Source organism: Cohnella sp. LGH, from assembly GCF_017671885.1.
In the GTDB taxonomy this organism is placed as follows: domain Bacteria; phylum Bacillota; class Bacilli; order Paenibacillales; family Paenibacillaceae; genus Cohnella; species Cohnella phaseoli.
In genome coordinates, this window is the sequence record NZ_CP072117.1 from 2,306,862 (window position 1) to 2,422,204 (window position 115,343).

The window sequence follows — 115,343 nt, forward strand, 5'->3', positions numbered from 1 at the left end:
TGCGTCGCCCATGCTCCTTCGCTCGACGAATAGAAAACTTGCAGAGCTCTCCTTCGATACGAACTCCTCCAGCATTCCCTCCCTGAGCTGATCCGATATACATTCCTTGAAGCATCTTTATAATTAATGGATGTATACGGGTGGCCACGGTATATGGAAAATTTAGGGAATTATGTTGGGGGAGGAAATCGATGAATACGGAACGTTTCGGCGGGAAGGGATCGCCGAAGAGGGGACCGATGCTTGCCGCGTTATTGGTCGGCGCATTCGTCTCTATCTTGAATGAAACTCTATTGAATATCGCTTATCCGCAATTGATGGGAGAGTTCGGCGTCTCGTCCTCGACGGTCCAATGGCTGTCCACCGGATATTTGCTTGTCATCGGCATCCTGGTTCCCGTCACAGCGTTGCTGCAGCAGTGGTTTACGACGAGGCAGCTGTTTTTGTCGGCCATGGCTCTCTTTTTATCGGGAACGATCGTCTGCGCCGTTGCTCCCTGGTTCGGAATGCTGTTGGCCGGCCGGATTGTCCAGGCCTTGGGAACGGGTCTTATGCTGCCGGTATTGATGACGACGATCCTGTACCTTTTTCCTCCGGAAAAAAGGGGCGGGGCGATGGGCCTGATCGGGCTCGTCATCATGTTCGCCCCGGCGATCGGGCCGACCTTGTCAGGACTGATCGTGGATTCGCTGTCTTGGCGCTGGTTGTTTTATATGGTCGTTCCGTTGGCCGGTCTTTCTATTCTCACTGCGGGGATTTACTTGAAAAACGTGTCCGAGCGCACGAAGCCGAGGGTGGACGTTGTGTCCATCCTGCTTTCCTCGGCCGGGTTCGGAGGTATCGTATACGGGTTCAATCGGGCGGGAGGAGGCTCGTGGTCGGATCCGGGGACGATCTGTACCCTCGTCGTCGGAGGCGCAGCGATAATCCTGTTTGCCAGGCGCCAACTTATCGTAAGGGCTCCTTTGCTTGAATTGAAGGTGTTTAAGTACTCCCGGTTTTCTATCGCCATGCTGCTCATCTTTCTGATGATGATGTTGATGTTCGCTTATATGATCCTGCTTCCGATTTATCTTCAAACCGTGCTGTCGATGACCGCGTTCCATTCGGGATTGGCTTTGCTGCCGGGCGGCATTCTGAACGGCGTCATGGCGCCCATATCGGGCAAGCTGTTCGACAAGTTCGGGCCGAGGGTTTTGGCGCTGCCGGGTCTTGCGTTGATGACGCTGGCCGCCTGGTTGTTCGCTGGAATCGAAAGCTCGACGGAAGTAGGAATGGTCGTTCTCTTCCATACGATGCTGCTTACGGGGTTCTCAATGGCCCTGATGCCGGTACAGACGACGGGGTTGAATGAACTCCCCCGACATCTGTATTCTCACGGAACATCGATCCTTAACACGTTTCAGCAAGTGGCCGGAGCTGTTGGCACCGCTCTGTTCATCGGAGTGATGTCTTCCGGGACGAATGCGTACCTGAAAGCCTTCGGCGCTCCCGATTCTCCGGCCGAAGCCTCGGCAGGAATCGTCGCGGGCCTCCAGGATGCTTTCGCGGTCAGTGCGATCCTCTCGTTGGCCACGTTGATTCTAGGCTTGTTCATTGGAAGAAGTCGGACGCAATAAAGAAGCCTTCAATGCCAGGTCATCTTAAGACAACGAAAATACTCGAGTAAAGCAAAACGAAAGGAATCGAAATCTAGGCCGAGAGAGCGAATGAGGGACTCGACTTTTACGTTTGTGTGGATGGTGTGAGGCGCTCGCCAGCGTGCCGTATTTTGATTCCAGAACAATCGCGCCATAGAGGACTGCATGATTTTTTCCATTTCGTTGTTGTTGCTTAATCGGAGGGAGCTCAACAATAGCTCGTACTCAAAAGCGATAAGCGCATGCGGTTCAGTTGGGTCGGCGCTTCTTAGCGATTGATAGGCTTCCTCCTTCTCCCGAGCTAGTCGACGCAATTCCGTTTCCCGGGATATAAACGCATCGCTGACGCAAAATAGCGCCAGAGAAGCGATAAGATCGAGCAAATCCCCGACTCTCTGGGACGAAGAATCCAGAATGATAACGCCGTGCTTGGAGGCGATTCGGACGAATCCTTCCAGTTCCAGCTGCTGAAGCGCCGCCCTGATCGGCGTTCGGCTCATGTCGAGCTTCTGGCTGAGCTGGATTTCGGAGGTGACTGCGCCTTTCGGGATTTCTCCGTTCACGATCATAGCGAGAATTTGCGTATATGCCTGCTCGCGCAAGGATGGACCGGCCATTATTCGTACCTTCCTTCTCGATTAATTCGAAATATCGAGTATGATAATCATAGAACAAGAATCGGCGGAAAGGAAGTTGCCAAACATGTCTATGAGCGGAATAACGCTAAGAGACTCGGCTTTTCAACGGATTAAGAGCCGGATCGTTCAGGGAGAATGGGGCGGAGGGACGTTCCTGTCGGAGAAGCGCCTCAGCGAACAGCTGCAGATGAGCAAAACCCCGATTCGCTCGGCGTTGGACCGGCTTGAGATGATGGGGCTGGTCAAGTTGATCCCCAATCAGGGCTTTGTCGTTCAGGAGATTTCCCTAAAGCATATTTTGGATATTTACGAGCTGAGATTGGCGCTTGAGACGTTTGCGGCCGGCCGCCTTACCGGCAAGATGGACAAGCTGTTTTTCGAGATTCTCGACGAGAACCTGCATAAGCAGACCGAAGCGATTAATCGCGAGGATATTATCGGTTATGTGGAGTTGGATCGGCAGTTTCACGAAGCGATTGTTGCCGGAATGGCGAATGAAGAATATTCGGACGCCGTTTCGCGGATGCAGGATAAGTTTTTGATCGCCGTAAGGACGACATTTTACAAGAACAAGGATCGGCTGTGGAGCAGCTTGGATGAGCACAAACAGATCAGGGATGCGCTCGCGGGCGGCGATCCGGCGTTAAGCGAACAATTAGTGCGCAATCACATCGAGTTCGTTAAACAGGTCATGCTTTGATGTATACAAGTGAGACATCTTGAGCATCTCATTTGCTCGTGCTAACTTTAACTCATCTTGGTGAGGAGGTTAGTCTGCATGAAAATTACGGATGTGCGCACCTATATTGTCGGAAACCCGTGGAAAAACTGGCTGTTCGTTCAGGTGGATACGGACGAAGGGATCAGCGGCTTGGGAGAAGGAACGTTAAACGGACTCGCGAAAACGGTCGAGACGGCTATTCACGAGCTGAAGCATCTCGTAATTGGGATGGACCCTTTCGACGTGGAGACGATTTCGCTTAGAATGATTCGCGACGTTTATTCCGACGGAGGCCAAGTACAGGGCTCGGCGCTTGCTGCAGTTGAGACGGCCTGTTGGGATATTATGGGCAAGGCCACGGGGCAGCCGATCTATAAGCTGCTTGGCGGCAGATGTCACGATAAGCTGCGCTGCTATGCCAACGGCTGGTACAGAGGCGGCTCGGATGAAGAAAGCTTCTATACGCAGGCGAAGGAAGTCGTGGATAAGGGATATACGGCATTGAAGTTCGACCCGTTCGGCGCGGCTTGGCGAACGATGGAGAGGGCCGACTTTGCAAGCGCGATCCGCAATATTGCCGCCGTTCGGGAAGCGGTAGGGCCGGACGTGGATATTCTGATCGAAGGGCATAATCGTTTCAGCGTTCATACGGCTTTGCAGTTCGCCGAATCGATGGCTCCCTATCAGCCGACCTGCTTCGAAGCGCCGGTTCCGCCTTATCGGGTCTCCTCGGTCGTCGAAGTGGCGAAGCGCAGTGCGGTGCCGATCGCGTGCGGAGAGGATTATTACAATCGCGAGCAATTCGCCGAACTGCTGAAGCACGATGCGGTGCATATCATTCAGTTGGAACCTCAGTTCCTGGGGCTCACCGCCTCCAAGCAAATTTGCGGAATGGTTCATGCGCATAACGGGGTAACGGCGCCGCACAGCGCGCAAGGCCCGATCTGCTCCATCGTCTGCTCTCATTTGAATATGGCGACGCCTAATTTCTTCATTCATGAGATTTTCGACGACTTTAATCATTCTTGGGCTCAGGATATCTTCACGCCGCCGTTCAAAGTCGAGAACGGATACTTGCAGCCTCCGGAGCGTCCAGGCCTTGGTGTCGAGATCAACCTGGAGGAAGCGGCCAAATATCCGTATCATCCGGGTCATTGGCTGTCGCTCTTTAAGCAAGGATGGGAGAAACGGGAGCCGGTGCAGTGAGAGGAGCGCTTGAGATGAGTATGAAGGCACTGGTCTATGAAGGACCTAGAGAGATGAACGTACGAGAGGTTCCCGTTCCGGAGCTGAAGCCGGACGAGGTTCTGATCCGGGTGAAGCGGGCGGGAATTTGCGGCTCCGAGCTTGGCGGCTATCTTGGTCATAACTCCCTCCGCAAGCCTCCGTTGATTATGGGCCATGAGTTTTCCGGAGTGATCGAACAAGTCGGCGAGCAGGTCAGCGGCTTCAAGACGGGGGATCGGGTAACGGCCAACCCGCTCGTTACCTGCGGGACTTGCCGGTATTGCCGGAACGGCGCATCCCAGCTATGCGGCAGCCGCCAATTGCTGGGCGCCCACCGTCCGGGAGCGTTCGCGCAATTCGTCGCCGTCCCGGCTCGCAACGTCTATCGCCTTAAGGAAAATAATTCGTTCGAAGAAGGCGCGCTTGCCGAGCCGTTCGCATGCGCGATCCACGTCTGTCGTCTGCTGCAGCTGGTGCCGACGGATCGCCTTCTGATCTACGGCGCGGGGCCGATCGGCTTGTTTGCGCTTCAGGCGGCGAAAGTGTACGGCGTACAGGATGCCGTTATCGTAGATTTGAATGAAGCAAGGCTTGAAATCGCCAAGGAGCTGGGCGGAATAACGGCTGCGAGCTTGAACGAGCTTCCGGAAGAGAGCCGAAGCGGTTTCGATGCAGCGATCGATGCCGTCGGGGCGCAGGCGACGAGACAGCTTAGTCTTGCGGCCGTTCGGGCCGGCGGCAAGGTTGTTTTTACGGGCTTGCATGAGGCGGACAGCACGCTGCCAATTAATGATATGATTCGAAGTGAAACGACGGTGAAGGGGGCATTCGCCTATTCTCAGGAGGACTTCGAAACGGCGCTGCTCTGGATCGGACAAGGCCGAACGAATCTGCTGCCATGGGCGGAGACGACGCCGCTAGGCGACGGCGCATCCGCGTTCGAGAAGCTGATCGGCGGTCCCGGCAAAATTGCCAAAATCTTTTTAACTCTGAAAGGAGAGGCCTTGTAAATATGAAGCTTGTGCAATTTTATCAACGAGAGGATCAGGAAAGGAAGCTTCAAGTCGGCGTCGTAAAAGGAGATAAGGAAGTCGTTGCCTTAAACGTTGCAGGAACGATGCGGGACGTCATTCAAACGGCTAATATTCGCTCGCTAGAAGAGGGAGCCGCTTATCGTCTGGATGAAGTGAAGCTGCTGTCTCCCTTGACCGATCCGGAGAAAATCATTTGTATCGGGCTTAACTATCACGATCATGTCATCGAGTCCAATATGCAGGTTCCGAAGGTTCCGGTGCTGTTTCCTAAGTACAACAATTGTTTGATCGGGCAAGACGATGAAGTGGTGATTCCAAGCGAAGTTACCCAATGCGATTATGAAGTGGAGCTGGCGGTCGTGATCGGCAAAACGGCCAAGAAGGTACCGCTTGAAAACGCGATGGATTATGTGTTCGGCTACACCGTTCTGAACGACATAAGCGCGCGGGACATCCAACTGATTGAACCGCAGTGGACTCGGGGCAAAGCGATTGACGGCTTCGCACCGACGGGGCCTTGGATTGTTACTGCCGACGAGATCGATAATCCGGGCAATCTCGGCATCTCGCTTACGCTGAACGGGGAGACGATGCAGAATTCCAATACGAAGGAACTGATCTTCGATATTCCGTATCTGGTTTCTTTTCTGTCCAACACGATTACGCTACGTCCAGGCGATATTATTAGCACAGGCACGCCACCGGGAGTCGGAATGGGCAAAAAACCGCAGGTGTGGCTAAAGCATGGAGATGTTGTGGAAGCGACGGTAGAAGGCATCGGAACTCTTCGCAATACGTTTGCGGCGGAATGAGACTAACAATCGATGAGGTGCTGCGATGACCTGGGAAAATAAAGTTGTGATCGTGACGGGAGCCGGAGGCGGGATCGGACGCTCCGTCGCGCAGCGATTTGCAAGCGCAGGCGCCGCCGTTGTCGCGGTTGGGCGTACGCATAGCAAAGTACAAGACGTCGCCGACGAGATTGCGAATGCCGGCGGGCGCGCTGTCGCTATGGCGGCGGATGTGTCCTCCGAAGAAGACGTTACAAGGGTCATTGGGGATACGTATCGCGCTTTCGGGCGAATCGATGTGATGGTGAACAACGCGGCGGTCTGTCCGCAGGTGAGGCTTACGGATATGAGTCTGACCGAATGGAACCGCGTGATTACGAATAATCTGACGTCCGTGTTCCTGTTTTGCCGCGGGGTCATTCCTTATATGCTGGAGCAGGGCGGCGGCGCAATCGTGAACGTCAGCTCCGTTCATGCGTTGGCAACGCTGGACGGCTATTCCGCTTACTCCGCTTCGAAAGCGGGGATCGTCGGGCTGACTCGGGCCATCGCGCTCGATTACGCGAAGAATAATATTCGCGTGAACGCGGTGCTGCCGGGAGCCGTCCGAACGCCGATGCTGGAGAGCAGCGTGAAGAACCTGGATACGCCCCGGGACGAAATTATGAAGCAGTGGGATCAGTCGCAGCCGATCGGCCGCGTCGGCCAGCCGGAAGAGATTGCCTCCGTCGTCCTGTTCGCCGCAAGCCCGGAAAACTCTTTTATGACAGGAACAACCTTGGTTGCCGACGGAGGAATGACGGCGGAGCTGTAGGGTACGCAACATCACACGATACGGACTTGTAAAGCAAACCGCCGAGAAGGCGGTTTGTTCGGCGTTTATGGAGTTTTATCGCTATGTTCCGGACAAGGTACTCGTTAGGAGAAAAAACGCTTGCGTTGACGGCGGAGGAAGCGCAAAATAGGGGCGAGTTCGATCAGCTACCTCAGGGCGCGGCACCTGGCTGAAGGCCAAGGCTGCGACGCGGACCAAGTTGCTACCAAAAGGAGAATCTCCGAGCTATGACGAATAATTCCAAAAGAATCGATGTCATCCGTCTGGATGAGAACATGACTATCAAACCAACCGTTCATGATTCGTTGCAGTGGCTATCGCCGCTTGAGAAGCCGTTTCACATTGCAGGGTTTGCGTGGCTTGGTCAAGACAAAAGATATCGGCGATTGCCAACGTCCCCAACGCTGTCGCTGCCTCATGCCGTTGACGAACTGGCGAACTGCACGGCAGGCGGGCAAATCCGGTTCCGCACGAATTCTTCCAGATTGTCGCTTAGAGCGAAGCTGAGAGGGCCTAGCGATATGTATCATATGCCGGCGACAGGGCAGAGCGGATTCGATTGCTACTTGGGCGAGCCGGGAGATCAGCATTATCTCAGCACGGCGCGCTTTGACCCGGCCAGCACCGAATATGAAGCGGAGCTATACAATTGGGGCGAAAAAAGAGAGTTTTGCGTGACTTTGAATTTTCCTCTGTACCAGGGCGTGGAGGAAGTGTGGATCGGCGTGGAGCCCGATGCGGCAATCGGTTCCGCTCCAAGCTATGCCGACGACAAGCCCATCGTTATCTACGGCACGTCAATTACACAAGGCGGCTGTGCGACCCGCCCTGGAATGGCGTATTCGAATATTCTGAGCCGCTCAATTCCGTTGGAGTTTATGAACCTCGGTTTTTCCGGGAACGGCAAGGGCGAGCCGGAGGTTGCCCGGACGATTGCCGAGATTCCAAATCCGGCCATGCTTATTCTCGATTATGAAGCAAATTCGGGAACGATCGAAGATATTTCCACGACTTTGCCGCAATTTATACCTATTTATCGCGAACGCCATCCCGACGTGCCGATTGTGGTCGTATCCAAAATCCGGTTTGCGGGGGATCGCTATTACGAAGAGATGCGGATACTGCACGAGGGGAGAAAAAAAGTCCAGGAAGAGACGGTCATGCGGCTGCGCCAGCGGGGGGACGTTAATGTCCACTTTGTGGACGGGTCGAATCTGCTCGGCGAGGGGGCGGAAGAATGCACGGTAGACGGCGTGCACCCGACAGATCTAGGATTTCTGCGAATGGCGACGTCGTTAGAGCCTGTTATTAGGGAGCTTCTAGCTCAAACGAAGAACTGAGTTGACCAGGCTGCGCTCGGAGTGAAAAGGCGGTGAAAGATAAAGATACCCCTGAGCGGGTTTTCATACACGCCCTAGCGATCGGCGCAAAAAAAAGCGGCACACGTTCCGAATACATTCGGACGGTGTCGCTTTTTTTGCATAGCATTTCGACTACGCAGCAGATCACTCCACATATCGCTTGCGCCCGGATGCCATGCCGAATATCGTCATGGCGCAGCCTATCGTTACCATAACGGCGATCGGCCACTTCCAAGATCCCGTTGCGTCATGCAGCAGGCCAAGCCCGATCGGGCCGAGGGCGGCTAGTACATAGCCCATCGATTGAGCCATACCGGACAAGGCGGCGGCGTCCGCCGCATGTTTCGTTCGCAATGCAAACAGCATAAACAACAGACTGATCGAAGCGCCTTGTCCGAGGCCCATGAGGACAACGGCTGCTGTGAGCGATGCCGCTTCATTGGAGAACAGCCCGATATAGCCGGTAATCGAGACCAGTCCCGCCGCAACGATCGCTAGCCGCTGATCCTTCATTCTCTCGGCGATAATCGGAATCAACAGGTTAACCGGGATTCCCATAATTTGCATCAGCGACAGCATGTAGCCGGCATGCTCGGAAGTAAATCCTTTGCTGATGAGCATATCGGGAAGCCAAGCGACGGCAATGTAGAAGTTGAACGATTGCAGGCCCATAAACAACGTAATTTGCCAAGCGAAGCCGGAGGTCCATACGTTCGTGCGGCGATGGCCGGATTCGGCTGTGCCGACGTTGGCGCGAGTTCTGGCGGCTCGCGCTTGAATCAGCCATGCGCAGAAGCCGAGCATGGACACAGAGCCCCACACAAGCAATGTGTTGCTCCAGCCGAGACCTGCTCTCTGAGCGAGCGGAACGCTTGTGGCGGCGGAAATTGCACCCACAAGCCCCATTGTCATACTGTATAAGCCCGTCATCAGCCCGATGGAATTGGTGAAATTTATCTTCACGATACTGGGCAGCAGGACGTTGCATACGGCGATGGCAATGCCGATGCCGATCGTTCCGACGAACAGCATCGGGACTGAAGCGGCGCCGCGAATCGCGATTCCGACTGTCATGATCAGTAAGCTGGCGGCAAGCGTGCGCTCAATGCCGAATTTACGAGCAAAGGCAGGGGCGAGCGGAGAGAAGATTGCGAACCCGATGAGCGGGATCGTCGTCAGCCAGCCCATCGCGCTCGTAGACAATCCTGTACTTTCGCGAATCATTGTCGCTAAAGGGGGCACAGAAGTAATAGCCGCCCTCATGTTGGCGGCGGCTAGAAGAATTGTTGAAATTAGTAGAATAAATGTTGAGCGGGACGGCGTCGCAGCGGCGCGGCTCCTCAAATCGGTCGTATGCATGTTCAAAGTAGAGTTCTCCATTTGTTAGGCAAGATAAGACGGTTCTTGCTTATTAGTCATGTGAAGAATCATACCCCTGTGCGCAAAAGGTTGTCAAATACAGCAGAAACGACCTGCTCGGATACTTGCTCGGAAGAAAGCAAGGGGCTCGGAGGGCCGCAGCCCGCTTATCCCTTCCCTCAGTCTGATCATCGTCGCGCTCACCGAACAAGCTCCTTCTTGCGAAACCGGGAAGGAGCTATCCCTTTGTACTGTTTAAAAAGCTTGGTGAAATAGTTCGGGTTGTCGCAGCCGATCCGACCGGCAATCTCTGTAACGGACAGCTCCGTCCTCAGAAGCAGCCGCTCGGCTTCGTTGACTCGGCAGAGATTGACATACTCGATGAATGTGCGTCCAGTCAGCCTTTTGAACAGCTTGCAGAAATGATAAGGATTCAAGTTCAACTGTTTGGCGGCTTTGTCGACCGTGTGCCTCTCCGATAATTGGTTTTCGATTGATTGGATAAGAGTCTTGAAGCTTTCGCTATTATGAACGGGCCTGCGGCCCAATCGATCCAGCTGCTGCTGCGGGAAAAAGATTCTAGCAAGATAGGTCAGCAGCATATGAAGCTGAGAGACGATGATCGTCTGATAACCGGATTGCTTGGCGACGAACTCTGCAGCGGCTTGATCCAGCAGAGAATAGTATTTCGCGCACGAAGCTTCGATTGCCGCGGGCTTAACCGGCAAGGAGGCGCGGCCCTCCAAATAAGGAAGGACATAACGAGCGTGAATTGTATCCTGAACCCAATGGTGAAAAAGCGAGGCGTTGAACACGATCGAGATATAGGCGATATGTCCCTCGCAAGTACTGAAGCCGGTATGCAGACCTCCGGCAGGCACGAACAACACGTCGCCGGGTCCAGCCTCGTAAGGTTGACTGTTAATATGGAAAATGCCGGAGCCTTGCTGCATGACAATGATTTCAAAGTGCTCGTGCCAGTGTAGAAAGAGGATGCAATCGTCTGTTTTCGCATGGCCGCAGTCGTTGAAAAAGAAATGAATCGGATAATCCTTGTCGGCGATATGGGTCATTTCCCGTAATTCCTGCGGGTAGGCCATTGTAAGCTCAACTCCCCAAAATACTGCGATTATTGCACAAGATAAGAAAGGTTGTAACCTAAAACAAACGGTATAATGAGCCTATGCTCTATCCATTATAGCAATATAAGAGTGATCTACAAACAGGAGCTGCATCAGATTTTCAGACGTAAATCCTCAAAATAAGGAGGCATTTGTTCATGGCTTCAAAATATAAAGTTGTTGTCGCAGGGTGCGGGGGAATGTCCAACGTATGGATCGATTATGCGATGAAGAGACCGGATACGGAGATCGTGGCCTTGATCGATATTCAGCTTGAGTTTGCGGAGAAAATGAGGGAGAGGAAAGGGCTGAAGTGCGGCGTCTTCTCCGATCTGCAGAGCGCTATCGAGCATACGGGAGCTAATCTGGTTTTTGATGTCACGATCCCTTCCAGTCATTTTCACATAAGCAAATCCGCTATGAGCTTAGGCTGCAACGTCTTTAGCGAGAAGCCGCTGGCCGAAACGATGGAGCACTGCAACGAGATTGTCCGGATCGCCGAGGAAACGGGACGCATGCATGCGGTGATGCAAAATCGCAGATACGATCCTCGTATTCGCACGCTGAGACAGATGGTCGCTTCCGGGCAGATCGGCAACGTGGGGTTCATAGGCGCGGATTTCTTTATCGGCGCGCATTTCGGCGGATTCAGAGACGCAATGGCAAGCCCTCTGCTGCTCGATATGGCGATTCATACATTTGACCAAGCAAGATTGATTACGGGGACCGTTCCGGTTTCCGTGTACTGTCACGAGTTTAACCCTAAAGGCTCATGGTACGCGGGGAACGCGGCGGCGATCTGCATTTTCGAAATGTCGGACGGCTCGGTGTTTAACTATCGAGGCTCGTGGTGCGCCGAAGGAGCGCCGACGTCATGGGAGGCGGAGTGGCGAATTGTTGGGGACCGGGGCACGGCAATCTGGGACGGCCATAACCCGCCTTATGCGGAAGTCGTAGCGCCGGGACAGGAAGAAGGCCAATTCATCAAGGACTGTATTCGGATCGATCCGGAAATGAGCGCGTTCGAGAGGCGGACGACCGGGCATGATGGCTGTCTCGACGAGATGTTCCTTGCGCTGGAAGAGAGCCGGCCGGCGGAAACGGATTGCCGGGATAATCGGTATAGTATGGCGATGGTGCTGGCAGCTTTGGAGAGCGCAAGCAGCGGCCGAAAGGTGATGCTGGATACGATGCTGAGGCTGTAGCCGCTTCAATTCCGCTGAGAATTCAGAGGAGAATTTTGGTATATTAGTTGAGAGAGTCGAATGCATATCATGCGGAAAGAGGTCAAGCAATGAGGAAGCTTTTACAGATTTTGCTCGCAATAGCGCTCGTATCGGGAGCTAGCGCAGCTTTAGAGCCTAACGCCCGCTATGCGGACGCGGCTGGCGCAACTCCGAAAATTGTGGAGATTATCGGCAAAGATACGATGCTAATGGACGATGGAACATTATGGACAACTCTTTACGGTTTTAAGAAATTCCGTTTTTCCTCGGATCTTGCGACGATTTCGGAACGCGGCCTGGGAATTTCAAAAGCCGGGAGATTAATGGAGTATTACGATGACTCCGAACCGCTGCTCGCGCCGGATCCATCCGCCATCAAAGAGATAGCCGGCGGCTACTGGCTAAGGAGCGACGGAACGGTATGGGGGAACTATGAGCAGCTAAAAGGAATCGAGCGGGTACTGCATATTGCTTATGGAAACGACGATTCCGAAGGCTTAACGCGTGCCAGTTTCGCCATGCTGCAGCAAAACGGGGACTTGCTGCTTAAAGATCACTATGCCCAAGGCAAGAACCTTAAGCTTGGAACGATCGCCAATCCGACAGCCGTTGCCTCTATGGTCGCGATGGCTGGCAAGGTGGCTCTGCTCTTCGATTCGGGAGAAGTCGTCGTTTACGAGTCGACGAATTTCGACGACAACGGCACAATCCTTCCGATTACGGTGGCGCAAGGCGTCAAACATATTGCATACACGCCCGGCACACCGACGCAAGTACTGCTCGTTACCCTCAAGGACGGAACCGTATGGCAAACGGGCGACTATCAGGGACGTTGGAAGCTGGATCATCAAGTTTCCGGCCTGACAGCCATCGCGAGAACGGTGCATTACGCGGATTCGAAACAGTTTTACGCGCAACGTGAAGACGGAAGCTGGGTCCTGTTCAACAACGGAGATATCGTTCCGTTTGAAGGGCCGGAGGTCGAAGCGGTGGATGTCTCCCTATCCGAGCTTAAGCCTCTCGTCGGAGATACGCTGAAGCTAGGCATTCAGGAGACGTATTCCAACGGCGCCAAGATCAAGGTGGAGCCGAACAAAACGAACGTTAAGGTGGACAAGCCGCACTTACTGCGTTTGAGTTCAGACGGAAAGCTGCAGGTGCTTGGGGTAGGCGAGGCTCAAGTTACTGTGACGACCGGCGGCATGGAAAAAACGATGAAGGTTTCCGCCAGCCTGCCGAACAATCTCACGTATGCCAAGCTCGTTGCCGGCAACGTATTCGTTCCGGTGAAGGCCGTCGTGAAAGCGCTGGGAGGAACGGTGTCCTCCGCAAGCGGAGCGATGGAAGCGAAAATCGGCGATACCGCCTTTTCCTTCAAGCCGGGGGACAAGAACGCCAAGCTGAACGGCGAAACGATTGCGCTTCCTGCAGCGCCGTTCTCGGAAAAAGGGGAGACGTATATTCCCGACTCCTTGCTGAAAGCGGCTGTTGGCGCAAAGGTTAAATGGGATAACAAATGGAAGTCGGCTGAAATCTCCTTCGGCGCCGATGCCAGGATGACGGTCGTATCCATCGAGACGGCAGGTCTCGTCAAGAAAGCGATGCAAGGCAGCTTGGCCGGTTTTATCGGCAAAAGCTACTGGGTTAATTATTTTGAAGGCTGGGATCGCTTCTCCAAAGTAACGGTCGTCGATGTCGTTCCGCAATCGTCGGGAGATTTCGTCGTCCAGTTCAAGAATGCGGCGGGCAAAACGCTGAAAGGTTATCCGATGTCTTCCGTATTCGTCAAGGAATTGTTTACAAACGAGGATTATCTCTTCAATTATGATCCGAAGAAGAAATACAAGTGGTCTACGGCGACATGGAATCAGATTAAAGCGGGTAAAGTGACGCTCGGGATGAACAAGGATCAGGTGAAAATGGCATGGGGCCGCCCGGCGGGAACCAGCATTACGACCGCGTCCGGGAAGAAAGTTGAAACGTGGGTCTACTATAATTTCGATACGGTAGGCTTCGTGAACGGAAAAGTCATCTTGATTATCAATTAAAGTTGGAATACGCTCCTGAAATCTTAATGGTAAACCCGTGACAAGGTGATTTCAGGGGCGTATGAGGCAGTCTCCGGACTAATCACATGACCCATGGAGCTTCTAGATAATTACCACTCCCCTCGACTAACTTCCATTCAATTGGAAACGAAGCGGGTCATGTCTCCGATGTAGACGAATTAGCCCCTCTACCGTACTCTTTCATAAACATGAAAATAGTAAACGTACGGATTTCGCTCGTCTTGAATGCCTCTTTCAACCGATATTTCCTTCCATTCGTTGCGATCCAGTTCAGGGAAGAAGGTGTCTCCTTCAAACTCATGATGGATTTTTGTTATGTACATCTTGCTGACGTAAGGCATGAACATCTTGTAAATCTGCTCGCCGCCAAAAATGAAAATCTCGGCTTCGTTTGCGCATAGATCGAATACATCTTGAATCGAATGCGCGATTTCACAACCTTCAATGGTCAGCCCGGTATCTCTTGACAAAATAATATTGCGACGCCCAGGCAAGATTCTGCCTATGGATTCGAAGTTTTTTCGTCCTAAAATGATAGGACGCCCCTCAGTCGTCTTCCTTACAAACTTCCAATCGTTAGGAATTCTCCACGGAATATCGTTCTCTTTTCCAATGACCCTGTTTCTGTCCATAGCGGCAATTAATGAAATTTGCAACTTAAAGCCCCCACTCTATCCAATCTCAGCTTAGTTGATATGAATTCGACATGCAGCGCGATAATCTTGCCGGCGGTTGCAAGATCTCGGAAAAAAGGTTGCGATTTTAGCAATCCGCTTTTATTATGGAAATATGATTAATGTAATTATGATTTGATTAATTAAAATATTAATTCTAAGGGAGGATTTAAGATGGCCAACCGAATTGTCATTCACGCAGACCGAGCGAAGGGCACGATCAACCGCAACATTTACGGACATTTCTCCGAGCATCTCGGACGATGTATTTACGAGGGGCTCTGGGTTGGGGAGGATTCTCCGATTCCGAATACCGACGGTATTCGCAATGACGTACTGCAGGCATTGAAGCAGCTCCAAATCCCGGTTCTAAGATGGCCGGGAGGCTGCTTTGCGGACGAATATCATTGGAAGGACGGAGTCGGTCCGAGAGAAAGCCGCAAGCGCATGCTTAACACACACTGGGGCGGCGTCGTGGAAAACAACCATTTCGGCACGCATGAGTTCATGAGGCTTTGCGAGCTGCTCGAATGCGAGCCTTACATTAACGGCAACGTAGGCAGCGGCACCGTTCAGGAAATGTCCGAATGGGTCGAGTATTTGACGTTCGACGGCGTATCGCCGATGGCTGAGTGGCGCAAGGGCAACGGACGGGAGCAGCCGTGGCAGGTGAAATATTTCGGCGTCGGCAACGAGAACTGGGGCTGCGGCGGCAACATGCGCCCGGAATATTATGCTGATCTCTATCGTCGCTTCCAAACCTATGTCCGCAGCTACGGGGACAATCGGATTCATAAAATCGCTTGTGGACCGAGCGATGCCGACTATCCGTGGATGGAAACGCTGATGAAGCAAGCCCATCGTTTTATGGATGCCATCACCCTGCATTATTATACGATTCCGGGCTCCTGGTCGGAGAAAGGCTCCGCCACCGGTTTTCCCGAATCCGAATGGACGATCACGTTGCGTAAGGCTCTGCATATGGAAGAACTGATCACCAGGCACTCCGCGATTATGGATCAGTATGATCCGGACAAGCGCATCGGTCTGATCGTGGACGAGTGGGGGACGTGGTACGATGTCGAGCCGGGCACGAATCCGGGCTTCCTGTATCAACAGAATACGATACGAGACGCGCTTGTCGCCGGAATCACGCTGCACGTCTTTCATCGTCACAGCGACCGCGTACGCATGGCGAATATCGCGCAGCTCGTCAACGTACTGCAGTCCGTCGTGCTCACGGAAGGAGAGCGCATGCTTCTGACGCCGACCTATCATGTTTTCGACTTGTTTAAGGTTCACCAGGATGCGGAATTGCTGGACCTGCACGAGGCTGTTGATCAGATCGGAAGCGGCCGCGAAGCTTTGCCGCAAATTTCCGCATCCGCTTCGCGAGACGCCGAGGGCCGTATCCACTTGAGTCTGTGCAACTTGGATCATCAATCGAGCGCAACCGTTGCAATTGAGCTGAGAGGCTGGGCAGAAGAGGTTATTCTGGTGAATGGCTCGATTCTCGCCTCGGAGCAGACGGACAGTCACAATACGTTCGACAGCCCCGATCGGGTTGCGCCGGCTACATTTACCGACTTCACCGTTGCAGCTAATCGACTGGCGGCTAATCTGCCACCGATGTCTGTCGCTGTTCTGGAACTGACTTCGCGTCAATGAGGACGGCGATGGTCGGCGATCCGCTGTGCAAGGGCTGCCGGGACGACTACCGGGTATCCGAGGAACGAATAGACAAGATGTTGGCCACGCCGCTGTTCCGTTCCGATAGCGGTGTCTGCGTTCCGGACGATGTCTATCAAGAGCGGTTAAGCCTGTGCCGCGATTGCTCGAAGCTGGTTGGAGGGCATACGTGCGCGTTGTGCGGATGCTTCGTCAGAATCGCCGCCAAGCTCAAAGACAAAAGCTGTCCCGCGCCTGGAGGAACCGGCTGGCGGCGATACTCGGACGGATCATAGATTGCGGTATTCCTGCGGCGTCATGTTCATCTGCTTTTTGAAAAAACGAATGAACGACAAAGCCGAGTCGTAACCTACCATTCCGGCGATTTCGTATATTTTGTGGTGACTGCTTTTGAGCAGCTCTTTCGACTTGTTTAGGCGGCACATATTCACAAAGTCGGAAATTCCAACTCCTGTCGCCTGAACGTACAGGCGGGACAAATATACCGGGTTCAAATGGACGACTTCGGCCAGCCGAGTCAGCGACAAATCCTCGGAAATATGCTGCTCGATATAATCGTTAAGCCAGTGGATTAGATTTTCTTTGCCCTCGTCCTTGGCCTCGGCCGCTTTGGACTCAAAGATACGTTCAGACATAGACGCGAAGATAAGCTTCATTTCCTCCCAGGATAGATCGGGATTCGCCTTCGTCAGCTTGTCCACGTTCACCTGGGCCAACAAAGAAGGCGTCGGAGGATGAAGGCGAAGATAGGACAGAAATACGGAAGCCAAGTTGTGATGGACCTCCAGCTTCAGAAAGCCGGAGTCGGAGTGTCTGATCATGTCGGTCATAATCTCTGCAAATAACTGATCGAATTCCGTTTTTGCTCCGCTCTTCAGATAGCGGCCAAGCAGCTCGATTTTTTTAATGACAAAGCCTTGCAGTTTATACTGCGCCGCCGCTGCGGCTGACGGATTGTCCAAATCGGCAAGCATACGATCCGTCAGCCGCAGCTCATTGCCCGCGCCAAGCCGGCTTAGGAACAGGGAGAGCAGCCGGTCGAACAGCTCCGTCAGCCGGCCGGCCGGCACCGGCTTCTCGCCCAGCGCGAAGGAGAACGATAGCTTAAACAGATCGCGGCAAGTGGCTTGGATGGTCATTACGGTTTCGAACACGAAGATGAACGTTCGGGCCCATATCTCCTGGTCCGGCTGCTGCTCGCGTTCCGCGGTCAGGATTTCTTTGGGCTGAAGCAGGCAGACCAGCTTGGATTGTTCGACTGTCGCGGATACTAGAATGACGGAGACATTCAGCAGCTCTTCAATCACGTTCCGTGCGGCATAGAGCAGCAGCTTGCGTTCGGACGTATCCGTAATTGACGCCCAGTCGTCGACTTTGCCGACAAGCACATACATGGGCAGCTCGCTCCGCAATGGAATGCCAAGCTCACGGAACTGCTCGTTGGTGTTGCGAACATCCGCTTTGCCGTACAGCATATTGTGCAAATATTGCTCCTGAAGCAACGGGATCAACTGCCGTTTCTGCATCTGCGCTTCGTGAAGCTGCTTCATTGCGGCATATTCGTCGTTAAGCGCGGCGACCGCCCTATGAATGGCATTAATAATCGCCTCATCCTGCTCGAATTTCAGGATGAAGTCGAAGCCGCCGCCGGAAATCGCGCTCTTGGCATAATGGAACTCATCGTAGCTGGTGAGGAAGATTACCTTGCAGCGCGGCCAGTATTTGCGGATTTCGTGAAGCAGCTCGATTCCTTCCATTCCGGGCATCTTAATATCGGTCAGCACGATGTCGATTTTGATCCGCTTGAGCGTGTCCAACGCCTCGAAGGCCGAATACGCTTTGTACATCTCCAGCTTCAACTGCTCCTGCTCGCCGATCAACCGCTCCATTCGATCGACAATATAGGGCAGATCATCCACCACCATCATTCGGTACATGCGCATCCTCCGTCTCATCACGTTGTTTAATTGAAATCATCACGCATAACCCGCCAAGCTGCGATCGGCACAGTGTCAGACCGCTGTCCGAGCCGTACATCAGCCGCAAACGGCGATGAACGTTAATCAGGCCTGTAGGTTCCTCCCCCTTGATCTCTGTCGTGTCAAGCTGCTCAGACAAAGCGGCGATTGCGGCATCGTCCAGGCTTTGTCCGTTGTCCTCGACTAGAATGGTTAGACAGCCGTTTTCAACCTTGTGGTGAAGCCATAGTTCTCCGCGCTCGCTATGGCGGACAAGTGCATATTTATAGGCGTTCTCGATAATTGGCTGTACGATTAGGCGGGGGACGGGGATAGCGTTGAGAAATTCAGGAAGCGGTTCCATCTCGACGTCGATGCGATCCCCGTAACAGACCGTTTGAATATCTACATAGGTTCGCGCATGACGCATTTCTTCTTGAAGGGGAATGAGATCCTCGGCATTTTTGGTGATGAAGCGATAGTAGTCGCGCAAATAATTAACGAAGCCGAACGCTTTGCCATACTCCTTGTCTGTTATCAAGCCGCCCATGATAAAAAAGCAATTATACAGAAAGTGCGGGTTGATCTGTGCCTGAAGCCGCTTAAGCTCCGACCTCTGCGTGCTAATCTCCTTCTCGTACACCTCATGAATCAAAACGTTCAGTTGAGAGACCATACGGTTAAAGCCCTCGAACAAATAGCGAAATTCGTCCTTGGCCTCCGTCTCCGCAATCGGCACGAACCGGCCTTGCTGCACGATGCGAAAAGCGGAAACGAGCCGTCGCATCGGGTTATGAATAAGGCGATACAGCGCCAGAGCAAGCAGCAGAATGACGGCGATCGAGACGGCCAGAATGACCCATACCCATTTTTCGTAGCTTTTTAATTCCCCCAGCACTTTCTCGTCCGGTATAAAAACAAACAGGGAGAGCTGCAGAGTATCGGAGGCGACATAGGATTCCCAATAGGTTGTGTTGCCCAGCTTGACCGACCCGGCGCCGGATCGGTTCGTTTTGCCGGCGGCGAGCGACTTGAGACTTTGCACCGTTTGCTCGTCTCGGGAGCTGGAGAGCGCCCAGTGCTCCTCTGTATGGATAAGCAGAAAATCTCCCTGCTGCGGGTTCACGATATTTTGCAGGCTGTTTTTCAACTGGGCGGCGGACAGCTCGAACATCACGACAAACAGAGGCGGCCGATCCAAAGAAGTGGACATCGGATAGCGCAAGCTCAGATAGAAGCGGCCGTCCTGTAATTGCACGATCCGGTTGGGGTCTACGCTTCTGGATAATTTGTCGATTTCGTCCGGATTTTGCAGCTTGTCCTCGTCGGTCAAGCCGTTTGGCGTAATGACTCTGTCCATTGAAGGGAAATAGATCATCGGTTTTTCCACGAACAGACTGGACGCTTTGACCATTTGCAACCTTTTCTGTAAAACCTTCACCTTATCGAGAAGGTCCGGATCGCTAAAATCATGGGAAACCCCTATGAGCATCGGGTCGTTATCGACCAATAGTTCATAAAAAATTTGCGAAAGGCGCTTAATTTCCTGCTCGAGATTTTGCATATAAAACTGATCGCGACTGCTCACGGAACGAGTAATTTCGCTGCGAATGCTGTCCGAGCCCTGCTTATTCAGCAGCATTGTCAGCCCGTAGAACGGCAGCAATACGCTCAAAAACGTCAACGACAGCCTCGTAAAAATCGACATTTTCACGAACACAGCCTCCCGCCAGCTTAAGTAGAACCTATCATATAGAGTTCCCAAGCGAATCGTCAAGTCAAACGGCGGCCGCTACCGATGCAGAAGTTTACAAATGCATATAAAAGTTGAGGAATGCCTGTGGTTGCCCGTTTGCCTGGACGGTATAGTGAATTCAGGCAAACCAATTCAACATAATGAGGGGGCAGACAAATGAGCTTCACGATGAAAAAAGGGTTAGCGCTTTCTTGCGCGGCAGCTTTGCTGCTTGCGTCTGCGGCGTGCAGCAGTGCCAAGAATAATGCGCAGACAGAGGGCTCCGCATCACCTCAGGCAACGGCGACGACATCGTCACAGCCATCGGATAGCGCGGCTGCGACCGGCAAATACGATCCGCCGATCAAGCTTACGACGGTTAGAGCAAACGATACGGCCTTGTTCACCGAAGGACAGACGATGGACAAGAACGCGATCTACGACGCTTACGAACAAGACTTGGGCATTACGCTCAAGAACAATTGGGTTGTCGACACCAAGGAGTATGATTCCAAGCTGAAAATCAGTATTGCCGCCAACGATCTGCCGGATTTCTTCAAGGTGTCGGCTGAGGATTTGCCGCGTCTGGTCGAATCCGATATGGTGATGGATCTGACGGAAGTATTCGAGCAATATGCCAGCGAAGAGACGAAAAAGCTGGTCGTGTCCGACGGCGGCAAGCAGATGCAATCCGCTACGTTCGACGGCAAGCTGATGGCGATCCCCCAGACGAACAGTCCATTTAACGCTGCGTCATTCGTCTGGGTGCGTCAGGACTGGCTGCAGGAAATGAATCTGCCGGAGCCTAAGACGATGCAGGACTTGCTGCAAATTTCCGAGGCGTTCGCATCGAGAAATACGGGCGGCAAAGGCAAAGCGTTCGGACTGGGATTGGACAAGGATCAGATCGGTTCGCCGATCGGCTTCCTTAACGGCTACCATGCCTATCCGGGGCAATGGGTGAAGGACAGCTCGGGCAAGCTTGTCTATGGCAGTACCCAGCCTGAGGTGAAGACGGCGCTTAAGCAGCTCCAGGATATGTACAAAGCCGGGCAGATCGATCCGGAGGTTGCGGTCAATGACAATGCGAAAATGCTGGAGCAGGTCTCCAACGACCGCGTAGGTATGCTGTTCGGCGCGTTCTGGTACAGCGCGGCGATGCAGGATGCGGTGGTCAAGGACGGCAAGGTAACCCAGGAGTGGGGCGTATATACGATTCCGTCCATTGATGGCGATCCCGCAATGTCGCAGGTGTCGGCTTCAGTCGCTTCGTACTATGTCGTCAACAAAAATGCGGAGCATCCGGAAGCCGTAATCAAGGTGCTGAACCAATGGGTAGATGCGCTGCTGGGAGGGAAGCCGGCGGATGGAGATCCGCGCGCTGTCTACAGCTTCGGCAAAGAGCTGAAGGACATGGGCAACGAAGCGTGGGCGATCAATCCGTTCACGATCTTTATCCAGGATCTATACGTCCAAGGCGGTCAGCATTTAGGCAAAGCGCTGGACACGGGAGACACCTCGGCGATCGAATGGAGCGGCGACCTGAAAAACCGCTACGACCAGGTCAAGAAATTCGAAGCCGGAGATACGACGTTCTGGTACCAGGTCGATATTGCGGGCAAAGGCGGGGCCTTCGAGAAAATGTACGAGTATTCCCAGCAGAACAGATATCATTTCGATGAGTTTTACGGAGTTGCAACACCGACGATGGCCGAGCGGGGCGATTTGTTGAAGACGAAGGAGCAAGAGGTTTTCACTAAGATTATTATCGGTGCTGCATCGATCGACGAGTTCGACAAGTTTGTTGCCGATTGGACCAAGCTGGGCGGCGACAAGATTACGGAAGAAGTGAACGAGTGGCACGCATCAAGACAATAGATAAGAACTGAGAATGGGGCTGTCCCATAAGCATAGTTGCTTGAGATGATCGATGACGCTTTAATGACATACAACTCTTGATTTTGGTCGCTTTGTGGGGAATCTCGCATCGGGGGGTACAGACCGTACGCCTATTACTCTTACCATCGATTATCTTGTAGAGCAACTTGAATGGTTTATGGAACAGCCCTTATAAATTCAGCAGTTAGAAAGGAGGGGAAGGGAATGGTCGCCGCACTGCGGAAATATTGGCCGCTGCACCTGATGATTCTCCCCGGGTTTCTGTTGGTGCTCGTTTACAGCTACGGTCCGATGGCCGGACTGGCCATTGCATTTAAGAAGTTTATGCCGTCCAAAGGCATCTTCGGATCGCCCTGGATCGGAATGGATAACTTTCAATTCGTCTGGTCGCTTCCGGATACCCCTCAGATTATTCGCAATACGATTATTATTGCCCTGCTGAAAATGATCGCCGGGCTGGTCGCGCCGATTATCGCGGCTCTCCTGCTTAACGAGGTTCGGAAGGCGGTGTTTAAGCGCACCGTTCAGACGCTGATTTATTTGCCGCATTTCCTGTCGTGGATTATTCTGGGCGGCATTCTAATCGATCTTTTGTCTCCTTCACAGGGGCTGGTAAATAGAGCGTTGGGTCTACTCGGCATTGAGCCGATTTTTTTTCTGGGCGACAATCGCTGGTTCCGTTTTACTTTGGTTTTCTCTGATGTGTGGAAGGAATTCGGCTTCGGTACAATCGTCTATTTGGCGGCGCTGACAAGCATTAATCCGACGCTGTACGAGGCTGCGGAGATTGATGGAGCCAACCGCTGGCGTCAGACATGGCATGTGACCTTGCCGGGCATGCTGCCGATCATCGTACTGCTCGCCACGCTCAGTCTCGGTAGCGTGCTTAATGCCGGCTTCGATCAAGTATTCAATTTGTACAGCACGCCTGTGTACGAGACCGGCGACATCATCGATACCTATGTGTACCGGATCGGTATCCAGAAAGCGCAGTACGGCATCGCCACGGCGATTGGTTTGTTTAAGTCCGTCGTTTCGCTCATTTTTATTTCTATTTCTTACTTTCTGGCCTATCGATTAGCCAACTATCGCATTTTTTAATATAGAAATGGTATTAAGGAGGGGGTACAGTGGGCGTTAGGATGTCACGCGGTTATCGCCTGTTCTCCGTTATGAATCATTGCTTTCTGTTGCTTCTGGCTATTGCTTGCGTTCTTCCGCTCCTTCATATTCTGGCTCTGTCTTTCAGTTCGGCTTCCGCCGTTACCGCGGGCGAGGTGACGTTCTGGCCTGTCGACTGGACGTTGGCCTCTTATGAGAATGTGTTTGGTAAAAAAGAATATTTGGTCGCCTTCTGGGTATCGATTAAGCGTGTATCCATCGGCGTGTTCCTGAATATGCTGCTGACGATTCTGATCGCTTACCCGCTGTCGAAGGAAAATAGTCAATTTCCGGGAAGAACGATGTACGCCTGGTACTTTGTATTTACGATGCTGTTCAGCGGCGGTTTGATTCCGTGGTACATGGTCATTAAGGATACTGGATTAATCGGCTCGATCTGGGCGCTGGTTATCCCGTCTGCCGTACCTATCTTTAATGTGATCATCCTGCTCAATTTCTTCCGCGGCCTACCTAAGGAACTGGAGGAGTCGGCCAAGCTGGATGGGGCCGGATATTTCCGCGTGCTCTGGCGGATTTTCGTGCCGCTGTCGATGCCTGCGCTGGCTACGCTGCTGCTCTTTGCCGTTGTCGGCCACTGGAACAGCTGGTTTGACGGTCTCATTCTCTCTACCCGCACGGAGCAATATCCGCTGCAAAGCTTCTTGCAGACGATTATTATCAAGCTCGATCCGGCCTATCTGAGCTCGCGCGATGCGGAATTGTTCGCGCTGATGAACGATCGAACGAGCCGCGCCGCGCAGATTTTTGTCGCCGCGTTTCCGATTCTGATCGTCTATCCGTTCCTGCAGCGTTTCTTTATCAAGGGGATTGTGCTGGGCAGCGTTAAAGAATAACACCGGATGCGCGATGCGTGCATCTGCGAAGAAGGGGAAATCGGCTTTGATGAATAAAACGAGTTTACAACCCGAGAAGGTCCAATATATGCTGCGCCCTTTGCTGCCGGTTTTGCAGGACGATGCGCTCTGGGCTTCGTTTATGGCGTATGCCCGGAGCATTCGCGCCGATGCGGTCATGGCGTTCAGCACGCATCTGGAAGCGAATCATCCCGATCTGGACACGCTTCGCGAGCGGATGCCTTTGTTCGCCAAGCGGTTCGCCGAAGTTCGAGCGGCGGGAATGAGTCCGATGGTCAACTACTACGTGACGATGGGGCATGCCCATATGCTGCCTGCCGAGCATGCCCAAGCGTTTACGGATATGGTCGACGGACAGGGAAGGAAGGAAACCGGCTGCCCTTGCCCGCTTTGTCCGGAGTTTCGCCGTTACATCGTGGAGGCATATAAGCTGTTCGCTTCGCTCGATGTCGACGCGATCTGGATCGATGACGATTACCGACTGTTTGGTCGAGAGGATACGAATGCGTTTTTATGCTTCTGCGATCGCCATCTGGAAGAGTTCGGCGAGAGAACGGGCGTATTGTACAGTCGTGAGGAGATCCAGGCTGCGCTGCTGAAAGATCCGCAGAGCTGCACGGCCGAGGAGCTGCAGCTTCGCCAGGATTGGCGGCTGTTGCAGGAAGACGTCCTTGTTGAGCTTGGCGCGCTGCTGCGCGATGCCTCCGAATCGGTCAACCCGAACATCCGCATGGGGCTGATGACCAATACGCTGGAGATGATGCTGCGCAACGGCCGGCATCTCGACGCCGAGATCCGAGCGCTGCGAACGGAGCGGCAGCCGGAGCCTTACGTCAGGATTGGCGGCGCGAGCTACACCGACGAGCACCTGCCCGGCATTCTCGATCGCTGCGTGACCTTCGACGCCATGGCTGCCATGATTACGGAGCCGAGCCGAATCGGTTCGGAAATCGAGCAATTTCCTTGGACGATTGGAGGCAAGTCTGCACGTGGTCTTGCTTTGGAGTTGTATTTGCTTACGGTGAGCTTCAGTCCCCTTCTGACGCTAAGCATCAATGACGGATTTCTCGGTTTTGACGACGTTTCGGGCAATTACCGGAAGGAGCTGGGGCCGCTCAAAGATTATTTGCAGGCGGTCACGGATGCTCTGACGGGCAAGACCCGCAAAGGTGCGTCGCTGCCGTTCCCCAATGATCCGGCAGTCACGGCCGGTATGAATCTGAACGGAGCTCCGCTGCCGCGGTTCCAGCATGCGCTGACCCGCATCGGAATCCCTGTTGCGCCTGACGACCGTACGCCGACGCTGCTCACTATAAATGAAGCGACGGCTTACGCGGAGGAGACGATAACGGCTTGGCTGAAGCAAGGCGCGATCGTGACCTCCGAGGCGTTCTACCATCTGTGCGCACGGGGAATCGTGCACGACTGTCCGATTCGCGCGGAGAAAGGCGATATGTCGCAGCGAACAACCTTGGAACGGATCACGGCTCCTCATGCCCCGGATTGGCTGCGCAACAAGGATGTCGTTTCCTGGCTTTATATCCCGCTGCACACGAATTATATCCTTTCGGCCGGAGAAGGAGCCGAGGTATGGTCCGAGCTTTACGATAATTTGGGCGGGCTGCAGTCTCCCGGTGTGATTGTGACGAAGCAGCCGTATCCGATGGCGGTTGTCGCTCATACGGGGGATCTGCTTAAGGAGACGGGACGGCAGTGGCTATACCAACACCTCATGTCCTATTTGACCGATGGAGAGTATCCCGCCATGGTGGAGCAGGGAGTCAACTTGTATCCCGTCTGGTGGGAGGGCGGTACGGAGGCGCTGCTGGGCTTGACGAATTTCAGTCTGGAGACGTATCCTTCACTCCAGCTATGGATTCCTACGCGTCGAGAGCTGGCGCGCGTCGAGCGGCTGACGCGGGACGGCTCTTGGATTGAGGCCGATGCGAGCGCGGCTGCGCATCCGGACGGCGGCATTCGGCTTACGCTGCACGGAGAAAGCGTGCCGGCTCCGGTTTCTTTTGCAACGTTTCGCTTAACCTTTGCGGAATGAATCGGGTTGTTTGAGGAGAGGGATGCGATGAAGATCGGCTGGGGTAGAAAAGAGATCACTCCGCCGGAGCCTGCGGCGTTGGCCGGCCAATTTTACGAGAGAATTGCCCGCGAAACGCGCGATCCGCTGATGGCGACCGCGCTTGCTTTGGAAGGTGCGGACGGAGAGCAGGCGGTTCTCGTTAGCTGCGATCTTATCGCGATAGAGAAGCATGTGCAGATCGGCGTGCGCGAGCGGGTGCGGCAGATCGTCCCGGAGCTTGATCCGAGCGCGATCCTATTGAACGCCACCCATACACACACGGCGCCGTACACCTATAGCGAATCGCTATGGATTCCGCTGTTCTGGACGCGCCAGCCGCCGGAAGCGATGACGCCTGAGACATACGCAAGCTTTGCGATTGGGCGGATCGCCGAGGCGGTTGCAGAGGCGTGGACGAGCCGAAGCGCCGGCGCGATCAGCCGCGGAGAAGGTCATGCCGCGCTCGGGTATAACCGCAGAGTCCTGTACGACGACGGTACGGCCAGCATGTACGGCAAGCTGGATGCGACGCATTTTTACGGCTTCGAAGGGCCGGAGGATCATCGGGTGGACATGCTGTTCACCTGGGATCGCAGCGGCGAGCTGACCGGCGTCGTTGTGAACGCTGCCTGCCCGGCGCAGATTAACGAGGGCGATCGGCGCGTGTCCGCCGATTATTTCGGCGAAGTACGTCATCTGATCCGAGACAGATGGCAGCGGGACGTGCATGTGCTGGGTATAATCGGCGCAGCTGGGGATCAAGCGCCGTTTGACCTGATCCGTCGCCGATATTCACAGCTTAGCGTCGACGACGAGTTGAGGTCGGCGGCCCGCAAGCTGGTCGGCACGATGGAAGATGCGTTTGAGCAGGCGCGGCTAGGGCGGGAGGATACGCCCGTGTTTCGACACAAGATCCAAGAGGTGGAGCTTCCGCTGCGGATGGTTCCCAAGGTGGAAGCTGAATACGCGCTTGAGGAATGGGAGAAGTTCTGCAAGCGCTGCGAGTCGGAGGAGGAACCATCGGCGTACTTCCAATCTCTTGGCTTCGAGCGACAGAACGAACTGCTTCAAGCCTGGAGCGTGCAAAACCGGTACAAGCAGCTGCAGCGGATGAAATTTTTCCGCTTTGAAATGCACACGCTGCGAATCGGGGAGGCGACGCTGGTCACCAATCCGTTCGAGCTGTTTACGGCCTACGGCCTGCAGCTCAGGGCTCGCAGTGCGGCTAAGATGACGCTTGTGTCGCAGCTGACTTGCGACTCCGGCGGCTATTTGCCAACGGCTGAGGCAGTGGTCAGCGGAGGATACAGCACACAATTGTTTAACGGGTTGGTTGGACCCGAGGGAGGTCGGCTGCTGGTGGAATATACGCTCCAGTCCATTCAGGAGCTGTGGGACCGGCCTGAAGGGGATGGACAGTGAACGCGTTAACAATCAAGAGCATTGGCGATTGCACACTGGCGGAAATTACGGAGCTGTGGAACGTCGGCTTCCAGCAGTATTTGAACGAGAAATACGATCGCGCGGGAGAGGTTGTCGGATACGCGCTCTTCTCCCGGAGCGTCAATGACGAAGGGCTGCTGTGCGGCGTGGCGATGACGCACTGCGAGGCGAATCCAGCGCGCGAAGATGGCCGGGACGTTGTCCGTTTTATGCTCGGGGAAGTGTATGGACCCTATGATGCGCCGATTGAGCGCATGGCGCATTATTTGCGTTCGACGAACGAGGCGGCGATGGAGGCTTTGGCGGAGGCGGGCTTCGAGAAGGTGTTCGAAGAATACCTGATGGTGTTCGGTTTTGGTGCGCAGTCCGGCCGAACGCCGCAATGACGGAGAAGGGGGCGCAAGCCCCTCATTTTCCAGCAGGCTGCAATGCGGTCAAAGTCTTTCATTCGATAGAGGGAGGTTATTGGGTGACAAGTATAGTCAATAGACGTGTACTGCCGATTGTAATTGCGATGAGCATAATGGTTTCTTTCTGGGGAGGAGGGGGAGCGGTTCGCGCGGAAACAGGCAAGAGCATTGCTGAAAAAGTAAGCGCTTTATCTGACTTGTCGGGACATTGGGCGGAGGATACGATGCTGCGTTGGGCAAGTAACGGACTGCTGACCGGAGACGGAGCGGGACGATACCGTCCGAACGATGAGATATCGAGAGCGGAGTTTGCAGCGCTGATCGATCGTGTGCTGAACTTGCCGCAGCAGGGTGCGGACGCTTATGCATTCTCAGATGTAGAGAGCGGCGCATGGTATGCCAGCGCGGTTGCCAGCGGCTATGCAGCCGGTATCGTTCAAGGTACGGACAAGGGCAAGTTCAATCCGACAACTGCGATAACGAGGCAGGATGCGGCAGTCATCGTTGCCCGCGCTTTCGGGCTGGAGGATGAACTGGCGGCGGATGCAGGGTTTAGCGACAACATGCAGATTTCCCCTTATGCGTCCGCGTCCGTTGCCGCGCTGCAAAGCCGCAAGTACATCAGCGGTAGAAGCGGCAATCGCTTCGCTGCTCAAGAACATATCACCAGAGCGGAAGTTGTGCGTATGATCGACAATGTGATGGGAGCGCTCGTTCAGGAGCAAGGAACCTACGAACGGGATTTTACCGGTAATGTGGTTGTAAATACTGCAGGCATAGAGCTGAAAAATCTCGTGATTGCCGGAGACCTTTACATTGCACAAGGCGTCGGTGAAGGCGATGTCCTGCTGAACAACGTGACGGTCAAAGGGAAGACGTATGTATTCGGCGGCGGGATTGACAGCGTGAAGCTTAAGGATTCCCGTTTGCTGGGTACGCTTATTGTGAATAAACGGAGCGGTCCGGTTCGTATCCTCGTCTCCGGCGCGACTGCTATTACTCGCGTCGTGATGCAAAGCGGGGGGATTCTGGAGGAAGGGGAATTGACCGGCGAGCAGATCGGCTTCCGCAATGTGGAAATCAATATAAGAGAATCGGCCAAATCGCGAGTAGTGACACTGAGCGGTCAATTCGAGCAAGTGCGCCAGATTGGCGTTACCGTCAAGGTAGAGCTGAAGCAGGGGACGGTCGTTGAAACGTTCGCCTTCGACGCGATTGCAGCCGTTACGGGAGCCGGAACGATTAGACTTGCAAACATTCGTGTTAGCGGTTCCAAACTGAGCAAATGGCCGGACAAAGTGAATTTCGGCATTCAGGTTACTGCGACGATCGAAGCGAAGTTGGTAGACAGGGAGCAGACGGGAGGCAATGCGTCCGGTTCGGGCACAACTTCTCCAACAAAACCGAATCCGAACTCTAGTCCAAGTCCAAGCCCGGGCCCTAGTCCAAGTCCAAGTCCGCAACCAAGCCCTGAGCCGGACACCGAGCTGACAATTGTGCATGAAGGAAGCGCCGAGGCCGCGGTGGTCGTCAGCGGCACGGCCGACGATCAGACGCTGGCCGCTGCCAGCAAGCTGATCGGCTATATTAGAAAATCGACGGGAGTCGAGCTGCCCCTCCTAGCCGATCGTCTGAACTCGGATAGAGTGACGGCGGAGAACGGGACGATTCGGATTGAATTTGCCGAAACGCCTCTAGTTCAGCCTGCTTCGACGGATTTCAAGGTGCAGACGATCATTGACGGCATTGCGTCTATTAACGAGCAGCCAGCCGATGTAAGCTGGGACGAAAATACGAAGACGGCGACACTGACCGTTACGCGCGTCGAGAAATCGACGGTGCAGCAATCCTTGAAATATCAAATCAGATATAAAGGCGGGGAACCTTTTTCCGGACGGACGATTCTCCTTCCTGCCAATCCGCGGGGTTCCTTGCTTAAGAACGGCACCTTCGAGGCGGGGTATACCGGATACGCCAACGCCAAGCCATGGGAATATTGGAACGGAGGCTTCGAAGCGCCGTCCAGTCTGGTGGCAAGAAGTGCCGAACAAGCCAGAACCGGAGCATACAGCTTGAAATTGTCCGGAACGAGTCTGGTATGGCCGAATCAAAGCGCCGCGTTGACCGGTTATGGACAGTATGAATACACCGCTTATTTGTATAAGCCGCAGGGCATGACGACAAACGGGACGGTTCAGATGTTCGTCAACTTCTTTGCGAACGACGGAACGGAATTGCAAAAGAATACAGGGCCGATCACGCCTGCGACCGTCAGCAACGGCGACTGGGTGCAGATGACATGGACGTTGAACGTTCCTGGGCAGGTTAACGGGAAGCAGGTAACCAAAGTGCTGGCCGGGTTCGAGGGCGCGAATTTCGCTGCGGGTGAAACGGTCTATATCGACGATGCGGCGTTGATCAATACCGATGCCGTCGACCAGGACGCGCCAGTGACCGGAAGTGAGGACGAGACGCTGCAAGACTTGCCCGAAACGTACGAAGGCGTTCAAATTTATCTCGGGAAAAAAGGGCTGACCGAGCAGGAGCAAGCACAATTGCTGGATGGGACGGTCGAGGATGGCTTTGTCATTCATCAGAATGGCCGCAGAATTACGATTGCCGGTCCGACGGCTTGGGGAACGGAGTTTGGCGTCGACGAATTTCTGGAGCGTTACGTCGGCGTGCGGTGGCTTATGCCCGGAGAGGATTGGGAGGATGTTCCGCAGGCGGCAAGTCTAGTCGTCCCGGTCGGCGATGAGGTGCGGCAAGAACCGGCCTTCTTCTCTCGCGCATTTGAAGAGCAGCTTGTGGAACTGCCCGTTCGCGCCGAGTGGGCGCAAAATCTGCGCATGCACGATACGATCAAGTTCACGCACAACCTGTTTCAAATGTTCCCGGTAGCGCAATACCCGCAATTTTACAGGCCGGGAACGATAGACAAAAGATGGGAGACGGAGCATCCCTGCTTGCAGGCGAACGGCATTGTCGATGAGGCCGTTCGCATCATCAACGACTATTTCGCTGCGAATCCGGATGCCACCTCTTATTCGCTAGGAATGAACGACACAACGGAGTGGTGCGAGGCGGACTCTTCCGATCCTGCGGCAAAGCTGAATTCCATCGGCATGGTGGATATGTCCGATATTTATTTCGATTGGGTGGACAAAGTGTCGGAGGGCGTCTTCGCCGTGCATCCGGACAAATATCTTGGCGCCTATGCCTATTTTAACGTGTACGATCCGCCGGTTCATGTGCAGCTCGATCCGAGGGTGGTCGTCTATATTACCGATGAGCGCGTATCATGGGGAGACCCGGACATGAAGTCGCAGGCGCAGGCTCTGTCGGAAGCATGGGCGCAAGTGGGCGCGACGGTAGCCTTCTACGATTATGTGTACGGTTCTCCTTACGTATTGCCAAGAACGCCGTTCCAACTGCTCGCGGACGAATACCGCTATGCGGCCTCTATTGGAGTCGGGGCTTATTACAGCGAGCTTTATGCGAATTTCGGGGAGGGGCCGAAGCCTTATTTGTCGGCCAAGCTGCAATGGGATCCGCAGCAGGATGCGGTAGCGCTGCTGGACGACTGGTACGAGCGGGCGGTCGGGCCTGAGGCGGCGCCCGATCTTAAAGCCTACTATGCCAATTGGCAGCGTTTTTGGGAGCAGGACATCTACGACACCGAATGGTACAGCTCGTGGAAAAACCTGCCTGTCAGAACGAACTTTATGCCCTTGAATTCACCGGATTACTTAAGGGACGTATCACTGGCGGAAATTGCCGTAAGCCGACAGCTTCTCGAATCCGTCGTCGCCAAGGCGCAGACGCAGCGGCAGAAGAAGCGGGCGAACGACTTGCTGCGTATGTTCGGATATTATGAATTGTCAAAGATGAGCTATACGGACATGATTGCCGAGGTCGCCGTGCCGACAAACGATGCCGAAGCGGCGGACATACTGGACAACATTCTGGACAGAAACGCCAAGATGGATCAGAGAAAGGCGCTTTTTGCGGACCTCCAAACGCACGAGCTGTATTTCCAATATCGGGGGGCGCTTAATTGGGGAGGCGTTTCGAGCAAAGAAATCAAGGCACTGTCAAGCTGGATAGCGGATCACCCGAATAGCGAGATCGTGGAACGCATGGAACAATTGTCCGTAACCTCGCCTTTTTCGGCCGTGCGGAACGCAGTGAAGCTGATTTTGCTGTCACGGGACGGAACTACGGTCAAGAACCCCGGCTTTGAGAGTGGAATGGCGGAATGGTTCAGCTTCTCCGACACCATTGCCGAGCTGACGAATGAGGCTAACTCCGGCAATCAGGCGGTAAGGGTGCAAGCGAGCAGCGTTGAGCAAGACGTATTCGTGGAGAGCGGCAAAACCTATAAGCTGGTCTTTTATGGAAAAGCTTCGGGAGGGGCAAATGCGAATCTGGTCGGCATGAACTTCTGGGACGTTCCGGGAGTTGGCCTGACAGGGGCGCACGTGACGGTGAATTCGGATCAGTATCGGAATTATTCGGTTACGTTTACGCCGCCTGAAGGATTCTCGCATGTGACGATCGTCATTTACAAGCCGGCAGGCGCAGGCTGGGTTTATGTGGACGATTTCGTTTTGACGGAATTGTCGGCTGACGATCCGCCGCTAATCGCAGTAACCGGGGAGAACGGAACGGTGCAAGCTGTCTTCGACGACTCTCCGGATGCAGTGCCTGCCGCTGTGGACTTCACGATACAGGCGATTGTGGATGGGGAGGAGGCGACGGTCGAGCAACCAATCGCAATTAGCTGGAATGACGCCGCGCATACGGCAACGTTAACTGTACAGAGTGTCACCCCGGCTCATATGGCCCAAACGGTCCAGTACCGGGTGACGTATAAAGGCGAGAATACATTACTGAGCCCGGAAATCCCCATTGCGGCCGATGCGCAAGCCTCCGCGCTGAGGAATTCTTCTTTCGAATTCGGATACGGCTCAGAAGTCCATGCCCGGCCTTGGGAATACGGCTGCGGGGGCAACCAGGCCTGCGTCACGGCAAGAAGCAGCGAACAAACCAGATCCGGGCAGATCAGCCTTAAGCTGTCGGGAGCAACCTGGGCGATCTGGCCGAGCCAGTCCGTCTCGCTAACCGGTTACGGAGATTATGAATTTACCGCCTATCTGTATAAGCCGCAAGGCTTGACGACAAACGGGACGATTCAGATGTTCGTCATCCCTCAGTCGGCGGACGGTGCGAATTTACAGAGTGCGTATGCGGGGCCAATTTTATCCGCTACCGTCAGCAATGGGGATTGGCATGAGATGAAATGGACCGTTCCTATTCCGGAGCAGATCAACGGGACGCCGGTCGCCAAAGCGATGGTCGGGTTTGAAGTAATGAACTTCGGGACCGGCGAGACGATTTATTTGGACGATGTCACATGGGTTCGTAAGTAAGCGGGAGACTAACATCCAAGCGCAGTCTGCATCAAGAGAAGAGCCCATGCCGTTGCGCATGGGCTCATTATTGTTCGAGCAGCGATTGACATTTCGCTGAATAGATAATATCTTTTAAACGAAAAGATATTATCTTAATAAAAGTGGCGAGATGAAGATGAAAAAGCTGGCTCACGAAGAAGTTTTGCGGTTGATGGAAGAGAGAATACGCTCCGGTGCGTGGAAGGCTGGCGAGCGACTGCCGACGATGCGCCAACTTGGCGAGGACTTCGGCTACAGTGTGACTGCGGTGCGGGAGGCGCTTCGCGTGCTGGAGAGCCGTCGGGTCGTCAGCATCGAGCATGGTCGAGGCCTATTCGTTAGCACCGATCCGGAATTGCTGAGCGATCCCGGCGACAGGCTGCGGGGGATGGAGACCCATTCGCTGCAGCGGCTGCTGGAGGCGCGGCTGGCGATCGAGCCGGAGCTGGCGGCTTATTGCGCCGTGCGGGGTACCGTTCCGCAAACCCGGCTGATCCGTGAGTTAGCCGATCGGATGGAGGCGCAGCTTGCTGCCGGAGAGGATCATTTTACGACCGATATGCAGTTCCATCAGGAGATTGCGCAAGGGGCGGACAATCCGCTGCTGGCGCAGATGCTGGGCGTTGTGGCCGAGCTGTCCGCGCAGGGACGAAGGGAAACGGACAAGCTGCCCCATATGCGGGAGAAGGCGGCGGGTTATCATCGGCTGATCGCCATCGCCATCCAGGAAAGGCAATCGGAGCAGGCGCGCGCATTAATGAAAGCCCACATTCAAGACATGCTTAACGCGATTCAGGAGAGAGGAAGCGGACAATGAAAATCACGAAAATGGAAACGTTTGTCGTACCGCCAAGATGGTTGTTTCTCAAAATCGAGACGGACGAAGGCATCTCAGGCTGGGGAGAGCCGATCATCGAGGGCAAGGCGCGAACCGTGCAAGCGGCGGTCGAGGAACTAAGCGGCTATCTCATCGGGAGAAATCCGCTCGACATCGAGGACCACTGGCAGACGATGTACAGAGGCGGCTTCTATCGCGGCGGTCCGATTCTGATGAGCGCGATCGCCGGGATCGATCAGGCGCTGTGGGACATCAAAGGCAAGTTCCATCAAGCTCCGATCTATCAACTGATGGGTGGAGCCTGCCGCAATCGAATGAAGGTATACTCCTGGATCGGCGGAGACCGTCCGTCCGATGTCGGCGAGGCGGCTTTGCTCGCACAGGCGGCGGGCTTTAAGGCGGTTAAGATGAACGCGACGGAGGAACTCCAATACGTCGATACGCACGAGAAGATCGACGAAGTGTTGGCTCGAGTCGCAGCGGTTCGAGAAGCCGTCGGTCCTCATTTTGGCATCGGCATCGATTTTCATGGCAGAGTTCACAAGCCGATGGCGAAAATATTAGCGAAGGAACTGGAGTCGTACCGCCCTCTGTTCATCGAGGAGCCCGTGCTGCCGGAAAACAACGAAGCGCTTCGGGAGATCGCCCGCGCCTCGCAAATTCCAATCGCTACCGGGGAACGGATGTTTTCGCGTTGGGATTTCAAGCATCTGCTCTCGGACGGTTATGTCGACATCATTCAGCCGGACGTCTCCCATGCCGGCGGCATTACCGAATGCAAGAAAATCGCGAGCATGGCGGAAGCCTATGACGTGGCGCTGGCTCCGCATTGCCCGCTCGGACCGATCGCGCTAGCCGCTTGTCTTCAGGTGGACGCAACGTGCCATAACGCCTTTATTCAAGAGCAAAGCTTGGGCATTCATTACAATCAAGGCAACGATCTGCTCGATTACGTGACCGATTCCTCTGTTTTCGCCTATACCGACGGCTATGTCGCGATTCCGAATGGGCCGGGGCTTGGCATCGAAATCGACGAGGCGCATGTTCGGAAAATGGCGGAGGTCGGACACGACTGGAAAAATCCGCTTTGGCGCCATGCGGACGGCAGCGTCGCGGAGTGGTGACGAAGAACCGGGCGCGTCGATTTCTGTTGTTGCGGAAGGCGAGCATTTAGCCGCTGTGGAAATAAGGGCTGTCTCCTAAGCCAAGCAAGCTGCCGTGAAAATAATCGACAACAAAGTCGATTATCTCTCGCAGCGCTGCTTAGGGCGTGTATGCAAACCCGCTCGGGGGCAGCTTTCACCGCCTTTTCGCCCCCTGCTGCGTCACTTTTGCTTGACGTACCCCCGGTACGCCTTCACAAAAGTTCCTTGCATGGAACGAAAATTCGGCATAATCTGCTGTCCTCGGAGTATGCAAACACGCCCTAGGGGACAACTCTTTTTTTGTTTTTCATAAGGGGAATAGGCTTTCTTCGTTACCGCAAAGTAGTGTTATTTTTGTACAAAGTAGTATCACTTGCTGCCGATTATCCTTGATATGCTTGACGAGATGATACGATACGCAAGGAGGCTAACTGAGTTGCTGAAGGTAGCTGTCATTGGAGCGGGAGCGATTTCGGGAGCGCACATAGAAGGCTATTTGCGTTTTCCCGAGCGCTGCCGCATTGTGGCGATCTGCGATATTTATCCAAACAAGGCGCAGCAGCGGATCGAGCAGTACAGTCTAAATGCGAGGGCGATCGGTGATTATAAGGAGCTGCTTCAGGAAGACGTCGATTTGGTGTCGATCTGTACGCCGCCTTACACGCATGAGACGCTTGCAACGGAATTGTTGGAAGCGGGTACACACGTAATTGTAGAGAAGCCGATGGCCTCCTCTCTGGAGGAGTGCGACCGGATGATCGAGGCTCAACGAAGGACGGGAAAACGGTTGTCTGTGGTTGCCCAGAATCGGTTCAAAACGCCGATGATGAAATTGAAGGCGGTACTGGACAGCGGCTTGATGGGCAAAATCGGCCATGTTCAGGTCGACTCATTCTGGTGGCGGGGCCACTGCTATTACGATCTCTGGTGGCGCGGCACATGGGAGAAGGAGGGCGGCGGCCCGACGCTGAACCATGCCGTACACCACATCGACGCCCTGCTGTGGATGATGGGCAGTCCGACGGAGGTTCAGGCGTTCATGAGCAACGTGGCGCACGATAACGCCGAGGTAGAGGACATTTCCATCGGTATGCTGCGATTCGCCAACGGATCTCTTGGTCAAGTGACCAGCTCCGTCGTTCATCATGGAGAGGAACAGCAGCTCATTTTTCAGGGAGAAAAGGCAAGAGTGTCGGTTCCATGGAAGGTGAAGGCGTCGAACTCGACTTCTAACGGCTTTTCCGAACCGAACGAGGAGCTTGAAAATCGACTGCAGGCGCTATATGACGGATTGCCGGACGTGGAGCACGAAGGGCATGCCGGGCAGATCGACAATATGCTGACGGCAATCGAGACGGGTGCGCCCCTGCTAATCGACGGCGCCAACGGCCGGCAAACGCTGGAGCTGATTACGGCGATCTATAAATCTGCCAGCACAGGCGAGCTTGTCAAGCTGCCGCTGGGGAACGAGGATGAGTTCTATACGAGAAGCGGCGTTCAGGCGAAGGCGACGCACTTCTATGAGAAGAAAACATCGCTCGATAATTTTACGACGCAGACGATTACGATCGGGAGCAGCTATACCGATCGTTCGTGACAGGAAAAGCGATCAATTGTCGGAACGACGGTTACGGAGGACACCTTCAGGTCAGCTTCCGATATTGGTGCGGCGTGTAGCCGTAATGGGATTTGAACAGTCGGCAGAAGTAAGAGCAGTTTGCGATGCCGACGGATTCGCCGATCAGAGCGACGGACAGATCCGTCGAGTTCAGCAGCATAACCGCCTGCTGCATGCGTCTGGCCGTCACATAGTCGGAGATGCTGGAGCCGGTGCATTCCTTGAACAGATGCGATAGATGGTAAGGCGACAGGTGCAGATCTCCGGCCAGCTGCTTCAGACGAAGCGGCTCCGTGTAATGATTCTCCAGCCATACGAGGATGCGCTCGGCCTGATGAACCGTGCGCGTAAGACTCGTTTCGGTTTTTCCGGACCGCTGCTCCCAGATCGGCTTGAAGGCATGGAAAAACGCGACGAGAAATAGGGAGAACTCCTCCAGCTCGTTGTTTTTGCCGAGAGCGTGGCGCTTCTTCTCCAAGCGCTCAATCAACAGGTGAAACGGCTCGTCCCCACTCAAGCCATAGACGCATGGGGAAGGCAGCTTGCTCGTATGGATCTGCTTGAAGAAGGCTAACAGACTCGGCCACTTCTCGAAATAATTTTCATAGAGGGAGGGCTCGAACTGGATCACCGATCGTACGAAGGGCTTGCCCGGTTGAATGTTCATCTGGATATGATGGAGCTGATACTGTTGGAAGACGCACAGCGTTCCGGGAGCCACTTCATAGCTTTTCTGGTCGACGACAAGCGTGCCGCTTCCTTCGTGTACGATCAGAATTTCAATGCCCTGATGCGCATGGAAGGTGCCCTGGTATTGAACGGAATCTAGACTTGTATGGCGGTAAGTCAAGTAGAGCTTCAGTTCATTCAATTTGAAGGCTTGAACATGAGACATACGAGCTTGCTCCTTCCTGTCCGAAGCTTACGCGGGGCGTTATGCCCGATGGAGATTAAGATACCATAAGAAGCCCGCGAATAGGAGGGAGAATCATCCTATTCGCAACGTGAGGATGCACGAAAACGGCGATTTTGTGGGACTCTGAGGAGAGGACGAAGCGCAATAACGAATGGGGGATCTGAAAATATGGCGGACAAAGAGCATCTGAAAGGCCGCGTCGCCGTCATTACCGGGGGCAGCGGCGTTCTATGTTCGGCGATGGCGGTCGAGCTGGGCAGCTGGGGCGTAAAGGTTGCGGTTCTGAATCGCACTGCCGACAAAGGAGAGGCGGTTGCCGAACGAATCCGCCAAAATGGCGGAGAAGCGATCGCCGTCGCCTGCGACGTACTGAATTCGGACAGCGTTCGGGCGGCGGAGGAGCAGGTGGCGAAGGCGCTGGGGGCGTGCGATATTTTGATTAACGGGGCAGGGGGCAATCACCCCGACGGTATTACGACGAAGGAAACCTTTGAAGCTGCGGACTTGCTGCAGCCGGACGTTAAGACGTTTTTCGATCTGACTGTGGACGGTTTTTCCTCTGTCCTCAACCTGAACTTCCTGGGCACTCTGATCCCGACGCAGGTATTCGCGAAGCGGATGGCCGGTAAGCCGGGCGCGACGATCGTCAATCTCTCGTCCATGAGCGCGCCGAGCCCGATGACGAAGGTGCCCGCGTACAGCGCGGCCAAGGCGGCTGTCGATAACTTTACGCAGTGGCTGGCGGTGCATATGGCGGAAGCGGGTATACGGGTGAATGCGATCGCTCCGGGCTTTTTCCTGACCGAACAGAATCGCAGGCTGCTGACGAACGAAGACGGTTCGCTGACGGAGCGTTCTCACAAAATAATCTCCCATACGCCGATGAGGAGATTCGGCAAGCCGGAGGACCTGCTAGGCGCGCTGATGTGGCTCGTGGACGACTCCGCGTCGGGCTTTGTCACGGGCGTTACGATACCGGTAGACGGCGGGTTTATGGCGTACTCCGGAGTCTAACTTAAAGAAGAAGAGCAAGGAGCGTCCCCAATGCGCTCCCTGCTCTTCTTCTTTTTTTGTATAATATAATGAAAGAAACAATCAGCGGTTTGATTCAAGCGGAAGGAGTTGCGGCGATGGGACAATTCAAAATCAAGCGGGTCTATGAACAGACGGAAACCGGCGACGGATTTCGAGTGCTGGTGGACAGGCTGTGGCCGCGGGGAATGACGAAGGAGCGGGTTGGTGCGGAAGTGTGGCTGAAGGAGGTTGCGCCCAGCCCGGAGCTGTGCCGCTGGTTTGGCCATGTGCCTGAGCGATTCGAACAATTTCAGGCGAGCTATGCAGCCGAGCTGCGAGACGAAGCTGCCCGGCCTCATGTCGATCAGCTGCGGTCATGGGTCAAGGAGCAGGACGTTACGCTGCTATACGCGGCGAAGGACGAACGGCACAATCAGGCGATCGTGCTGAAGCGGTATTTGGACGGGGAGTTGCCACGCGAGTAGATGCCGCGAGCGGCCATCCATTTTCAACGTTACAAATAATAAGACTGTCTCCTAAGCATTTCAGGTTGCTCTGAACGATAATCGAGACTAAAGGTACATAAGTTACATACGTCTTTATTTGTCTATCGATCATCTTTAGCAGCTGTGCTTATGGGACAGTCCTTTTCTGTCTACACAAACCTAGCTCCGCACCCTCTTGCTCATGTTCAATGTTATAGCTCGGCAGGAAAAATCGAAAAAATGTCGAATTATAATTGTTTGCATAAAATGTGATTCATACTAACGACGTTTAAAGGGGTAAGGCAATGTTTTGTTTGAAATGTGGTACGGAGCTTCCGGAGGGAAGCAAGTTTTGCAATCATTGCGGAGCTTCTCTCGCAGCCGTCGGGCAGACGGAGGAAATGAAGGAGAGAACGGATCCTGCGGGGATCCCCGAGGAGAACGAGACGGCGGTCGCCCTTGATCCTGCTTTGAACGGCAGAGGCATTCAAGATTATATCGGCGATACGACGGCCATTCCGGCTTCGCGCAAACGAGTCCCTATTCTTGTATATGTGCTTCCCATTGTCAGCCTGGTTATCGTAGCGGCGCTGCTGGGATCAATTTATGCGTATCAAAAATCGGTTAACCGCCAGGTCGAAGAGCTGCTGCAGCAGGGAGAGCAGCTTGCGCTGGACGGTAAGCTGGCCGAAGGCAAGGCCGCGATCGAGAAGGCGCTGGAGAAGCGGCCGGACCACCGTGTGCTGCTCTCGGATCAGAAGCTGCTGACGGACGCGATCGCTCTGCAGGCCCGCTTGGACGACGCCGACAAGCAGCGGAAGGGCAAGAAGTTCGACGAGGCGATCAAGGAGATCGATTCGCTGCAGAAGGAGCTGGCAAGCCGTTCCGGCCCCGTTTTCCAGAAGCTCGTCGCCGCTGTCGATACGAAGAAGGAAGAGGTCGTCGTAGAGCAGGTTGTCGCCGGCTTGCCAGCGAAGAAAGCGGTCGAGGAACTGGCTCCTCTGTTTAATGTCATCAGAGATTACAAGGGCGAGGCGGCACAAAAGGCGGCTAATCAAATCAAGCAGAAAATCGCGGACATCGCTTACGACAAAGCGTCTGCCGAGCTCAGCGACAAGCAGTTCGCAAATGCGCTTGTCACCCTGGAAGAGGCGCTGAAGTTCGACGAGAGCAACAAGAAGCTGACAACGCTGAAAACGACCGTCGAGCAGAAAAAGCAATCGTTCGAAGAGGCGGAGAACCGCCGTATCGAGGAAGCGATCGAGAAGGCGAATCAGGAGGACCTTGCCAACAGGACGGAAGCGGTTGAGTTGGTCTCGGTCGATGCATTCACGGACGAATACGGCTACTTCATCGTGGAGGGCACGATCAAAAATCGCGCGACGCGCTCAATCAGCTCCGTTCTCCTTTATTTCGATATTTTGGATGAATCCGGAGAAGCCGTGGATCAAGCCTCCGTCTATGTCTCGCCGGAATTTCTCGCTTCCGGGGACGAGGGAGATTTCTATGCGGAGTTCTACAACTACGAGGACAACATGAGCTCGGTGAATGTGAACCGCGCCGAGTGGCAGCTTAACTAACTGAAAGGCAGGACCGCAGATTATGAAAAACTGGATTGCGTTCGTCATTTCAGGTTTAATTCTCGCCTCTGGGGGCTTCGCCGCCTACGAGCTGAACGATCGCTGGAGCGCCTCTGTCGTGCATGCGGAATCGCAGCTTGGCAGTCCCGATATTGCAGTGAAGGAAGACGCCAAGCCCAATCTTAAAGAAATGATTCGCGAAAGCCAGAAGCACGTCGTTTCGATCGAAGTGGCTTTGGAGGACGGCACGTCGCTTGGCTCGGGTTTTCTCTATAATGACAAGGGAGACGTCGTTACTAACGCCCACGTCGTCACCGGCGCTCTCAGCGTTCGGGTGAAGACGAGCGACATGAGCATTCATCCCGGCAAGGTGATCGGCATAGACGAGGAGAAGGACATCGCCGTCGTTCGGGTCGAAGCGTTGGTCGGCAAGGAGCCGATGGCGGTCGATAAGGAAACGAAGATCGAGATCGGCGATCAGGTCATGGCTTTCGGCAGTCCTTTAGGTCTGGATAATACGGTTACGACCGGCATCATTAGCGGCGTCGACCGCGACATGGACATCGATTCGACCAAATATCGCGGCGTCTATCAAATCTCCGCGCCGATTACGCACGGCAACAGCGGCGGGCCGCTTGTGCTGGAAAGCAACGGCAAGGTGATCGGAATCAATTCCGCGGGCAACGATCAGGGAAGCATCGGCTTTAGCATTCCGTATCGTCAAATCGCCGGCATGATCGAGGATTGGAGCTTGAATCCGGACGAGGAGCTGGCGAAGCAATCGTCCAGTCTGGGCACCGACGCCGTCTTTACGACGGGATATACGAAAGAAACGTTTGCGGCGGACGCCCAGTATATCGTCCAATACTTTTACGAGTCGTTGAGCAGCGGCGATTATGTGTCGGCGTACAGCGTTCTGGGCAGCGACTGGCAGACGAAAACGACCTACGAGAAGTTCCGCGAAGGCTACCTGAACACGGAGAGCGTAACGGTGACCAGCAGCTCGGTTCTGTCGGGGACGGAAAAAGAGGCGCAAATCTCCGCGACCATCGAAGCCTGGGAAAACCGCGACGAAGGAACGGTGCTTAGCAAGTACAGTCTGACCTACAAGGTTAAGCTGGAAAACGATATGGTCAAAATCATCTCGGGCAAAGGGAAGAAGCTGTAAGCGGTCGTTTGAAAAATTCGATGGTTAATTCGATTCTCGAGTCTAGTCTTTCGTCTCCAAGTAGAATAGAGGCGGAAGACTGTTTTCTTTTATCGCACCCGTGAAGAAGGAGGCCACATTAATGAAGATCATTACGCAGGCGCCCCGCAGCTCCATCTTTATGAAGATCGTCCTGACGTTCCTGGCGCTGCTGATTCCGCTATACACGCTAAACCTGTATATGAACGAGTCCGGCCAGGAGACGGTCCGCAAGGAAATCGTCAGCTCGATGAACGCCAAGGTGGAGCTGTACGTCAACCTGATCGAGTCGGATTTCGAGCGGGTCATCAAGCTGATCGAAGCCTATGTGAACGACGTTGATCTGATGAAGCTAAGCACTGCGGTCGACGTCATGTCCGACATTGAGCGGACGGATGCGATTCTGGCGCTGAAGAGCAAGCTGAACTTGGTGAAAACGTCGAATAGCTTCGTGCAAAATGTAATCGCATTCATTCCGCGGTTGGACCGCAGCGTCACCTCGAACGACAACGCGATCGTCGCCTTCGACGAAGAAGCGTTCCTCGCGCTATCCGTAGCGACTAACCGCTATGAATCTCCTTATCTGCTGTGGAAAGATCGGCTGTTCATCAGCGTTCCCTATCCCGACCCCCCATCCGGCAAGAAGGCTCCGGTATTTCTGCTGGCGGTGGAGGTGTCTAAGCCGGCGCTGCGGGAAGCGCTTCGTCAATTCACGAACAACGGAGAGACGGCCGTATTGACCGGTAACCGCCTGCCTTGGAGCATTGTCGACGACAAAAGCTTGCCGGAGGCTGAGGCGGCCGTTCTTCAGCGGCAGAGCGGCTCCGCTCCCGGCCAGACGCTTAATGTAGGAGGGGAAAAATATTTGGTCATCGACAAATCGTCGGCTAAGCTGGATACGACGCTATCGATTCTGATGCCGGAAAGCGCGGCCTTCGGCTCGCTCGAACGGTATCGATGGTGGATGCTGCTGCTGACGCTGATGTCGGTCGTGATCGTCATTTTCTTCGCGCTGAGCCTTTACCGAATCATACAGCGGCCGCTGCGCACGCTAATTCGCTCCTTCAACAAAGTCGAGCAGGGGAATCTGAACATTGTCGTCCAATATCCGCTTAAGGACGAATTCGGAGTGCTGTTCAACCGGTTTAACACGATGGTCAGGGAGTTGAACGTGCTCGTTCACGAGGTGTACGAGCATAAGTATCGGGTTCGTCTCGCCGAGCTTCGGCATCTGCAGTCCCAGATCAATCCGCATTTTCTGTACAATAGCTTCTTTATCCTCCATCGCATGGCGAAGCTGCGGGACCATGACAACATCGTGCGGTTTACAAAATATTTGGGAGATTACTTCCAGTTCATTACTCGGGACGGGAAGGACGAAATTTCGCTGCAGCTTGAGGTGAAGTATGCACGGACGTACACGGAAATCCAATCCTTTCGCTTCGGGAGCCGGATTCGCAGCGAATTCGCCGAGCTTCCTGCGGAGCTGGAGCGCTACCTTGTACCGAGGCTGATCCTCCAGCCTCTAATTGAGAACGCGTACAACTACGGGCTGGAAAATAAAATGACGGACGGCTGGATCGCCGTCGCCTTCCGGCAGGAGCCGGATATGCTCGTCGTGTCCGTGGAGGACAACGGGGAGGAACTGGACGAGCGCAAGCTGCAGGAGCTGCGCCAGATGATGCTCGATCCGGAGCGACAGACAGAGAGCACGGGGCTGATCAACGTTCATCGCCGCGTGCAGATCAAGTACGGGCCGGAGAGCGGATTAATCTTATCGCGAGGCGAGGGCGGAGGCTTGCTTGCGGAGCTGAAGCTGCCGCTGAAGAAAGGAGAGGAGTACGATGCATCGACTGTTAATCGTTGACGACGAGCCGTATACGGTAGACGGGCTGTACGAAATGCTGGAGGAAGCCGACTTGCCCGAGCTCGAACTGTACCGCGCCTATTCGGCGATCGAAGCGATCGAATGGCTGAACCGGATCAAGATCGATATCGTGCTCAGCGATATTCGGATGCCGGGAATGGACGGGCTGCGGCTGTTGAAGGAAATTCGGGCCAGATGGCCGAGATGCAAGGTGATTTTCTTGACGGGGATCAACGAGACGAGCTATGTCCAGCAGGCGATGAGGGACGGAAGCGTCGATTATATTTTGAAGACGGAGGGAGACGAGCCGATCGAGCGAGCGATCGGCACCGCCGTAGCGGCATTGCAGGAGGAATGGCGCAACGAGCAGATTATGCGCGACGCACAGGAGAGAATTCGCCAAGCGCTGCCTTCCCTGCGTAACGAATGGTTTCGCCGCGCGCTGCTGCATGGGATCGAGGATGCCGGACTGTCGGCGGTCCGTCTTGAAGAGCTGGGCTGTTCGCTTGATGCGGAAGCGCCGCTGCTGCCGGTTCTGGCAAGGGTGGATCGCTGGCCGGAGGAGATGAAGGGCGGCGGGCGAACTTTGCTGCAGTTCGCGATTGAGAACATTATGGGCGAACTGTTCGAGAAAGTACGAATGCAAGCCGTACATGTGGACGAGCATTATTTAATGCTGCTGCTGCAGCCGAACGAGAATGAGCAAGTCGTCGGTTCGCTAAAGGACGCCGAGGCGATGACCGCTTTTGTCGCCGGCACGCTGGAGACGGCCCAAACGGCCTGTACGCAGCTTCTTCGGCTGCCTCTGTCCGTCATCAGCAGCCGGGGATTCGTGCCGTGGTCCGCACTCGCCGACTCTTACTACCTGATGAGGCGCAGGTTGGTCGTCGGCGTAGGCTTGGGCGAGAACATGCAGCTGCTGTCCGGCGCGGGTAGCGAACCCGAGCGCGGAGAGGCATGCTGGCCGACGCAGCTGTCCCGACAGCGCGAGCGGCTCGAAGCCGCACTGGAGAGCGGGCGCGAGGAAGAGGCGATAACGGCGATCTCGGCAATGGTCGGGCACGGAGGAGAGTATTCGCGTTATCTGGAGGCGTATTATACGGCCGCGAATCTGATGATCGGGCTAATCAACCGCGCGGGCTGGGCGGAGGAGATGGAGGACGATCTGCTGGAACGGCTGATGGACGCGAAGGGGCACCCCGCACGGGAGCAGGCGGTCAGATTTCTGCAAGATACGGCCGCGCGATTAATCGCCTTCAAGCGGGGCGCTCAGGAAGAACGTACGGACAGAATCGTCGAGCGGGTCAACCGTCATATCCGCGAGCGGGTCGGGGGCGATCTGTCGCTTACCGCTCTTGCCGAGCTCGTCTATTTGAACCCGGCTTATTTGTCGGTGCTCTATAAGCAAACGACTGGACAAAATTTGTCCGACTACATTGTCGGCGTTCGTCTGGAGAAGGCGAAGGAGCTGCTGCAGCAGTCCCACCTTAAGATTCACGAGCTGGCCGCTGCCGTCGGCTTCGAAAACGCTGGCTATTTTACCCGCTTCTTCCGCAAACATACCGGGCTTGGGCCGCAAGAATATCGCGAGCAAGCGGGGCGTTGAACGTTCAGCGCTCCCCTTTGCCCGAATTTCAAAATAAAAGAGAACAAATCTATACGTTGTTCCATTTCATCGTTCGGCGCTCCGACCTATACTGAAAACAGGCAAACTACTACGTTAAATGAGGAGGAGTAATATGAAGAGATGGAAGGGGACGTCGGGAGCGGCTGCAGGGCTTGCTGCTTTAATGTTATTTGTAAGCGCTTGCTCCGGAACTGAGAACAAGGAGACCAACGGAGGTCAGGCATCCGCGTCTGCGTCAAGCTCCAGCAGCGCGACCGAGCAAACAGAGAATAGCGCCGCTCCGAACGGGCCGCTGGACAAGTACGATCCTCCGATCGAGATTACGACCGTTCGGATCGTTAACGATACGTACAAATACGATGAAGGGGAATCGATCGACAATAACGTCTGGACGCGGACGATTCAAGACAAGCTGGGCATTACCGTGAAGAACAATTGGGTCGTCAGCGGCGACGCGCCGGGCGGCCAGGGCGAGCAGAAGATGAACGTCTCGATCGCTTCGGGAGATTTGCCGGACTTTATCCCGGTTAACTCCCGTCAGCTCAAGCAACTGGTGGAGGCCGATCTGCTGATGGATTTAACCGATGTGTACGAGCAATTCGCCTCGCCGTTCGCGAAGGAAATTCTGAATCAGGACGGACCGAACGCGCTGGCGTCGGCCACATTCGGCGGCAAGCTGATGGCCATTCCGAATACGACCTCGTCGATGGACAATGCGATGCTGCTCTGGGTTCGCAGCGATTGGCTGAACAAGCTGAACCTGCCCGAGCCGCGAACGATGGAGGACGTCTATGCGATTTCCGAAGCATTTACGACGCAGGACCCGGACGGCAACGGCAAGCCGGATTCGATCGGAATTTCGCTGAACAAGGATCTGTACGGCGGTTACGCAGGCGTAGACGGCTTTATGAATGGCTTCCACGCTTATCCGCGCCAATGGATTCAAGACGAGTCGGGCCAGCTCATATACGGAAGCATTCAGCCGGAGATGAAGCAGGCGCTGGCCAAGCTGCAGGAAATGTACAAGAAAGGCGAGATCGATCGCGAGTTCGGAGTGAAGGACTCGGGCAAAGCGGCGGAATTCGCGGCGGCCGGTCGGGCCGGCATGCACTTCGGTCAGATGTGGAATCCGCTCTGGCCGCTCGTAGACAATAAGAAAAACGACAGCGACGCAGAGTGGCAAGCGTATCCGCTCGTATCTGTGGACGATCGCGTCGCGCAGCCGAGAACCGATCTGGCGGTCGGCACGTATTACGCGGTGCTGAAGAAAGCGAAAAACCCGGAAGCGCTGCTTAAAATCATCAATCTGTTCGTCGAAACCGGATGGGGCGAGTCGACCACTCCCGACAATTACGCGGAGCACTTTACGAAGGGCGGCGTCGAGCGCCATAAGTATATTCCGTTCCAGGCGTGGCCGGCGCGCAAAAACTTGGACATTCACCTGCACCTGCTGGAAGCGGCCAACAGCGGCGACAAGAGCAAGCTGAATCCGGAGGAGCAGGACAACGAGCGGCAAATCAGCGAGTATTTGTCCGGCAAGGAAGGCACGGAGCTGGGCTGGGCGTACGAGCGCGTATTCGGCAAGGACGGTTCGTTCAAGGTTATTAACCAATATGTGTCGGGAAATCTGATTTTAGCGAACGAATTTTACGGTGCGCCTACGTCCACGATGGTAGAGAAGGATGCCACGCTGCAGAAGATGGAGCTGGAAGTATTCTCGAAAATCATCATGGGAGATTCGATCGACAACTTCGATAAGTTCGTAAGCGACTGGAAGAAGCTCGGCGGCGACGCGATTACGGCGGAAGTCAACGAATGGAAGGCAGCCAAGTAGGCGGCGGCTGGCGGGGAGGGACTGTCTCGCAGGTAGAGTCATGAAAGATTGTCGATGAACAAAGTGCATGTATTTCCGGAGACCTAATCATGACCCATAAAACTTCCAAATATTTACCGGTAGTTATCTGTATAATCATCGAAGACGCTTGAGTGACATGCAAACCTTTATTTTGGTCGATTTGTACGATTTTCCATACAAACTTCCGTCGTTTGAACCTGATTCGAGTTGCTTTGTGTGGTTTTTCGAACAACGTCCATCGTTTGCTGCTTATTTGAGTTGCTTTGTATGATATTTCGACTAACTTCCAATCGATTGGAAACGTTGAGGGTCATGATTAACCCGAAGACTGCCTTATACGGTCTTGAAATCAACCTTGTCACGGGTTAACCATCCCCCATTTCAGGACCGTATAGCGTCGGAAGGAGATACATGCACGACAACATCCTCATCCTCTATCGATCATCTTTACCGCCTTACACGATAACGAAAGCAGGAGGGGGCAGCGATGCTGCGTAACATGAAATCGCCTTATTGGCCGCTGCATCTGATGCTGCTGCCGGGCTTAATTCTGGTGCTGATCTACAGCTACGGTCCGATGGTCGGAATCGTCATCGCTTTCCAGAAGTTCATGCCGGCCAAAGGGGGATTGTTCGCTTCGGATTGGGCGGGGCTGGACAATTTCCGCTATGTGCTCGATATGCCCGATTCGATGCGGGTGCTTAAAAACACGATCCTCATCGCGATGTTCAAAATCGTCGTCGGCCTGATGGTGCCGATTACCGTCGCGCTGCTTCTGAACGAAGTGCGCAAGGAGCTGTTCAAGCGCGGCGTGCAAACGCTGATCTATTTGCCGCATTTTCTATCGTGGATTATTCTCGGCGGCATTCTGATTGATATTTTGTCGCCTTCAAGCGGCATCGTGAATCAATTTCTCGGTCTCTTCGGCATCGAATCGATTTATTTCCTCGGCGACAATTCCTGGTTTCGGCCAGTTCTCGTCCTGTCGGACGTATGGAAGGAATTCGGATTTAATACGATCGTCTACCTTGCCGCTTTGACTGGCATCAATCCCGCGCTGTACGAAGCGGCCATCGTGGACGGGGCAGGGCGCTGGAAGCAGACGCTGAACGTGACGCTGCCGGGCATGATGCCGATCATCGTGCTGACGATGACGCTGGCGCTGGGCAACGTTCTTAACGCCGGATTCGACCAGGTGTTTAATCTGTACAGCCCGCAAGTATACGAAAGCGGCGATATTATCGATACGTTCGTATACCGGATCGGCCTCGTCGACGCGCAGTACGGTGTGGCTACGGCGGTCGGATTGTTCAAATCCGTCGTGTCGTTCACGTTTATTACCGCATCCTATTATTTGGCCTATCGATTCGCGAACTATCGGATTTTCTGAAAGGAGGGGCAATATGGTCGAGTCTTACTCCCCGGGCAGGAAAGTGTTTATCGGCGCAAACTATGCGGCGCTAGCCTTGTTATCTCTGCTCTGTCTCATCCCGCTGATCCATGTGCTGGCCGTCTCCTTCAGCTCCAGTCAAGCGGCGACCGCCGGGCTCGTGAAGCTGTGGCCCGTCGATTTTACGCTAAGCTCTTATCGCTTCGTGCTGGCCAAGCCGGAGTTTCTGAAGTCGATCGGGGTGACGCTGACGCGGGTTGCAATCGGGCTGACGGTCAACATGGCGTTAACCATCCTTGTCGCCTATCCGTTGTCCAAGGAGGTTGGCCGGTTTCCTTACCGCACGCTCTACGTCTGGATATTCGTCGTCACGATGCTGTTCTACGGCGGTCTTATCCCGCAATATATGATCGTAAAGTATACAGGAATTATGGATTCGATCTGGGCGCTTGTGCTTCCGGGGGCGGTTCCTATCTTTAACGTCGTGCTGCTGCTCAACTTTTTTCGAGGGCTGCCCCGCGAATTGGAGGAAGCCGCATTCATCGACGGCGCGGGCCACTGGACGACGTTGTGGCGCATTATGGTGCCGCTGTCCGCGCCCGCACTGGCGACGCTTACGTTGTTCGCGACAGTAGGCCATTGGAATTCCTGGTTCGACGGCCTTATTTTCATGAACTCACCGGATCATTATCCGCTTCAAAGCTATTTGCAGACGGTCGTCATCAACCGCGATCTCAGCCTCGTCTCTGCGGCGGACATGAAGTCTCTCGCCGAGGTGAGCGACAGAACGGCCAAGGCGGCTCAGATTTTCCTCGGCGCGCTGCCGATTCTGCTTGTCTATCCGTTCTTGCAGCGCTTCTTCATGAAAGGCATCGTGCTGGGGAGCGTCAAAGGCTGACGATATCGGTCATATAAGAGTCGTACAAAAAGATAATCGATAGAGAATGTTGTCGTACATGTATCTCCTTCCGATGCTATACGATACTGAAATCTGAATGGGTAAACCCGTTAAGAGGTGATTTCAGTACCGTATGAGGCGTCTCCAGGAGATACATGTACTTTTTCTTGATCGATTATCCTGTACGACCTTACTTAGGGGGACAGCCCCTTCTTTGTTGTATTTGTCCGCCATAGTAAGATTTTCAACCCAATAAAGAAATTTAACACATTGTTTGCCGGGGCATTCGTCATGTAAAGTTAACATCAAAGGCTCATCTTCCGGCATCTCGCCGGAGCCTGATCGTTGACGACATTCGCGAATGGCACGGGGGTGCAGCATCCATGTACAAAATTATGCTCGTGGACGACGAGAGCGAAGTCAGGGAAGCGATTCGCGAAAGCATCGATTGGCCCCGCCACGGCTACGAGTTCGTCGGCGGCTATGCGAACGGCGCGGAGGCGCTGGAGGCGATATTGGACCATCGTCCGGACCTGGTGCTGTCGGATATTTGCATGCCGCATATGGACGGCATCGAGATGACGAAGCAGGTCGCGCAGGCGGCGCCCGATACGAAGGTCGTCATTCTGACCGGACACGATGAATTCGACTATGCCCAGCAGGCGCTGCGGTTGAAGGTACACGACTTCGTAATCAAGCCGATTACGCCGCGGGAGCTGCGGGCTTTGCTCGACAAAATCAAGATAGAGCTGGACCGGGAGGCGGAGGAGCGCGACAATATGGCCCGGCTGCGCGAACAGCTGCAGGAAAGCCTGCCTCTGCTTAAGGAGCGGTTTCTGGAATGTCTCGTACAGGGGGCGATCGGCGAAGAGGAGGCGGAGCGCAGGTTTGCGTACTTCGGCCTGGTCAAGCCCGTTCCGCCGTTGGTCGCGCTTGCCGTCGATATCGATCAGTTAAACGATGGTTCTCGTGAACGCTGGGAGAACAATCCCGAGCTCCAGCGCTACGCCGCTTACAAAATTGCCTCGGAGACGACGGAAGGCCGGGACGCTCTTGTGTTTCGAACAAAAGAGGAACGGGTCGTCGTACTTCTGTACGGTTTCCCGGAGGAGGGCGGCGAGGCGGAAATCTCTCAGCTGGCGGAATCGATTCGCCGCAGCATGGAGAAGTATATGAAGTTTACGGTAACGATCGGGGTCGGCGCGCCATGCTCCTCGCTTAGCGATATTCCCTGGTCTTACGAAGCGTCGTTGTCCGCGCTCGACTATCGTTTTCTGCTTGGCAACAACCGGGTCATTCGTTTGCAGGATTTGGAGCGACCTTCGTCGTACTCCTGCCCGCCCGACTATGAATGGAATCGCAAGTTCGCGAGCGCGCTGAAGACGGGAACGCATCGGGAGACGCACCAACTGATCGAACAATTTATCGGCCAGCTCAAGTCGTCGCCGCTGCCGCTGGAGGTGTGCTACGTGCGCATCCAGTCGATGATGATCGACGTCGTCAGTTCGATTCACGAGCTGCTCGGAGAGAGCGGGAATTGGCTGCGCCAGTTAGGCTCGGCGCTGCAGCACATCGATAAATTCCACCGGCTGGAGGATGTGGAGGCATGGCTCAAAAATATATCCTGCGAAGCGATTGAACTGATTGCGGATCGCCGCAGCGACCTGTCGCAGCTTCAGGTGCGCAGCGCAATCGAATACATCGAACAGCACTATCGGGAAGAGAGTCTGTCGCTGATGGATATTTGCAATCACGTCCATATGAGCAAAAGCTATTTCAGTACGTTGTTCAAGCAGCATACGGGGCAGACGATGATGGAATACGTCACGCGCATCCGGCTTGAAACGGCGAAGACGCTGCTGCAGGCCAATCCGCCGATTAAAACGTACGATATCGCGGCCGGCGTCGGTTATAGCGATCCGCAATATTTCAGCGTACTGTTCAAGAAGCACGTCGGCGTCACTCCTACCGAATACCGCGACGCGATGGCGAAGGAGTCGACGGCATGATCAAAGGCTGGACAGCCGACACCTTTAAATTCAGAAGCATTCAAGTGAGTCTATCCGTCGCCTTTCTGTGCCTGATTTTATTTTCCATTCTGGTGACCAGTCTGATCTCCTATCGTCTATCCGCGCAGTCGGTCGAACGCAATTCGGAGCACTATATCTCGGAAATCGTGCAACAGGTCAATCTCAACCTGCAATCCTACATTAATAATATGGAGAACATCGGAATTCTCGCGCTGACGAACAAAGATTTGAAATATTACATCGAGAGCACGAGCTTTCTGTTGGAAGAGGACGTCAGGCCGTACGAGAAAAAAATATCCGATCTGTTCCAATCCATACGGGTTACGCGCAAGGATATCGCATCGATTATGGTGTTTGGTTACAACGGCCGCATCGTCTCTGATCGTCGTATCACGAGCCTGAACCCGAGCAGTCGAATCGAGGAGCAGCCGTGGTACAGAGATGCCAAGAAGGGAGGCGGCCGCTCGGTTTTGTCGTCCCCGCACGTGCAGAATCTGATCCAGAACGAGTACCGCTGGGTTGTATCGCTTAGCCGCGAGCTGAAGAGCGCGGACGGCATTACGGGCGAAGGTATTTTTCTAGTGGATTTGAATTTGAGCGTCATCAAGGAAATTTGCAGTCAGATCAATCTGGGCAAAAGGGGCTACGTGTTCATTCTCGACTCGGAGGGCGGCATCGTTCACCATCCGCAGCAGAAGCTGATCGCCAGCAATCTGAAGACCGAGCTGATCGACAGGGTGATGACGACCGGAACCGGCAGCTTTACGGCTGGAGAGGGCGGCAGCAAGCGCATCTACACGATCCAGGAAACCCATTTCGGCTGGAAAATCGTCGGCGTCGCCTATGCGAACGAGTTGATTGTCAATCAGGAGCAGATTCGGATGTCCTATCTACTCTGGACCGTGCTCGCTCTCGTCATCGCGCTGCTGCTGTCCTTTTACTTCTCCGGGCGTCTATCCAGTCCGATCAAACGGCTGCAGCTTCAGATGAAGAAGGTGGAAAAAGGGGATTTCAACGTCCGCACCGAAGCGCTGCCGGAGAACGAGATCGGCCAGCTCGGCCGTACGTTTAACGTGATGGTCGGCCGCATTAAGGAATTGATGGACCAGATTATCCAGAACGAAGACTTCAAACGGAAAAGCGAATTAAAGGTGCTGCAATCGCAAATTAATCCGCATTTTCTGTACAACACGCTCGACTCGATCATCTGGATGGCCGAACGCCGCAAGCACGAAGAGGTGGTGGAGATGACTTCTTCGTTGGCCAAGCTGTTCCGGGCCATCATTAACCGGAACGACGAGACGGTACCGGTACGCATCGAACTGGAGCACATTACGCATTACCTGTCGATCCAGAAGATGAGATATAAGGATAAGCTTGATTTTCAGATCGAGGCGGATCCCGCGATGATGAACTATAAGGTGCCGAAAATCATTTTGCAGCCGATTATCGAGAATGCGATCTATCACGGCATCAAGAACAAACCGGGGCTAGGGATGATTCGCATCGTCGGCAGCGTTCACGAACAGCATCTCGAATTCGTGATCGCGGACAACGGCATCGGCATGGAGCCGTCCCGTCTGGAACAGGTGCTGAAGCCAACGGAAGGGCCGGCGGCAAGTATTGGCATTCGCAACGTCAACGAGCGAATTAAGCTGTTCGGCGGCGAGTACGGAATTCGGATCAAGAGCGAGCTATCGATCGGCACCGAGGTGACGGTCGTGCTGCCAAAGCTGACATAGAGGGGGAGCCGCATGAGTCCGGGAAAACGATCGTTGACGGCGGTGCTGCTGCTTCTGGTTACGGCGCTGCTCATTGTCTACGGCATCGATACGCTGCGGCTGACAAGCGATCGGGGCAAGAAAATCGCCGTTGTGCTGAAGACGTCGGACATCCGTTCCGAATATTGGCGGACGGTGCGCGAGGGAATGGAGCTGGCGGCCAAGGAGTTCGACATCGACATCGAGATTACGGGGACGCTGTCCGATACGGACGCGGAAGGGCAAATCCGGATGATCGGAGAAGCGCTGGCGAAGAAGCCCGCCGCCCTCGTGCTGGGCGTGACGGAGCCGCTCAAGCTCGAGGCTGCGACGCGGGATGTGAGGCGGGCCGGGGCGAAGCTGATTCTGATCGATACGGACGTTCCGGGCAGCCAGCCCGCCAGCCTGGTCGCGACCGATCATGTGGAGGCTGGCCGACTGGCCGGACGGAGTATGATTGCACCGCAGGACAAAGAGACGTTCCAGGTCGCCGTGCTCGGAGACCGCGTCGAAACTTCTGCGCAGGTGGATCGGCTTAGAGGGCTGGAGGAGGCGTTCGCGGAGACTTCAGTCGTCGAATTTCTCGGCAAGCACGAATTCGGAGGGCAAGAGGACGACGCATACGAGCGGACGGGAGAACTGCTCGACCGCTACCCCGCTCTCCGGGGCATCGTCGGCTTGAACGAACAGGCGACAGTTGGAGCCGCGAAGGCGATCAAGGAGCGAGAGTTGGTCGGGAAGATCAAGCTGGTCAGCTTTGACAGCTCCATCTACGAGATCAAACTGCTGGAGGAAGGCGTCCTGCAGGCGACGGTCGTTCAGAAACCGTTTAACATGGGCTATCTGGCGATCGAATCGGCCGCGCGGGCGCTGCGGGGCGTCAAGCTTGATCCGAGGCTGAATATCGAAGCTCAGGTCATTACGAAGGACAATCTGTATACGCAAGGCAATCAAGAGCTGCTGTTCCCGTTGGTGGATTAAGCGGTTTTGAAAGGGGCAACCGAGCGGATGAGTAAATCGTCGATGGCGACAATCGGGCTGTCGCTGCTGCTGACGCTGCTGGCGATCGGGCTGATCGTCCGATACGCGGGCATGGGCGATACCGCCCCGGCAGCGTCGAATATCGAGAAGAAATCGCTGATCAAATTTGTCGCCGCGGAATACAGCACCGCGACTAAGCCGTACTTCGAAAATCTGGTCAACGAGTTCGAATCCGAATATCCGCACATCGACATTGAGCTGCAGGTCATCAACTGGGATATTATCGACAGCGTCTACAAAACGATGATCAGCCGAGACCAGCCGCCCGACCTGATGCTGTCGAATTTGTATGCGCATTTCGCCCAGGACGGGAAGCTTAACCGCATGGACGAATTGCTGTCCTCCGAGCTGTCGGCGAAGCTGTATCCTTTTCTGGCGTATCCGCATAAAGTCGGCGGCGTGCAGTATTCGATTCCGTACGTGTCCACCGTTCGGGAGTTGTATTACAACAAGGATTTATTCGATGAGGCCGGCTTGTCCGAGCCGCCCGCAACCTGGTCCGAGCTGGAGCAAGCGGCGCGTCGGATCAAAACTAAGCTGCAGATCGAAGGCTTCGGCGTCGATCTGTCCGACAACGAGATATGGGCGTATTTGACGTATTTCTTCATCGGCGCCGGAGGGGGCTGGATGAAGGACGGCAAATGGGCTATCAACTCCGAGGCTAACGTCGAGGGACTGGAGTTTCTGAAGCGGCTGTACGAGGAGGGCTTGACGGACGCCGATCCGACCGTGACGACGCGCGACGAGAAGCAGCGCATTCTCGGCAACGGGAAGCTGGGGATGATGATCTCCGGCAACTATTTCGAATCGGTCGTCCCTTACGAGTATAAGGGCCTGAAATGGGGCAAGGGGCCGATTCCCGTCCGCGATGGCGTCGAGCCGTTTGTGTTCGGCGTCCAGGACGTGTTGATCTCGTTCAAGACCGACCATACCGATCGTGAGGCGCTATCCCTGTTCCTTGACTTCCTCTATGAGGATGACAGATACGAGGAACTGATTCTTAGAGAAGGCTTCCTGCCGGTTACGCGTACGGTCGGCGACAACCTGAGTCTGAATAACCCGACGATGACGAAAAATCTGGACGCCTTGAAGCGGGCGATGTTCTATCCGATTCACGATCCGGCTTGGTCTACTGTGCAGGACGCGACGAGAAATATGGGACCGGCCGTGCTGTCCGGACCGATGAGCCCGCGCCAGGTGCTCGACAGACTGCAGGAAATCGCACTCAGTCGCAAACCGTAACGCAGTACTTTTTTCCATGTTTTACAGAAATATATTCGATTCGGATCCTCCTTGATAACGATTATGATGAACATGCAAGCCATCAAACATCGAAATCAAGGAGGTTTTATCGTGTCGAGATTTTTTAGAAAAACGATGACATGGGGTTGTGTACTGCTGATGCTTACCCTTGTTCTGTCCGCATGCGGAGGAAACAAGGATAAAGGAAACGACGCCTCGCCGTCGGCAAGCCCGAAAGCGTCCGAAAGCGCGAAGCCGTCTGAAAGCGCTTCAGGGTCGGAGAGCGCAAGTCCCGAAGGAGTCAAGCTGACCGGAGATTTCGAAATTCAGTATTTTGTCGGCGGATACGGCGACGCTTGGTGGAAGGAAGTAATCGGAGAATTTCAGCAGCTTCATCCGGACTTGAAAATCAAAGAGTCTGCCGGTCCGAAAATCAACGATCAGATGAAGCCGCGCTGGATTCAAGGCAGCCCCCCGGATTTCGTCTACATCGACGGCGCAGGCTCCAACACGAGACAGATGGTGACGGACGACCAGCTGCTGGACATTACAGACTGGTTCAAAACGGTGCAAAACACCGACGGCAAGCTGCTCAGCGACATGCTGATCGCCCAGCCGGAGGAGTATCAGGCGGGCAAGGTTCATGCGGTTCCGCTCGTATTCGGCTCCTGGGGCACGTTCTACGACAAGGCGCTGTTTAAGGAAAAAGGCTGGGAAGCGCCGAAGGACTTCGAAAGCTTCCTGGCGCTCGGAGACAAGATCAAAGCGGATGGCCAGATGAGCGTCTACATCCATACCGGCGTCTATCCGTACTACATCAACGGCGGCCTGCTGGATCCGGCGATCGTCGCGATGAACGGCTACGATACCTCCATTGTGAAGAAGATCAACGCTCTCGAAGCGGGGGTATGGAGCAGCGAGCCGGTCAAGAAGGCGCTCGACAAAATCGTGCAAATGCGCGACAAAGGCTTCTTCGACCAAGGGTCGCCGGCGCTTAACCATACCGACTCCCAATCGCAATGGCTGCAGCACAAAGCGGCGTTCATTCCGAACGGTCTGTGGGTAGAGAGCGAGATGGCCAACGATACGCCGGCCGGTTTCGAATTCGGCTTCCTGCCTTCGATTACGCAGGATAATGGAGGCAAATATGTTGCCAACCCTTACGTCGCTACGGTGGCGATCGCGAAGAAAGCGAAAAATCCGGATGCGGCTAAAGCGTTCCTGCAGTTCCTCTACACGGAAGCTCACGGCAAGTCGTGGGCGGAGCTGTCCAAGGCGCCTTCGAACATCAAGGCGGACTTGGAAGCGACAAACGCGCCTGCGCTGACGAAGGAAGCTTCGAGATTCTATAACTCGGACAGCACGGTCGTTTCTCCGGAGGTCGTCATTCCGGAAGAATTGGTCACCGAGCGCAACAACGCGACGCTGGCGCTGACGAAGGGCGACATTACGCCGGACGAGTGGGTTGACCGCATGGAGAAAGCGACGGAGAAAATCCGCGCGAAGGAAAATAAATAGGCTGCCGATGAACGGAGCGGCGGTCGGGAGAGGCTCCCGGCCCCGCTTCTCGGGCAACCAACGGAGGTCTCTATGAACAACGCCAAACGTACCGGCTCCGCGAAGCGGAAGCGCAACGCGTTCATTCTTACGTTTATTTTACCGACGCTGCTGCTGTATCTCGTCTTCGGTATCTACCCGCTGTTTAAGGGGATCTATCTCAGTCTGTTCGACTGGTCCGGCGGCTCTGAGACGTACAATTTTATCGGGCTGGACAACTTTAAGGAAATGATGAACGATGACGTCATTCCGAAGACGATCCGCAACGACTACATTCTCGTGTTCGGCAAAATTATCGGCTTTATGCTCATTTCCGTCTTTTTCGCGGTGGCGCTCACTCGCTTCAACATCAAAGGCTCGGGCTTCTACCGGACAATTTTCTTCATTCCCAACGTATTGTCGGTCGTCGTCGTCGGGGTGTTGTGGCGCTATGTGTACAACCCGAACGTCGGCTTTCTGAATTCAGCGATTACCGCGATTACGGGGAAAACGTACGATTTCGCCTGGCTGGGCGACAAATGGTCGATTTTCGCCTTGCTGCCGCCTTCGATCTGGGCCGGTGTCGGCTTTACGATTATTCTCATTATCGCCGGCATTCTCGCGATTCCGGCTTCGCTGTACGAGGCGGCCGAGATCGACGGAGCGTCCCAATGGCGGCAATTCCGGCTCATTACGCTGCCGCTGTCGTGGGAGCAAATCAAGACTTCCGTGCTCTGGATCGTCATGACGACGCTGAGCGGCTCGTTCGTCATCGTCTCGATTATGACGTACGAGGGCGGAGTGGACAATGCAACGCAGGTTATGGGCTCCTATCTGTACATGAACGCGTTCAAGTTCGGCAAGTTCAGCTACGGCTCGGCGATCGGCGTCCTGATTCTCATTCTGTCGTTTATTACGACCGTTGCGCTGCAGAAGCTCATGAACCGGGAAAATATAGAATTAACATAGAGGAGCATATGCCATGAAGACGCGAACGAAGTTCAGCGGCGCCCGCTGGCTGATGAAAGTCGGCCTTTTCCTCTGGGCTGTGGGCGTACTGTACCCTGTCATCTGGACGATTATGAGCGCGCTTAAGGACAACCCGCAATTTCTGCTCGGACGGCCGTGGAAGCTGCCTGACCTGCCGCTGCTCTGGTCCAACTTCACCTACGTTTGGGAGAAATACAGCTTCGGCCATTACTTTGTCAACTCGTTGATCATTACGATCGCAAGCACGCTCTTGGGCGCTTTCCTGTCCGCTTCGACCGCCTACGTCATCGCCAGATACGCATTCAGAGGAAGCGGCTTGCTGTATTATTCCTATCTCGCGTATATGATGATTCCGGCGTTTCTCGGAATTATCCCGCTGTTCTTCCTGATGGACGATTTGTACTTGACCAACCGGGCGCTCGGGCTTATTCTCGTCTACACCGTAACGGCCGTTCCGTTTGCCGTGTTCGTGCTGGTCGGATTTTTCAAGCAGCTGCCGAAGGAGCTGGAGGAATCGGCTGCCATCGACGGCGCTTCCCATTACGGAACATTCTTCCGGATTATGCTGCCTCTTGTGAAGCCGGGACTTGTCTCGGTCTCGATCATCACCGTACTGAACATCTGGAATGAATATATATTCGCGCTTGTGCTCGTGAACGACCCGACGAAATATACGATCCCGGTCGCCATCGCCGTCATGCAGAGCGAAATGCAGTACCGCACCGAATGGGGACCGCTGTTCGCCTCGCTGCTCGTCTCGATGGGCCCTGTGCTGCTCTTCTACATGATTTTCCAACGGCAAATCACCGGCGGCATTACAGCGGGTGCGGTTAAGGGGTAGGTTGCAGGCGCGTCCTGAGATTTTCAACTTGATAGGTTTCATGATTTTAGGTATAGTTGATATATCATGATACATCAAGGGATGGTTGAATGGACGGTCCATTGTACGAGCAAATCTATCACTACCTGTTGGAGAAAATCAAAAGCGGCGAGCTGCCCCGGGGCGGGCGAGTTCCATCGGAGAAGGAGCTGGCCGACCAGTTCAACGTCAGCCGCATCACCTCGAAGAAGGCGCTCGAAATGTTGTCCGCGGACGGCCTGATCGAGCGAGTGCAGGGCAAAGGCTCTTTCGTCGCCGAGACGCTGCCCGAGCCGGAACAGATTCAGGGGGCGCGGAAGTCGTATCCGCAAAGCTGGAAGCTGGTCGGTCTGATTCTGCCGGACTTTGCCGACTCGTACGGGCTGCGGATGATTCACGGCGTCGAGGAACGGCTGTCCGAGCTAGGTTGCCGAATGCTGGTGAAAATTACGTACGACAAACGCGAGGAAGAGGAGGAAGCGATTCGTTCGTTCCTCCAGCTCGGCGTGGACGGTTTTATCATCTTCCCGGTGCATGGGGAGCATTACAATTCGGAGCTGCTTCGCCTCGTTCTTGACAAGCATCCGCTAGTGTTCGTTGATCGTTACTTGAAAGGTTTGGCCGCCTGCTCCGTGTATACGGACAACCGTCTGGCGGCGTTCGAGCTGACGAAGCATCTGCTTGACCGCGGACATGAGGAGATCGGCTTCATCTCGCTGCCGGTGGAGAATACGTCGACGATCGAGGACCGCATTCAGGGCTACACGGACGCGTTGATTCAGCACGGGCTGCGGATGAATCCGCAGCATCTGATGACGAACCTGTTCAGCTCCGTACCCCGTTCGTTCGAGGAACGCAACGTGCAGGTCGACTTCGCCAACGTACAAAAATTCGTCGAGATGAACCCGGACTTGACCGCATTCGTCGCCGTTGAATACAATCTGGCGCTTATCCTGCGGGAGGTGCTGTTGTCCATGAATAGGCGCATCCCCGAGGATTGCAGCATTGTCTGCTTCGACTCCCCGCACAGCGCGTTCAACAAGTATTTGTTTACGCACGTCAGTCAGGACGAATTCGCGATGGGACGAGGTGCGGCAGATCTGCTGCAGATGCAATGGGACATGAAGGAGATTTCCTTCAACAACACTGTGCCGTTCTCGATCGTCCAAGGCGACTCTACGACAGCGTAGTTCTACGTTTTCTCTTCTTTACTCCCTAAAACGAAATAGTACCTTTCCGGAAAAAGCTCGAATGCGTATTCGGGCTTTTTCTTATTTGTTCTTTTACTTTTCGGCAAGGAAGAGAGAGAAGATGAGAAAATCATTATGTTGATATATAAGATATTCGTTAAATTTATGTTGACATATTATGTTCTTGGAATTAGTATACTATGTGTAAGCGCTTAATAACTGAGGATAAGGGGCTGTCAAAATGAAAAAGTGGATAGGCATCCTAATAACCTGCGCCATTGTGCTTGCCGTACTGGCCGGGTGCAGCGGCAACAACTCCGGCAACGGAGGAGGAGGGACGGCGTCGTCTTCGAACGGGGGCGGCCTGTCGAGCTCCGGAAGCGGGGACGTCGTAGAGCTTACGTTCTGGGGCGACTGGGGCGGCGAAGGACAGAAGCAGTTCGAAACAATGGTCGACGCGTTCAATAAGTCGCAGGACAAAATTCGCGTGAAGTACGTGCTGCAGCAGGACATGATCACGAAGTTTCTGACGGCGGCAACCTCCGGCGGTTCGCCCGACGTTATGTTCTGGGATCGCTGGCGGACGAACCTGTATGCACCGAAAAACGTTCTGCACCCGATCGACGAATATATGGCCAGAGACGGCATCTCTACGGCGGACTACTACGACGAAGCGCTTAAAGAGCTTTCCCATGACGGCAAGCTGTACGGACTTCCGTTGACGGTAGATGCGCGGGCGCTCTTCTACAACAAGAAGATGTTCGCGGATGCCGGACTGCAGCCTCCGACCAACTGGGAAGAGCTGGCGACCGCCGCCAAGGCGCTCACGAAATGGAACGGAGACAAGCTGGAGGTAGCCGGCTTCTCGCTCGGCGATGCCGGATTGTTCAATATGTATCATCAGCAAGCGGGCGGCCAGATGCTGAACGCAAGCAACGACGCCACCGATTTTAACAACGATAAAGGATTGTCCGTCCTTAACCTCTGGGACCGAATGCTGAACCAGGACAAGGTGTACAAGATCGGTTTCGAGCAAGGGCTGGGCGAAGGCACCGACGCTTTCGTCACCGGCAAGCTGGCGATGAACTACACGGGACCTTGGATGCTAAGCACTTATAAAAAATACGGCCAAGATCTCGACTTCGGCATCGTTCCGCCTCCTGCGGGTCCGAACGGGGACAAAGGAAGCGTCATGGGCGGCTTCGGTCTCGTCATCGGCGAAGGCTCCAAGCATAAGGAAGAAGCGTGGGAGTTCGTCAAATGGTGGCTGGCCAATAAGGACAACGTACTGCTGTGGGCCAAGACGAGCTTGAACATTCCGGGCTACAAGCCTGCGCTCGACGATCCGTTCTTCAAGGACGATCCTTCGTGGCAGCCGTTCCTCGATACGCTCGAGTTTGCCAAAATCCGGCCTCAGCATCCGGGCTACTCCATTATGGAAGGCGACGGTCTCGTGCCGAACCTGCAATTGTTCCTGGAAGGCAAGCAGGATGCGGCGACGACGCTCAAGAAGGCGCAGGAGCAGGGAGACAGATTGCTGAAGGACAATGCGGACGTGAAATAAGCGGCTGCCAAAAAGGAGAGGGAGGTTCGCCTCCCTCTCCTCTATAGAGAGACGACATAAGGGAGTGTGGGGAAATGAAGGTTCAAACGACCGACATGCTGGCAGCGCTGCAGCAATGGATCGCATCGGTGCAGCGGCAATTGCCGCACCGCCCGAAGTCGCAGGCGATGTTCGACGCCTGCATTCGCAATACGATAGAGACGACGTTTCGACAGTTGCAGGACGACACGACATTCGTCATTACCGGCGATATCCCGGCGATGTGGCTCAGAGATTCGGCGGCGCAGGCGAGACCCTATCTGCTGCTTGCGAGATCCGTGCCGGAATTTGAGCATCTGCTGCTCGGAGTCGTGGAGAGACAGCTTCGTTACGTTATTCATGATCCTTACGCCAACGCGTTTAATGAAACCGCTAACGGCCACGGTCACCAGAACGACGAGACGGAGATGACGCCGCTCGTCTGGGAGCGCAAATACGAGATCGATTCGCTCTGCTATCCGCTTCATCTGGCTTACCTGCTCTGGCAAAACGCCGGAACGACAACCCAATTCAACGGCACGTTCAGGAAGGCGGCGGCTCTTATTATCGAGCTGTGGAGAAAGGAACAAAACCACGAACAAGATTCGGACTATCGCTTCGTCAGAAGAAACTGTCCGGTTACCGATACGCTTCCCCGCGATGGCAAGGGCACGGTTACGGGTCCGACGGGCATGACCTGGTCCGCTTTTCGGCCGAGCGACGACGCCTGCGATTACGGTTATCTCATTCCCTCCAACATGTTCGCGGTCGTGGCATTGCGCGAACTGGCCAAGATCGCCCGGGATGTGCTGGGCGACGTCGAATTGGAGACGGAGGCGGAGAGGCTGGCAGCGGAGATCGATGCGGGCATTCGCGCCTTCGGCATCGTGAACCATCCTCAATTCGGCGACATCTATGCCTACGAGACGGACGGGCTGGGCAACTACAAGCTGATGGACGACGCGAACGTGCCCAGCTTGCTCTCGATTCCGTATCTTGGCTATACGGGCAATGACGATCCGACCTACGTTCGCACAAGGAATTTTATTTTGAGCGAGCACAATCCTTACTTTTTCTCGGGGAAGGAAGCAGCTGGCATAGGCAGTCCGCATACGTCGCATCGCTATATCTGGCCGATCGCGCTGGCGATGCAGGGGCTGACGGCGCGGGAGCCCGAAGAGAAGCTGCGACTGCTCGACCTGCTGGAACGCACCGACGGAGGCGCCGGCATGATGCACGAAGGCTTCGATGCGGACGATGCGTCGAAGTATACGAGACCGTGGTTTTCATGGGCGAACATGATGTACTGCGAGCTCGTGCTGGACGTATGCGGCATTCGCGTAGCCGGATGAATTCGAGAAGAAAGGAAGAGCGCACATGATTCGATCCCGCAAGCTGCACGCCCACCAGGCGCGCATGGCGTATCTGTTCATCTCGCCGGCCATTTTGCTGTTCTCCGTTTTTACCGTTATTCCGGTGTTCATGGCCTTTTACTTGAGCTTTACGAATTATGACGTGCTGAGCCGAATGGATTGGGTTGGACTTTCCAATTACCGAAAGCTGTATACGGACAGTTTGCTGTGGCAGACGTTTCGCAACGTGCTGTTTTATACAGTGGTGTTCGTGCCGCTTAACATTCTGACTTCGCTGCTGATCGCGTTGCTGCTGAACAAGGCGATCAAGGGCGTCAAGGTGTTCCGCACGCTGAACTACTTGCCGACGCTGACTTCGGCGGTGGCCGCGGCTACGGTATGGCTGTGGGTGCTGCATCCGGAATTCGGCTTGTTGAACGGCTTCCTGTCCTATTTCGGCGTCACCGGTCCGGCCTGGCTGTCGGAGACGAGAACGGCGATGGCCTCCGTCATTATGGTGACGCTGTGGCAGGCGGTCGGCTCCAACATGGTCATCTATTTGGCCGGTCTTCAGGGCGTGCCGGACTACTTGTACGAATCGGCCAAGCTGGACGGCGCAAATGCGGTTCAACGGTTCCGCTACATTACGTGGCCGCAGCTTAGACCGACGACTTTCCTCGTCAGCACGATGTCGATCATCGGCGCTTTGCAGCTGTTCGACCAAGCGTTCGTGCTGACCCAGGGCGGACCGGCGAACGCAACGAAGACGCCCGTGTATCTCATCTATCAGCAAGGCTTCAATCAACTGCAGATGGGCTATGCATCGGCTCAGGCGTTTGTGCTTGCGCTGGCGATTCTCATTTTCTCACTGATCAACATGCGGCTATCCAAAGCGGAAGAGCCGATCGTATAGGGGGGATGAAAGGTGATGAAAACGACATCCGCCGCCGGCGGCTACAATCCGGGCATTAGCCCGGCGCTGCGTTTGACCGTATTTTATGTGACGGCTACCATCGTATCGCTCGTCATGTTCCTTCCTTTCTTATGGAGCGTGCTCACTTCGTTTAAGCCGGACAATGAAATTTTCGCGTTTCCAATCCGTTGGCTGCCTTCGCATTTCACGCTGGACCACTACAGAGATGCGTTCACGACCGTTCCGTTTCTGAGATATTTCGGCAACTCCTTTTATCTCGCGATTATGGGCGTGCTGTCCAACCTGTTCCTCGGTTCGCTGGCCGGCTACGCGTTCGCCAAGCTGACGTTCCGTCTTAACAAGCCGCTGTTTCGCGTGCTGCTGGCTGCGATGATGATTCCGGGCGTCGTGACGATGATTCCGAGCTTTTATGTGCTGATGCATCTGCCGTTCTTCGGCGGCAACGACTGGACGGGGGCGGGCGGACGCGGCTTGCTGAACTCGTTCTGGGCGATCATCCTTCCCGGTGCGGCGGGCTCGTTCGCAGTGTTCTTCATGCGGCAGTTTTTCCTGACGCTGCCGAGCGACATGATGGAAGTAGCGCGGATCGAAGGGGCGGGCGAGTTCCGGATTTTCTGGCAAATCTACCTTCCGCTGACGAAGCCGGCGCTGGCGACGCTGGGAATTTTCACCTTCCAGGCGGGCTGGAACTCGTTCCTCTGGCCGATGATCGTGCTGAACGATCCGATGAAGCATACGATCCAGATGGGGCTGCAGGCGTTCTCCTACAACCATCAGACCGATTTCGGGCCGATGATGGCGGGGGCGCTCGTAGCGACGCTGCCGATTCTTGTGCTGTTTATTCTGCTGCAAAAATATTTCGTGCAAGGAATTGCGTTCAGCGGCGTCAAAGGGTAGGAGGTGGCGAACATCGCAACAAAGCGTATCGTGTGGTCAGGGGGCGCCGTTCTGGCGCTTGCGCTGGCCGCCGTACTCCTCTGGCGGTTGCCCGGCTGGCCGGGAGGCGGCGCGGACAGAGAGGTGTGGGCCGTCCGGGCCGACGAGGCGGGAGCCGAGCTGGATCTCTCGTTCTGGGACGACAAGCGCGGCATGTTTAACAATGCGTCTCCATGTATTTTGCAGGCATGCACCGACCCGTTTAATTACTGGTGGCAGGCGCACGCGGCCGACGCTCTGCTCGATCGCTACGAGCGAACGAAGGATGGGGACGTAAGGAAGCGGGTGGGCGAGCTGTTCGACGGTATTCGGGACCGCAATGCCGGCGTATGGACGAACGGCTATTACGACGATATGGAATGGATGGCGCTCGCCTGGCTGAGAGCGTATGAGCTTCTGGGCGACGACAAGTATAAGGAAGCGGCGCTTGAGCTATGGGCGGATATTCGCGGCGGCTGGAACGAGGAGATGGGCGGCGGTATCGCTTGGCGTAAAGAACAGCTTGATTACAAGAATACGCCCGCCAACGCGCCGACCGTTATTTTAGCTGCAAGATTGTACCGGAATTTCAGTTCTCAGGACGATTTGGAGTGGGCGCTGAAAATCTACGATTGGCAGAAGCGCACGCTGGTCGATCCCGAATCCGGCCTCGTATGGGACGGAATCAACCGGACGGGAGACGGGGCGATCGACAAGGACTGGAAGTTTACTTACGGACAGGGCGTGTTTATCGGCGCGGCGATGGAGCTATACGAGGCGACCGACGAGGAGAAATATCGGGAAGACGCAAATAAGACGGCCGACTACGTGCTTGACGCGATGGCCAGTCCGGCGACCGGGCTGCTTCCGAACGAAGGAGACGGCGACGGCGGTTTGTTCAAGGGCGTGCTTGTCCGTTATTTGACTGAATGGGCGGTTCGCGAGCCAGAGCGGGGAGGCCAATACGGCGGCCTGATCTTGACGAATGCGGCCAGCCTGTGGGATTACGGTCGAACCGGCGAGGAGGCAAAGTTCGGAACGTCGTGGGCGCAGCCGCCGGAGACGGTCGTACAACTAAGCTCGCAGCTTAGCGGCGTGATGCTGATCGAGCAGGCGGCCAAGCTGGAGAAATTGGGTTACAAATTATGAAACGGAGCGGTGATCATACTTATGAGACATCAACAGGAAGCAAGGGCCGCCCGGGCCGACCAAGCGCAGCAGGCGCTGGTAGAACGTTACTGGAATGCCGGAATCGGCATGTTCGACATTGAGACGCCGTGCCCGAACGGCGAATGCAATACGATTTTCCACTATTGGTGGATGGCGCACGCGGTCGAGGCGTTGACGGACGGACTGGAACGCACGGGGGATTCGCGATATTCCGAGCTGCTGGACGCCCTGTACGAAGGATTGCTCAGAAGGAACGGAGGCGCATGGCCGAACGCGTTGTACGACGATATGGAGTGGATGGCGATCGGCTGGCTCAGGGCCTATAACGCGACCGGAACCGAGAAATATAAGGAAGCGGCGCTTCTGCTCTGGCAAGATATCCAAACCGGCTGGAACGAGCACATGGGCGGTGGTATCGCCTGGCAGAAAAGCCAGCTCGATTATAAAAATACGCCGGCCAACGCGCCCGCGGTTATTTTGGCCGCACGTTTGCATGCGCGATTCGGCGATGAAGCCGATCTGGGTTGGGCACTGCGAATCTACGATTGGCTGAAAAGCAACCTCGTCGATCCCGCAAGCGGCTTCGTCTGGGACGGCATGAACCGGCTCGGCGACGGGGCGATCGACAAGGAATGGGAATTTACGTACTGTCAGGGCGTATTTATCGGCGCGGCGCTTGAGCTGTATCGGGCGACGGGGAACGACGCGTACCTCCAGGACGCCAGGCGAACGGCCGAAGCGGCCGCCCGCAAACTAGCCGAGTCGGAGACGGGGCTACTGCCGAACGAAGGCAACGGGGACGCCGGCCTGTTCAAAGGCATTTACGTCCGCTACTTGGCGCAGCTTGCGCTTGCCGATCCGTCCGGCAGTGGGGAGGCGGCCAAGCTGGTCGCGGGCAATGCCGAACTGTTGTGGTCCAAGGGGCGGGACGCCGAGCGGACGCTGTTCGGCCCGAACTGGAGCGAGCCTCCCGGCGGTACGGTGGAGCTGGGGACGCAGATCAGCGGGGTGATTTTGCTGGAGGCGGCCGCGCGGCTTGAAGCTGCGGAGCTTGCCGGACGGACGGAGGCGACCGCATGAGCGGCTGGACGGAGAGAGCCGAGGAGCTTCAGGAGGTTTTCTACCGGCATTACTGGAACGAGCGAACGGCCATTATGAACCAATGGTATCCGGAGAAGGAAGGCTCGGAAGGCGAGAACTATTACTACTGGTGGCAGGCCCATGCGATCGACGTTCTGGTCGACGGGTGGGAACGGAGCCGGGACGGGAAGTATTTGGAGCGCGCCCGTCGGCTGGCCCGCGGCCTCAAGGCGTCCAACGGCGGCACGTATCGCCACGATTATTACGACGATATGGAATGGACGGCGCTGGCGCTGCTGAGAATGTACGATCATACCGGCGAAGAGGAATACAAGCTGGCTGTGCTCGATCTGTGGGCGGACATCCAAACTGCCTGGAACGGTCATATGGGCGGCGGCCTGGCATGGAATAAAAATCAACTGGACTACAAAAACACGCCGGCCAACGCACCGGCCGCCATTCTCGCGGCCCGGCTTTACGTCCGTTTCGGAGCGGAGGACGACTTGGCTTGGGGTAAACGAATTTACGAGTGGAACCTGGAGAACCTGGTCGACCGGGAGACGGGCTTCGTCTGGGACGGCATGAACCGGCTGGGCGACGGTCGCATCGATTACGACTGGGATTTCACTTACTGTCAAGGCGTCATGATCGGAGCGGGATTGGAGCTGCACGCCATTACGAGTGAAAACCGCTACTTGCGCGAGGCCGAGAGAACGGCGCGGGCGACGATCGACCGTTTGGTCGATTCGGCGACTGGAATGCTGCCGGACGAGGGAATCGACGACACCGGCTTGTTCAAGGGCATTCTCGTTCGATACATCAAGCTTTTGATCGATCGTAAGGCGGAAGGCTCCGGGGAGTGGAAGGACATTTTGCGACGGAACGGCGAGGCGCTATGGAATCGCGGGATCGATCGCACTTCCGGATCGATCGGCCCGTCGTGGTCGGAAGCTCCGGCCGGCCCGATCCAGCTTAGCGTCCGTCTGAGCGGCGTGATGCTGGCGGAGGCTTTGGCGGGGCTTGGAGGAGCGGTAGAGTAGCGGTATAGTAGCAGAGAAGCTAGTGGAAGCCGTAGAGGAGTAGTAGAGACTTGTCGCACGGCTGTGAAGTCGGGACGTTTTTCGGAGTCGAATAGACTCTGGGGGCGTCCCTTTCCGCCTTCACGCGCCATAATCGATCGAAGCTGCACGATTTCAGTCTCCGGACCTTTCACGAACCGATTTTCGGCGGAATCGTCGAAGTAACGGTCTGCGAGATCGCCGGATGCTGGAATCTATCACATGGGGCAGTTACCGAGCCGGATTTCCTTGCCGAACGACGATTTAGTCATAGTTAGTCATAGACTTGCAGTTGGTATGGGATAACGCGAAAAAATCGGAATTGTTGAAGTTAAAGTGACGTCGTATCTGTTGCCTGAGAGTTTGTAAAGCGCGAAACCGCATATGTTAAAATCGCGGCAGAAAGGCCGAGTGCTGCGAACACTCGGCCTTTACAATTGGCTTGGACGGGATGTCCCTTCAAGTCCATGAAGTTACAAAAAAGCTCACCTTCGGCGAGTACCCTTGGGGTGGTTTTACTTTCTCTTGTAGTTATTCGCGATTATAGTTCTCATTTGGTTGGCGAAAAATGTGTTTCATCGAGTTTATCTGCTCCGGCGGTTGCTCCGGTTAGATGTCAACAAACAGACTGTTGGTACGTGTTGTTCCTGCAGGCGACTACCCTTACCATCTTAACCGTCATTATCCGCCAACAGCTCGCCGAGCATACGATCGTGATTGTTCAAAAACTGCTTTGTTATAATATAATGGTCCGTCTCCTGCCAAGCGACCCGTTGTATTCCCTCGGCGTTCAACTGGTAAATCCAAGCGTCCGGGTAAGCCATTAAAATCGGCGAATGCGTAGCAATAATAAACTGGGAATGCAAACCGACAAGCCGATGCATACGCGCAAGCATTGCCATTTGTCGGGAAGGAGACAACGCCGCTTCCGGTTCGTCCATTACATAAAGACCTTTTCCGCCGAACCGGTGCAGGAATGTTGCGAAAAATGATTCGCCGTGCGATTGCTCATGCAGCGAACGTCCTCCGTAAGAATCGATAATCGGCGCTGAATAGGAAGGCTCCCGATCCATCTCGTCGATATTCGTCGCTAAATTGTAATAGCTCTCGGCACGAAAGAAAAAACCGTCCTTCGGTCGTTGCGGACCACGCACAGGGCGCAAATAATGGCTTAATTCGGAATGGGTGCGAGCTGTTTCGAACGTAAAGTTGATCGTCCCTCCCTCGGGATTAAAACCGAGCGCAACCGCGACCGCCTCGATCAGCGTCGATTTTCCAACCCCGTTTTCTCCCACAAAAAAGGTGACTTTTGGATGAAACTCTATCGTTTTAAGTGCGTGAACGGCATCCAGATTGAAGGGGTACTCCCGGAAGGAAGGCACGCGTTCTCTCAACAATTCCATTTTGCGCAAATAGGCTGCTTGATCACTCATGGGCAATGTTCTTCTCCTTTTCAGTATACGGATTGTTTGTGCAACCTTCTGGGTTAAAAGCCGCATTTCTATCGCGGTGTTCATCCCGATAAAAGCAAACGAAAATGGCGGAAACCATTTCCGAAATCCGTGAGTCTCGATTACGGCCTATTGTACCATAAAGAGCGGTTCCGACAGTGCTCGCTACCAAAGCGTTGCGGCATTAATAGGTCTCCTCCTACCGAACGAGTCGAGGAGCTTTTTCAGCAAAAATCGTTTTGAGAAACGTGTTCTGCAAGGATAGCTGATACTGTATTTTCATTTAACTTTGCTTGCCAATCAGAGCGCCATAATAGATCCTGATAGATTTTTTCAAAATGAATCGTATCAAAACATGGTTAAGATCGACGGGCCTGGACCAATAGATCATCCAGCAGCAAGTCATAAGATTGTTCATACCTATAAGAGTATTACTTCTATGTTTTAAGAAGCAGGCTTTAATATAATTCTTTTAGAATATTGTGATGAAAATGGTTCCATCATAATTACTGGAATGAGAAGGATGGCTATATATATCGTTCTATACGTTTTGATAATCGAAATCAAGATGGTGAATTTAGATTTGTTTCACTTATTGTTGATGCAAAAAAGCCAAATTGAAAATCATTACATGAATAATTTAAACATTTTTCTTAGAGCAGCATTACCGCTATTCGTGTTACAGTTCGGCCCTACGAGCAAGCCAACATCTAATACACCGATCCACATATGGCCGGCGTACTGCTTAATATGCTACGAATACCCTCCAACACCTGTATGCCTTTTCGCTAACAAGTTTCCACAACGCTTGAGATGCTGCAATACATCTCATTACCGCTGTGCTTCCTGAATCCGCGGGCATCTTCTGGCGGTTTTTGCACTTTCGTAGGTCCTCTTTACTTCTGATGTTGTCAAAGGGAACCGTCAAATCGTACAGAAACAGAGGGTTATCCTTATATTTTTTCAGATGTTTCAGCAGCTTCTTTTCTTTTGCTTTGGCGTATTTCCTTTGGTATGTCATGTTTAATATTTCTATTCTGAATTTTCCTTAGTTAACTCATCAATATTCTTGTTTTACCTACAGCAGTCTCACCGAAAAATCTCATCTTTCAGATCGACAGAATTTTAAGTGAACTAAACGGCTTCCGGCAACCTTACGAGGCTGTTCATCGCTGGCATCGCGTTTTTCTAATATCGCGAAGTTCCTGGAACGTGCACCGGATCAGGCTGGTGAGTAGGTGCGATTTCAGATAAGGCATCTCCTCACGTGGATGATGCAGCACTACGACGAGCCCAGTATAAAGTGTTGGTCAACAATGTTTTGGCAAATACAAGAGGGTTTTGGAACGGTCTGTTTACCTGTTACGAATGTCACATGTACCTTGAACGAACAATGACCATGAACGGTTCTTTCGCCAGATGAAAACAAAGCATCGCTGGATGGCCGGCCGTCGCAGTTGGAGCGATTACATCCTCCGCAGCGGGGGGCCGTCATGTTTGTAGACAATGCATTGAAACAAAATGATATCATTGAACGCCTACGGAAAGTAGACTACACCACATTCAACAAGGAGAGAACACGCTGGAATGATCATTGCTTGAAGGAACGAAACGTCGAAGGTTCCGCAAAACCATGAAATAAACTTACAAAGCAACGAAAATAAGATTTGTGCGTGAATTGGTCAGTCGTAGAAAAAAATGTCGGAGCACAGCGTCTTTTTGTTAGTCGTTCTACATAAATCGACAAAAAGAATGTAGGGATATTGGTATACTGTTTTGAATAGTCAAATATGTCCTAATAACTATGAATTATTTGGAGGTTTTAAATTGTTATCCAAACGCCAGACCACAGCACTGAATAAAATTAAACAAGCTTTCGATAATGGTGATAGCATCATACATCTACATGGACCTGCAGGCGGGGGAAAAACTACCCTAATCAAATACCTCCTCCAAACTGAAATGGCTGAGTTTGAAGATTGTTCCCTATACTATATTGAGGGAAAAAGAGATACAGTAGGGTCGTATGAAACAATTACACTTGCTGAAGGAATCCGTAGGCCAAATCACGAATTTACTGGTTTTAATCTTAGTTTGGGTTTTAAAATCTCTAGTCTATTTAATCTTGGCGTTGCGGGTGTTTTTCAAAAAAAACCTGCTCTTGATCCTAAAGTAAATTTTGTTGTTGAAGAGCTAAAAAGAAAATCCACTTCCCAAATTCTAATAGTTGCAGATAGTTTTCAATACTGGGATGTAGCATCAAAAAATTTTTTACTGACCTTGAATAACTACCGTGAAAAACTTCTTGGTCAGAAACGCTTGTGTGTTGTGATTATTACAGACGATGATGCCAAGCAAATCTCGGATTACATTGATCTTTCGACACTATATGCTCGAGGCTTGGAAATAGTATTTCCGCTTCCAAGTCGATTGGAATTGCGCAGCATTCTTTATTTATTAGGCTACTCGGAATTGAGGATTAGTGACGATGATTTGGATAAAATTATTTCGATTACAGGGGGGAATTTAGATTTTATCAAGTTTTTCATCGAGGGTTATTACTACTCGAAGCAAAGCAAGCTATCGACTGATACCAGTCTATTCGATGTAATGAAGATGCTTGAACATCGATTGGAAGTATTTGGAGACAAAAAAGACGATTTATCCGAAGTTTTACAAGCTTCTTCTATTCTAAATGGTGATTTTAAAGCGGAGCAAATCGAGTACCTGCTCAATCATAAAAAGAATGTAGAGGATCTTCTTCAGGAATCCTGCGAACACGCTATTCTAAAGGAGAGTAATCACTACATTTTTTCTAACACATTTATTCAAGAATTATTTTATAAAAAATTAAAAAAGAGTAAAAAAGAAATCAAATTTTCGATCGAATACGCCAACTATCTTAAGGAACGTGAGCCTGAGAATTATGCAGGCCGAGCCTATTATTTATCTGTAGGAGATCCTAATAATGAACGGATATTAGAAGTTTTAGAACTTTTCACGATGGCCTATTGTCGTAATATTGAAAGTTCAATTGAAGATGCCGAATCCAAAAAAATAGAAGTGTTAATCAAAGAAAAAGCTCAAAGCAGCTTGGATAGACATGATGTAAAGAGACAATATACTCTATTTTTAAATTTAAAAAATGCCTACGAGCTGTACTTTCAAGAACGGTATAGGGAAGCATCACAAGTGTTGGATCAAGTCCCTCTTTTGGGGACGTCACTTATCATGTCTGAAATTGAACGGATGAAACTTGTCGTTGCCTTAATGGTGAATATACATACGGACAAAATCAGACGCTTGACCGAGCGACTTCATGAAATTTTAAATGAATTGAAGTCCCACGAAAAGGAACAATGGTGCAAAATCGCATTCACCTTATTTTCCACCTACTCAAACAAGTTAGGAGATTTTGACCAGAGTGAGCGTATTGTAAATGAATTACTTGCTTACATTAATAATTACAAAGGAGGTCATGGATATTACGAATATCTGGGAAACGTTATTGCTCGAAAAGCTTGTGTATTTAAACAAGCCTCATTGGCTGTATTTAATACAGCGGATAGTTTAGAGTATTTTTCTAATAGAAGCGATTATTTGCAATACTACTTGACGCTTTGTAACCATTCGGGCAACTTGCTTGTTCTAGGTAAGTATGATGAAGCGATAAATCATCTAACGAAATGTTTAGAATTAGTGACTGAACATCCACTCGTACAGTTTCCGTCACAAGAAAAAGTATATAATAACATAATACTATCCAAATTTTTCAATAAGTATAATATTAAAGAATATGAAAACCAATTATACATATCAGAAGCAATACAAGAATTTGAAAAAAAAGTTTCTGATGTATCAAGAGAAAGCAACGCAATCATTCATATTAACATGATCAATTTATATCTTATGAAAGGTGACTATCAGACAAGTCAAGAGATGCTGGATGTTCTCACAAACAAAATATTAAAGGATACAGAGGACAGTTTCTATCAATACTATGTTTTGAATCTTAACTTGGTGTTATGCGTACTTCAACATTCATGGGAAGAAGCCGAGAAATACTGTAGCAGGATGAAAGATAATTTCCCAAGTTTCCATAAGAAAAACAAACTTTTAATTCAGCAGCGAAACTTCGCTCTACAAAAGTTAATTGAGCATAAAGCTTCTCATCCTTCTAATCAATTGGACGAATGGATATATCAAAATGCTAATCCCTTAGATGAAGCGGGTGGCTTTTATTGTCGGTTATTTCTATTCTCAGATTTGCAATTCACATCAATTTAGATTTCAGAATCTTTGCAGGCTAAATTGATAATCGTAGCATAGATATCCTCGTAGGCAATTCCAAGATTCATGAATGAGTACGCAAACGAGCTATGTTTGGTGGTGTATGGTGATGTTGCAATATCTATTACGTAGGGGATTCCTTTAGTATCAACTCGAAAATCTATCCTACCGTAGTTTGTCAAACTAACTAACCGAGCAACCTGAATTGCTATGCTTTTAATCTGATTTATTGTTATTGAATTGAACTCATCGGCTAAAGAAAAAAAACCATATTGATCTTTATAAGAACGTTCGTAGGTTAAAATCTCTGAATTTATGTTTCTTTTTCCGTCTATGGATATACCTACAGGATCCATAGCGTAAATTTTATCGCCAATAAATAAAGGAACCTCGCACTCGTAGCCGCTTATTAACTCTTGTATTAAAATAGGAGATTGTTGAGATGAATATAAGGATTCAAGATGTGACATGCAATTTAAGTCAAACAAAAAAATTGAATTTTTTTCAAGACCGATGCTTGCAGATTCATGCATCGATTTTAAGACAATAGATGTTCCAAGAACAGGCTTATCATTATTAAGCCAACTATTATTACCAATGAATACCCACGTTTTAGGGGTGTTGATTTGATGTGCCTGTAAGTATTTGGTGTACATGTATTTTGCCCTGCAGTATGAAGTAATCAAGGCATTGGAACCAGTATAGGGAATTGAGAGCAAATCGCAAAAAGAGGGAATTAGCGACTTTTTTCCTACATGCTTTCCGTTTCTAGATAGATTATAGACAAGTTTATTATTTTTGAAATAGGATTCTTCAAGAGTTTTGACGATAAAAGTAAGTTCATTAAAAAAGGGAAGGATATAGAACTCTGAAGCTTGTATCCCATCAAAAATCTCAGAAAATTCCTGATCAGAAAAAAATTCATTATTCTCTGAATAATCAATCTGTTGATTATTGATGATCCTCGTCTTAGAGCGTGAATTACAAACTAGAGCAATTTGATATCGTTCCCGAATACTGGTTGCTCTCAATTTAGATTGTTCAACAAGCTTGAACAGTTCACTCATTATATAACCTCCAAATAATTCATAGTTATTAGGAGGTCTGATCGGCTACAAAATTAAATTGTTCCGAGGGTTAAAACGAGAGAGAACGTCCTTTTTGCGCTGGATAGATACCTCCGTATAAATTTCGGTTGTGCTGACGCTGGAGTGGCCGAGGATTTCCTGAACGGATCTTAGGTCTGCTCCGTTGTCCAGCAGCTGTGTGGCAAAGGTGTGCCTGAGATAGTGAGGAGTTGCCTGGTTGTTGATGTTGGAGGCGTTACGGTATTTGTAGAAAATGTCTTCAATCGAATAGATTGTAAGCGTATTCCCATACTTGTTAATAAAAAGTGCATCGCACTGCGGCTCTAGGAAGTCTCGGATATCCAGCCACATCTTGATTTTCGATAGAACTTCCTCGGAAGAAAGGTAGAGGATTCGTTCCTTTCGTCCCTTGCCGAAAATGAGCAGTGTTCGCTTTTCCAGGTCTAAATCCCTCAGTTTGATCCCCACCAATTCCCCAATTCGTATGCCGGTCGAGAATAGCAGTTCGAGAATTGCATTGTTGCGAATACAGATTTTTTGTCGATAAGCGCTTTTTAGGGTTTGCAAATCTGTTTGAACGGAAGTCAACAGCTTGCGGACATCTTCGGTCGATAAGGTTTTGGGAATGCGTTTTGATTTTTTGAAGTTTCTCCCCAACGCTTGAATGGGAGAATGCGAGATCCATTGTTTGTTCACCATGAAGTTAAAGAAGGATTTAACGGATACATATTTCCGCTTAATGGAAGAATCCTTAATCAGCTGCTCATGGATCAGCTCGGCAAAGTAGGCCTGAATGTCTGATTCGCCGATGATGTCATTAGAGCGGGAATGGCACCAGTTGAGCAATAGGCCCAAGTCGCAGGAATATGCCTTAATGGATTTGGGGGATAAATTACGTTCAACGGCAAGATGTGCTGTAAATTTTTCAAGGTAGGTTGGAAAATCGCGAATCGTCAGCATTAAAGGAATGGCCTCCATCAAAGTTCATGTTGTCAGTCTCCATTCTGAAGGAGGCAGATCAAGAGTACAAGCCAAGTTGGGGAAGGGGGGCGAAAAAGTGCCAAGCGGTAGCGGAATGCGAGAGTGGACCCAAAAAGGTACCTTAAGGGTTAGCGAAAGGGGGTACGCAGTCTGCTAGGCCTAGCAACGTTGCGATAAGCACCTCCGCCCTTGCCCATTAAGTATTATTTGTATTACAATATATAATACTTAAAGTGGGAGAAGGAGCGCGATCCTCATGGTCATTACGCTGCAATTGGATAGCGAAACGCCGCTCTACGAACAACTGCGCAATCAGATCGTGATCGGCATTGCGACCGGCGGGCTGAAGGAACAGGAGAAGCTGCCGACAGTTCGCCAACTGGCGGAGGATTTGGGCATTAATACGATGACGGTAAACAAAGCATATGCGCTTCTGAAGCAGGAAGGGTACATCGTCATCGATCGGCGGCATGGGGCGAAGGTCAGTCCGAAAACGCAGATGGATGCCGTCCACAACGAGCAACTCGAAGCTCAACTTCAGCTGATTATCGCGCAGGCAACGATTAAGGGCGTCGACCAATCCGTGTTCCAGTCGATGATCTCCAACATTTTCTCCAAGATGACCTACCGGCATCAGCCATCCTAAAGAAAAGAGTTGATCGCTATTCTTACTCCGGTTTTTTTGATTACGGCCGCTATTTGCTTTATCGTCATGATCGTTACCTATAGACCGCAAGCCAGCTATAGGAAGGGAATGCTGTTTGCTATTTCCTTGCCCGAGCATGCCATAGTCCATGACGGAATCCGTGAAATTCAGGCTGGTTTTAAGCGGCGTTTCGCGCGTGCGAACTGGCTTATGCTGCTTTTACTCGTTCCTGTGGCGATCCTTTATGCGTTGCCGGCCTATCAAACGATTTATTATTTGTTGTGGATTTGCGTCTATTTTGTGGTCGGGACTGTGCCGTTCAGACGGGCATTCCGGGAGATGCTGGCGCTTAAGCGGGATAACGATTGGTTTGTCGGAGAGAAGCGGGTCATTCAGAGCGATCTGCGCGTCGCCCAGCTAAAAAACCGCCGTTCGGCGCCCGTGGCGCTGTTCGCGATTCCCGCGGCAATGTCGGCGGGGCTGATGGTATGGAATGCACAAGAAGGCTCCGATTTTATCGGTCTTGGGGTTGCTGCCGGGTTGGTTACCGTCTTATTCCTGCTTATCTCTCTCGGAACTAGAAGAGCGAAAGCCAGAGTATACAGTATGAACAGCGATGTCAACGTAAGCCTTAATCAGGCGAGGCGGCGCGCCTGGTCTTATTTGTGGCTGATGATGGCCATTGTCGAAAATATCCACGTTGCGCTCATCTATCAGGCCGCCGCTAACGGCAGCGAGGATGGGTTGGGCGTGTGGCTCACGATTACGCTGGCTTTTACGGTAATTCCGCTTGGTTCAATCTTGTATGTACATCGCAAAGTACGCGCTCTCGAACAAGAGCTGCTGGAGCAGGACGACAAAATCGTCTACACGGATGACGACGAGTATTGGGCTAACGGTTTCACCTACCATAATCCTAACGATAAAAGCTTGCTTGTCCCGAAAAGAATCGGCATAGGCGAAACGATCAATACGGGCACGTTGGCGGGCAAGCTAATTGCAGGAGGAGTTTTGGGGCTGCTGGCGGCAGTCGTTGTCGGAGTGTCGTTTATTCTTATCCGATCGGAGCTGACTTCCCCGACGATGACTTTGATGCCGGACAGTACGGTAAGCATCGATTATCCGATGTACTCCTTCGACTTCAGCCTTTCCGACATAGAGGAATTATCTCTGGTCGATGAAATTCCATCCGGCACTAAATTAAACGGGGAAGCGACAGGTACGCAAGCACGCGGACATTTTCGCCTGAAAGGGCTTGGCAAAACACGGCTGTACGTGTTCAAAAACAATCCGCCCTACATCCGCATCAAGCTGGATAAGGTCTACATTTTCTACAATGACAAGGATCCGCTTCGTACGGCGGAGCTTTTTGAGGAGCTTGCACGATCGGCTCCCTCCTCAAAATAAAAACTATTATAAGAGTATATGGACGACTGGCGCATCTAAATGGAATTCCGAGATTGTTGCTACATTTAGGTACAAATACTTATTCTCCTTTAACAGCAAGAAATAAATCTGTCTCTAATGTTACGCAAGATATCATGGAACAACTAGTAATGAGGTCTTTACTGAGTCGAAATTAATAGAAGAATCAGGGTTGAAACGATAATTGAATTGGGGAATGAAAACAGCGGCTTTAAGCCGCTGTTTTCATTCCATCCATTTTTAATGCTTTTAAGAAGGTATCATCTTTCAATACAGCGATCGATTCGTTTGCCTCAATATTTTTAATTTTGAATAGTTTGGTTCCTTTCTTATACTTGTTAGAAAATAAATTCGGCAAATGATCGCTTTCATGGGTAGAATGTTTCTTTATGGTTCCAATTTGTTCCTCAATTTCATAAACAATTTCATTTGTTACTTTGTATACCGCATTATCCCACGTTACAACATCGAATGCCCAACTGTGGAGATCATCTTGTTTTGCGTTTGAACATGACGTGCAAAACAACATGGCAACAATAAATGTTAATATTTTAATATTTTTCAAATTATCCTCCTGAAAAGGATTATTGTCTTTATGTCACTCTGCTCCGTATTTTTTTAATATGCCTCATCTGCAGGGGGCGACGACAATTTAATAATGAACCGTCACTTCGATCTCCTGATCGTAGTTGCCGAATTGTCGGCCGAACAGGCTGACACCGCCGGGATGCTCGGCGTCCTCGCGGCTGGCGATGCGGAAGCGAAGATCTTCTCCGTAGCGTATGCCTAAATCGGAGAGGGTCGTATCGGACAGATATACCCCGTCCAGGTAAGTTCCGTCCGACCGGACCGCGAGCGTCTTCAACAATCCGTGCTGCGTGCCCATATTCCACCAGGCCGGCGTGTGCGCTCCGCGCTGGCTTCCATAGTCGCCGGGACAGGTCCATACGCCAATGACGACGCCGTTGATCGAGAAGGTAATGTCGGAGGGCCAATTCTCGTTGTAGCCGGGAGCCTCGGAGCACAGCTCCAGCGACAGGCTGAGGCTTTGCGCGTTCTGGCTGCCGACGAGATAGTTGGGAATCCGGTATTCGACGAAGCCGCTGGCGAACCACAGATGCTTGGCTTTCACGCGTTCCGGATCGGAGAAGTAGCGGGGGTCGTCCACCATTCCGATCAAGGCTTGCTCCGAGGTTAACCCGCAGGTAGGCTTCACTTGAAAATCGGAAAACTGGCCGATCGGTACGGATACCGAATACTGACGGAGGTCCTTCGCTTCGGGCGTCCTGAACTGCAGCGTTACCGTATCGGGCAGCAGGCGGCATACTTTCTGTCTCCCTCTCAGCCCCGATAGGCTTTCCGTCCCTACAATCCCCGCGTCTTCAAGCTTCTGAATATGCTTGGTAATAATGGCCGAAGAAAGCTCCAATTCAGCGGCAAGCTCCTTGATGTTCATCGGTCTTACGTTCAGCAATTCGATCATGCGCAGCCGGGTCTCGGAGGCGAAGCATTCGAAATAAGCCGTATTGCCGGAATGGACTTGTATGATCATAACAATCTCCTCGCATGTATTCCTTTCATTATATAACTCAAAAGTTAATTAAACAATTGAGTATTGACTAAATTAGCTGATTATTCGATAATATGAGCTGTATAATAAATCGTTAAGTTATTTAGTTAATTAAATAGTTAATGATATGGAGGATGAGAGCATGACGACAAAATATCGACAGGAGCATCCGCGCCCGCAATTCGAGCGCGCGGGTTGGATCAATCTGAACGGTGAATGGGAGTTTGAATTCGACGATGGTCGTATCGGGGACAAGGAGCATTGGCATACGGGCGACAAGGAGTTGTCCCGTCGCATTCAAGTTCCGTTCGCTTTCCAAAGCAAGCTGAGTGGCATCGGCGATCCCGATTTTCACGATACGGTCTGGTACAGAACCTCCTTCGAGCTATCCGCGTCCTTCTCCGGCAAACGCACGATTTTGCATTTCGGAGCAGTTGATTACGAGGCGTCGGTATGGGTGAACGGGAAGCTGGCCGTTAAGCATGAGGGCGGCCATACGCCTTTCAGCGCCGATATCACGGATATGATTAATCCGAGCGGCGCCAATGCGCTTGTCGTCAAAGCGGTAGACTACAGCCGCGACGTTACGCTTCCTCGGGGCAAGCAGTACTGGCTCAAGGATTCGGCGAGCATCTTCTATACGCGAACGACCGGCATTTGGCAGACCGTATGGCTTGAGGCGGTCGGACAAACCTATATGGACAAAGTGCGGTACACGCCGGACATCGATCGCAACGATATCGAAATGCGGGTGTTTTTCGGCGGCTTGGCGGACAGGCCGGAAAATCTCACGCTTGAAATCGACATTTCCTTCCAAGGCGCTCTCGTCGCTCGCGACATCGTAAAGGTAAACAACGAGGAGGAGACGAGAACGATCCGGCTGACGGATTTCAACGATCATTCCCAAGGCCGCTGGTGGTCGCCTGAACGTCCGAACCTGTACGACGTCCGCTACACTTTGCGGGACGGCGACGTTGCGATCGACGAAGCTTCCAGCTATTTCGGCATGCGCAAAGTATCCGTCGAGGACGGAAAGTTCTGCTTGAACAATCGGCCTTATTTTCAGAAGTTGGTGCTCGACCAAGGGTACTTTCCCGACGGCAATCTGACGCCGCCTAGCGACGAAGCGATCAAGCGGGACGTCGAGCTGACGAAGGAGATGGGCTTTAACGGGGCGCGCAAGCACCAGAAGCTGGAGGACCCGCGCTATCTATATTGGGCTGATAAGCTGGGGCTGCTCGTCTGGAGCGAGGCGGCTAACGCGTATCAATATTCGGAGAAATACGTGCGCCGTTTCGTAAACGAATGGCAGGAGTCGATGGAGCGCGATTACAATCATCCATCCATTGTTGCATGGGTGCCGCTTAACGAAAGCTGGGGCGTGCCGAACATTCAGATCGACAAACGTCAGCAGCAGCACGCGTTAACGATGTATCATCTGACGAAGTCGCTGGACCCGATGCGGCTTGTCGTCTCCAACGACGGCTGGGAGCTGGTCGCAACGGACTTGTTCAACATTCACGATTACGAGTGGCGTCGCGAAGTGCTTGAGGAGCGCTATAGCACTCCGGAGAAGGCGATAAGCACGATGCCGGCGAATCGCAGGCTGTCCGTCAGCGGGCATGATTACGCGGGTCAGCCGATTCTCGTTACCGAGTTCGGCGGAATCGGCTACAAGAAGAGCGAATGGGAGGGCTGGGGCTACTCCGGAGCCGAGAACGACGAGGACTACGCGGAGCGGCTTCGCGCTGTCATTCATCCGCTGTTGAAATCGGGCGTCGTGCAGGGCATCTGCTATACGCAGCTGACCGATGTGGAGCAGGAGATTAACGGGCTGCTGACGTACGATCGCGTGCCGAAAATCCCGGTCGAACTGATCAAGCAGATTAACGAAGGGAAATAATCATCGGCGCCCCCAGAGGGGGTGGACGGCAAGTCGGAAGAGGCTGATTTACAAGCAGAGTTGCTTGAAAGCTTGTAGATCAGCCTCTTTCCCATTTCAGCACTACGGCTTAGGTACTTGAACGCTAAGCATCGAGCGCATGCCCGAGAAGCGAGGGTCGAAAATGCGGATTTCGTCGCCCGACTCTTGCGTCACTACGAATGGAGCGAATAAAAGCAAGCTTTTGGCGGACGGGTACTTCATTAAAGCTTCGACGTCCACCGGATCGATTCGGTGAGTGCGGACGGTCTCGCTTGCGCCGCCGATTTGGTGCCGACCTTCGACGACCTCGAGGTCTTTTTTCGCATAATACGATAGGCCTCCGGGATACCGATCCGCGCGAATGGCTACCCGATCGAAGCCTTCTTGCTTCAAGTCCGCGTATACGTAGGCGGAATGGGCGATCTGAAATCCGGCATAAAGCGCGGCCATCCCCCAAAATAGACGAAACAGCCTCGTTCGCTGCTTCTCTCTGCGGAAAAGCAGCAGGAAGGGGACGATCGCGGCCGCCATCACCCAGAACACATTCCCTTTGTTCGGAATAATGCCGATCGCATATCTGCGCGAGGTGAACGGCTCAAGCAATCCCGTCCCCCAGGCGTTCGTCCAATCGCTAATAATGTGCAGCAGCACTCCTGCGACAGCGGTCCAGAACAATCGTCGATCCTTCACGCGGAATATGGCCCAGGCCAGCAGAGAAAACATTCCCGCCCACACGGGGACCATGGCGAAGGAGTGGGTAATTCCCCTGTGCGACATTAAGTAGTCCGCGCCGGCGCGCGCCCATTGAATATCGATGTCCGGAATAACGCTTGAGCCGACGGAAGCTCCGAAGAAAGCCCACTTCGTCTTGACATCCATGTCCGTTTTTTTTAACGCCCCATAGATGGCGACTCCAAATAATGTGTGAGTCATATAATCCACTTTGCCGGCCTCCTCGTTGCTTTGTTCTTCTTCTTATATTCGCGTATTTGGCCAACTTATTCAATCTTGTGCGCCAACTTGAATTTTTTTGCAATTTCTCTATTGACACGCCTGTTTCCTTATGTCTATAATTTCATATGTAATTGAGAACTATTATCATCTAATGTGAGAAATGTCACATTTGCAACAGGCAAGGAGGCAGTCGAGATGGCCAAATCCGGCCGTGTGTCCGCCAGAACGTTGTTGGCGGCAGTAAGGGCGATCCTGTTGGTCGTACCTTTATTCGGCGTGCTTTCTTTTGCAATCGGCGCAGAAGCGTCGGCCGAACAAGACGCTTCCGCAAAGCAGGCGATCGCAAGCGTCGAAGAGATGATTTCCGGATTGGAATCGGATAATTCGGAAGGGGCGGCCGACAGCTTCAGCCGCGTCAAGAAATGGTGGACCGCAAATAAGAAGACGGTGAAAGCAAGCTCTCTCGATCTGTCGCTGGAGATTGATCGGCAGATCGCTAATCTTTCTCTCGCTTTGCTGAACGGAGAGATGCAGAGAGCCGCCGACGAAGCCGGGGCGCTGCGGTTCTCGCTGCGCAATTACGAGGACGGAGCCTACACTGGCAACGACGGCAAAGGGCGCATGTCGTTAGGTGCATACGTGTTGAAGCTTCGCGGGGCCGCGGATTTAATGAAGGGGGAGCGTTGGACGGAGGCGCAGGAGGAAGTGCGTCTGCTGCAGCGCCAGTGGCTGTCGGTCGAGGGCGATGTGGTCAGCCGTTCGCAAACCGTATACAACCATGCCGAGAGAGATCTCGTGCTTATGGACGCGTACTTGACGAATCCGTCCCAACGCGGGCAGGCGTTTCCGGTCGCGCAGCGGATGATCGAATCGCTTAATCCGCTTGTCGACGCGAGCTACTCATGGATTGATGCGGCTCTGATCCCGCTGAGGGAAGGGCTGGAGGCGTTGCTTGTCGTCGGAACGCTGCTGCTGTACGCTCGGAAATCGGAATCCGGCCGGGCGAAAAATTGGGTTGTAGGAGGCTCGGTCGCAGGCGTGCTGGCGAGCATCGGAATCGGCTTGGCGGTGTCGCTTCTGCTGTCCTCCGGGGCGTTTGGGCGCAACAACTCGCTAATCAACGGCTGGACGGGCGTGCTTGCCAGCCTGCTGCTGCTCTATGTCAGCTATTGGCTGCATCGCAATTCCGACGCGAAGCGCTGGGGGCAATTTCTGAAAAACGAGAGCGTGCGAGCGATGACAAACGGAAAAATGGCCTCCTTGGGGCTGCTTGCTTTTTTCGCCATCGTGCGCGAAGGGCTGGAAACCGTCATATTTCTTGTCGGGATGGTCGGTAAGTTGCCGGCGGGCGAGCTTCTCGGAGGAATCGCCGCAGGCTTTGGCGTTCTCGGCGTCTGCGCGCTGCTTATGATCCGGCTCGGAACGAAGCTTCCGATTCGGCCCGTCTTTCTCGTTTCCAGCGTCATTGTGTTTTATCTATGCTTCAAGTTTATGGGATCGGGCGTTCACAGTTTGCAGATGGCCGGCGCGCTGCCGGCGGCCGTGCACGATTATTTGCCGGAATACGGCGAGATCGGGCTGTTCCCGTCCTGGTACAGCACGCTGCCGCAATTGTTGTTTGTACTGGCTGCCGTTTCCGTCCTTGTCTTCCGCCGTTTGAGCGGCGCGAGCGGCAGGTCGGAACGCAAAGCCAAAATCATAAAGACGCCGATAGACGTCGAATAGTCGAAAATGGGGGAAACCGTACGATGAACAGAAACATCAAATTGACAGGCTTGCTGCTGGCTACAGGATTAGCTTTAAGCGCATGCGGTAATTCAAACAACGAGGGCGAGCCGTCAAAGACGGCGCAGGCGACCGCTCCGGCGACTGCCTCCGCAACGTCGGCAGCTTCAGGCGAAGCCGCAGGCAACGCGCTTACTCCGATTCAAGAAGAGACGGTCAAGCTGCAAGAGGAAACGAAGAAGCTTCAGGAAGCGATCCAGAAGCAGGATGCGGCTGCCGTGAAGAGCCTCGGCAAATCGATCAACGACATCTGGCTGGCATACGAGAACTCCGTCCGCCAGTCGTTCCCGCTCGAGTACACGGAGGTCGAGAAGTACGAGATGCCTATTTTCTCCGCGTCCGCCTACGATAAGATTGATTTTGCCGCGCTGGGAACGACGGCTGAGAAGCTGCAAACGGCGCTGGACAATCTGCTGAACGCCAAGGAAACGACAGGCAGTACGTCCGAACTGCTGACGAAGGCGGTAGCGAACTATAAGAAGTATGTCGAGGAGCAGGCCGATCAGCTGGTTATCCATACCAAAACGTTCGTCGAAGCGGTGAAGGCGGGAGACGCCGAGAAGGCGATGCTCGAATATCCGCAAGCCCGCGTCTTCTTCGAAAATATCGAGCCGATCGCCGAAAGCTTCGAGGACCTCGATCCGCGAATCGACGCGCGTCTCGCCGACGTCGAAGACGAGAACGAATGGACGGGGTTCCACCGGATCGAGAAGGCGCTGTGGCTGGACCGTTCCCTTGAAGGCATGGAGGTCTATGCGGATCAGCTGGTTAAGGATACGGGGGAGCTGCAGGCCAAAGTTAGAACGCTTGAGCTGGAAGCTCCGGCAATGGTCGCCGGTGCGATGGAGCTGCTGAACGAAGCGGCCATCTCCAAAATTACGGGCGAAGAGGAAATTTACTCCCACACCGATCTGGTCGATTTTGCGGCTAACGTCGACGGTTCGAAAAACGTTTATCTGGCCATCATTCCGGCGCTTAACGAGAAAAATCCGGATTTGGCCAACCAACTGGACAAACAATTCCAATTGCTTGAACAGACGCTTCGAGGCCACCAGACTGACGGGATCTATGTTTCTTACGACAAGCTTACGACTGAGCAGATTCGCGAGATCAGCGATCAGATCAGCCAGCTGTCCCAGCTGATGTCGCAGACGGCGAGCATTCTGTAAACGGGGGAGAAGCATGGAACGGGAGAAAGGAATGTCGAGGCGGGATTTTCTGAAAATATCCGCCTCTCTCGGCGCCGGACTCGCGATCGGCGCTTCCGGCATGGCGGCGATCGGCAAGGCGGTTCAACCCGCCGAGCCGGCTATCGCCGATAACGGAGGCTTGACGACGGAGGAACGGATTCCAATGTACGGGGAGCACCAGGCGGGTATCGTCACGCCTCAGCAAACCTATATGTATTTAGTAAGCTTTCGGATAACGGCCGCGGATCGTGCGGCCGTTATCCGGCTATTTCGCGACTGGACGAAATTTGCCGACCTCGGCACCGCCGGAAGCTCGATGAAGTCGGGAAGCAATCCGCAGCTTCCTCCCAGCGATACGGGCGAGACGCTCGATCTTCCGGCCGCGAAGCTGACCGTAACGTTCGGTTTCGGGTCATCGATGTTTCTTCAAGACGGCAAGGACCGGTTCGGACTCGCAAGCAAGCTTCCTCTCTATTTGCAGGATATTCCGCGGATGCCTCGGGACAATCTCGATCCGCTGATGTCCGGAGGAGACGTCTGCATCCAAGTGTGCGCGGAAGATCAGCAGGTGGCCTTTCATGCGGCCCGCAATTTCATCCGACTGTCGACCGGCTCGGCGGCGGTTAATTGGCTGCAGGAGGGATTTATTAGCGGGGGCGGCGGGAAAACCCCGCGCAATCTGTTCGGCTTCAAGGACGGGACGGCCAATCGCTTGCATGATACGCCCGGAGGATACGACAGCGTCGTATGGGCGGGGGACGGGGAGCCGGATTGGATGCGGGGCGGCAGTTATATGGCTTATCGCAAGGTGCGTATGCTGCTCGAGGTGTGGGACCGGTCGTCTCTCGCCGACCAGGAGGATACGTTCGGAAGATACAAGGAATCGGGCGCGGCATATGGGCGTAAAGAGGAGTTCGAAGAGGTCGATCCGTCGCAGCTGCCGGATCGGTCTCATGTGCGGCTGGCGAAGGAAACGAAGCAGCTTATTCACCGCAGAGGCTATTCGTATACGGACGGAGTCGATCCTCGCACAGGCAATATCGACGCGGGGCTCCTGTTCGTCAGCTACCAGCGCAATCCGGAGGAGCAATTGCTGCCGATGCTTAAGCTGATGCAGAGTCGCGACGCCTTGAACGAATATGCGGTTCATGTGGCCAGCGGCATGTTCGCTTGCCCCGGCGGCTTGCGAGAAGGCGAATATATCGGCCAACGCTTGCTGGAATCCTAAAAAGAAGCCCCTTGTTCATTCGCGTCGCAGAGTAAACACGGTCAGCTCTGGAGCGCAGAACAGCCGGATGGGGATGCGCGTCGTTCCGATTCCACGATTCACGTACAATCGGTAAGGTCGCTTGTCGCGGTGTCGACCGCCGATCCGGTACATGCCGCCGACGTATTTGCTTCCGAGCTTCGTACGCACGAGCGGACCGAGAAGCGGCAGGCGCACTTGCCCGCCGTGGCTATGTCCGGACAGCTGCAAGTCGATCGGATAACGAATCAGCCGATCCGCCATATCCGGCTCATGAACAAGAAGCACATGGAAACGATCGTCCTCCAAGCGGGCGATCGTTTTAGCTGCGTTAGGCTTGCCTAGCACGTAATCGTCCAGACCGGAGATCGTAATGTAATCCCCATCCGTATGCTCTATGCGCTGGGTCGAGTTAATCAGTACGGAGAACCCTCCCCGGCTCAGGAACGCTCCCGAGGAGCGGAGCTTGCGTTCGTAGCCGAAATCGTGATTGCCGTAGACGGCGAACTTGCCCAGGCGCGCCTGAATTCGCGCAAGTATTGGCGACGGGTCGTATTTCGCGATATTGTCGTTTCGCCGCGCATCGTGCAAATCCCCGGTGAATACGACCAGGTCGGCATGCAGCGAATTGACGGCCTCTACGAGCTTGCCCAGCCGTTTAAGAGAATACGCCGGACTGAGATGAATGTCGCTGAACTGCGCGATCGTGACTCCGTCGAAGCTTGGCGGGATGCGAGGAGAACGGATCGTATGTCTAACGATGCGCAATCGTCCCCGTTCTATGAAGAATCCGTATGCGCCTATGGCCGAAATAAGCAGTGACGCCGCGATGACTGCAATGATCATATCGTCTTCCTCCCTATCCTCTTAACTTACCACTGATGCCGCTTCGATAAAAGCGGAAGACGACGGCTGGCAGCTGGAAGCGTTCTAGGCTAAAATGTGAAGTAAGTCACAGTATCCATGTCGAATGCATGCTTCAATGAAAGCATATTCAGGCCACGAGGAGGAAGCTCATGAAGTCGAAGTTCGGAATCGTCAAAAAAATGGTAATCGGAATTACCGCGGTATCGGCAGTTACATATGCGACCAGCGCTTTCTTTCTCTTAGTACTTAAGGATATGTTCGACTTTATATCGGGATGGCTGTTTGTTCTTCTGACCCTGCTGCTCGGCATATTCTGGACGGGCCTGTTCGGCTTCTTCGCGGCAAAATGGCTGCTTAAGCCGCTTGTATCCCTGACCGATGCGGCGAGAGAAGCGGCGAAAGGGAATTTGCGAGCCAACGTATCGCCGCCCGCTTCGGGAGATGAAATGCAGGAGCTTGGCGAAGCGTTCGATAAAATGCTGGCGCAGCTGCGAGAGATGATCGACGGAATCAAGGAAAATACGCGGCTTACGGATTCTCACGTCAGGGAGCTGCAGGAAGCGGTCGGACAAGCGACCGGGCAGATCGAGCAGATGACGAACGAATCGGAAGCGATTACTTCCGGCACTCAGACTCAGGCTGAGTCTGCGGAACGGCTGCATCTCGACGCGGAGACGCTGTCGGCAGCCGCCGACCGGATGAGCGACGAGGCGGCCGTCGCCCGCGAGCGCGTCACGCAGATGAACCGAGCGGCCGCGCAAAGCGAGGAAGTGTTCAAGTCGCTTATCGGCGGCATGCGGCAGCTGTCCGAGCTGAACAGGGAAGCGATGGACGTCGTCGAGAAGCTGAGCGATTACGCCAAGCAGATCGGCACGATCTCCGACGTCGTAGGGGATATTGCGGATCAGACGCATTTGCTGGCGTTGAACGCCTCCATTGAAGCGGCAAGAGCGGGGGAAGAGGGACGCGGCTTTGAGGTCGTCGCTCAAGCGGTCAAATCGCTTGCGGACGAGAGCGCCGGATCGGTCAAAAACATCCGTACGTTGATTCGCCACATTCAGGAGGAAGTCGGCAGAGCAGTCGGCCATATCCGTTCCCAATACGAGCTGTCCGAACGCGAGGCGGAGGGCGGACAGAAGTTTGCGGCGGCCTTCCATGACGTGAACGAGGAGGCCCAGCAAGTGGTCGGCCTCGTCGAATCGATGGCGGCCGGCATTTCCCGTCAAGCCGAGCAGGCGACCATGCAGCTGAACGAAGCGCGTCGCGTCGCGACAGTGGCCGATCGTATACGGCTCGGGGCGCAGCAAGTATTCTCCGCGTCTCAGGAGCAGACGGCGGTTATGCAGGAAATTGCCGCTTCCACGGACTCGCTAAGGGCCAAATCCGCCGAGCTGAGAACAAAGACGGAATTTTTCCGTTCGTAGGGGATTTTGCTCATTGACAAATGTTTTATAAAAGGTCATTATGATATTATCAAATTGATCTTATCAAGAGAGGCAGGTGCGTTGCGTTGAACGCCGCTATCGAGGACGAGAATGCGTCCAACTATTCGACCGCTCGCTACCGTACTCCGGACGGCGCGCCTGCCGACATCGTCATCTTTACGATCACTTCCTCCTTGCGCAATCAGACGAAGAAGTCGCTGCCTATCCGCGAGCTGCAGGTGCTGTTGATCCAGAGGAAGAAGTGGCCCTTCGAGGGATGCTGGGCATTGCCGGGGGGCTTCTGCAACGAGGACGAGTCGGTCTACGAATGTGCGAAGCGCGAGCTGGAAGAAGAGACGGGCGTAGGGGAAATACATCTCGAGTACTTTAATGTGTACAGCGAACCGGGCAGGGATCCGCGAGGGTGGATGATCTCTCACGCCTTCTTCGCTCTGGTGAACGAATCGCGGCTGATCAACCGTAAGGCGGCGGACGACGCGTCCGACGTTCGGCTATTCCCGGTATCCGAGGCGCTGAAGCTGCCGCTCGCGTTCGATCATCTGAAGATCTTGCAGGATGCCGTGGAGCGCGTGCGGGATCGGATGCTGACGACGACGATCGCCAAGCAATTTCTGCCGGAGGAGTTTACGATCAGCGAGCTTTATCAAGTAATCGAGACGGTCGTGCCGGATTTTGAGGAAAAAAACTTTATTCGCAAAATTACGTCGACGCAGAGCCGAAAAGGGATACTGGAAGAGGCGATAGACGGCAGCGGGGAACGAAAGATGTCCAATCGTTATTCTCAGCGATCCGCTCAATTGTACCGGTTTACGGACAGTCAGCCGAAGCTGTCCATCTATGGCTGAGGGCGCCGAACGGCGCCTCGGCCGACGGGCTACATGAGGTGAACAATGCGTCCTCTCTTTGGGGGTGCCGCAAGCAGCTTAATCTGCGCTTTTTGCTTCCTTTGATATTGTCCATTTAATATTATCAAAATAAAACTTTAGGGGATGAGCCTATGAAAGCTTTGATCGTAATCGATTATACGGTAGATTTTGTCGTCGGCAAGCTTCCGGTTGGCGAGCCGGGGGTGGAGATTGAGATTCGGGTGTGCGAGCTTGCGCGGCGTTTTACGGAGCAGGGGGATTGGGTCGTAATGGCGGTCGACCTGCACGAGGAAGGGGATGCGTTCCACCCCGAAACTCGACTGTTCCCTCCCCATAACCTTCGAGGAACGGACGGTCGACGGCTGTACGGCAAGCTGGACGAATGGTTTGCCGAGGCGGAAGGCGCCGTCTACTGGATGGATAAGACGAGATACAGCGCCTTCTGCGGAACGGATCTGGAGCTGAGGCTGCGCGAGAGAGGCGTCGACGAAATTCATCTGATCGGCGTCTGCACCGACATTTGCGTGCTGCACACGGCCGTGGATGCTTACAACAAAGGCTTTCGCACCGTCGTCCATGCCGATGCGGTCGCCAGCTTTAACCCGCAAGGCCACGAGTGGGCGCTCGGACATTTTGAGAACGTGCTTGGCGCCGAAGTCGTGCGGGACTACTGACATCCAGGAATAATAAAGGAGCTGCAGCCATGAGCGAACCGAATTTGACGCTTCACACGGATAAATATCAGATCAATATGATGTACGCGCATTGGAAGCGCGGGACGCAGAACGAACGGGCCGTATTCGAGGTTTACTTCCGCAAGCTGCCGTTCGGCAACGGCTACGCGGTGTTCGCCGGACTGGAGAGACTGGTCGGTTACTTGAGCAAGCTGTCTTTTGGCGAGGAGGAGCTTCGCTATTTGCAGACGCAGGAGGAAGGCTACGACGAGGCTTTCTTCGACGAGCTGCGCAGCTTCAAGTTTAACGGCAGCATCGACGCGGTTCCGGAAGGGACGCTCGTATTTCCGAACGTGCCGCTTGTGCGCGTAGAGGCGAGGGTGTTCGAGGCCCAACTGATCGAGACGGCGCTGCTCAACTTCGTGAATTATCAGACGTTGATCGCCACGAAGGCGTCGCGGGTTAAGCAAGTAGCGCCGAACGAGCTCCTGCTCGAATTCGGCACGAGGCGGGCACAGGAGGCGGACGCCGCGATCTGGGGGGCGAGAGCCGCTTATATTGCCGGCTTCCATGCGACGTCGAACCTGCGCGCCGGAATGCGATTCGGCATTCCGACCGCAGGCACGCATGCGCACGCTTGGGTTCAAGGTCACGACAGCGAGGAGGCGGCATTCCGCGATTACGCCGAAGCTCTGCCCGATCATGTCACATTACTGGTCGATACTTACGATACGCTGAAGAGCGGAGTTCCCAACGCTATTCGTATCGCGCAAGAGCTGCAGCAGCGGGGCAAGCGTCTGAAAGGCATTCGTCTGGACAGCGGCGACTTGGCCTACTTGTCCAAGCGAGCGAGAGAGATGCTGGACGAGGCGGGCTTCCCGGACGTGAAGATCGTCGCGTCTAACGATCTGGACGAGAATCTGATCGCCGAGCTGAAAGCGCAAGGCGCGAGAATCGACAGCTGGGGAGTGGGAACGCAGCTCATTACCGCATTTGATCAGCCTGCATTGGGCGGAGTCTACAAGCTGGTGGCGAGAGAGCACGAGGGAGCCATGGAGCCGGTTATCAAAATCTCCGGAAACCCGGAAAAAATTTCGAATCCCGGCGTGAAAGAGGCTTATCGCATCGTGAACGCGGACAACGGCATGGCGGAAGCCGATTACGTGACGCTGCCCGGGGATAAGGACATTGCCGAGGGAAGGCCGCTCCGGCTGATCGATCCGCTCCATCCTCACCGGATCAAGCGCGTTGATCGCTATCGGGCGATTCCGCTGCTGCAGCCCGTCTACGCGAAGGGCAAGCTGGTCTATGGCCTGCCAAAGCTGGACGACATTCGCGACGAACACGTCAAGCAGCTCGCATTATTTTGGCCCGAACACCTTCGCAAGCTGAATCCGGAACCGTACCGCGTCAACTACAGTCCGGCCGTGCTGGAGCTCAAAGCCGAGCTGATCCGCAAGCATTTATCGGAATAAGGTCGCGGAGCCGTCCCATTCGGACGGCAGCCTGCTCTTCATTGCTTCAACCTACTATAAAATGATAGACTACTTAAAAAGCTGCGGCCCAGTCCGCCATGAAAGCAGGAAGCGTATTGAGCAAAATCAAGATAGTTACGGACTCGACCGCCGATCTGTCCAGCAGCGATTTGCGCGAGCATGGGATCGAGGTCGTTCCGCTATCGATCAGCATCGGCGGCGCGACTTATTTGGATAGAGTGAATATCAGCCCGACAGAATTTATCGAGAAAATGCAGGCGTCCCCCGAGCTTCCGAAGAGCTCGCAGCCGCCTGCGGGAGCATTTCTGGAATTATACGACCGTCTTGGCAGCGACGGCAGCGAGATTTTGTCGATTCATATGACCGGGGAGATGAGCGGAACCGTCCGTTCGGCCGAGATGGGGGCGGACATGTCGGAGGCGAACGTCACTGTCGTCGATTCCCGCTACATTTCGAAAGCGCTCGGCTTTCAAGTCGTCGAAGCGGCCGAGATGGCCAAAGCCGGCAAAAGCGTGAGCGAGATCGTGGAACGGCTGGACCGGATCCGTCGCAACACGCGGCTGTTCGTCGTCGTGGACACGCTCGACAATCTGGTCAAGGGCGGTCGAATCGGCAAAGGAAAAGCGTGGATCGGGTCGCTGCTGAAGATCAAAATCATCGCCAGCCTCGATGGAGGCGAATATACGCCCGTTGCCAAAGTTCGAACCAAGGCGCAGATCGTCGAATACTTGGCGAAGCAGTTCGCCGACGATGTCAAGGGCAAGGTGATCCGGGGAGTCGGCCTCGTTCATGCCGCCGGGCACGAATTGGCTTCCAAGCTGAAAGCAACGATCGTCGAGATGACGGGCTACGACAAAATCGGCATTGAGGATACGACGCCGATTATCAGCACGCACACGGGCGTTGGCGCAATCGGATTTATGTATTACTGCGAGTAGCTCGGAATGCGCTTCGGCAATAATGGTTGCATTCCCCTGCTTCCCCGGGCTATAATTCCAAGTGATTGGTAGCTTGCGGCAATTGAATAGACTCTAAATCTTAAGGTGCCCGATGCGGAAATCGCAACGGGTTAAAAGGGAAGCCGGTGCAAGTCCGGCACGGTCCCGCCACTGTGAAATAGGGACGGCCTCGATATGCCACTGTCCGATCGGACGGGAAGGCGGGGCGTGTCGCGAACCTATAAGTCAGGAGACCTGCCTTAAGATGCAGCAGACGAAATCCTTCGCGGATAAGGATACGGCTCACTCGGGAATGCATCACGTTCTTATGCGTATCGATTTCCCTGTTTGCTGACCCTCTCTCCGGATTTATGCGCAGAGAGGGTTTTTCGTGTCAGTCGTTCAATCGGTCAAGCTCCTCTTAAATAGAAATCGGGGAGAGATGGATTGTAATGGAGAACAAACGGATATGGAGTAAAATGGGATTGTGGCTGGCGGCAGCCCTGCTGGTGCTGGGTCTTGCCGCATGCGGCAGCAACGAGGACAAGTCGAGTCCGTCGCCTTCCGCTACCGAATCGGCTTCGCCAAGCGCTTCGGCCTCGCAGGAGTCGTCGCCTTCCGCGTCGAGCTCTGAGGAAACAGCCGCTTCGTCCGAGACGGTATATCCGCTGACGCTGAAGGACAGCACGGGAACGGACGTCGTGTTCGAACAAGCGCCCGAGCGGGTCGTTACGCTCGCACCTTCCGAGACTGAAGTGATGTTCGCGATCGGAAGCGGAGCGAAGGTTGTCGCGGTAGATAACTACAGCGATTATCCGGAGGAAGCGCAGTCGCTCGAGAAGGTCGGCGACATCAACACGAATCTGGAAGCTTTGCTTGCCGCGAAGCCTGACGTTGTGCTGGCGCATAGCGGTATGCAGGCAAACGTAATCGAGGAATTGCGCAAGCTGAACGTCAAAGTGTTCGCGTCTGATCCGAAGACGCTGGAGCAGGTAATGGAGAAGATCGGCACGGTCGGGCAAATCATGAACGCTCAGGAAGGCGCGGCGCAAGTGGTCGCAACGATGAAGGACGAGCTGAAGCGGGTAACCGACGCTCTGCAAGACGTTGCCGCCAAGAAGGTTTATATGGAATTTTCGCCCGGCTGGACAGTGGGCAGCGGCGAATATATGGATGAGATACTGACGCTTGCCGGCGGAGACAACGTGTCCAAGGAGAAGAGCGGCTGGTTCGAGGTCGATCCGGAAGCGGTCATCAAGTCGAATCCGGAAGTCATTCTTTACGCGCTTAACCCGAACTACGATCTCGGCATTCTGCAGGCGATCAAGGACCGTCCGGGCTTTGACGCAATCGACGCTGTGAAAAACAATCGGATGTTCGCTGTGGACGACAACTCGATCAGCCGCGTCGGCCCCCGTCTGACGAAGGTGCTGTACGATATGGCGAAAGCGATCCATCCCGACAAGGTGAAATAGGATGCGCGGCAAATTAACGATCTATATGGGAGGAGCCCTTGCGCTCCTCCTTTGTTCGATTATATTGAGTCTCTCCTTTGGCGGCGCGAGCGTGCCGATCGGCAAAGTATGGAGCATCCTGCTTCATCATATTCCGTACGCGAGCGAGCTGCTGGGGCTGTCTCCCGTCGCGGCGGGCGCGGCCGATCCGGACGAGACGATCATTATGAAGGTGCGCTTATCGCGTGTTGTGCTGGCCGTGCTCGTCGGAGCGGCGCTTGCGCTAGCCGGGGCGGGCTTCCAGGGCGTGCTGCGCAATCCGCTGGCCGACCCGTATACGCTCGGCGTGGCGACGGGCTCTTCGGTAGGAGCGGCGCTGCTGATTTCGTTCGGCCTGCAGGTGTGGATCGGCCAATGGACGATTCCGGCGGTATCGTTTCTGACCGGCTTATGCACTTTATTTATCGTTTTGCGTCTGGCCTACCACAAAGGCAGAATGGAGCTGGAGACGCTGATTTTGTCCGGCGTCGTCGTACAGGCTTTTTTCGGATCAATGGTATCGTTCATGGTGTCGCTCTCGAAAAATACGGTTAACGAGATCGTCTTCTGGATGATGGGGAGCTTGTCGATGCGCGGCTGGAATCATTCCTTGATCGTTCTTCCCTACGTCATCCTCGGCGCTATCGTACTGATCTCGCTGAGCCGGGAGCTTAATCTGTTCGCGCTCGGAGAGAGGCAGGCCATGCATCTGGGCGTTAACGTGCAGCGGACAAAGCTGATTGTGCTGATCGTCTCTACGCTGATGACGGCGGCGGCGGTCTCGGTATCCGGCGTCATCGGCTTCGTCGGCTTGGTCGTGCCCCATCTCGTGCGGCTGGTCGTTGGGCCGGACAACCGGATCGTCGTCCCCCTGTCGGCGTTTATCGGCGGCGTTTACGTGCTCGGGTCGGATACGATCGCGCGGCTGGCGCTCAGCCCGAAGGAAATTCCGCTGGGCGTCGTGACGGCGTTTATCGGCGCTCCCTTTTTCGCTTATTTGCTGTGGAAAAGGAAAACGAAGGGCGGGGAGGCGAGAGCATGATCGAGGCCAAAGCGCTCGATTTTCGGATCGGCGGAACGGATATTTTGCGCGGAGTGGACATTTGCGTAAGCAAAGGACAATTTTTTGGCATTATCGGCCCGAACGGGAGCGGCAAATCGACGTTGCTTAAGCTGTTGTCGGGGATCGAGCGGCCGCTGGCGGGAACAGTCGAGTTTGCGGGACGAGATCTGAACGCTTATCCCCGCAAAGAGCTGGCCAGATTGCTGGCCGTTCTGCAGCAGGACGCGCTGCCGCCGCTCGGCTACACCGTTCGCGAAGTCGTCGAGATGGGGCGCTACCCGTATCAGAGCTGGCTCGGCGGCGAGAAGGAGGATCCGGCGCAGCTCATCGACAAGGTGATGGAGCAGCTCGATCTGAAGAGGCTGTCGTCGCGGCAGGTCGCCGAGCTGAGCGGGGGCGAGCGGCAGCGGGCGGCGCTGGCCAAGACGCTCGTTCAGGAGCCGGGGGTTCTAATGCTGGACGAGCCGACGACGTTCCTCGATATCGGTTTTCAGCTACAGATGATGGATTATATTCGCGAGTGGCGGCGGGACAACGGGCTAACGGTCGTAGCGGTGCTGCACGATCTGAATTTGGCCGCGCAATATTGCGACAGGCTGCTTGTTCTCCACGGCGGCCGGGTGGCCGCCGTAGGCGCGCCTGCGGAGGTGCTCGTTCCGGAGCTGGTGGAAGAGGTGTACGGCACGATGCCGATCGTGCTTCCGCACCCGGACAACGGCGTGCCGCAAATTTTGTTGAGAGGGAGATTGGACGGATGACGAACATGGCGAACGAAATCCGGGATATCGCGGAGCGCATTCTTCCGCTTGACGAAGAGGCGATGCGGGCGGCGCAGGCGCGATTGGACAGCCTGACGAAGCCTCCGGGCAGTTTGGGCAAGCTAGAGGCGGCGGCTGCGCAGGCGGCCGGCGTTACCGGCGAAGCGATGCCGGATCTGTCGCGCAAAGCCGTTATCGTGATGGCGGGAGACCATGGCGTCTGCGAGGAGGGCGTCAGCGCCTTCCCGGCGGAGGTGACGCCGCAGATGGTGCTGAATTTTCTGAGCGGCGGGGCCGCGGTGAACGTGCTGGCGCGTCACGCCGGAGCGGACGTCGTCTGCGTGGACGTGGGCGTGAACGCCGACTTGTCGCATCCCCGGCTCATATCCCGCAAAATTCGCCGAGGAACGGCGAATTTGGCACGCGGGCCTGCGATGTCGCGGGAAGAGGCGATTGCGGCGATCCGCGTCGGGTACGACGTTGTCGCCGAGCTGGCCGAAGCCGGCACGCGGGTGTTCGCGACCGGAGAGATGGGAATCGGCAATACGACGCCAAGCGCGGCGATTCTAATCGCTCTCGGCGGCCTGACGCCGGAGCAAGCGGTCGGGCGCGGCACCGGCATCGACGACGAGCGACTGCTGCACAAGCAGCGCGTCGTCGAGCGGGCGCTGGCGGTCAACGGCGCCGATCCGGCCGATCCGCTCGACGTGCTCGCCAAGCTGGGCGGGCTCGAGATCGCGGGCCTCGTCGGCGTCATTCTGGGTGCAGCGGCCCATCGTTCGCTTGTCGTCGTCGACGGCTTTATCTCGTCGGCCGCCGCCTTAGTCGCCGCCAGACTCGCCCCGGCTTGTACGCCTTACATGCTTGCTTCTCATTTGTCCCTGGAACAGGGACATCGGAGCATGCTGGAGACGATCGGGCTGTCGCCGATGATTCATATGGATATGAGGCTGGGAGAGGGCACCGGCGCGGTGCTCGCTTTTCATTTCCTCGACGCCGCCGCGAATATTATGCGCGAGATGGCGACGTTCGAGAGTGCGGGAGTGTCGCAGGGATGACGAGCGGGAAGCAGAAGCGAGCCGGTGGGGGAGTCGAAAACGGGGGCCGGGATAAGAAGGCCGTCTCCCGGGTGCTGATGGTACAGGGAACGGCGTCGGACGTCGGCAAGAGCGTGCTGGCCGCGGCGCTATGCCGGATATTCGCCCAGGACGGCTGGAAGGTCGCGCCGTTCAAGTCGCAGAACATGAGCTTGAACAGCTATGTGACCCCGGACGGCAAGGAGATCGGCCGGGCGCAGGGCATGCAGGCCGACGCCTGCGGCATCGCGGCCACGACGGATATGAATCCGATTCTGCTCAAGCCTTCGTCGGATAGAACGTCGCAGGTCGTCGTTCACGGCAAGCCTTATCGGACGATGGACGCTTTCAGCTATCGAAGCGAATATTTGACGGAAGCGGGGGAGATTGCCCGCGCGGCGCTAGCCCGGCTGCGCGAGCGGTACGAGATCGTCGTCATGGAGGGCGCGGGCAGCCCTGCGGAGATTAATCTGAAAGATCGCGACATCGTCAACATGCGAATGGCCGCATGGGCGGACGCTCCGGTGCTGCTGGCGGCTGATATCGACCGGGGAGGCGTATTCGCCGCCATCGTCGGTACGCTGGAGCTGTTGGAGCCGGAGGAGCGAAACCGGGTAAAAGGCTTTGTCATCAACAAATTCCGCGGGGATGTCGAGCTGCTCAGGCCGGGGCTGGATTGGCTCGAGCAGCGCACCGGCAAGCCGGTCGTCGGCGTGATACCGTATATCCCGGAGCTGCGGCTGGAAGCCGAGGATTCGCTCTCTTTTCGCGCTCCTGCAACAGACGCCAGGAGGAACGGCGAACAGCTCGATATTGTGGCGATCCGCATGCCGCGCTGGTCGAACTTTACCGATGTCGATCCGCTGCTTGCCGAAGCGGACGTCTCCGTGCGATTCGTAACCGGGAAGGAGCAGTTTGGGTCTCCCGATGTGGTTATCGTGCCGGGTAGCAAAAATACGGCGGAGGATCTGCTGTTTCTAAGGGAAACCGGTCTCGATCGGCTTATTGTGGAGCATGTGGAGCGAGGGGGCTGGTTGACCGGTATTTGCGGAGGCTATCAAATGCTGGGAGAACGGCTTAACGATCCGGACAGGATTGAATCGGCTCATATGTCGCTTCCGGGACTGGCGGTGTTTCCGCTGGAGACGACGTTCGGTCAGGACAAGGTTACCGAGCGCGTGAGCGGTCGGGCGCAAGGCTGGGGAGAAGGAACGGCTGGTTCCGGCTCTGAACGGCAGGCGACCTTCGAAATCGAAGGCTACGAGATTCATATGGGGCGGACCGTCTTCACCGGTCCTGTCGCTCACCCCTTCAGCCTGGTTTCCGCAGCAGCCGGTGATGGCGCCTCGTACTTGGAAGGAGCCCGTTCGCCGAACGGCAGAGCTTGGGGAACGTACGTGCACGGCATCTTGCATAATGACGAATTCAGGCGCGATTGGCTCAATGCGATCCGCCGCTCGAAGGGCTGGCCGCCGTTGGCCGGGGAGCTGATCTACAGCCGGCTGCGGGAGGAAGAGTTCGATCGGCTGGCCGACCATGTACGGCGGCATCTGGACGTCCGCAAGCTATACGAAATTATGAACGAAAGCATGAACGAAAGCATGGGGGGATCGCAATGAAGACGAGCGACGGCGTTTTGGAGGCCTACGGACACGGGGGAGACCTGTGGACCGCCTCGGCGAAGTTCGGCGTTCGCCCGGGCGACTGGCTAGATTACAGCGCTAACATCAACCCGCTCGGTCCGCCGCCGCAGGCTTTGGAAGCGCTGCGGAGCGGACTGGCCGCAATCGTCAATTATCCCGATCCCGGTCATCGCGAGCTAAAGAAGAAGCTTTCGGCGAAGCTCGGCGTCGAACAGGAGAACTTGCTGATCGGCAACGGAGCCGCCGAGTGCATTGCGCTTGCGCTGTCCGGGCTGGACATTCGCTCGGTCGGAGTCGTTGCGCCGTGCTTCTCGGAATACGGACAGCTTGCCGAAGCGTACGGGGCGGAAGTGCGAACAATTATCGGACGGGAAGAGAACGGGTACAGGGCCGAGCCGGCCGAGCTGGAGCCGCTGCTCAAGCAGGTCGATTTGCTGTTCCTAGGCCATCCGAACAATCCGACCGGCCTAACCTATTCCTTGCCGCAGCTGCGGGAGATCGCCGAGCTGGCGGCAGAATGCGCGGCTTACGTTGTCGTAGACGAGGCATTCATCGACTTCATCGCGCCCGAGGAGCGTCAGACGCTGCTGCCGGAGCTGCAAAGCCATCCGCATGTTCTGCTGCTGCACTCGATGACTAAGTTTTATGCGATTCCCGGCCTGCGGCTCGGCTATGCGATCGCCGCCCCCGAGCTGATTCGCAGAATGGCGCGCAAGCAGGTAACCTGGAGCGTCAACGGCCTTGCGCTGCTTGCCGGACAAGCTTGCCTGCAGCCGGAAACCGCGGAGTACGATCGCAGGACAAGGGAGCTGGTTGCGGCCGAGCGGACTTATTTGCGGAGGGAAATCGATTCCCGGCTCGGGTGGCGGACCTGGCCCGGCGAAGCGAATTTTCTGCTGCTTGAGCTGTGCGAGAGGTGGACGGCAGAGCGGCTGCAGGACGCACTGGGGCCGAAAGGTCTGCTCGTGCGAAGCTGCGCCAAGTACGACGGGCTGACGGAGAGGCATATCCGAATCGCCGTGCGCGACCGTGTGGATAACGATCGGCTGCTGGCGGCGCTGGCGGAGGTTCATAAGGAGGGGGGGCAGCGATGAACATCGTGATGGTCAGCGGAGGCGTTCGCTCGGGCAAAAGCGCCTATGCCGAGCGACTTGTGCTTGAGCGTTCGTCGGCAGCCCCCGCCAAAGTGCTGTACGTCGCCACAGGTCTGCGTTGGGACGGGGAGATGGACGAGCGCATCGACAAGCACCTGGCTCGTCGTCCGGCCGAGTGGGATACGCTGGAAGCTGCAAGCGATTTGTCCGTATCGCCTTATGAAGATTACGACTTTGTGCTCGTTGATACGCTGTCCGCCTGGATCGCCAACCGGCTGATGGAGATCCCGGAAGAGCGGCTTGGGGACAAGAGCCTGGCACAGCGTATTTTGACCCGAGTCGATGAGTATATCGAGGCACTCGGAGCATCACGTCTGCGCGAAGCGGTTATCGTCACCGACGAGGTCGGCTGGGGAGGCGTGGCGCTGTCAACGCTAGGACGCCGGTTTCAGGACATTGCCGGCGAGGCGAACCAGCGTCTCGCCGCTCGGGCGGACGAGGCGGTCGTCGTCGTAAGCGGGCTGCCGTGGAGGCTAAAGGGATGAGCGCGTTTTGGCAGGCGGTCGGATTTCTAACGCGTTTTCCGGTGCCCAAACGGGCGCAAACGCTTGAAGGCTGGGAAGGCAGTCCAAAGTTTTATCCGCTTGTCGGCCTGCTGCTGGGCGCTGCTATTTGGTTGGCAGGATGCCTGGGGGGCTGGCTGTTCGGACACGTTTCTCTGCCGCTTGTCGCAGTCGTTGTCGTCGCTTTCTGGGTATACGCGACCGGGGCGCTTCATCTGGACGGCTGGATGGATCTCGCCGACGGGCTGGGCAGTCAGCGCAGCCGCGAGCGGGCGCTGGAAATTATGAAGGACAGCCGCGTCGGGGCGATGGGCGTAGTGGCGGCGATTGTGCTCATACTGCTTAAAGTCGCCGCCGTTCAGCAGTTGGCCGCAGCGGGAGCGTTGGCCGCGATTGCGGTTATCCCGGCGATGGCGAGGGCGGCGCTGCTCGCGGCGATTCGCTTTTTTCCATATATTCAGCAGCAGGGGCTGGGCAGCGGATTGCGCGCCGGGGTTACTCCGGCCGTTCTGCTCGTCAACGGTTTGCTCGTCGCGGCGGCATCCTTCGGCTTTGCAGATTGGCGCGGCGTTGTCGTCTTCGTCTTAGCGTTGCTTGCGGTTTGGCTGTTCGGCAGCTATATTACGCGCAGGCTCGGCGGATTTACGGGCGACGTTTACGGTGCGCTGATTGAAGGCGCAGAGACGCTTGCGCTGCTTGCTTTACTCGCATTAATGACCGGGAGGCACTTATGACACAACCTTTTCGCGGAGGCGCCGCCTCTTACTTGTCTCCGTTATGGCCGGAATTGAAAATCCGGTTCGAACGGGACCATCTGTCTGTCGAATGCGGCCACAGCTATCAGACACTCAGCAACGCCCCCTTCAGAGGAGGGCCGGTTCACGGAGAGCGCTTCGTCAATTGGAAGGTTCCGCTGAACTACGATTGCACCGATCCGGCGGAAATGATGCGCCAGGCGCTGAACGGCTGGGGCTACGATCCGCAGACGACGGTCGGGCTGCAGACGGCCGCGCATCTGACCCACGCCTCCTTCGCCGAGGAGGAGGGAGACGAATGTCGTTTGTTTGTCTGTGCCTCGGCCGGAACGGGCAATGCGGCAAGAGCGGGAGTGCTGCGCGAGACTTTCTCGGCATATGAGCCGGGGACGGTAAACATTATTCTCCTGATCGACGGCCAAATGACGGAAAGCGCAATGGTCAACGCCATCATCAGCGCTACGGAAGCAAAAAGCGCCGCTTTCGCCGATCTGGATATTCGCGATCATAGTCACGGATGCACGGCGACGGGAACGTCGACCGATGCCGTGCTGGTCGCCGTCAGCCAGTCGGAGAGCTACGGGCGCGTTCACCGCTACGCCGGAGTCGCGACGACGATCGGCAACGCTATCGGCAGGCTGGTCTACGCTGCCGTTCACGAAGCGGTCCGCACGCAAGGAGAACGTTAAATGAACATTGAGATGGCCATCGTGTTTTGCGCGTTTATGATCGACTTGGCGATCGGAGACCCGCGAGCGCTGCCGCATCCCGTCGTCGGAATGGGCCGCGTTATTTCCAAGCTGGAGCGACCGCTGCGAGCGGCTGCGGCCAGCCCGCTGCTGCAAAGGCTTGTCCGTCCGTTCGGCGGCTCTTCCGAAGATAGAGCGCTGAAGCTGGCCGGCCTGATCTATCCGCTCGTTCTTGTCGGAGGCTCCTTCTGTCTCGGATGGGCGATCTTATACTTGCTGAGCTTGCTTCATCTCTGGCTTGCCTACGGAGCGGCCGCCTGGATGATCTCGACGACGATCGCGGCCAAAGGGCTGGGAGACGCCGGGATGGACATCTATCGATTGCTTAAACAGGGCAAGCTGCCGGAAGCCCGCTATGCATTGTCGATGATCGTGGGACGGGATACCGATCAACTCGACGAGAGCGAAATTACGCGCGGCGCAGTGGAGACGGTGGCGGAAAATATCTTGGACGCTATTATATCCCCGCTGTTCTATGCGTTCATTGGAGGGGCGCCGCTCGCCCTCGCTTACAGGGCCGCGAATACGCTCGATTCCATGGTCGGCTACAAAAATGAGAAGTATCGTTATCTCGGCTGGGCGTCCGCCCGGTTCGACGATGTCGCCAACTGGATTCCGGCCCGACTGACCGCGCTCGCCATCGCGGCAGCTGCGGCGCTGCTCAGGCTGAAGGCGGGCGGAGCGCTTAGCACGGTTCGCCGCTATGCGCTTCTGCACCCGAGCCCGAACAGCGGCTTCCCGGAATCCGCCGTCGCCGGAGCTCTAGGCGTGCAGCTCGGCGGCTTGAACTATTACAAAGGCATTGCATCCGACCGCGCCAGAATGGGGGAGCCGCTGCATTCGCTGAAAGCCGACCACATCCGTCTGACGGTGCGAATCATGTACGTCTCCTCGATTATTTTTGTTATCGTCGTTTCCGGAATAGTCCTTGCTGTCGCTCGTCTATTTTCACATACATAATCTTCCTGCCGTATGCCCATACTGAGAACGAATAAATTCTCGGAAATGGGCTGATGCACATGTGTAACCGATATTCGCTTACGGCGGAGCTTGCGGATTTAACGGAGCGATTTCGCATCGACAGAGTTCACGTGCCTTACTTGATGCGGTACAATATTGCTCCGACGCAGCAAATTCCGATCATTCAACAGATCGGAGAAGAACGCTGCCTCAATCAGCAGCGCTGGGGGTTAATGCCGTACTGGGGCAAAAATTCGATCAACGCCAACGTCGATACGCTGACCGACAGACGATATTTGCGCAATATGCTGACGAAGAAGCGGTGCGTCGTGCCATGCAGCGGGTTTTACATTTGGAAAATCGAAGGGAAGACGAAAAGCGCGTGGCGCGTCGTGCACCGGACGAAGCCGACATTCGCCATGCCCGGCATATTCGACGTCTGGCTCGATTCGGAGCGGAACGAGTATCCGATGTGTACGGTGATTACGCGCGGCAACGCCTTCGGCACGAATCACCCGCTGCCGCTCGTGTTGGACGAGGAGGCGATAGAGCTATGGCTGAATCCGAAGGAGACCAGAACGGAAGTGCTGCAGGCGACGCTTTGCTCGCTGGAGGATGCCGATTTCCGAATCTACCCGGTGACGCCGTATGTCGAGAATAGGGCCTGGGAAACGCCGGACTGCATCGCAGAAGTGCCGCCATCGCTGGCGCTTACTAAAATATAAGGAGAGATGATGGCTCTGTCAGACGTCAAATTAGCGGTGATCTACTATAGCTCGACCGGAACAAACTATCAGCTGTCGCAATGGGCCGTGGAAGGCGCGAAGCAGGCCGGGGCGGAGACGAAGCTGCTGAAGGTTCCCGAGCTTGCCCCCGAGGCGGCGATCAACGCGAACCCGGCATGGAAGGCTCATATGGACGCGACCCGGGACGTTCCGACCGTCTCGACCGGCGATCTGGAATGGGCGGACGCTTATATTTTCTCGGTGCCGACCCGTTTCGGGAATATGGCTTCGCAAATGAAGCAGTTTTTCGATACGCTCGGCGGGCTGTGGTTTAACGGCAAACTGGCGAACAAGGTCGTCAGCGCCATGTCCAGCGCCAGCAATTATCATGGCGGACAGGAAGCGACGATTCTGTCGCTGTATACGTCGATTCACCATTGGGGAGGCATTATCGCCGCCCCGGGGTATACCGATCCGGTTATTTTCGCCTCCGGCGGCAATCCGTACGGCACGAGCGTCACGGTCGACCAGTCCGGCAAAATGCTCGAGGATGTACGTCCGGCGGCGATTCACCAAGGCAAGCGCACGGCGACGGTGGCCGGCTGGATGAAGAAGGGCATGCAGGGCTAGTGCAACGACGTTAAGGAGATATCGCAAGGGACGCTCTCGACCATCAAGCGGATGGCGCGGGCAGTCCCTTGTTTTCATTTTCGCCGGAAGGGGTATTGCCGCTACTGTATCCGTGCTATCTGTTGTATAATGTTTGCTGTCTATAACTTGATTGCGGAGGTAGCGCATTGGCTCAGTTGTACTTCAAATACGGCACGATGAACAGCGGCAAGTCGTTCGAAATTATTAAGGTCGCGCACAATTATGAGGAGCAAGGCAAGCCGGTCTTGATCTTTACGCCCGTCATCGATACGCGCAACGGGACCGACAAGGTCGGGACGAGAGCGGGTTTTACGCGCCCCGCCATTCCCGTATACGAGGACACGAATCTGTACGACGCCGTCAAGGCTCAGCTTGACGAATCGGGCCGCTATTACTGCGTGCTCGTCGACGAGGCGCAATGGCTGAACAAACGACATATTATCGAGCTGACCCGAATCGTCGACGAGTTGGACGTGCCGGTGATGGCTTTCGGATTAAAGAACGATTTTCAGAACCAGCTGTTCGAAGGCAGCTACAATTTGCTCGTGTACGCCGATAAGATCGAGGAGATCAAGACGATCTGCTGGTACTGCGACCGCAAAGCGACGATGGTCATTCGCTTCAAGGACGGCATCCCGGTCAACGAGGGAGAGCAGATCCAAGTCGGAGGCAACGAGGACTACAAGCCGGTGTGCCGCCGGTGCTATAATGAAGCTTTTAAGCGGAAATGAAAAGAGCCGACGGCGAGGGGCAGAGCAGATGCCCGCTTGCCGTCGGCTTATTGACGAATCGGGGAAGAGCCAAGGAAGCTAAGCGCCCGAGTCGAAGTTTGTTGTCCGGTCGAGTTGAGCGATCGCTTGACGATCCTGCTTGCAAGGCAGTCTTATCCTCACCTGAGTTCCTTCTCCTACCTTGCTTTTAATGGTTATGCTGCCGCCGTGGTTCTCGATGATCTTGAAGCTGATCATCATGCCCAGCCCGTTTCCTTTCTCTTTGGAGGTAAAGAAAAGCTGTCCGATCTTCTCCAATTGGTCGTCCGGAATTCCGTTCCCCCGATCGCTCACGACCAATTCAACCTCGTTTCCCGACAGCTGCAAATCGATGTGCACTTCTCCCCCTTCAGGCATGGAGTCGATCGCGTTTTTGACGAGATTGATCGTGACCTGCTTGATCTGGTTTTCGTCGCAATCTATATAGATCGACGGCTGGGAACAGGTAAACCGGATGCGCACATTGCTCATGATCGCCTGGGATTCCATCAGCGTCGTTACGTCCGTCAGCAGCTGTTTAAGATCCTTGGATTCCATTTTGGCTTCCTGCGGTTTGGCCAGCACGAGCAGCTCGGTCAAGATCAGTTCAATGCGGTGGAATTCCGAGAAAACGATATCGTAATAATGATCCTTAACCCCGTCGGACCTCATTAATTGCAAAAAACCTTTGACAGCCGTTAACGGATTGCGGATTTCGTGGGCGACGCCGGCGGCCATCTGGCCGACCAACGATAGTTTGTCCGAATTGTGCAGCAGCAGCTCGGTCTTTTTTCTGTCCGTAATATCTTGAATTTGAGCAATGTAAAACAAGGTATTCGTCGTTTCGCTGATCACCTTCGATACATGCAGCGATACCCAAATCGCACGGCCGTCTTTATGGACATAACGTTTCTCCAGCTTAATAATATTTATTCTGCCTGCGGCCAGATTTCCGAAATATTCCTCGCTCAGCCCAAGATCTTCAGAAAACGTAATGTCGTAAAAGGTAAGCCTCATAAACTCGGTTTCCGAGTAGCCTAAAATCTCGCACAGCGATCGATTTACGCGCAGCCAGTGTCCGGAATCAGATACGAGCGCCATTCCAATTGGGGCATGGTTAAATGCTGTTGAAAAAAACAAGGTATCATTCGACTTCAACAATTAGGGCACCTCCAAGATGAATGTATGCTTTGTACTTATCTAGTTCTATAGTCCGATATAGAAACCTTCCTGAGAGAAAGTTAATTTCAACGGCGGATTTGCATCGATCCAGGGTCGAAAGCGAGCATTCGCGCAGCCGGAGACCTAAAAAAAACACAAGCAGTATTAAAGCGATTCCATTGTGTTGGTTGTTGGATTGTCCGGGAGCCATTAGAATAAGAGAGAATAGAAGACAATCAGGGGGAACCGCGAATGAGTACGGAGAGAGAATGGATTCAATTATGGACCGAGAACGCCCCGGGAGCGCAGGGCGGCGGAGACGAGGACATTCCGGCGCTACAAGCCTATCCGGTGCAGGAGAAGGGAAGAGGGGCGGTCATCGTCGTTCCCGGAGGAGGATACGGCATGCGTGCCGACCATGAAGGAAAGCCGATCGCCCTGTGGTTGAACGATGTAGGGATTCCCGCATTCGTGCTGCGCTACCGGGTTGCTCCGTATCGCCATCCGAGCCCGCTAACCGACGTGCAAAGGGCAATCCGCTATGTGCGACACCATGCCGGGCAATGGGGGATCAATCCGGCCAGAATCGCCGTGCTCGGATTTTCGGCGGGCGGTCATTTGACCGCATCGGCAGGGACGCTTTACGATAGCGGCAATCCGGATGCGACCGACCCGATTGATCGCGAGAGCTGCAGACCGGATGCATTCATCCCTTGTTATCCGGTCATTACGATGAAGCTTCCTCACGTACATGAAGGCTCCCGACTGAATCTGCTCGGCGATAATCCCGATGAGGCTCTGGTGGAATCGCTTAGCTGCGAGACGCAGGTTACGCCGGACACGCCTCCCGCTTTCATCTGGCACACAGCGGACGATGAAGTCGTTCCGGTCGAAAATGCGCTGCTGCTTGCCGGAGCGCTGAGCCGGAATAAAGTGCCTTACGAGCTGCATGTCTATGAATCGGGAAGACACGGACTGGGGCTTTCCGAGGGAGACCCGCACGTGGCGACGTGGACGGAGTTGTGCGGCACTTGGCTGACTAAGCGAGGCTGGTAACGGACGTTGTCAAGAGCTCGGCGACGCCGCAGCCAATCGCGATAAGATAGGAGCTTTGACATGTTATTCGTCTGGATCGCGTTATGGGCGGTTGCGCTGATTTTGCTGCTCGCAGACCCGCGTTCCGCCATAAATCGCAGGCTGAGCGCGGTCGCCTTATGCGGAGGAGCGGGAGCTCTTGCGGCGACGCTCTCGGAAACTTTTATCCCGTATATTCACGAGAATCGTCCACATGCCGGTCTGGAGAATACGCTGTACTCCGTGCAGGCGGCCGCTTCTTTGACCTCCTATTACGGTTTGCCGTATTTTTTTCTGTTGTTCGCTTTGGCCTATCGACCCGTCCGACTGCAGGGAGCATTGCGTTGGAGCATCCCGCTGCTTATGCTGCTGCCTGTCGCGTATTGTCTCGCTTTCACACCGCCATACAATGAAGTTCGACCGATCTCCCATTCGCTCGTTGTCTGGTGGGCCGTGCCTTATTTTCTGCTTGCAGCCGTGATCGTCCTGTTCAAAAAAACAGGTTATCGTTCGCTGTCCCACACGCATTGGACCATCTGTCTGGCGGTGCTGCCCACTGTCCTGATGTCGATGGTGATGAGCTACGTGCTTCCGAGTCTGGGCATGCTGCGGATGTGGCGATATAACGTGTGGTTCGTAGGGATTGGCGTCGCGGTGTTTCTGATCGGGCTGTTTACTTACGGCTTTCTCGGGATGAGGCTGCTCGTCGACAGGCGGCGGCTCGATTCCACGCTGCGGGCGGTTACCTCCGGGACGGCGATTCTTCACCATGCGATCAAGAACGATGTCGGGAAAATGCGGCTTTTTACCGAGAAAATGAAGAGCTACGCAGAGTCGACGAATCAGCCGGAATTAGTGGAGGATCTTGGGGTCGTGCAGGCGGCTTCGAGCCATATCCAAGAGATGATCTCCCGAGTGCATCGGCGTACGGAGGATCTGGAGATTCGGCCGCAGGACGTCAATCTGGACGAGCTTGTTCGCGAGACGATTAAGCCGCTCGTTCCGCGTCTTGGGAAGGTTCAATTGGAGCTTGATCTGGCGGACGGCTGGAGTTGCCGGGTCGATCCGGCGCAGACGAGCGAGGCGCTTGGCAACGTCGTCTCCAATGCGCTGGAAGCGATGAACGGGCGAGGCGTGCTGGTTGTAGCGTTGAAGGAAGGCAAGCGGGAGCTGACGCTTGAGGTGCGCGACTCGGGGCCGGGGATGAGCAGAGCCCAGGCGGTGCGTGCGCTGGAGCCGTTTTATACGACGAAGGGCGGAATGGGCGGATTCGGGTTAGGATTGCCTTACGCCTATCATGTCGTGCGCAAGCACGGAGGAGCGCTTCATCTTCGCAGTAAGGCGGGCGAGGGAACGAGCGTGTATATGGTCTTTCCGAAGAAGCGCGTTCAGGCGGTTAAAGCTTCTGCTGCATCTTCGCTTTCGTCGTCTTCGTCGGTATCCCGTTCGATCAGGGAGTTTCGGGAGGAAGGCTAACCGCTCCGGGATGGGCTTAGTTATCCCTTACGCTCAGATGTAGTGCGGATGTAAGGATTGTAGGTTGAGAAAAATGACGATGAGGAGGCGCGGGGGCATGGACGCGATTAAAGTGGGAATTGTGGAGGATGACAAAGATTGGCTTCGAAGTCTGCGTGCCTATCTGGAGAAACAACCCGACATCGAAGTCGTATTTGCCTCGGACGATAAGGTCGCGACGAGGGAGGCGCTTGCTTCCGGCCGGCTGGAAGTGGACGTCGTGCTGATGGACATTATGCTTCATGGGGAGCCGGAGGGCGTACAGTTGGCGGAGGAAGTGACTGCGGCTACCGGAGCGCGGGTCGTCATGCTCACCTCTATGGAAGAGAAGGAGCTGATTTTCCGCTCCTTCCAGGCGGGAGCGATCGACTATCAGATTAAGAGCGATTTTGAGGCGCTACCGAATGCCGTCCGCGCCGCTGCTCGGCGCGAAGCTCCCATCAGCCCGGCGGCTGCGGAACGAATGCGCGAGGAATTCCGCAGATTGAAGCAGCTTGAACGGGAATTCGAAAAGAAAAAGCTGCAGGATATGATCACTCCCTCCGAGCTGGAATTGCTGAAGCTGATCGACAAGGGCTACACCCAAACCGAGATTGCCAACAGGCTCGTTCTGTCAATTCGAACGATCAAAAACCACGTCAACCACATCCTGAAAAAGCTCGGCTCCAAAGGATCAAAGGAGGCCGCTCGCGAGGCTAAGGAGAAGGGTTTGTTTTAACTCGCCCGCCCGTTCCTTCTCCTAGTAGCGCGTACGTGCTTGATGTCTCCAATCCGTTTGCTTCCCCCACAATAGAACCGCCACACGTGCTTAATGCCGCCAACTCTCCCGTTTCCCGAACTATAGAACCGCCACACGAGCTTAATGCTGCCAGCTTACCATTAGTTTGCGACAAGGTACCAAACAAAGTTGGTACTTTTTTTTGCGTGTGGATTTTCTAGAATGAAGTTGTAACAACTAACACACAATTTCCAAATAAACCCTTCGGAAATGAGGATGGCGAATATGGCTGCAATGGTTTTCGAACCTTACACGGCGGGGCACGCACTGGGGCTCGCGATGGCGGCGGCGATCATTGGCGGCATAATACTGTTCCGCAAACGGCTGAACACTCCCCGTACGAACCGCGGCGCCAGATATGCTCTTGTCGCGATCCTGATTGGCTGCGAGCTGGCGCTGCAAGCATGGTACTGGGTTACGCACAATTGGGGCCTGCATTCCTTGCCCCTCCAGTTGTGCAGCGTCATGATGTGGCTGTCGGCGATCGTGCTGCTCACGCGAAGTCGCAAGCTGTACGAGGTGACGTTTTTTATCGGCATTCTCGGCGCGCTGCAAGCGCTGCTGACGCCCAATCTGGATGCAGGATATCCGGAGTTCCGCTTTTTTCATTTCTTCATCGCCCACGGCGCGATTATCGGAGCTAGCGTGTTCCTGACCGCGATCGAAGGCTATCGCCCGACAATAGCATCGGTATTCCGGGCGCTCGGCTGGCTTCACGTCATCGCGATTCCCGCCGCTATCGCCAACGCGCTGACGGGAGAAAACTTTATGTTTCTTGCCCGTAAGCCCAGCACGCCTTCTTTGCTCGATCTGCTCGCGCCATGGCCGTGGTACTTGCTGCAACTTGAACTCGTTGCGCTCGCGTTATGTTTTCTCATGCTGGGCGTCGTAAGGCTTATCGATCGTTTGCTCCAAATCCGCGCCGACAAGGCGACCCAATCCTAGGAGGCTGATGAAGATGGATATGCTCCTTCGCAAGCACTGGACTTCCCTGCTCGGCGTGCTGTTTGTATTGGCCGCATTCATAACGCTCTTCAAATATTCCATAGAGCAAGGCTGGATTACCGACGGCATGAAGATTGCCGCAGGCTTGCTCAGCGGCGCAGGTCTGTGCATCGCCGGACAGGCGATGACCGGACGCGGATCCAAATGGGCTTCGGGGGTACAAATCGCCATCGGCTTGGGCGCCTGTTTGCTCTATGCGACGTTCGCGTTCGCCGGCGTTTACTATCGGCTATGGAACCCGATGACCGTTCTCATCGGGATGACCGCGGTCACGGCTGGCGTCTCGTTCTATGCCTACCGCTTCGATTCGCGGCTGTTGATGAACATCGCCCTGGCCGGCGGCCTGCTCTCTCCGCTGATGATGCAGCCGGCAACGGACCAGGTGTTTACCCTGTTTCTCTATTTGTTCGTATTGAACTCGGCCTTCTTCTTCCTGAGCATTGCCAAAGGGTGGAGCGAGCTGCGCATAGGCGCATTTGTCGGTACATGGATCATCTATGCGGCGTATTACGTACACTTCGATCCGCCTACAGACGGGCTGTGGAGCATGCCTCTTCGCTACGCAGTCGCCGCCTTCGTCTTTTACCTGGTTGGTTTGCTGGTCGCTTCGTGGCGGAACAATCGCTGCTTCGACGGCTGGAACCTGTATATGACTTTGGCTAACGGGGTATTGTTCGGTACATGGTCGATCTTCATTCTGAATGGGGAGCTTCATTACGCATACGTGTTGTCGCTGATCGGGTTATGCTATCTTGTCTCAGGCGCCATCGTGCTCCAGCTCACGCGGCGTTACCAATCGGCATCCGCCAGTCAATTGATCGGAGGAGGGGCGTTGCTGCTGCTTGCATTCTCCAATCTCGGAAGCGGCATGGACGCTAAGCCAATCGTTAACGTGTTTTTCTGGGGCGGTATCGCGGCAGCGCTGGCAATGCTGGGACATCGTAAAAAATACGGAGTCGCGAGTTTGGCGGCAATCGCGGTCTGGACCGTCGTCGGCGTCTACTGGTTTCTCGTGACCTGGGATGCGCCAAGAGGAGACTGGTTCGGCACATTCATTCCTTTTCTGAATTGGGGAGCGCTGTCCTGGGGGCTGCTTGCATTCGTCGGCTTCTACTTGTCCGTTACGGGAATTTGTTTCAGAATGACGAAGGAAACGACCTCGTTTCTGTCGAATTTGTTCGCAGTACTCTCTCATCTCATCGTAGGCGGCCTGTTGACCGTGCAGATCGAAAACGTATTTCTCGTCTACGCCGAGGATGCTCCGAACCGGTTGGTGCAGCTGTCGCTGAGCGTATCTTGGGGCGTTTATGCGCTGTTGCTCACTTTATGGGGCACCGTCACCCGCCAGCAGCTGTTCCGCATTTTCGGCGCCGTCGTATTGCTGCTCGTTGCCGGTAAGGCGATTTTCCTGGACCTGGAAGGGGAAGAGACGTTATACAAGTGCGCAGTGCTGCTTGTGCTGGGAGGCATCTCCTTCTTGATTACTTGGATTAACGGTAAGAAACGGGAGCAAAAAGGAGAGCCGGAATCCGTGCCTGCCGATCCGGAAATGTGAATCGTTTTACATTCCAAAGCGGCGAAAATATGGTATATTCTTTTTTATACGCAAGGCAACAGGAGGGAACATCTGTGGAAACAGAAGCGCTGCTCAAGGTAGAGCAATTGGCTCTCAAAAAATCCCGAGTTTACGAGCAGAGCCTGCTTCGTTACATCGCCCGTTCCATGCTGGCCAGTATGTTCATCGGTTTCGGCGTTATCGTCGCCTTTAAGACGGGGAGCTATTTTTACAACGTGGAATCCCCGTTTACCTACCCGATGGCGGCGATAACGTTCGGCTGCGCGATCATTCTGATTTCCTACGGCGGCGGCGATTTGTTTACGGGCAACACGTTCTACTACAGCTACGCGGCTCTGCGCCGCAAAATGACCTGGAAGAGGACGGTCAAGCTGTGGGGGCTCAGTTACTTTGGCAACATTCTCGGAGCGGCGGCGTTTGCATTGCTTATTTTTACGACAGGGCTGTTCGAGGAATCGTCGGTCAACGGATTTCTGCTCAGCGTCGTGGAGAAGAAGATGCACGCACCGGCAATGGAACTGTTTTTCCGCGCGATTCTGTGTAACTGGCTCGTCTGTCTGGCGTTTTTCGTGCCGATGTTCATGCAGTCGGACGGAGCGAAAATGTTCGCGATGATGCTGTTTGTCTTCTGCTTCTTCATCTCGGGCTACGAGCACAGCATTGCTAATATGTGTACGTTCGCGATCGCGCTTGTGCTGAACCATCCGGGGACGATTTCCTGGTACGGGGTGGCGCACAACCTGATCCCGGTCACGCTAGGGAATATGATAGGCGGGGGATTGCTGCTGGGCTACATGTATTACTACGTTAACAAACCTTATTTGGACAAATAGAGAAAATCGGAGGCTACACACAGTATGGCTGAAAACGGTATGGCTAAAAAGACAAGAGTGGTTATTATCGGAGCGGGAGCGGTCGGTTCGACGACGGCGTACACGCTGCTGTTAAGAAATCGGATGGATGAGCTCGTGCTGATCGACGCCAATCATAAGAAAGCCGTCGGGGATGCGCTCGATATGAATCACGGCATGCCGTTCCTCGGCGGAGCCAAGGTATGGGCAGGTACATATGAGGATTGCAGAGAAGCCGACGTTATTATCATTACAGCGGGAGCGGCGCAGCGCGAAGGAGAGACTCGCGTCGATCTGCTTAAGCGCAACGTCGCTATTTTCGATAGCATTGTTACGGAAGTGCTCAAGGTTAACTCTCACGGCATATTGCTGATTGCATCGAATCCGGTCGATATTATGAGTTATTTCTCTTGGAAAAAATCGCAGTGGCCGGTGAATCGGGTTATCGGTTCGGGTACTCTGCTCGACAGCGCCCGGTTCCGCTATTTGATCGGCGACAAGCTCGACATCGACCCTCGCAGCGTGCATGCGCACATCATCGGCGAGCACGGCGATTCCGAGCTTCCGCTCTGGAGTCTCGCGAACGTTGCCGGGGCGGAAGTGAAGTTGAACGAAGCCGAGCGGGAAGAAGTATTCGTTAATACGCGTGACGCGGCTTACCAGATCATTAGCGCCAAAGGGGCGACCTATTACGCGATCGCTCTCGCGCTTGATCGTATCTGTACCGCTATTTTGCGCGACGAAGGCGCCGTGCTGAACGTTTCGACGCTGTTGAACGATTATCACGGGGTATCCGACGTCTATCTGGGCGTTCCTTGCGTCGTGGATCGCTCCGGCGTGCGCGAAGTGATGGATATCCCGATTACCGCAGAAGAGAAAGAACTGCTTCACCGTTCAGCCGACAAGCTCAAAGGGCTGATCGAGTCGATCCAGTAAGGAGGACTAGCGGCGATGCAACTGCAAAAAGGACAGAAACTGCTGTTTATCGGAGATTCGATTACGGATTGCGAACGGGCCAGACCCGATGGGGAAGGGCTGTTCGGGGCGCTGGGCAAAGGTTATGTGTCCTTGGTCGACGCGTTCCTGCAGGCGGTATACCCGGAGCTTGGCATTCGCGTCGTCAATATGGGCTGCAGCGGGAACAACGTCGTCCATCTGGAGGAAAGATGGCAGGAGGACGTGCTGGATCGGAAGCCGGACTGGCTGTCGATCATGATCGGCACGAACGACGTTTGGCGGCAGTACGACATGCCGTTCATCAAGGAAAGCCACGTCTACCCGGATCGTTACGAAGCGACGCTGCGCGCTTTGGTAGAGCGGACGAAGCCGCACGTGAGCCAGCTTGTGCTGATGACGCCGTTTTATCTGGAGAGCAACAAGGAGGATGCGATGCGCAGCTCGATGGATCAGTACGGCGCGATCGTAAAGCAAGTGGCGGAGGAGACGTGCGCTCTGTTCGTTGACACGCAGCTTGCGTTCGACGCTGTACTGAAGGAGCTGTATGCGGCGACCCTGGCTTGGGATCGCGTTCATCCGACGCAAGCCGGTCATGTCGTGCTCGCCAGAGCGTTCCTGAACGCTGTCGGTTTTGATTGGAATAAGGGGTAAGAACATAAGTAATGGGCTGTCTTATAAGCAGAACTGCTTGAGATGGATCGATAGACAAAGTAAGGGGGATGTACCTTCTGTAGACTGCCTCATACGCTCCTGAAATCAC

Annotated in this window: 94 protein-coding genes, 1 pseudogene and 1 riboswitch (1 of these 96 only partly in view); of the genes and pseudogenes, 80 read left to right on the forward strand and 15 right to left on the reverse strand. The window is 54.4% G+C overall.

Annotated elements, in window-relative coordinates; translation table 11 throughout:
- Positions 1-33: the 3' end of a transposase gene (locus J4772_RS09260; RefSeq protein ID WP_209075002.1), read on the forward strand. The gene continues 381 nt to the left of window position 1, outside the view; 33 of the gene's 414 nt are visible here — the last part of the coding sequence; its start codon lies beyond the left edge, outside the window; it ends in the stop codon at positions 31-33.
- A 158-nt stretch (positions 34-191) separates the two neighbouring features.
- Positions 192-1,619 carry a DHA2 family efflux MFS transporter permease subunit gene (locus J4772_RS09265; protein ID WP_209075003.1) on the forward strand — a complete coding sequence of 476 codons (1,428 nt, stop codon included), beginning with the start codon at positions 192-194 and terminating at the stop codon, positions 1,617-1,619.
- An 8-nt stretch (positions 1,620-1,627) separates the two neighbouring features.
- Here J4772_RS09265 and J4772_RS09270 read toward each other — a convergent pair whose 3' ends face one another.
- Complete coding sequence (locus tag J4772_RS09270) at positions 1,628-2,257, reverse strand: GntR family transcriptional regulator (RefSeq protein ID WP_209075004.1); 630 nt, start codon at positions 2,255-2,257, stop codon at positions 1,628-1,630.
- Between the two features lie 85 nt (positions 2,258-2,342).
- On the opposite strand from J4772_RS09270, the gene J4772_RS09275 reads away from it, so the two are divergent.
- From J4772_RS09275 to J4772_RS09300, 6 genes are all read left to right on the forward strand, one after another.
- Complete coding sequence (locus tag J4772_RS09275) at positions 2,343-2,978, forward strand: GntR family transcriptional regulator (RefSeq protein ID WP_209075005.1); 636 nt, start codon at positions 2,343-2,345, stop codon at positions 2,976-2,978.
- Positions 2,979-3,056: 78 nt separating this feature from the next.
- Entirely contained in the window at positions 3,057-4,205 is a 1,149-nt protein-coding gene (locus tag J4772_RS09280) for a mandelate racemase/muconate lactonizing enzyme family protein (RefSeq protein WP_209075006.1), read from the forward strand.
- Positions 4,206-4,219: 14 nt separating this feature from the next.
- On the forward strand, positions 4,220-5,236 hold the full coding sequence (locus J4772_RS09285; protein WP_247741058.1) for a galactitol-1-phosphate 5-dehydrogenase: 1,017 nt from the start codon (positions 4,220-4,222) through the stop codon (positions 5,234-5,236).
- Positions 5,237-5,238: 2 nt separating this feature from the next.
- A complete protein-coding gene (locus J4772_RS09290) occupies positions 5,239-6,072 on the forward strand; it encodes a fumarylacetoacetate hydrolase family protein (protein WP_209075007.1) in 834 nt (277 codons plus the stop codon).
- Positions 6,073-6,097: 25 nt separating this feature from the next.
- Positions 6,098-6,865, forward strand: coding sequence for an SDR family NAD(P)-dependent oxidoreductase (locus tag J4772_RS09295; RefSeq protein WP_209075008.1), 768 nt, complete (start codon positions 6,098-6,100; stop codon positions 6,863-6,865).
- 248 nt (positions 6,866-7,113) lie between these two features.
- Positions 7,114-8,226, forward strand: coding sequence for an SGNH/GDSL hydrolase family protein (locus J4772_RS09300; protein ID WP_209075009.1), 1,113 nt, complete (start codon positions 7,114-7,116; stop codon positions 8,224-8,226).
- A 165-nt stretch (positions 8,227-8,391) separates the two neighbouring features.
- Here J4772_RS09300 and J4772_RS09305 read toward each other — a convergent pair whose 3' ends face one another.
- Positions 8,392-9,606, reverse strand: a complete 1,215-nt coding sequence (locus J4772_RS09305; RefSeq protein ID WP_209077065.1) for a CynX/NimT family MFS transporter — start codon at positions 9,604-9,606, stop codon at positions 8,392-8,394.
- Positions 9,607-9,806: 200 nt separating this feature from the next.
- Positions 9,807-10,706 (reverse strand): helix-turn-helix transcriptional regulator, encoded by a 900-nt coding sequence (locus J4772_RS09310; RefSeq protein WP_209075010.1) that lies wholly within the window; start codon positions 10,704-10,706, stop codon positions 9,807-9,809.
- A 179-nt stretch (positions 10,707-10,885) separates the two neighbouring features.
- On the opposite strand from J4772_RS09310, the gene J4772_RS09315 reads away from it, so the two are divergent.
- A complete protein-coding gene (locus J4772_RS09315; RefSeq protein ID WP_209075011.1) occupies positions 10,886-11,932 on the forward strand; it encodes a Gfo/Idh/MocA family protein in 1,047 nt (348 codons plus the stop codon).
- Positions 11,933-12,021: 89 nt separating this feature from the next.
- Positions 12,022-14,001 (forward strand): copper amine oxidase N-terminal domain-containing protein, encoded by a 1,980-nt coding sequence (locus J4772_RS09320; protein ID WP_209075012.1) that lies wholly within the window; start codon positions 12,022-12,024, stop codon positions 13,999-14,001.
- A 188-nt stretch (positions 14,002-14,189) separates the two neighbouring features.
- Here the strand turns inward: J4772_RS09320 and J4772_RS09325 are convergent, their stop codons facing one another.
- Positions 14,190-14,678: a dihydrofolate reductase gene (locus tag J4772_RS09325; RefSeq protein WP_209075013.1), complete on the reverse strand. Its 489-nt coding sequence runs from the start codon at positions 14,676-14,678 to the stop codon at positions 14,190-14,192.
- 192 nt (positions 14,679-14,870) lie between these two features.
- On the opposite strand from J4772_RS09325, the gene J4772_RS09330 reads away from it, so the two are divergent.
- Positions 14,871-16,364, forward strand: a complete 1,494-nt coding sequence (locus J4772_RS09330) for an alpha-N-arabinofuranosidase (RefSeq protein ID WP_209075014.1) — start codon at positions 14,871-14,873, stop codon at positions 16,362-16,364.
- Between the two features lie 8 nt (positions 16,365-16,372).
- A complete protein-coding gene (locus tag J4772_RS09335) occupies positions 16,373-16,660 on the forward strand; it encodes a DUF6171 family protein (protein WP_209075015.1) in 288 nt (95 codons plus the stop codon).
- Here the strand turns inward: J4772_RS09335 and J4772_RS09340 are convergent.
- Together J4772_RS09340 and J4772_RS09345 are read right to left on the reverse strand one after the other, a co-directional pair.
- Positions 16,655-18,322: a response regulator transcription factor gene (locus J4772_RS09340; protein WP_209075016.1), complete on the reverse strand. Its 1,668-nt coding sequence runs from the start codon at positions 18,320-18,322 to the stop codon at positions 16,655-16,657. The two genes, J4772_RS09335 and J4772_RS09340, sit on opposite strands and share 6 nt — an antisense overlap.
- Complete coding sequence (locus tag J4772_RS09345) at positions 18,297-20,051, reverse strand: sensor histidine kinase (protein WP_247741181.1); 1,755 nt, start codon at positions 20,049-20,051, stop codon at positions 18,297-18,299. Before J4772_RS09345 ends, J4772_RS09340 begins: the two co-directional genes overlap by 26 nt.
- A gap of 204 nt (positions 20,052-20,255) precedes the next feature.
- Here J4772_RS09345 and J4772_RS09350 point away from each other — a divergent pair, with 204 nt between their 5' ends.
- The 10 genes from J4772_RS09350 to J4772_RS09395 all read left to right on the forward strand — a co-directional run bounded on the left by J4772_RS09350 (position 20,256) and on the right by J4772_RS09395 (position 36,973).
- Positions 20,256-21,956 carry a type 2 periplasmic-binding domain-containing protein gene (locus tag J4772_RS09350; protein WP_209075018.1) on the forward strand — a complete coding sequence of 567 codons (1,701 nt, stop codon included), beginning with the start codon at positions 20,256-20,258 and terminating at the stop codon, positions 21,954-21,956.
- 225 nt (positions 21,957-22,181) lie between these two features.
- Positions 22,182-23,078, forward strand: a complete 897-nt coding sequence (locus tag J4772_RS09355) for an ABC transporter permease (protein ID WP_116058717.1) — start codon at positions 22,182-22,184, stop codon at positions 23,076-23,078.
- Positions 23,079-23,119: 41 nt separating this feature from the next.
- Complete coding sequence (locus J4772_RS09360; RefSeq protein WP_116058927.1) at positions 23,120-23,992, forward strand: carbohydrate ABC transporter permease; 873 nt, start codon at positions 23,120-23,122, stop codon at positions 23,990-23,992.
- Between the two features lie 49 nt (positions 23,993-24,041).
- A complete protein-coding gene (locus J4772_RS09365; protein WP_209075019.1) occupies positions 24,042-26,066 on the forward strand; it encodes a hypothetical protein in 2,025 nt (674 codons plus the stop codon).
- A gap of 27 nt (positions 26,067-26,093) precedes the next feature.
- A complete protein-coding gene (locus tag J4772_RS09370) occupies positions 26,094-27,509 on the forward strand; it encodes a hypothetical protein (RefSeq protein ID WP_209075020.1) in 1,416 nt (471 codons plus the stop codon).
- The gene (locus J4772_RS09375; protein ID WP_209075021.1) at positions 27,506-27,916 is read left to right on the forward strand and encodes a hypothetical protein; all 411 of its coding nucleotides are present in this window, start codon (positions 27,506-27,508) and stop codon (positions 27,914-27,916) included. The genes J4772_RS09370 and J4772_RS09375 overlap by 4 nt, the downstream gene beginning before the upstream one ends.
- A gap of 83 nt (positions 27,917-27,999) precedes the next feature.
- Entirely contained in the window at positions 28,000-33,372 is a 5,373-nt protein-coding gene (locus tag J4772_RS09380; protein WP_209075022.1) for a DUF4838 domain-containing protein, read from the forward strand.
- Positions 33,373-33,529: 157 nt separating this feature from the next.
- Complete coding sequence (locus J4772_RS09385; protein ID WP_209075023.1) at positions 33,530-34,210, forward strand: FadR/GntR family transcriptional regulator; 681 nt, start codon at positions 33,530-33,532, stop codon at positions 34,208-34,210.
- Positions 34,207-35,355 carry a galactonate dehydratase gene (gene dgoD / locus J4772_RS09390; protein ID WP_116058723.1) on the forward strand — a complete coding sequence of 383 codons (1,149 nt, stop codon included), beginning with the start codon at positions 34,207-34,209 and terminating at the stop codon, positions 35,353-35,355. Before J4772_RS09385 ends, dgoD begins: the two co-directional genes overlap by 4 nt.
- Before the next feature lie 457 nt (positions 35,356-35,812).
- Positions 35,813-36,973, forward strand: coding sequence for a Gfo/Idh/MocA family protein (locus J4772_RS09395; RefSeq protein ID WP_209075024.1), 1,161 nt, complete (start codon positions 35,813-35,815; stop codon positions 36,971-36,973).
- A gap of 46 nt (positions 36,974-37,019) precedes the next feature.
- On the opposite strand, the gene J4772_RS09400 is transcribed toward J4772_RS09395, so the two are convergent.
- On the reverse strand, positions 37,020-37,889 hold the full coding sequence (locus J4772_RS09400; RefSeq protein WP_209075025.1) for an AraC family transcriptional regulator: 870 nt from the start codon (positions 37,887-37,889) through the stop codon (positions 37,020-37,022).
- A gap of 189 nt (positions 37,890-38,078) precedes the next feature.
- Between J4772_RS09400 and J4772_RS09405 the strand changes: the two genes are divergently transcribed.
- From J4772_RS09405 to J4772_RS09520, 24 genes are all read left to right on the forward strand, one after another.
- A complete protein-coding gene (locus J4772_RS09405) occupies positions 38,079-38,924 on the forward strand; it encodes an SDR family oxidoreductase (protein ID WP_209075026.1) in 846 nt (281 codons plus the stop codon).
- A gap of 116 nt (positions 38,925-39,040) precedes the next feature.
- Positions 39,041-39,409, forward strand: coding sequence for a DUF488 domain-containing protein (locus tag J4772_RS09410; RefSeq protein ID WP_209075027.1), 369 nt, complete (start codon positions 39,041-39,043; stop codon positions 39,407-39,409).
- A 305-nt stretch (positions 39,410-39,714) separates the two neighbouring features.
- Positions 39,715-40,989 (forward strand): FxLYD domain-containing protein, encoded by a 1,275-nt coding sequence (locus tag J4772_RS09415; RefSeq protein ID WP_209075028.1) that lies wholly within the window; start codon positions 39,715-39,717, stop codon positions 40,987-40,989.
- A gap of 22 nt (positions 40,990-41,011) precedes the next feature.
- Positions 41,012-42,157 (forward strand): S1C family serine protease, encoded by a 1,146-nt coding sequence (locus tag J4772_RS09420; RefSeq protein ID WP_209075029.1) that lies wholly within the window; start codon positions 41,012-41,014, stop codon positions 42,155-42,157.
- A gap of 121 nt (positions 42,158-42,278) precedes the next feature.
- The gene (locus J4772_RS09425) at positions 42,279-44,042 is read left to right on the forward strand and encodes a sensor histidine kinase (RefSeq protein ID WP_209075030.1); all 1,764 of its coding nucleotides are present in this window, start codon (positions 42,279-42,281) and stop codon (positions 44,040-44,042) included.
- Complete coding sequence (locus J4772_RS09430; protein WP_209075031.1) at positions 44,020-45,648, forward strand: response regulator transcription factor; 1,629 nt, start codon at positions 44,020-44,022, stop codon at positions 45,646-45,648. Before J4772_RS09425 ends, J4772_RS09430 begins: the two co-directional genes overlap by 23 nt.
- Before the next feature lie 133 nt (positions 45,649-45,781).
- Positions 45,782-47,503 (forward strand): extracellular solute-binding protein, encoded by a 1,722-nt coding sequence (locus J4772_RS09435; RefSeq protein ID WP_209075032.1) that lies wholly within the window; start codon positions 45,782-45,784, stop codon positions 47,501-47,503.
- Positions 47,504-48,011: 508 nt separating this feature from the next.
- Positions 48,012-48,914, forward strand: coding sequence for an ABC transporter permease (locus J4772_RS09440; RefSeq protein ID WP_209075033.1), 903 nt, complete (start codon positions 48,012-48,014; stop codon positions 48,912-48,914).
- 13 nt (positions 48,915-48,927) lie between these two features.
- Positions 48,928-49,812, forward strand: a complete 885-nt coding sequence (locus tag J4772_RS09445) for a carbohydrate ABC transporter permease (RefSeq protein ID WP_116058734.1) — start codon at positions 48,928-48,930, stop codon at positions 49,810-49,812.
- 383 nt (positions 49,813-50,195) lie between these two features.
- Complete coding sequence (locus J4772_RS09450) at positions 50,196-51,821, forward strand: response regulator (RefSeq protein ID WP_209075034.1); 1,626 nt, start codon at positions 50,196-50,198, stop codon at positions 51,819-51,821.
- Entirely contained in the window at positions 51,818-53,584 is a 1,767-nt protein-coding gene (locus J4772_RS09455; RefSeq protein ID WP_116058736.1) for a cache domain-containing sensor histidine kinase, read from the forward strand. The genes J4772_RS09450 and J4772_RS09455 overlap by 4 nt, the downstream gene beginning before the upstream one ends.
- A gap of 12 nt (positions 53,585-53,596) precedes the next feature.
- The gene (locus tag J4772_RS09460) at positions 53,597-54,583 is read left to right on the forward strand and encodes a substrate-binding domain-containing protein (RefSeq protein WP_209075035.1); all 987 of its coding nucleotides are present in this window, start codon (positions 53,597-53,599) and stop codon (positions 54,581-54,583) included.
- Between the two features lie 27 nt (positions 54,584-54,610).
- Positions 54,611-55,885, forward strand: a complete 1,275-nt coding sequence (locus tag J4772_RS09465) for an extracellular solute-binding protein (protein ID WP_209075036.1) — start codon at positions 54,611-54,613, stop codon at positions 55,883-55,885.
- Positions 55,886-55,996: 111 nt separating this feature from the next.
- Positions 55,997-57,403: an ABC transporter substrate-binding protein gene (locus tag J4772_RS09470; protein WP_247741059.1), complete on the forward strand. Its 1,407-nt coding sequence runs from the start codon at positions 55,997-55,999 to the stop codon at positions 57,401-57,403.
- Between the two features lie 72 nt (positions 57,404-57,475).
- A complete protein-coding gene (locus tag J4772_RS09475) occupies positions 57,476-58,390 on the forward strand; it encodes a carbohydrate ABC transporter permease (RefSeq protein ID WP_209075037.1) in 915 nt (304 codons plus the stop codon).
- Positions 58,391-58,403: 13 nt separating this feature from the next.
- Positions 58,404-59,252 carry a carbohydrate ABC transporter permease gene (locus J4772_RS09480; protein WP_116058740.1) on the forward strand — a complete coding sequence of 283 codons (849 nt, stop codon included), beginning with the start codon at positions 58,404-58,406 and terminating at the stop codon, positions 59,250-59,252.
- Positions 59,253-59,341: 89 nt separating this feature from the next.
- Positions 59,342-60,460, forward strand: coding sequence for a GntR family transcriptional regulator (locus J4772_RS09485; RefSeq protein ID WP_116058741.1), 1,119 nt, complete (start codon positions 59,342-59,344; stop codon positions 60,458-60,460).
- 241 nt (positions 60,461-60,701) lie between these two features.
- On the forward strand, positions 60,702-62,024 hold the full coding sequence (locus J4772_RS09490) for an ABC transporter substrate-binding protein (RefSeq protein WP_209075038.1): 1,323 nt from the start codon (positions 60,702-60,704) through the stop codon (positions 62,022-62,024).
- A gap of 74 nt (positions 62,025-62,098) precedes the next feature.
- Complete coding sequence (locus J4772_RS09495) at positions 62,099-63,394, forward strand: glycoside hydrolase family 125 protein (RefSeq protein WP_209075039.1); 1,296 nt, start codon at positions 62,099-62,101, stop codon at positions 63,392-63,394.
- Positions 63,395-63,419: 25 nt separating this feature from the next.
- Entirely contained in the window at positions 63,420-64,307 is an 888-nt protein-coding gene (locus tag J4772_RS09500; protein WP_116058744.1) for a carbohydrate ABC transporter permease, read from the forward strand.
- A 15-nt stretch (positions 64,308-64,322) separates the two neighbouring features.
- Positions 64,323-65,225, forward strand: a complete 903-nt coding sequence (locus J4772_RS09505; protein WP_116058745.1) for a carbohydrate ABC transporter permease — start codon at positions 64,323-64,325, stop codon at positions 65,223-65,225.
- Positions 65,226-65,228: 3 nt separating this feature from the next.
- On the forward strand, positions 65,229-66,392 hold the full coding sequence (locus J4772_RS09510) for a glycoside hydrolase family 76 protein (protein ID WP_247741060.1): 1,164 nt from the start codon (positions 65,229-65,231) through the stop codon (positions 66,390-66,392).
- Positions 66,393-66,413: 21 nt separating this feature from the next.
- Complete coding sequence (locus tag J4772_RS09515; protein ID WP_181917420.1) at positions 66,414-67,493, forward strand: glycoside hydrolase family 76 protein; 1,080 nt, start codon at positions 66,414-66,416, stop codon at positions 67,491-67,493.
- A complete protein-coding gene (locus J4772_RS09520; RefSeq protein WP_209075040.1) occupies positions 67,490-68,533 on the forward strand; it encodes a glycoside hydrolase family 76 protein in 1,044 nt (347 codons plus the stop codon). The genes J4772_RS09515 and J4772_RS09520 overlap by 4 nt, the downstream gene beginning before the upstream one ends.
- 689 nt (positions 68,534-69,222) lie before the next feature.
- Here J4772_RS09520 and J4772_RS09525 read toward each other — a convergent pair.
- Entirely contained in the window at positions 69,223-69,984 is a 762-nt protein-coding gene (locus tag J4772_RS09525; protein WP_209075041.1) for an AAA family ATPase, read from the reverse strand.
- Between the two features lie 337 nt (positions 69,985-70,321).
- Between J4772_RS09525 and J4772_RS36965 the strand changes: the two are divergent.
- A pseudogene (locus J4772_RS36965) lies at positions 70,322-70,623 on the forward strand (SAM-dependent methyltransferase); the annotation flags it as partial.
- A gap of 1,206 nt (positions 70,624-71,829) precedes the next feature.
- Positions 71,830-74,289: an ATP-binding protein gene (locus J4772_RS09530; protein ID WP_209075042.1), complete on the forward strand. Its 2,460-nt coding sequence runs from the start codon at positions 71,830-71,832 to the stop codon at positions 74,287-74,289.
- Here J4772_RS09530 and J4772_RS09535 read toward each other — a convergent pair.
- Together J4772_RS09535 and J4772_RS09540 are read right to left on the reverse strand one after the other, a co-directional pair.
- Complete coding sequence (locus J4772_RS09535; RefSeq protein WP_209075043.1) at positions 74,286-75,359, reverse strand: D-alanine--D-alanine ligase family protein; 1,074 nt, start codon at positions 75,357-75,359, stop codon at positions 74,286-74,288. The genes J4772_RS09530 and J4772_RS09535 overlap by 4 nt on opposite strands.
- Before the next feature lie 45 nt (positions 75,360-75,404).
- Positions 75,405-76,340 carry a tyrosine-type recombinase/integrase gene (locus J4772_RS09540; RefSeq protein ID WP_247741061.1) on the reverse strand — a complete coding sequence of 312 codons (936 nt, stop codon included), beginning with the start codon at positions 76,338-76,340 and terminating at the stop codon, positions 75,405-75,407.
- Positions 76,341-76,617: 277 nt separating this feature from the next.
- Between J4772_RS09540 and J4772_RS09545 the strand changes: the two genes are divergently transcribed.
- Entirely contained in the window at positions 76,618-77,007 is a 390-nt protein-coding gene (locus tag J4772_RS09545; RefSeq protein WP_116058747.1) for a GntR family transcriptional regulator, read from the forward strand.
- 9 nt (positions 77,008-77,016) lie between these two features.
- Positions 77,017-78,414, forward strand: coding sequence for a DUF5808 domain-containing protein (locus J4772_RS09550; protein ID WP_247741062.1), 1,398 nt, complete (start codon positions 77,017-77,019; stop codon positions 78,412-78,414).
- 229 nt (positions 78,415-78,643) lie between these two features.
- On the opposite strand, the gene J4772_RS09555 is transcribed toward J4772_RS09550, so the two are convergent.
- A complete protein-coding gene (locus J4772_RS09555) occupies positions 78,644-78,997 on the reverse strand; it encodes a hypothetical protein (protein WP_209075045.1) in 354 nt (117 codons plus the stop codon).
- A gap of 87 nt (positions 78,998-79,084) precedes the next feature.
- Positions 79,085-79,984 carry an ArsR/SmtB family transcription factor gene (locus J4772_RS09560; protein ID WP_209075046.1) on the reverse strand — a complete coding sequence of 300 codons (900 nt, stop codon included), beginning with the start codon at positions 79,982-79,984 and terminating at the stop codon, positions 79,085-79,087.
- A 160-nt stretch (positions 79,985-80,144) separates the two neighbouring features.
- On the opposite strand from J4772_RS09560, the gene J4772_RS09565 reads away from it, so the two are divergent.
- Positions 80,145-81,905, forward strand: coding sequence for a glycoside hydrolase family 2 protein (locus J4772_RS09565; RefSeq protein ID WP_247741063.1), 1,761 nt, complete (start codon positions 80,145-80,147; stop codon positions 81,903-81,905).
- A gap of 102 nt (positions 81,906-82,007) precedes the next feature.
- Here J4772_RS09565 and J4772_RS09570 read toward each other — a convergent pair whose 3' ends face one another.
- Positions 82,008-82,859: a metal-dependent hydrolase gene (locus J4772_RS09570; RefSeq protein WP_247741182.1), complete on the reverse strand. Its 852-nt coding sequence runs from the start codon at positions 82,857-82,859 to the stop codon at positions 82,008-82,010.
- Between the two features lie 216 nt (positions 82,860-83,075).
- Between J4772_RS09570 and J4772_RS09575 the strand changes: the two genes are divergently transcribed.
- The 3 genes from J4772_RS09575 to efeB are packed head-to-tail and all read left to right on the forward strand — an operon-like array spanning position 83,076 to position 87,083.
- A complete protein-coding gene (locus tag J4772_RS09575) occupies positions 83,076-84,605 on the forward strand; it encodes an FTR1 family iron permease (RefSeq protein ID WP_209075049.1) in 1,530 nt (509 codons plus the stop codon).
- Between the two features lie 23 nt (positions 84,606-84,628).
- Entirely contained in the window at positions 84,629-85,834 is a 1,206-nt protein-coding gene (gene efeO / locus J4772_RS09580) for an iron uptake system protein EfeO (RefSeq protein WP_209075050.1), read from the forward strand.
- Between the two features lie 13 nt (positions 85,835-85,847).
- Entirely contained in the window at positions 85,848-87,083 is a 1,236-nt protein-coding gene (efeB, locus tag J4772_RS09585) for an iron uptake transporter deferrochelatase/peroxidase subunit (RefSeq protein ID WP_209075051.1), read from the forward strand.
- 15 nt (positions 87,084-87,098) lie between these two features.
- On the opposite strand, the gene J4772_RS09590 is transcribed toward efeB, so the two are convergent.
- Positions 87,099-87,947, reverse strand: coding sequence for a metallophosphoesterase (locus tag J4772_RS09590; protein WP_209075052.1), 849 nt, complete (start codon positions 87,945-87,947; stop codon positions 87,099-87,101).
- A 170-nt stretch (positions 87,948-88,117) separates the two neighbouring features.
- On the opposite strand from J4772_RS09590, the gene J4772_RS09595 reads away from it, so the two are divergent.
- The 18 genes from J4772_RS09595 (at position 88,118) to J4772_RS09680 (ending at position 105,648) form a co-directional block, all read left to right on the forward strand.
- Positions 88,118-89,392 carry a methyl-accepting chemotaxis protein gene (locus J4772_RS09595; protein ID WP_209075053.1) on the forward strand — a complete coding sequence of 425 codons (1,275 nt, stop codon included), beginning with the start codon at positions 88,118-88,120 and terminating at the stop codon, positions 89,390-89,392.
- Positions 89,393-89,478: 86 nt separating this feature from the next.
- The gene (locus tag J4772_RS09600; protein ID WP_247741064.1) at positions 89,479-90,258 is read left to right on the forward strand and encodes an NUDIX domain-containing protein; all 780 of its coding nucleotides are present in this window, start codon (positions 89,479-89,481) and stop codon (positions 90,256-90,258) included.
- Positions 90,259-90,410: 152 nt separating this feature from the next.
- The gene (locus J4772_RS09605) at positions 90,411-90,953 is read left to right on the forward strand and encodes a cysteine hydrolase family protein (RefSeq protein WP_209075054.1); all 543 of its coding nucleotides are present in this window, start codon (positions 90,411-90,413) and stop codon (positions 90,951-90,953) included.
- Positions 90,954-90,982: 29 nt separating this feature from the next.
- Positions 90,983-92,428 (forward strand): nicotinate phosphoribosyltransferase, encoded by a 1,446-nt coding sequence (locus J4772_RS09610; RefSeq protein ID WP_209075055.1) that lies wholly within the window; start codon positions 90,983-90,985, stop codon positions 92,426-92,428.
- Between the two features lie 116 nt (positions 92,429-92,544).
- On the forward strand, positions 92,545-93,387 hold the full coding sequence (locus J4772_RS09615) for a DegV family protein (protein WP_209075056.1): 843 nt from the start codon (positions 92,545-92,547) through the stop codon (positions 93,385-93,387).
- 86 nt (positions 93,388-93,473) lie between these two features.
- Positions 93,474-93,665: riboswitch (cobalamin riboswitch) on the forward strand.
- Positions 93,666-93,839: 174 nt separating this feature from the next.
- Positions 93,840-94,862 (forward strand): ABC transporter substrate-binding protein, encoded by a 1,023-nt coding sequence (locus J4772_RS09620; protein ID WP_209075057.1) that lies wholly within the window; start codon positions 93,840-93,842, stop codon positions 94,860-94,862.
- Between the two features lies 1 nt (position 94,863).
- Positions 94,864-95,922, forward strand: a complete 1,059-nt coding sequence (locus J4772_RS09625; RefSeq protein WP_209075058.1) for a FecCD family ABC transporter permease — start codon at positions 94,864-94,866, stop codon at positions 95,920-95,922.
- Entirely contained in the window at positions 95,919-96,701 is a 783-nt protein-coding gene (locus tag J4772_RS09630; protein ID WP_209075059.1) for a heme ABC transporter ATP-binding protein, read from the forward strand. The genes J4772_RS09625 and J4772_RS09630 overlap by 4 nt, the downstream gene beginning before the upstream one ends.
- A gap of 5 nt (positions 96,702-96,706) precedes the next feature.
- A complete protein-coding gene (gene cobT / locus J4772_RS09635; RefSeq protein ID WP_371822891.1) occupies positions 96,707-97,759 on the forward strand; it encodes a nicotinate-nucleotide--dimethylbenzimidazole phosphoribosyltransferase in 1,053 nt (350 codons plus the stop codon).
- Positions 97,756-99,396, forward strand: coding sequence for a cobyric acid synthase (locus J4772_RS09640; protein WP_209075061.1), 1,641 nt, complete (start codon positions 97,756-97,758; stop codon positions 99,394-99,396). Before cobT ends, J4772_RS09640 begins: the two co-directional genes overlap by 4 nt.
- A complete protein-coding gene (gene cobD / locus J4772_RS09645) occupies positions 99,393-100,514 on the forward strand; it encodes a threonine-phosphate decarboxylase CobD (RefSeq protein WP_209075062.1) in 1,122 nt (373 codons plus the stop codon). The genes J4772_RS09640 and cobD overlap by 4 nt, the downstream gene beginning before the upstream one ends.
- Positions 100,511-101,059, forward strand: coding sequence for a bifunctional adenosylcobinamide kinase/adenosylcobinamide-phosphate guanylyltransferase (locus J4772_RS09650; RefSeq protein WP_209075063.1), 549 nt, complete (start codon positions 100,511-100,513; stop codon positions 101,057-101,059). The genes cobD and J4772_RS09650 overlap by 4 nt, the downstream gene beginning before the upstream one ends.
- Positions 101,056-101,811, forward strand: a complete 756-nt coding sequence (gene cobS, locus J4772_RS09655) for an adenosylcobinamide-GDP ribazoletransferase (protein ID WP_209075064.1) — start codon at positions 101,056-101,058, stop codon at positions 101,809-101,811. Before J4772_RS09650 ends, cobS begins: the two co-directional genes overlap by 4 nt.
- Positions 101,808-102,521 (forward strand): adenosylcobinamide amidohydrolase, encoded by a 714-nt coding sequence (locus J4772_RS09660; RefSeq protein WP_209075065.1) that lies wholly within the window; start codon positions 101,808-101,810, stop codon positions 102,519-102,521. The genes cobS and J4772_RS09660 overlap by 4 nt, the downstream gene beginning before the upstream one ends.
- Positions 102,522-103,541 (forward strand): adenosylcobinamide-phosphate synthase CbiB, encoded by a 1,020-nt coding sequence (gene cbiB / locus J4772_RS09665; protein ID WP_209075066.1) that lies wholly within the window; start codon positions 102,522-102,524, stop codon positions 103,539-103,541.
- A 53-nt stretch (positions 103,542-103,594) separates the two neighbouring features.
- Positions 103,595-104,266, forward strand: coding sequence for an SOS response-associated peptidase (locus tag J4772_RS09670; RefSeq protein ID WP_116058771.1), 672 nt, complete (start codon positions 103,595-103,597; stop codon positions 104,264-104,266).
- Between the two features lie 15 nt (positions 104,267-104,281).
- Entirely contained in the window at positions 104,282-104,896 is a 615-nt protein-coding gene (gene wrbA / locus J4772_RS09675) for an NAD(P)H:quinone oxidoreductase (protein WP_116058931.1), read from the forward strand.
- Between the two features lie 167 nt (positions 104,897-105,063).
- Positions 105,064-105,648 (forward strand): thymidine kinase, encoded by a 585-nt coding sequence (locus J4772_RS09680; protein ID WP_116058772.1) that lies wholly within the window; start codon positions 105,064-105,066, stop codon positions 105,646-105,648.
- A gap of 78 nt (positions 105,649-105,726) precedes the next feature.
- Here the strand turns inward: J4772_RS09680 and J4772_RS09685 are convergent, their stop codons facing one another.
- On the reverse strand, positions 105,727-106,827 hold the full coding sequence (locus J4772_RS09685) for an ATP-binding protein (protein ID WP_209075067.1): 1,101 nt from the start codon (positions 106,825-106,827) through the stop codon (positions 105,727-105,729).
- A gap of 252 nt (positions 106,828-107,079) precedes the next feature.
- On the opposite strand from J4772_RS09685, the gene J4772_RS09690 reads away from it, so the two are divergent.
- The 8 genes from J4772_RS09690 (at position 107,080) to J4772_RS09725 (ending at position 115,234) form a co-directional block, all read left to right on the forward strand.
- Positions 107,080-107,883, forward strand: a complete 804-nt coding sequence (locus J4772_RS09690; RefSeq protein WP_209075068.1) for an alpha/beta hydrolase — start codon at positions 107,080-107,082, stop codon at positions 107,881-107,883.
- A 60-nt stretch (positions 107,884-107,943) separates the two neighbouring features.
- Positions 107,944-109,377: a sensor histidine kinase gene (locus J4772_RS09695; protein ID WP_209075069.1), complete on the forward strand. Its 1,434-nt coding sequence runs from the start codon at positions 107,944-107,946 to the stop codon at positions 109,375-109,377.
- Between the two features lie 97 nt (positions 109,378-109,474).
- Positions 109,475-110,134 carry a response regulator transcription factor gene (locus J4772_RS09700; RefSeq protein ID WP_209075070.1) on the forward strand — a complete coding sequence of 220 codons (660 nt, stop codon included), beginning with the start codon at positions 109,475-109,477 and terminating at the stop codon, positions 110,132-110,134.
- A 285-nt stretch (positions 110,135-110,419) separates the two neighbouring features.
- Positions 110,420-111,139, forward strand: a complete 720-nt coding sequence (locus J4772_RS09705) for a YwaF family protein (protein WP_209075071.1) — start codon at positions 110,420-110,422, stop codon at positions 111,137-111,139.
- A gap of 13 nt (positions 111,140-111,152) precedes the next feature.
- Positions 111,153-112,754: a DUF2339 domain-containing protein gene (locus J4772_RS09710; protein ID WP_209075072.1), complete on the forward strand. Its 1,602-nt coding sequence runs from the start codon at positions 111,153-111,155 to the stop codon at positions 112,752-112,754.
- A 74-nt stretch (positions 112,755-112,828) separates the two neighbouring features.
- Positions 112,829-113,608: a formate/nitrite transporter family protein gene (locus J4772_RS09715; RefSeq protein ID WP_116058779.1), complete on the forward strand. Its 780-nt coding sequence runs from the start codon at positions 112,829-112,831 to the stop codon at positions 113,606-113,608.
- A 24-nt stretch (positions 113,609-113,632) separates the two neighbouring features.
- Positions 113,633-114,562 (forward strand): L-lactate dehydrogenase, encoded by a 930-nt coding sequence (locus tag J4772_RS09720; RefSeq protein ID WP_371822841.1) that lies wholly within the window; start codon positions 113,633-113,635, stop codon positions 114,560-114,562.
- 15 nt (positions 114,563-114,577) lie between these two features.
- A complete protein-coding gene (locus J4772_RS09725; RefSeq protein WP_209075073.1) occupies positions 114,578-115,234 on the forward strand; it encodes an SGNH/GDSL hydrolase family protein in 657 nt (218 codons plus the stop codon).
- The last annotated feature ends 109 nt before the right edge of the window (positions 115,235-115,343 follow it).

Coding starts and splice junctions, on each gene's coding strand:
- J4772_RS09500 (WP_116058744.1), top strand. CDS start 63,420: ATGATTCGATCCCGCAAGCTGCACGCCCACCAGGCGCGCATGGCGTAT.
- J4772_RS09525 (WP_209075041.1), bottom strand. CDS start 69,984: ATGAGTGATCAAGCAGCCTATTTGCGCAAAATGGAATTGTTGAGAGAA.
- J4772_RS09280 (WP_209075006.1), top strand. CDS start 3,057: ATGAAAATTACGGATGTGCGCACCTATATTGTCGGAAACCCGTGGAAA.
- J4772_RS09670 (WP_116058771.1), top strand. CDS start 103,595: ATGCACATGTGTAACCGATATTCGCTTACGGCGGAGCTTGCGGATTTA.
- J4772_RS09320 (WP_209075012.1), top strand. CDS start 12,022: ATGAGGAAGCTTTTACAGATTTTGCTCGCAATAGCGCTCGTATCGGGA.
- J4772_RS09610 (WP_209075055.1), top strand. CDS start 90,983: ATGAGCGAACCGAATTTGACGCTTCACACGGATAAATATCAGATCAAT.
- J4772_RS09335 (WP_209075015.1), top strand. CDS start 16,373: ATGGTCGGCGATCCGCTGTGCAAGGGCTGCCGGGACGACTACCGGGTA.
- J4772_RS09350 (WP_209075018.1), top strand. CDS start 20,256: ATGAGCTTCACGATGAAAAAAGGGTTAGCGCTTTCTTGCGCGGCAGCT.
- J4772_RS09370 (WP_209075020.1), top strand. CDS start 26,094: ATGAAGATCGGCTGGGGTAGAAAAGAGATCACTCCGCCGGAGCCTGCG.
- J4772_RS09660 (WP_209075065.1), top strand. CDS start 101,808: ATGACACAACCTTTTCGCGGAGGCGCCGCCTCTTACTTGTCTCCGTTA.
- cobS (WP_209075064.1), top strand. CDS start 101,056: ATGAGCGCGTTTTGGCAGGCGGTCGGATTTCTAACGCGTTTTCCGGTG.
- J4772_RS09270 (WP_209075004.1), bottom strand. CDS start 2,257: ATGGCCGGTCCATCCTTGCGCGAGCAGGCATATACGCAAATTCTCGCT.
- J4772_RS09330 (WP_209075014.1), top strand. CDS start 14,871: ATGGCCAACCGAATTGTCATTCACGCAGACCGAGCGAAGGGCACGATC.
- J4772_RS09440 (WP_209075033.1), top strand. CDS start 48,012: ATGCTGCGTAACATGAAATCGCCTTATTGGCCGCTGCATCTGATGCTG.
- J4772_RS09515 (WP_181917420.1), top strand. CDS start 66,414: ATGAGACATCAACAGGAAGCAAGGGCCGCCCGGGCCGACCAAGCGCAG.
- J4772_RS09560 (WP_209075046.1), bottom strand. CDS start 79,984: ATGATCATACAAGTCCATTCCGGCAATACGGCTTATTTCGAATGCTTC.
- J4772_RS09505 (WP_116058745.1), top strand. CDS start 64,323: ATGAAAACGACATCCGCCGCCGGCGGCTACAATCCGGGCATTAGCCCG.
- J4772_RS09300 (WP_209075009.1), top strand. CDS start 7,114: ATGACGAATAATTCCAAAAGAATCGATGTCATCCGTCTGGATGAGAAC.
- J4772_RS09625 (WP_209075058.1), top strand. CDS start 94,864: ATGCGCGGCAAATTAACGATCTATATGGGAGGAGCCCTTGCGCTCCTC.
- J4772_RS09455 (WP_116058736.1), top strand. CDS start 51,818: ATGATCAAAGGCTGGACAGCCGACACCTTTAAATTCAGAAGCATTCAA.
- J4772_RS09445 (WP_116058734.1), top strand. CDS start 48,928: ATGGTCGAGTCTTACTCCCCGGGCAGGAAAGTGTTTATCGGCGCAAAC.
- J4772_RS09710 (WP_209075072.1), top strand. CDS start 111,153: ATGGATATGCTCCTTCGCAAGCACTGGACTTCCCTGCTCGGCGTGCTG.
- J4772_RS09540 (WP_247741061.1), bottom strand. CDS start 76,340: ATGCTGACGATTCGCGATTTTCCAACCTACCTTGAAAAATTTACAGCA.
- J4772_RS09340 (WP_209075016.1), bottom strand. CDS start 18,322: ATGTACCGAATGATGGTGGTGGATGATCTGCCCTATATTGTCGATCGA.
- J4772_RS09450 (WP_209075034.1), top strand. CDS start 50,196: ATGTACAAAATTATGCTCGTGGACGACGAGAGCGAAGTCAGGGAAGCG.
- J4772_RS09285 (WP_247741058.1), top strand. CDS start 4,220: ATGAGTATGAAGGCACTGGTCTATGAAGGACCTAGAGAGATGAACGTA.
- J4772_RS09570 (WP_247741182.1), bottom strand. CDS start 82,859: ATGACTCACACATTATTTGGAGTCGCCATCTATGGGGCGTTAAAAAAA.
- J4772_RS09590 (WP_209075052.1), bottom strand. CDS start 87,947: ATGATCATTGCAGTCATCGCGGCGTCACTGCTTATTTCGGCCATAGGC.
- J4772_RS09305 (WP_209077065.1), bottom strand. CDS start 9,606: ATGCATACGACCGATTTGAGGAGCCGCGCCGCTGCGACGCCGTCCCGC.
- J4772_RS09650 (WP_209075063.1), top strand. CDS start 100,511: ATGAACATCGTGATGGTCAGCGGAGGCGTTCGCTCGGGCAAAAGCGCC.
- J4772_RS09435 (WP_209075032.1), top strand. CDS start 45,782: ATGAAGAGATGGAAGGGGACGTCGGGAGCGGCTGCAGGGCTTGCTGCT.
- J4772_RS09705 (WP_209075071.1), top strand. CDS start 110,420: ATGGCTGCAATGGTTTTCGAACCTTACACGGCGGGGCACGCACTGGGG.
- J4772_RS09545 (WP_116058747.1), top strand. CDS start 76,618: ATGGTCATTACGCTGCAATTGGATAGCGAAACGCCGCTCTACGAACAA.
- cbiB (WP_209075066.1), top strand. CDS start 102,522: ATGAACATTGAGATGGCCATCGTGTTTTGCGCGTTTATGATCGACTTG.
- J4772_RS09405 (WP_209075026.1), top strand. CDS start 38,079: ATGGCGGACAAAGAGCATCTGAAAGGCCGCGTCGCCGTCATTACCGGG.
- J4772_RS09565 (WP_247741063.1), top strand. CDS start 80,145: ATGACGACAAAATATCGACAGGAGCATCCGCGCCCGCAATTCGAGCGC.
- J4772_RS09495 (WP_209075039.1), top strand. CDS start 62,099: ATGAAGGTTCAAACGACCGACATGCTGGCAGCGCTGCAGCAATGGATC.
- J4772_RS09475 (WP_209075037.1), top strand. CDS start 57,476: ATGAACAACGCCAAACGTACCGGCTCCGCGAAGCGGAAGCGCAACGCG.
- J4772_RS09485 (WP_116058741.1), top strand. CDS start 59,342: ATGGACGGTCCATTGTACGAGCAAATCTATCACTACCTGTTGGAGAAA.
- J4772_RS09725 (WP_209075073.1), top strand. CDS start 114,578: ATGCAACTGCAAAAAGGACAGAAACTGCTGTTTATCGGAGATTCGATT.
- J4772_RS09480 (WP_116058740.1), top strand. CDS start 58,404: ATGAAGACGCGAACGAAGTTCAGCGGCGCCCGCTGGCTGATGAAAGTC.
- J4772_RS09400 (WP_209075025.1), bottom strand. CDS start 37,889: ATGTCTCATGTTCAAGCCTTCAAATTGAATGAACTGAAGCTCTACTTG.
- J4772_RS09420 (WP_209075029.1), top strand. CDS start 41,012: ATGAAAAACTGGATTGCGTTCGTCATTTCAGGTTTAATTCTCGCCTCT.
- efeO (WP_209075050.1), top strand. CDS start 84,629: ATGAACAGAAACATCAAATTGACAGGCTTGCTGCTGGCTACAGGATTA.
- dgoD (WP_116058723.1), top strand. CDS start 34,207: ATGAAAATCACGAAAATGGAAACGTTTGTCGTACCGCCAAGATGGTTG.
- J4772_RS09315 (WP_209075011.1), top strand. CDS start 10,886: ATGGCTTCAAAATATAAAGTTGTTGTCGCAGGGTGCGGGGGAATGTCC.
- J4772_RS09290 (WP_209075007.1), top strand. CDS start 5,239: ATGAAGCTTGTGCAATTTTATCAACGAGAGGATCAGGAAAGGAAGCTT.
- J4772_RS09355 (WP_116058717.1), top strand. CDS start 22,182: ATGGTCGCCGCACTGCGGAAATATTGGCCGCTGCACCTGATGATTCTC.
- J4772_RS09520 (WP_209075040.1), top strand. CDS start 67,490: ATGAGCGGCTGGACGGAGAGAGCCGAGGAGCTTCAGGAGGTTTTCTAC.
- J4772_RS09575 (WP_209075049.1), top strand. CDS start 83,076: ATGGCCAAATCCGGCCGTGTGTCCGCCAGAACGTTGTTGGCGGCAGTA.
- J4772_RS09410 (WP_209075027.1), top strand. CDS start 39,041: ATGGGACAATTCAAAATCAAGCGGGTCTATGAACAGACGGAAACCGGC.
- J4772_RS09365 (WP_209075019.1), top strand. CDS start 24,042: ATGAATAAAACGAGTTTACAACCCGAGAAGGTCCAATATATGCTGCGC.
- J4772_RS09265 (WP_209075003.1), top strand. CDS start 192: ATGAATACGGAACGTTTCGGCGGGAAGGGATCGCCGAAGAGGGGACCG.
- J4772_RS09595 (WP_209075053.1), top strand. CDS start 88,118: ATGAAGTCGAAGTTCGGAATCGTCAAAAAAATGGTAATCGGAATTACC.
- J4772_RS09425 (WP_209075030.1), top strand. CDS start 42,279: ATGAAGATCATTACGCAGGCGCCCCGCAGCTCCATCTTTATGAAGATC.
- cobT (WP_371822891.1), top strand. CDS start 96,707: ATGGCGAACGAAATCCGGGATATCGCGGAGCGCATTCTTCCGCTTGAC.
- J4772_RS09605 (WP_209075054.1), top strand. CDS start 90,411: ATGAAAGCTTTGATCGTAATCGATTATACGGTAGATTTTGTCGTCGGC.
- J4772_RS09630 (WP_209075059.1), top strand. CDS start 95,919: ATGATCGAGGCCAAAGCGCTCGATTTTCGGATCGGCGGAACGGATATT.
- J4772_RS09460 (WP_209075035.1), top strand. CDS start 53,597: ATGAGTCCGGGAAAACGATCGTTGACGGCGGTGCTGCTGCTTCTGGTT.
- J4772_RS09490 (WP_209075038.1), top strand. CDS start 60,702: ATGAAAAAGTGGATAGGCATCCTAATAACCTGCGCCATTGTGCTTGCC.
- J4772_RS09465 (WP_209075036.1), top strand. CDS start 54,611: ATGAGTAAATCGTCGATGGCGACAATCGGGCTGTCGCTGCTGCTGACG.
- J4772_RS09415 (WP_209075028.1), top strand. CDS start 39,715: ATGTTTTGTTTGAAATGTGGTACGGAGCTTCCGGAGGGAAGCAAGTTT.
- J4772_RS09310 (WP_209075010.1), bottom strand. CDS start 10,706: ATGGCCTACCCGCAGGAATTACGGGAAATGACCCATATCGCCGACAAG.
- J4772_RS09345 (WP_247741181.1), bottom strand. CDS start 20,051: ATGTCGATTTTTACGAGGCTGTCGTTGACGTTTTTGAGCGTATTGCTG.
- J4772_RS09690 (WP_209075068.1), top strand. CDS start 107,080: ATGAGTACGGAGAGAGAATGGATTCAATTATGGACCGAGAACGCCCCG.
- J4772_RS09620 (WP_209075057.1), top strand. CDS start 93,840: ATGGAGAACAAACGGATATGGAGTAAAATGGGATTGTGGCTGGCGGCA.
- J4772_RS09720 (WP_371822841.1), top strand. CDS start 113,633: ATGGCTGAAAACGGTATGGCTAAAAAGACAAGAGTGGTTATTATCGGA.
- efeB (WP_209075051.1), top strand. CDS start 85,848: ATGGAACGGGAGAAAGGAATGTCGAGGCGGGATTTTCTGAAAATATCC.
- J4772_RS09295 (WP_209075008.1), top strand. CDS start 6,098: ATGACCTGGGAAAATAAAGTTGTGATCGTGACGGGAGCCGGAGGCGGG.
- J4772_RS09700 (WP_209075070.1), top strand. CDS start 109,475: ATGGACGCGATTAAAGTGGGAATTGTGGAGGATGACAAAGATTGGCTT.
- J4772_RS09385 (WP_209075023.1), top strand. CDS start 33,530: ATGAAAAAGCTGGCTCACGAAGAAGTTTTGCGGTTGATGGAAGAGAGA.
- J4772_RS09640 (WP_209075061.1), top strand. CDS start 97,756: ATGACGAGCGGGAAGCAGAAGCGAGCCGGTGGGGGAGTCGAAAACGGG.
- J4772_RS09360 (WP_116058927.1), top strand. CDS start 23,120: ATGTCACGCGGTTATCGCCTGTTCTCCGTTATGAATCATTGCTTTCTG.
- J4772_RS09535 (WP_209075043.1), bottom strand. CDS start 75,359: ATGAGTGAACTGTTCAAGCTTGTTGAACAATCTAAATTGAGAGCAACC.
- J4772_RS09695 (WP_209075069.1), top strand. CDS start 107,944: ATGTTATTCGTCTGGATCGCGTTATGGGCGGTTGCGCTGATTTTGCTG.
- J4772_RS09430 (WP_209075031.1), top strand. CDS start 44,020: ATGCATCGACTGTTAATCGTTGACGACGAGCCGTATACGGTAGACGGG.
- J4772_RS09275 (WP_209075005.1), top strand. CDS start 2,343: ATGTCTATGAGCGGAATAACGCTAAGAGACTCGGCTTTTCAACGGATT.
- cobD (WP_209075062.1), top strand. CDS start 99,393: ATGAAGACGAGCGACGGCGTTTTGGAGGCCTACGGACACGGGGGAGAC.